The 89,903-nt window shown below is 41.0% G+C and carries 75 protein-coding genes; 40 read left to right on the forward strand and 35 right to left on the reverse strand.

All coding sequences use genetic code 11. The annotated features are described in order from the left end of the window. Nucleotides 1-276 precede the first annotated feature (276 nt). From HMPREF0106_RS04510 to rpsF, 8 genes are all read right to left on the reverse strand, one after another. A complete protein-coding gene (locus tag HMPREF0106_RS04510) occupies nt 277-1,185 on the reverse strand; it encodes a sugar phosphate isomerase/epimerase family protein (protein ID WP_008025008.1) in 909 nt (302 codons plus the stop codon). A 149-nt stretch (nt 1,186-1,334) separates the two neighbouring features. Further along, nucleotides 1,335-2,198, reverse strand: a complete 864-nt coding sequence (locus HMPREF0106_RS04505; protein ID WP_004316253.1) for a DUF1080 domain-containing protein — start codon at nt 2,196-2,198, stop codon at nt 1,335-1,337. Between the two features lie 44 nt (nt 2,199-2,242). Beyond that, nucleotides 2,243-3,730 carry a Gfo/Idh/MocA family oxidoreductase gene (locus tag HMPREF0106_RS04500; protein WP_009040855.1) on the reverse strand — a complete coding sequence of 496 codons (1,488 nt, stop codon included), beginning with the start codon at nt 3,728-3,730 and terminating at the stop codon, nt 2,243-2,245. 12 nt (nt 3,731-3,742) lie between these two features. After that, a complete protein-coding gene (locus HMPREF0106_RS04495; RefSeq protein ID WP_004299332.1) occupies nt 3,743-4,855 on the reverse strand; it encodes a Gfo/Idh/MocA family protein in 1,113 nt (370 codons plus the stop codon). 239 nt (nt 4,856-5,094) lie between these two features. Further along, on the reverse strand, nt 5,095-6,759 hold the full coding sequence (locus HMPREF0106_RS04490; RefSeq protein WP_009040856.1) for a DUF6377 domain-containing protein: 1,665 nt from the start codon (nt 6,757-6,759) through the stop codon (nt 5,095-5,097). 81 nt (nt 6,760-6,840) lie between these two features. Further along, a complete protein-coding gene (gene rplI / locus HMPREF0106_RS04485; protein ID WP_004307965.1) occupies nt 6,841-7,284 on the reverse strand; it encodes a 50S ribosomal protein L9 in 444 nt (147 codons plus the stop codon). A 14-nt stretch (nt 7,285-7,298) separates the two neighbouring features. Further along, complete coding sequence (gene rpsR, locus HMPREF0106_RS04480) at nt 7,299-7,571, reverse strand: 30S ribosomal protein S18 (protein WP_004307964.1); 273 nt, start codon at nt 7,569-7,571, stop codon at nt 7,299-7,301. A gap of 2 nt (nt 7,572-7,573) precedes the next feature. Beyond that, a complete protein-coding gene (rpsF, locus tag HMPREF0106_RS04475; protein ID WP_004299329.1) occupies nt 7,574-7,918 on the reverse strand; it encodes a 30S ribosomal protein S6 in 345 nt (114 codons plus the stop codon). Between the two features lie 160 nt (nt 7,919-8,078). Here rpsF and HMPREF0106_RS04470 point away from each other — a divergent pair, with 160 nt between their 5' ends. Both HMPREF0106_RS04470 and HMPREF0106_RS27545 read left to right on the forward strand, forming a co-directional pair. Continuing rightward, nucleotides 8,079-8,525 carry a MarR family winged helix-turn-helix transcriptional regulator gene (locus HMPREF0106_RS04470; RefSeq protein WP_004299328.1) on the forward strand — a complete coding sequence of 149 codons (447 nt, stop codon included), beginning with the start codon at nt 8,079-8,081 and terminating at the stop codon, nt 8,523-8,525. Nucleotides 8,526-8,665: 140 nt separating this feature from the next. Next, nucleotides 8,666-8,842, forward strand: coding sequence for a hypothetical protein (locus HMPREF0106_RS27545; protein WP_004299327.1), 177 nt, complete (start codon nt 8,666-8,668; stop codon nt 8,840-8,842). 77 nt (nt 8,843-8,919) lie between these two features. On the opposite strand, the gene HMPREF0106_RS04465 is transcribed toward HMPREF0106_RS27545, so the two are convergent. The 3 genes from HMPREF0106_RS04465 to HMPREF0106_RS04455 all read right to left on the reverse strand — a co-directional run bounded on the left by HMPREF0106_RS04465 (nt 8,920) and on the right by HMPREF0106_RS04455 (nt 13,667). Further along, a complete protein-coding gene (locus HMPREF0106_RS04465) occupies nt 8,920-9,621 on the reverse strand; it encodes a response regulator transcription factor (protein WP_009040857.1) in 702 nt (233 codons plus the stop codon). 1 nt (nt 9,622) lies between these two features. Beyond that, complete coding sequence (locus tag HMPREF0106_RS04460; protein ID WP_004299325.1) at nt 9,623-11,179, reverse strand: sensor histidine kinase; 1,557 nt, start codon at nt 11,177-11,179, stop codon at nt 9,623-9,625. Between the two features lie 331 nt (nt 11,180-11,510). Continuing rightward, nucleotides 11,511-13,667 carry an elongation factor G gene (locus HMPREF0106_RS04455; protein ID WP_004299324.1) on the reverse strand — a complete coding sequence of 719 codons (2,157 nt, stop codon included), beginning with the start codon at nt 13,665-13,667 and terminating at the stop codon, nt 11,511-11,513. Between the two features lie 548 nt (nt 13,668-14,215). Between HMPREF0106_RS04455 and hemW the strand changes: the two genes are divergently transcribed. The 9 genes from hemW to HMPREF0106_RS04410 all read left to right on the forward strand — a co-directional run bounded on the left by hemW (nt 14,216) and on the right by HMPREF0106_RS04410 (nt 22,785). Next, nucleotides 14,216-15,346: a radical SAM family heme chaperone HemW gene (gene hemW, locus HMPREF0106_RS04450; protein ID WP_009040858.1), complete on the forward strand. Its 1,131-nt coding sequence runs from the start codon at nt 14,216-14,218 to the stop codon at nt 15,344-15,346. Nucleotides 15,347-15,365: 19 nt separating this feature from the next. Next, entirely contained in the window at nt 15,366-15,920 is a 555-nt protein-coding gene (locus HMPREF0106_RS04445) for an RNA polymerase sigma-70 factor (RefSeq protein WP_009040859.1), read from the forward strand. Nucleotides 15,921-16,010: 90 nt separating this feature from the next. After that, entirely contained in the window at nt 16,011-16,445 is a 435-nt protein-coding gene (locus tag HMPREF0106_RS04440) for a hypothetical protein (RefSeq protein ID WP_004316260.1), read from the forward strand. 26 nt (nt 16,446-16,471) lie between these two features. Then, on the forward strand, nt 16,472-17,350 hold the full coding sequence (locus HMPREF0106_RS04435; RefSeq protein WP_009040860.1) for a FecR family protein: 879 nt from the start codon (nt 16,472-16,474) through the stop codon (nt 17,348-17,350). Nucleotide 17,351: 1 nt separating this feature from the next. After that, entirely contained in the window at nt 17,352-20,054 is a 2,703-nt protein-coding gene (locus HMPREF0106_RS04430; RefSeq protein ID WP_009040861.1) for a TonB-dependent receptor, read from the forward strand. A 7-nt stretch (nt 20,055-20,061) separates the two neighbouring features. Continuing rightward, nucleotides 20,062-21,060, forward strand: coding sequence for a DUF4249 domain-containing protein (locus HMPREF0106_RS04425; protein ID WP_004307958.1), 999 nt, complete (start codon nt 20,062-20,064; stop codon nt 21,058-21,060). A gap of 188 nt (nt 21,061-21,248) precedes the next feature. Next, a complete protein-coding gene (locus HMPREF0106_RS04420) occupies nt 21,249-21,530 on the forward strand; it encodes a LysO family transporter (protein ID WP_004316264.1) in 282 nt (93 codons plus the stop codon). Further along, nucleotides 21,527-22,135 (forward strand): lysine exporter LysO family protein, encoded by a 609-nt coding sequence (locus HMPREF0106_RS04415; protein WP_004307956.1) that lies wholly within the window; start codon nt 21,527-21,529, stop codon nt 22,133-22,135. Before HMPREF0106_RS04420 ends, HMPREF0106_RS04415 begins: the two co-directional genes overlap by 4 nt. A gap of 293 nt (nt 22,136-22,428) precedes the next feature. After that, on the forward strand, nt 22,429-22,785 hold the full coding sequence (locus tag HMPREF0106_RS04410; RefSeq protein ID WP_009040862.1) for a hypothetical protein: 357 nt from the start codon (nt 22,429-22,431) through the stop codon (nt 22,783-22,785). 63 nt (nt 22,786-22,848) lie between these two features. On the opposite strand, the gene HMPREF0106_RS04405 is transcribed toward HMPREF0106_RS04410, so the two are convergent. Continuing rightward, nucleotides 22,849-23,916: a DUF2027 domain-containing protein gene (locus tag HMPREF0106_RS04405; protein ID WP_009040863.1), complete on the reverse strand. Its 1,068-nt coding sequence runs from the start codon at nt 23,914-23,916 to the stop codon at nt 22,849-22,851. A 184-nt stretch (nt 23,917-24,100) separates the two neighbouring features. On the opposite strand from HMPREF0106_RS04405, the gene HMPREF0106_RS04400 reads away from it, so the two are divergent. Continuing rightward, a complete protein-coding gene (locus tag HMPREF0106_RS04400; protein WP_004316267.1) occupies nt 24,101-24,793 on the forward strand; it encodes an HAD family hydrolase in 693 nt (230 codons plus the stop codon). Between the two features lie 74 nt (nt 24,794-24,867). On the opposite strand, the gene HMPREF0106_RS04395 is transcribed toward HMPREF0106_RS04400, so the two are convergent. After that, a complete protein-coding gene (locus HMPREF0106_RS04395; protein WP_004306596.1) occupies nt 24,868-25,647 on the reverse strand; it encodes a response regulator transcription factor in 780 nt (259 codons plus the stop codon). 81 nt (nt 25,648-25,728) lie between these two features. Between HMPREF0106_RS04395 and HMPREF0106_RS04390 the strand changes: the two genes are divergently transcribed. Continuing rightward, entirely contained in the window at nt 25,729-26,400 is a 672-nt protein-coding gene (locus HMPREF0106_RS04390; RefSeq protein WP_015531369.1) for a DUF1349 domain-containing protein, read from the forward strand. A 586-nt stretch (nt 26,401-26,986) separates the two neighbouring features. On the opposite strand, the gene HMPREF0106_RS04385 is transcribed toward HMPREF0106_RS04390, so the two are convergent. Together HMPREF0106_RS04385 and HMPREF0106_RS04380 are read right to left on the reverse strand one after the other, a co-directional pair. Then, nucleotides 26,987-28,039 (reverse strand): winged helix DNA-binding domain-containing protein, encoded by a 1,053-nt coding sequence (locus HMPREF0106_RS04385; RefSeq protein ID WP_008640849.1) that lies wholly within the window; start codon nt 28,037-28,039, stop codon nt 26,987-26,989. A gap of 38 nt (nt 28,040-28,077) precedes the next feature. Continuing rightward, nucleotides 28,078-29,313: an ATP-binding protein gene (locus HMPREF0106_RS04380; RefSeq protein WP_004299291.1), complete on the reverse strand. Its 1,236-nt coding sequence runs from the start codon at nt 29,311-29,313 to the stop codon at nt 28,078-28,080. 208 nt (nt 29,314-29,521) lie between these two features. Here HMPREF0106_RS04380 and aroA point away from each other — a divergent pair, with 208 nt between their 5' ends. The 6 genes from aroA (at nt 29,522) to HMPREF0106_RS04350 (ending at nt 39,107) form a co-directional block, all read left to right on the forward strand. Further along, entirely contained in the window at nt 29,522-30,751 is a 1,230-nt protein-coding gene (aroA, locus tag HMPREF0106_RS04375) for a 3-phosphoshikimate 1-carboxyvinyltransferase (RefSeq protein ID WP_008640848.1), read from the forward strand. Between the two features lie 12 nt (nt 30,752-30,763). Further along, nucleotides 30,764-31,333, forward strand: coding sequence for a Crp/Fnr family transcriptional regulator (locus tag HMPREF0106_RS04370; protein ID WP_009040866.1), 570 nt, complete (start codon nt 30,764-30,766; stop codon nt 31,331-31,333). Nucleotides 31,334-31,407: 74 nt separating this feature from the next. Next, nucleotides 31,408-32,124, forward strand: coding sequence for an SDR family NAD(P)-dependent oxidoreductase (locus HMPREF0106_RS04365; protein ID WP_009040867.1), 717 nt, complete (start codon nt 31,408-31,410; stop codon nt 32,122-32,124). A 627-nt stretch (nt 32,125-32,751) separates the two neighbouring features. Next, a complete protein-coding gene (locus tag HMPREF0106_RS04360) occupies nt 32,752-35,985 on the forward strand; it encodes a SusC/RagA family TonB-linked outer membrane protein (RefSeq protein WP_008018912.1) in 3,234 nt (1,077 codons plus the stop codon). 13 nt (nt 35,986-35,998) lie between these two features. After that, the gene (locus HMPREF0106_RS04355; RefSeq protein WP_032851603.1) at nt 35,999-38,011 is read left to right on the forward strand and encodes a RagB/SusD family nutrient uptake outer membrane protein; all 2,013 of its coding nucleotides are present in this window, start codon (nt 35,999-36,001) and stop codon (nt 38,009-38,011) included. Between the two features lie 346 nt (nt 38,012-38,357). Then, nucleotides 38,358-39,107 (forward strand): N-acetyltransferase, encoded by a 750-nt coding sequence (locus tag HMPREF0106_RS04350; RefSeq protein WP_032851604.1) that lies wholly within the window; start codon nt 38,358-38,360, stop codon nt 39,105-39,107. 56 nt (nt 39,108-39,163) lie between these two features. Here HMPREF0106_RS04350 and HMPREF0106_RS04345 read toward each other — a convergent pair whose 3' ends face one another. After that, nucleotides 39,164-40,162: a M28 family metallopeptidase gene (locus tag HMPREF0106_RS04345; protein WP_009040870.1), complete on the reverse strand. Its 999-nt coding sequence runs from the start codon at nt 40,160-40,162 to the stop codon at nt 39,164-39,166. 172 nt (nt 40,163-40,334) lie between these two features. Here HMPREF0106_RS04345 and HMPREF0106_RS04340 point away from each other — a divergent pair, with 172 nt between their 5' ends. The 4 genes from HMPREF0106_RS04340 to HMPREF0106_RS04325 are packed head-to-tail and all read left to right on the forward strand — an operon-like array spanning nt 40,335 to nt 42,238. Next, nucleotides 40,335-40,778 (forward strand): hypothetical protein, encoded by a 444-nt coding sequence (locus HMPREF0106_RS04340; protein WP_009040871.1) that lies wholly within the window; start codon nt 40,335-40,337, stop codon nt 40,776-40,778. Further along, nucleotides 40,778-41,587: a metal ABC transporter permease gene (locus HMPREF0106_RS04335; RefSeq protein WP_004307944.1), complete on the forward strand. Its 810-nt coding sequence runs from the start codon at nt 40,778-40,780 to the stop codon at nt 41,585-41,587. The genes HMPREF0106_RS04340 and HMPREF0106_RS04335 overlap by 1 nt, the downstream gene beginning before the upstream one ends. 13 nt (nt 41,588-41,600) lie before the next feature. Then, the gene (gene tsaE / locus HMPREF0106_RS04330; RefSeq protein ID WP_004307943.1) at nt 41,601-42,014 is read left to right on the forward strand and encodes a tRNA (adenosine(37)-N6)-threonylcarbamoyltransferase complex ATPase subunit type 1 TsaE; all 414 of its coding nucleotides are present in this window, start codon (nt 41,601-41,603) and stop codon (nt 42,012-42,014) included. After that, entirely contained in the window at nt 42,011-42,238 is a 228-nt protein-coding gene (locus tag HMPREF0106_RS04325; protein WP_004307942.1) for an immunity 17 family protein, read from the forward strand. The genes tsaE and HMPREF0106_RS04325 overlap by 4 nt, the downstream gene beginning before the upstream one ends. A 67-nt stretch (nt 42,239-42,305) precedes the next feature. Here the strand turns inward: HMPREF0106_RS04325 and HMPREF0106_RS04320 are convergent, their stop codons facing one another. The 6 genes from HMPREF0106_RS04320 to HMPREF0106_RS04295 all read right to left on the reverse strand — a co-directional run bounded on the left by HMPREF0106_RS04320 (nt 42,306) and on the right by HMPREF0106_RS04295 (nt 48,567). After that, the gene (locus HMPREF0106_RS04320; RefSeq protein WP_009040873.1) at nt 42,306-43,616 is read right to left on the reverse strand and encodes a DUF58 domain-containing protein; all 1,311 of its coding nucleotides are present in this window, start codon (nt 43,614-43,616) and stop codon (nt 42,306-42,308) included. A 181-nt stretch (nt 43,617-43,797) separates the two neighbouring features. Next, nucleotides 43,798-44,772, reverse strand: a complete 975-nt coding sequence (locus HMPREF0106_RS04315) for an AAA family ATPase (protein WP_004306583.1) — start codon at nt 44,770-44,772, stop codon at nt 43,798-43,800. Between the two features lie 11 nt (nt 44,773-44,783). Beyond that, nucleotides 44,784-46,055, reverse strand: a complete 1,272-nt coding sequence (locus HMPREF0106_RS04310) for a DUF4350 domain-containing protein (RefSeq protein WP_008640842.1) — start codon at nt 46,053-46,055, stop codon at nt 44,784-44,786. Then, on the reverse strand, nt 46,052-46,669 hold the full coding sequence (locus HMPREF0106_RS04305; protein WP_008640840.1) for a DUF4129 domain-containing protein: 618 nt from the start codon (nt 46,667-46,669) through the stop codon (nt 46,052-46,054). The genes HMPREF0106_RS04310 and HMPREF0106_RS04305 overlap by 4 nt, the downstream gene beginning before the upstream one ends. 16 nt (nt 46,670-46,685) lie before the next feature. After that, a complete protein-coding gene (locus tag HMPREF0106_RS04300; protein ID WP_009040874.1) occupies nt 46,686-47,624 on the reverse strand; it encodes a hypothetical protein in 939 nt (312 codons plus the stop codon). Beyond that, on the reverse strand, nt 47,605-48,567 hold the full coding sequence (locus tag HMPREF0106_RS04295; RefSeq protein ID WP_004306579.1) for a stage II sporulation protein M: 963 nt from the start codon (nt 48,565-48,567) through the stop codon (nt 47,605-47,607). Before HMPREF0106_RS04295 ends, HMPREF0106_RS04300 begins: the two co-directional genes overlap by 20 nt. 101 nt (nt 48,568-48,668) lie before the next feature. Here HMPREF0106_RS04295 and HMPREF0106_RS04290 point away from each other — a divergent pair, with 101 nt between their 5' ends. Continuing rightward, nucleotides 48,669-49,394 carry an RDD family protein gene (locus HMPREF0106_RS04290; protein ID WP_008025064.1) on the forward strand — a complete coding sequence of 242 codons (726 nt, stop codon included), beginning with the start codon at nt 48,669-48,671 and terminating at the stop codon, nt 49,392-49,394. Between the two features lie 210 nt (nt 49,395-49,604). On the opposite strand, the gene HMPREF0106_RS04285 is transcribed toward HMPREF0106_RS04290, so the two are convergent. The 3 genes from HMPREF0106_RS04285 to dnaE are packed head-to-tail and all read right to left on the reverse strand — an operon-like array spanning nt 49,605 to nt 54,161. Continuing rightward, entirely contained in the window at nt 49,605-49,940 is a 336-nt protein-coding gene (locus HMPREF0106_RS04285) for a hypothetical protein (RefSeq protein ID WP_004306577.1), read from the reverse strand. Between the two features lie 40 nt (nt 49,941-49,980). Beyond that, nucleotides 49,981-50,295, reverse strand: a complete 315-nt coding sequence (trxA, locus tag HMPREF0106_RS04280; RefSeq protein WP_004306576.1) for a thioredoxin — start codon at nt 50,293-50,295, stop codon at nt 49,981-49,983. A gap of 59 nt (nt 50,296-50,354) precedes the next feature. Further along, on the reverse strand, nt 50,355-54,161 hold the full coding sequence (gene dnaE / locus HMPREF0106_RS04275; RefSeq protein WP_008025066.1) for a DNA polymerase III subunit alpha: 3,807 nt from the start codon (nt 54,159-54,161) through the stop codon (nt 50,355-50,357). A 161-nt stretch (nt 54,162-54,322) separates the two neighbouring features. Between dnaE and HMPREF0106_RS04270 the strand changes: the two genes are divergently transcribed. The 3 genes from HMPREF0106_RS04270 (at nt 54,323) to HMPREF0106_RS04260 (ending at nt 56,085) form a co-directional block, all read left to right on the forward strand. Then, a complete protein-coding gene (locus tag HMPREF0106_RS04270; RefSeq protein ID WP_004316298.1) occupies nt 54,323-55,009 on the forward strand; it encodes a phosphatidylserine decarboxylase family protein in 687 nt (228 codons plus the stop codon). Between the two features lie 10 nt (nt 55,010-55,019). Further along, on the forward strand, nt 55,020-55,727 hold the full coding sequence (gene pssA, locus HMPREF0106_RS04265) for a CDP-diacylglycerol--serine O-phosphatidyltransferase (protein ID WP_004316300.1): 708 nt from the start codon (nt 55,020-55,022) through the stop codon (nt 55,725-55,727). Nucleotides 55,728-55,794: 67 nt separating this feature from the next. After that, nucleotides 55,795-56,085, forward strand: a complete 291-nt coding sequence (locus HMPREF0106_RS04260) for a DUF4834 family protein (protein WP_009040875.1) — start codon at nt 55,795-55,797, stop codon at nt 56,083-56,085. A gap of 14 nt (nt 56,086-56,099) precedes the next feature. Here HMPREF0106_RS04260 and HMPREF0106_RS04255 read toward each other — a convergent pair whose 3' ends face one another. Together HMPREF0106_RS04255 and HMPREF0106_RS04250 are read right to left on the reverse strand one after the other, a co-directional pair. Then, on the reverse strand, nt 56,100-56,537 hold the full coding sequence (locus HMPREF0106_RS04255) for a nucleoside deaminase (RefSeq protein WP_008640836.1): 438 nt from the start codon (nt 56,535-56,537) through the stop codon (nt 56,100-56,102). Nucleotides 56,538-56,563: 26 nt separating this feature from the next. Continuing rightward, nucleotides 56,564-56,797 (reverse strand): hypothetical protein, encoded by a 234-nt coding sequence (locus HMPREF0106_RS04250; RefSeq protein WP_004299215.1) that lies wholly within the window; start codon nt 56,795-56,797, stop codon nt 56,564-56,566. A gap of 67 nt (nt 56,798-56,864) precedes the next feature. On the opposite strand from HMPREF0106_RS04250, the gene HMPREF0106_RS04245 reads away from it, so the two are divergent. The 4 genes from HMPREF0106_RS04245 (at nt 56,865) to HMPREF0106_RS04230 (ending at nt 59,802) form a co-directional block, all read left to right on the forward strand. Next, nucleotides 56,865-57,230: a YraN family protein gene (locus HMPREF0106_RS04245; RefSeq protein ID WP_008025070.1), complete on the forward strand. Its 366-nt coding sequence runs from the start codon at nt 56,865-56,867 to the stop codon at nt 57,228-57,230. A gap of 114 nt (nt 57,231-57,344) precedes the next feature. Then, complete coding sequence (locus HMPREF0106_RS04240) at nt 57,345-57,701, forward strand: MmcQ/YjbR family DNA-binding protein (protein ID WP_004316305.1); 357 nt, start codon at nt 57,345-57,347, stop codon at nt 57,699-57,701. Then, a complete protein-coding gene (locus HMPREF0106_RS04235; RefSeq protein WP_009040876.1) occupies nt 57,685-58,443 on the forward strand; it encodes a biotin--[acetyl-CoA-carboxylase] ligase in 759 nt (252 codons plus the stop codon). Before HMPREF0106_RS04240 ends, HMPREF0106_RS04235 begins: the two co-directional genes overlap by 17 nt. 66 nt (nt 58,444-58,509) lie before the next feature. Next, nucleotides 58,510-59,802, forward strand: a complete 1,293-nt coding sequence (locus HMPREF0106_RS04230) for a zinc-dependent metalloproteinase lipoprotein (protein WP_032851605.1) — start codon at nt 58,510-58,512, stop codon at nt 59,800-59,802. Between the two features lie 33 nt (nt 59,803-59,835). Here HMPREF0106_RS04230 and HMPREF0106_RS04225 read toward each other — a convergent pair whose 3' ends face one another. Further along, complete coding sequence (locus tag HMPREF0106_RS04225) at nt 59,836-60,519, reverse strand: tetratricopeptide repeat protein (protein WP_009040878.1); 684 nt, start codon at nt 60,517-60,519, stop codon at nt 59,836-59,838. Between the two features lie 112 nt (nt 60,520-60,631). On the opposite strand from HMPREF0106_RS04225, the gene HMPREF0106_RS04220 reads away from it, so the two are divergent. Both HMPREF0106_RS04220 and pyrH read left to right on the forward strand, forming a co-directional pair. After that, nucleotides 60,632-61,960, forward strand: coding sequence for an MATE family efflux transporter (locus HMPREF0106_RS04220; RefSeq protein WP_009040879.1), 1,329 nt, complete (start codon nt 60,632-60,634; stop codon nt 61,958-61,960). A gap of 54 nt (nt 61,961-62,014) precedes the next feature. Beyond that, nucleotides 62,015-62,725 carry a UMP kinase gene (pyrH, locus tag HMPREF0106_RS04215; RefSeq protein WP_004299207.1) on the forward strand — a complete coding sequence of 237 codons (711 nt, stop codon included), beginning with the start codon at nt 62,015-62,017 and terminating at the stop codon, nt 62,723-62,725. 172 nt (nt 62,726-62,897) lie between these two features. On the opposite strand, the gene HMPREF0106_RS04210 is transcribed toward pyrH, so the two are convergent. The 7 genes from HMPREF0106_RS04210 to HMPREF0106_RS04180 all read right to left on the reverse strand — a co-directional run bounded on the left by HMPREF0106_RS04210 (nt 62,898) and on the right by HMPREF0106_RS04180 (nt 79,546). Continuing rightward, nucleotides 62,898-64,451: a hypothetical protein gene (locus HMPREF0106_RS04210; RefSeq protein WP_009040880.1), complete on the reverse strand. Its 1,554-nt coding sequence runs from the start codon at nt 64,449-64,451 to the stop codon at nt 62,898-62,900. Nucleotides 64,452-64,461: 10 nt separating this feature from the next. Beyond that, nucleotides 64,462-65,874 (reverse strand): hypothetical protein, encoded by a 1,413-nt coding sequence (locus tag HMPREF0106_RS04205; protein WP_032851607.1) that lies wholly within the window; start codon nt 65,872-65,874, stop codon nt 64,462-64,464. A 3-nt stretch (nt 65,875-65,877) separates the two neighbouring features. Then, nucleotides 65,878-68,541, reverse strand: coding sequence for a glycoside hydrolase family 2 TIM barrel-domain containing protein (locus HMPREF0106_RS04200; RefSeq protein WP_032851608.1), 2,664 nt, complete (start codon nt 68,539-68,541; stop codon nt 65,878-65,880). 11 nt (nt 68,542-68,552) lie between these two features. Continuing rightward, nucleotides 68,553-70,667: a BACON domain-containing protein gene (locus HMPREF0106_RS04195; protein WP_050427895.1), complete on the reverse strand. Its 2,115-nt coding sequence runs from the start codon at nt 70,665-70,667 to the stop codon at nt 68,553-68,555. Between the two features lie 25 nt (nt 70,668-70,692). Next, entirely contained in the window at nt 70,693-72,306 is a 1,614-nt protein-coding gene (locus HMPREF0106_RS04190; RefSeq protein ID WP_009040884.1) for a RagB/SusD family nutrient uptake outer membrane protein, read from the reverse strand. A 14-nt stretch (nt 72,307-72,320) separates the two neighbouring features. After that, complete coding sequence (locus HMPREF0106_RS04185; RefSeq protein ID WP_009040885.1) at nt 72,321-75,380, reverse strand: SusC/RagA family TonB-linked outer membrane protein; 3,060 nt, start codon at nt 75,378-75,380, stop codon at nt 72,321-72,323. A 131-nt stretch (nt 75,381-75,511) separates the two neighbouring features. Next, the gene (locus HMPREF0106_RS04180) at nt 75,512-79,546 is read right to left on the reverse strand and encodes a response regulator (RefSeq protein ID WP_009040886.1); all 4,035 of its coding nucleotides are present in this window, start codon (nt 79,544-79,546) and stop codon (nt 75,512-75,514) included. 401 nt (nt 79,547-79,947) lie between these two features. On the opposite strand from HMPREF0106_RS04180, the gene HMPREF0106_RS04175 reads away from it, so the two are divergent. The 7 genes from HMPREF0106_RS04175 to pelA all read left to right on the forward strand — a co-directional run bounded on the left by HMPREF0106_RS04175 (nt 79,948) and on the right by pelA (nt 89,486). Then, nucleotides 79,948-80,859 (forward strand): EamA family transporter, encoded by a 912-nt coding sequence (locus HMPREF0106_RS04175; RefSeq protein WP_004299199.1) that lies wholly within the window; start codon nt 79,948-79,950, stop codon nt 80,857-80,859. Nucleotides 80,860-80,910: 51 nt separating this feature from the next. Further along, a complete protein-coding gene (gene frr / locus HMPREF0106_RS04170; RefSeq protein ID WP_004299198.1) occupies nt 80,911-81,471 on the forward strand; it encodes a ribosome recycling factor in 561 nt (186 codons plus the stop codon). Nucleotides 81,472-81,577: 106 nt separating this feature from the next. Further along, nucleotides 81,578-82,510, forward strand: a complete 933-nt coding sequence (gene rsgA / locus HMPREF0106_RS04165; RefSeq protein WP_008650069.1) for a ribosome small subunit-dependent GTPase A — start codon at nt 81,578-81,580, stop codon at nt 82,508-82,510. Nucleotides 82,511-82,609: 99 nt separating this feature from the next. Continuing rightward, nucleotides 82,610-83,698, forward strand: coding sequence for an efflux RND transporter periplasmic adaptor subunit (locus HMPREF0106_RS04160; protein ID WP_004316320.1), 1,089 nt, complete (start codon nt 82,610-82,612; stop codon nt 83,696-83,698). A 172-nt stretch (nt 83,699-83,870) separates the two neighbouring features. Beyond that, complete coding sequence (locus tag HMPREF0106_RS04155) at nt 83,871-86,903, forward strand: efflux RND transporter permease subunit (RefSeq protein ID WP_009040887.1); 3,033 nt, start codon at nt 83,871-83,873, stop codon at nt 86,901-86,903. Then, nucleotides 86,900-88,240 carry a TolC family protein gene (locus tag HMPREF0106_RS04150; RefSeq protein WP_004306530.1) on the forward strand — a complete coding sequence of 447 codons (1,341 nt, stop codon included), beginning with the start codon at nt 86,900-86,902 and terminating at the stop codon, nt 88,238-88,240. The genes HMPREF0106_RS04155 and HMPREF0106_RS04150 overlap by 4 nt, the downstream gene beginning before the upstream one ends. A gap of 151 nt (nt 88,241-88,391) precedes the next feature. Continuing rightward, nucleotides 88,392-89,486: a pectate lyase gene (gene pelA, locus HMPREF0106_RS04145; protein WP_004306527.1), complete on the forward strand. Its 1,095-nt coding sequence runs from the start codon at nt 88,392-88,394 to the stop codon at nt 89,484-89,486. The last annotated feature ends 417 nt before the right edge of the window (nt 89,487-89,903 follow it).

Below are 89,903 nucleotides of genomic sequence, written 5' to 3' on the forward strand. Positions count from 1 at the left end.
GGTTTGGCCGGACGACCGTTAGACGGCACAGTATAGCGGGGAGAAAGCTTCTTCAAAACGGCGCCAGTCTATCTTATTGGCAAGCAGGTATAAGGGATGCCTGGGATTCAGCTGGTCTGTCAAAGAGCTGAACAAGGAGGGCTGAGGGGTGGTCTTGTTTATCATAATAATCTGCAAGTTTTCAACCATAAAGATACAAAAACTTGCAGATATATCAAAGCAATTTATATATTAATATGTTGATTATTAGGCGTAAAAGCACATTCTAAGGGGCGACTATTTAGCGTATGAACTTTTCACAAAGGGAGCGTTCAATAAATAATCCAGACTTTCTTCTACACTTTCCTCTACCGGAACACTATACTTTTCGATTTCAGCAACGAGATAATTAACGCCTGCAGTTTTTGCATTCTTAAAGATAGCATCAAAACCGACCATTCCACTTTGTCCAATCTCTCTGTGATCTTTCACATGGAATATCTGGAAGCGACCGGGATATTTATTAAAATAATCAACAGGACTGTTTTGTCCGCGAACTACCCAATAAAGGTCCATCTGGAAGAAAACATATTCAGGATTCGTATGTTCTAACATATAATCATACATCACTTTATCTTCTACCTTCTGAAATTCATGAGCGTGATTGTGATATCCGAACGACAAACCTTGTTGTTTGCAACGCTTGCCTATTTCATTATAATATGCACAATATGTTTCTAAATCCTTGAGTGTCTTAGGTACATCCATCCACGGAGCTACAATATATTTCATACCGGCAGCTTTGTGATCGGCAATACATTGATCCCACCATTCAAGTGACTTTGAATAGTCGCCGGAAGCCAATTCTTCTTTAGACAATTGTCTTGTACAATGTGAAGACAAGACTTTTAATCCTGCCGATTCGACATCTTTCTTAAATTGTTGGGGAGTACGGTCATAAAATTTACCGTTGTTATAATTGGCAGCTTCAACACCGGTATATCCCATGTTTGCCAATTTCTTCAGAAGAGCAGTATAAGTGGGGTCACACTTACCATTTTTGTTGTCTACCTTGTTTAATATATCTCTGACAGAATAGAGCTGAATTGCTACTTCTTTTTTAGCTTTTTTCTTGGTTTGTGCCGTTACTGCCAGTGGAATCATGAAAAGAGCAGCCAATGCACAGATATAAATTCTAGTTTTCATATAATAGATATTAGTGGGTTACAATTATTCAGGTTTACATAGAAAAAACAGGCACGGATTACACAGACTTCACGGTTACTCCATGGCAATCGCCATTCAAAAAAAACGTGAAATACACGTAACCCGTGCCTTTCTTTATTACTATTCGATTAGTCCAAAACTTTCACGCGGATGTTGCGGAACCAAACATCGTCACCGTGATCTTGCAAACCAATGAAACCTTCGTGATTTTCGCCACCGCAATTATTCAGCAATTCAAATGCCAAAGGCCATTTTTCTTCACTGAACTTACTTGCTTGCAACATATCAGTCCATTGTTTTGTCCACAAATGATATTCAAGTACGTTTTCATCGTTTTGTCCGTGAACAACAGTACCTTTATAAACCATAATCTTAGCCTTGTTCCATTCGCCAAACGGTTTAGAGTTTTGAGGAACTGCCGGAATCATGTCATACAAAGAAGCTGACTGACGATTGTTATCCTTACCCAATTTAGCATCCGGATGATTGGCATTGTCCAACACCTGATATTCGGGCGCAGAAATATAAATAGGCTCAAGCACATCATTACCGTCTTTATCTTTCGATGTAACTTCCTGAGCTAAATAGAAAATACCGGAGTTACCACCTTTAGAAACCTTCCACTCCATTTCCAGTTCGAAGTTTTTAAACTTGTGAGCAAAAATCAGGTCACCACCATCACCGTCTTGAGCTTCACCGCCACCAGAACCGTTGAATTTGATACAACCGTCTTCAATTGTCCATTTAGAAGGAACACGGTCTTTTCCATAACCACGCCATCCGTTAAATGTTTCGCCATCAAAGATTGTGATATAACCATTTTCATCAACAGGCAAATTCAAGCTATCTGTTTCTGCCGCTTTCAATGATTTAGAGTAAGTCAACGCAACTTTTTGCTCTTCCGGAGCATTTGCTTTCTTCTGACCACCGCAAGAAGCGAAAACGCCTGCAGCAAGACAACAACAAGCTAATGGATAAAATACTTTTTTCATGATATCAACTATTTAATTTTTAATCTTTAATTTTTAATCTACTTTTATCTTGGCATATCAGGCAGTCTCCAGCCTTCACGATAATTATGTTTCACTAATTCAGCCGCAAACTGTTTTGCATTGATCGGATCTGTCCATGTCTTATCAAATGTAGGATGACCATTATGAATCTTGAATCCGTCTTTGATAACAGTACGAATGGTTTCGTTATCACCGATATTTGTAAAACACATGTTAGCTCCATCCCACTCGAGAGTCTTATTCAGAGCTTGCAAACGAATAGCCAATACACCCATTGCTACCATTTCATTCATAGGTCCGGCTTCTGAGAAGTCAGATTTAGTCATGATACGATTAGATTTATCTTCTTTACATGCACGTACCCAATCCATTTCGTGACCACCATTCATTGCTTTAGGAACACGACGGCAAACCTTCGGTGCATTTGGTTTACGACCTGAAAGCAACCAAGGATTCTGTCCATAACATCCGCAAATCAATGTATCTTTTGTTCCGTGGAAAATAGTCAAACCACCACCGCTCTGCATCAGTTGTTTTCCTTCTGGGAATCCTTTCGGACGTTCTGGCATCATACCGCCATCATACCAATGTATTTCCACTTCAGGCATAGCTACTTTCGGCATATTTTCACGAGCAGGGAAAATCATTTTCACGTGTTGTGCCTGTGGAGCACAAGCATTCAACAATAATGTCGATGAACCTTCCACTTTGGTAGGATACTGCAATTTCAATGCTTTAAACGGCTGATGCAAAATATGACAAGCCATATCACCCAATGCACCTGTTCCGTAATCCCACCATCCACGCCAGTTCCAAGGATGGTAAATAGCATTATAAGGATTCATTTTAGCAGGACCTGTGAATAAATCCCAATTCAATGTGCTAGGAATTTTATCAACCTTTTCAGGAACATTCAATCCTTGAGGCCAAATAGGACGGTCTGTTGCACATTCAACTTTCGTTACGTCACCGATTTCACCATTCCAAATCCATTCACATACTAAATCCGTACCTTCATCCGATGCCCCCTGATTACCCATTTGGGTAACCACGCCCGTTGATGCAGCCAGTTTTGTCAACAAACGAGATTCATAAACAGAGTGGGTCAATGGTTTCTGACAATATACATGTTTTCCCATTGTCATTGCGTCAGCAGTGATAATAGCATGAGTATGGTCGGCAGTTGCGATAATCACACCGTCGATAGATTTACCCATTTCATCATACATCTTACGATAGTCCCAGTATTTTTTAGCCTTGGGGAATTCGTCGAACACGCCTTTTGCGTACTTCCAATCCACATCACAAAGAGCCACAATATTTTCAGTGCCCTTTACGTGATTAATGTTGGCATGTCCCATGCCACCAATACCCACAGCTGCAAGATTCAGTTTATCAGTAGGCGAAATATGCCCGTGACTCATACCTAAAATTGTACTGGGAGCAATGGTTATACCTGCTAAAGCAGCGGCTCCCGTTTTGAGAAATTTTCTCCTCGAAATGTTTGACATGATTTTATTTGTTTAAGGGTTAATAATCTTTGGAAGGTTGCCGTGCAACAATCCATATCCATTTTTCATGTTTTTTCTTCGTTCGCGTATTTGCTCCAAAGTGCGCAAATTACCAATAGCGGGCAAATCGTGTTTGCGGGTATCTTTCAAGAATGTCCATGCATATTCGGATGCAATAGCCGAATCGCGCATTAGCGGTAATCGTGAACTGCGTTTTCCGGTTTCTACCGAATCAGCAAACAGGTCACACAACACGTCTATATTCTTGCCGCCGAAAGGTTTCTCTACACGGATGGTCTGATTGACACCGTGTAGGTCGACAACAGCAGTATTGAAGTCATGCGTCATACGCACAACCCCTTTTGTACCTATAATATCTACATACGAATTATGTGTCTGGTCTTTAGATAATTGCCCATAAACAAATCCTTGGGTAATATCAAAAACGACCCCATTTTGAAAAGTTCCGTGACATTGCACCCACCAAGGATCTTTGTAGTTCCACATATTCACTCCCTGGGCATTCCATGTTCTATAATCACATCCTGCATACCAACGGGTAATATCTACGTAGTGCATTCCACAATCATGGAAAGCAGGTCCCTCATACTCATGACCTTCACCTGGTGCCAAGCCGGGAGTCATGTGACAAATACGAATAATAGCCAGCTCTCCGATTTCCCCTTGCTGGATATATTCCTTCATTAAATTATGATACCAGGAATTTCGCAGATACAGATTTACCGTAGAAATGAGATTTGTGTTTTCTGTCATTTCTACAACTTTCCACTCATTTTCCATTGTATCTGCAACTGGTTTTTCTGAAATAATGTGTTTGCCGTAACGAATAGCTTTTTCTATTTGTTCCATCCGCGAGTCAGCCAAAGTGAAAAGCCCGACTACCTGCACACTTTCATCCTCAAAAATCTTTTGATTATCTTCTACTATAATAGAGTTAGGGGAAAGCTTTTTAGCCAACTGACGTGATGCCGGATCGGTATCACAAATATAAGCAATATTCCACCGATCACTTTTAGTCATCGCTTCCCAGTAGAATCTTCCCATCCTACCAAAACCGATAATTCCAACTTTAATTCTCGTGTCTACTGAAGATTGCGTGTTCATAATTAAACATAGTGAATTTAAGTACAAATAATAGATAAAACATCAACTTCTAACTACCAAACTGATGAGCTAAAAACTGATATTGCAAATCTAGCCAAATAAATAACGGCTTATTTGACTTACACTACTTTATGTAGATATAAAATCTGCTCTTTTTACTATTAATCAACAACTTAGATAACTTGACACATCAAAAAAATGTAGATGATTTGGAAAGTATTATAATGTTAAAATAATAATTATATCTCTTGTGTTGAACTAATTTTCATAATTTCATTCTCAAATTCATCCCTGTCGACGGCTGCTTTATTTCTCATCTTCGTACGATAATTATAAACCGTACTTGTAGAGCAACGGAGAAAGTTCGCTATCTTTCCACTATCCGTAATACCCAAGCGTAATAAAGCATAAATACGAAGTTCTCTATTCAATAAAGCGTCCGGTTTTAAAATAATTTTCTCTTCATCTTTCAACAGAGCGTTAAAATCAGATACAAAGGTGGGATACAAACCCAGAAAGACCTTATCAAAACGAGTGTATAAAGCGCCAAGCTCTTCATCAATAAGCGCAGATGATTTTAGCTTCTTAATCAGTTCATCATAGTATTTATTAATAGCTATTTTATACAGCATATTCTGATATTTCTCCATTTTATGGATATAACTAAAACAGACATCAAAGAATTCGGCTATGTAATACTCTTTTATACTATTAATTTCACACAACTGATTATTTGTATCATTCAGCTGGCTGTTCATGCTATTCAGCTTGTTGTTCAATCGCAAAAGCTCCTCATTACTCTGTGCCAATGCCTGTTTTATTTTCAACGTCTTTTTCATTTGAATATAGATGAAAAGCACCAACAGGACTAAAAGAAAAAGGATAATACTTGTAGAAATAAGAAAAGTAGTCAGATGCGACCGTGATCTGGCCTGCTCCGCCTGATAAGCTGTATTAATAATAGAATTGAATTTATAAATTTCGATGGCCCGGAAATGAATACCGGAAGATATAACGTCATCGATAGCGGACTGTGTAAATTTAAAGGCATCAGCTAAATTCTGTTCATCATAAGCTATCAATGCAAGAGATTGCAGGGATGCATTTTCCCGCGTAGCATTCCGGGTATCGGCTATTGCCGACAACATCAAATATTTTTTTTCTTCATCATACTTTTTCTGATGGTGACATAACCTGGAATATGAATGAGTTATCATAGCATAATTGGGCGTCCCCACTTCCTCAATCTCCAGCAGTTCTTTATAAATTTCTTTCGATTTCAGCGTATCACGCCAAATATAATAAGAAGCCTGGGACATTCGATAATCCCAAGAAGTGTGGTCAATGAGGGCAAACAGAGAATCTTGATAAGCAGCCTGCTGCTTACCATACAGATTATTGGCGACAGAAATCGAATAGTGTCCCCAAAAACTGGAATAAGTTTGATAATAGTTTATTAATAAATCTCTGGGAAGTTCTGAAGTCTTTATACTTTTCAAAATAATCTCCGCTTCGCGGAACCTGCCACACATCGAATATAAAAGGCTAAGATGTAAAGACGACTGGTTGGTGAAATAAGGTCTATTCAACTGGCGGGAAATCTCAATATTGCGATCAACATAATGGATGGCTGAATCAATATGAAACTTTTTATATTCATTATATAACCGTAGATTGATTCTATATTCTCCTTCAAGAGTCAAACCGGGACTTCTCAACATACATTTTATCCGGTTTATCCGATCCTCTTTCTCTTTAACAAAGACGTGTTTTTCATCTATCACTCTACGCAAAGAATCAGTCAATAGTTTCAACTCATTATTTGCATAAAGAACACTGCCAATTCCCAAAGCAATCAGCAGAAGCAAAAACCTCTTCTTTAGAAAACAATAGTTGAATTTCATAATAGTAATAGCAAAGATAACAAAAAAAGCGATTTATTCGTTCAGAACAAATCGCTTTTCATATATGAAGTAAATTTGCTCTTATTCAGCAACTACCTCGAAAGGAATTTCTACCGAAACCTCCTTGTGAAGCTTAACGATAGCCTTGTAGCTACCAACTTCTTTCACAGCGTCTTTTACAACGATGATCTTTCTGTCAACTTCATGACCCAGTTTAGACAATGCTTCAGCAATCTGGATGTTACCAACAGAACCGAAGATAGTACCGGTTGAGCTAACTTTAGTTGCGATAGTCAAAGAAACGCCTTCCAACTTAGCAGCCATAGCTTCAGCATCTTTCTTGATTTTCTCAAGTTTGTGAGCGCGCTGTTTCAGTTCTTCAGCCAACATTTTCTTTGCAGAAGGAGAAGCGATGATAGCTTTTCCAGTCGGGATCAGATAATTACGACCGTATCCGGATTTCACGTTTACGATATCGTTCTTATAACCCAAGTTTACTACGTCTTCTTTTAATATAATTTCCATACTTTTCCTCCTTCTTATTTCATCATGTCAGTTACATAAGGCAGCAATGCCAAGTGACGAGCTCTCTTCACAGCCTGCGCGATACGACGTTGGAACTTCAAAGAAGTACCTGTAATACGACGCGGAAGGATTTTTCCTTGTTCATTCAAGAATTTCTTCAAGAATTCAGGATCTTTGTAGTCGATATACTTAATACCACTCTTTTTGAAACGGCAGTACTTTTTCTTCTTAACGTCTACTGACGGCGGAGTTAAATATCTGATTTCTGATTGAACTTGTTGTGCCATGATTAATCCTCCTTTTTGTTTGATTTAACACTTCTTCTTTTTGCAGCGTATTCAGCAGCATACTTATCCATCTTGAAAGTCAAGAAACGGATTACGCGTTCATCACGACGGAAATTAATTTCCAGCTTGTCAATTACAGTAGGATCTGCATTGAACTCAATCAGTTGATAAAAACCTGTAGACTTTTTCTGAATTGGGTAAGCCAATTTCTTCAGTCCCCAGTTTTCTTCATTAATAATCTCAGCACCTTCAGCTTGAAGAACGCCTTTGAATTTTTCTACCGCTTCCTTCATCTGAACATCAGATAAAACGGGAGTTAAAATGAAAACGGTTTCGTATTGATTCATACTTCGTTTAATTAAATAAATAAATTATTTGATTTTAAATGCGGGTGCAAAGTTAGACATTTTATTTTGAACTACAAATATTTAATCTTTTTTTGTATCCGAAGATAGGATTTATCCGGGAAGAGACTTACCTTTGCAAAGTTGTTTAAACAATAATTTCATGATAGAGCAATTCAATTTCGACATTCGACTTATATTTGCCATATTAAATGGCAAAGTTTCTGCGGCAATCAACCGGAAACTGTACCGTAACTTCCGTCAGAACGGATTGGAAATCAGTCCCGAACAATGGACGGTACTCATTTTCCTGTGGGAAAAAGACGGCGTGACGCAACAAGAGTTGTGTAATGCAACTTTTAAAGACAAGCCCAGCATGACCCGTTTGATAGATAATATGGAACGGCAACATCTTGTTGTGCGCATTTCCGATAAAAAAGACCGCCGCACCAACCTGATCCATCTGACCAAAGACGGAAAAGAACTGGAGGAAAAAGCGCGTGTCATTGCCGGACAGACTCTGAAAGAGGCTCTTCACGGTATCACTCTCGACGAATTGAGCATTGGACAGGAGGTACTGAAAAAGGTGTTCTACAATACAAAAGATTAGATAGAAGAACTTCTCTCCAAATCATAAAATCCACTAAATCGTGCATTTATAATGGAATTTTTATCCAAATAATTTCGCCCGTTAAAGAATTATGCTTTAATTTGTGACTGGAATATTATAATCTATTAAAATACACACACATGAAAGGTTTATTAAAGAACTTAGGATTGATATTAATCTTGGTCGGAGTAGTCATCCTGCTGGCTTGTTCCTTTACAGGAAATGTAAACAACAACGCCATCCTGGGTACTTCAGTAGTACTTGTAGTACTGGGACTCATTTCTTATATTGTTATTAATAAGAAGATCGCTGATTAATTTCGCAAAATCAATAAAAAATCCCGGAAACGAATGTTCCCGGGATTTTTTATTTGGAGTTATCTCAAACGCAATCATTAAGAATCAACTTCCGGAGTAATCAGCTTATAGCCTTTTCCGTGAATATTGATAATTTCGATTGAATCGTCTTCTTTCAGGTGCTTACGCAATTTCGTGATATACACGTCCATACTACGGGCATTGAAATAGTTATCGTCAATCCAGATTGTTTTCAGAGCGAAGTCACGTTGCAAAATCTCATTGGCATGTGCGCAAAGCAATCCGAGCAGTTCAGACTCTTTGGTAGTCAGCTTAGTTTGTTTGCCTTCTGACGACAGAATTTGTTTCTGTGTGTCGAAAGTAAACTTACCAATCTTATAGATATTGCTTTCTTTGTTCTTCTTTCCACGAACACGTCTCAAGATTGCTTCAATTCTGAATGTCAATTCTTCCATACTAAACGGTTTGGTGATATAATCATCCGCACCGATTTTAAAGCCTTCCAGGATATCTTCTTTCAGCGTTTTGGCCGTCAGGAAGATAATAGGAATTTCAGCATTTGCTGCACGGACATCCTGTGCCAGTGTGAAGCCGTCTTTTTTAGGCATCATCACGTCAAACACGCACAAGTCATATTTATTCTTCAAGAAAGCCTTATAACCGGCTTCTCCATCAGGATATAACTCAGCAGAATAACCTTTTGCCTGTAGATATTCTCTTAAAAGCATGCCAAGATTTTCGTCATCCTCGCACAATAAAATACGCAGTTTCTCGTCCATATCAATTATTTTTTAATAAAGGTAATGCAATAATAAATTTAGTTCCCACGTTCAGGTCGCTTTCCGCCCGGATGGTTCCCTTATGATCCAATATAATTTTTCTCACATAAGCCAATCCCAGTCCAAAGCCCTTCACATCGTGCAGATTACCCGTATGTACACGATAGAACTTTTCAAATATCTTTTTCAGGTTCTCTTTTTTGATACCGATACCATTATCCTGTATCGAAATCATCAGTTTACCCGACTCATTCCACGTTCTCACTTTCAGTTCCAGATCCTCTTCCGGTTTCTTATATTTCACCGCGTTATCCATCAGATTAAAGATTACATTCGTGATATGCATCTCGTCTGCAAATATAACAGGATCGGTGGCCTCAAGGTTCGATGTTATCTTACCATTATACCGTTCCACTTTCAGAGCAAAGGTATTGACAACTCCTGCTATTAATTCATTCGCATCAATCTCCTTCATCTTCAAAGTGGCCTTCTGACGTTCGAACATCGACATCTGGAGCACCTTTTCCACCTGGAAGCGCAAGCGCTTGGTTTCATCATTAATCACTCCCGATATATGCTGGAACATCTGTGGAGATTTTCCCACCGCCGGATCTTTCAACATCTGGGCTGCTAATGAAATGGTAGATATCGGTGTTTTAAATTCGTGCGTCATATTATTGATAAAATCATTCTTCATTTCCGTCAGTTTCTTTTGCCGGAATACGATATAAATCGTAAAGATGAATGTCACTAACAATACCAGTGTAAATATCAGCGACGGAATCATGAAACTGATGGAGTCAAAGATATAATCTTTCTTCCCCGGAAAGTGCACTTTCAAGATACTCATTTTGGCAGGCGGATCATTCTTGAACAATGCCTGCTGATAAGCGTCTTCACTTCCCTTTGCCTCATAATCCGCACAACGGTAGACTTCCCTTCCGTCTTTGTCGATCACCGTAAAGTGATAAGGCAAATCTATACTATTATTATATAAGCTCGATTTCAGATAGTCATCCAGTTCTTTAAACCGTACTCTGTCTCCAATCGACTTGTCACTTCCCCGGTAAATCATCTGCCAGGCCACTTCATCGAGTAATGCCCGTTGATACATATACCGATTCTTGATGGCTTCCACTAATGAACGCGAAGTTTCCGGAATGGTCTTTGTCCCCCTGTAAGGAGAAATCATAGCCTTCGGAAGTTCGGAGGGCTTAGTGGTCATCACTTTCAGCTCAAAATCCGAATATACTTTTCCATCCTTAGACTTCACTGTAAACCGCTGCGTTTGCTGAATCAAGTTGTCTTGTTGTATGGAAGCATTATTCGCAATCAGCGCTTTTCTTTCTGCTTCTGAAATATCTTCGATCAACCAACGTCTGGTCTCTGCATATTCCACATCCTTGGAAACCTGATCCAGGCTATTGCGTACAGCCGAATCAAACTGTTCCTTACGGGTTTTCATCATTTCCTCTATATAACTTACCTGCAAATACAGCAAGCTAAGGAAGGAAAGCCCCATTACAATACCTAATATCCAAATTGTTGACTTCTTCATAGCAACAAAATTAACACTCCCTAATTAACACTCCTAATGCATTAACTTGATTTAACCGGAACTTCCCGGAAATTAACCGTAAGGAGCTATTTAGGTTGTATTCTGATTACTACAACAATAAAACCCCTCCTTTGGTTTGCAAATTTAATAAAAAATTAAATCTTCTCCTTGTGTTTTTCCATCTTTATTAATCATAGTTAAACAAAAACCGCCCCCTTTTACTTAAAAAAGGCGGCGGTTTTAACGTTTTAGTTGATTCTTTATGCCTAACAGATGATAAATACCGAATATTATAGTGAATATTCAATCAATTATCACCTATCATTTATACTTATTCTTCAGTTTGTTTAGCTTCAAAGTCCTTCATTAACTTATCTTGAACATCCGTCGGCACAAGTTCATAACTAGAGAATTTCATAATGAACGAAGCACGTCCACCCGTGAGAGAGCTAAGCGCCGTAGAATAAGACGACATTTCTTTCAAAGGTACTTTCGCAACCAGTTTCTCAAAACCTTTTTCACTGCTCATACCCATAATCATGGCACGACGTCCCTGCAGATCTCCCATCACATCTCCCATCCTATCAGACGGAACGAACACTTCTACATCATAAATCGGTTCCAGAATTTTCGGACCGGCATTCTTGAAGGCTTCACTAAAGGCATTACGTCCGGCAAGCATAAAGGAGATTTCATTCGAATCTACCGGGTGCATCTTACCATCGTAAACAATAACGCGCACGTCACGAGCATACGAACCCGTCAACGGTCCTTGCTCCATACGAGACATAATACCTTTCATAATAGCAGGCAAGAAGCGGGCATCGATAGAACCACCGACGATACTGTTAACAAACACCAGTTTACCACCCCATTCCAATGGTATCTCTTCCGTACCTCTCACGGTAATCTTAAATTCCTGTCCATTGAACTTATACGTTTCAGGCACAGGCATACCTTCTTTATAAGGTTCTACGATCAGGTGAACTTCACCAAATTGACCGGCACCACCGGACTGTTTCTTATGACGATAGTCGGCACGGGCAGCCTTTGTAATCGTTTCACGATATGGAATCTTCGGTTCTTCATATTTTACCTGAAGTTTTTCGTTGTTTTCCAAACGCCATTTCAAGGTACGAAGATGGAATTCTCCCTGACCGTGTACCAAAGTCTGTTTCAGTTCTTTTGATTGCTCAATCACCCAGGTAGGATCTTCTTCGCGCATACGGTTCAGGATACTCATCATCTTTTCCACATCCGCTTCATTCACCGGCTTAATGGCACGGGTATATTTAGAGTTCGGATATTTGATAAAATTGAATTTGTAGTCACAATCCTTACCGTTCAGCGTATTACCGGTTTTCACGTCTTTCAGTTTCACGGCAGCACCGATATCACCGGCCTGCAATTCTTCCACCTTGACACGGTTACCACCGGCTACCACATAGATTTGCGCGATACGTTCCTTCGAACCACGGTCGGCATTCAGCAAATCGTCTCCCTCATGAACTTTACCGCTCATTACTTTAAAATAGGAAACTTCACCGATATGCGGTTCCACACTTGTCTTGAAGAAATAAAGAGATTCCGGTCCATTGGAGTCCGGAGCCACTTCTTTACCTTCCGTATTCTGTACCTTCGGCATTTCAGATACAAAAGGAACAACGTTACCCAAGAATTCCATCAAACGGCGAACGCCCATATCTTTACCTCCACAGACGCAAAATACAGGGAACATACCTCTGGCGATCAATCCCTTACGGATGCCTTCACGCATTTCGTCTTCTGACAGGGAATCTTGCTCAAAGAATTTCTCCATCAGATTTTCATCATTCTCGGCAGCAGCTTCGACCAATGCTTTGTGCATCTCCATAGCCTTATCCATTTCTTCTGCCGGAATATCTTCGATTGTCGGAGCCCCTCCTTCGGGTTTCCATGAGTATTTCTTCATCAACAATACGTCGATCAGCGCATTAAAGCCCGGACCGGTAGCTATCGGATATTGGATAGGAACAACCTTAGAGCCGTATGCCTCTTTCAGCTGTTCGAGGATATTATCATAATCGCATTTTTCATTATCAAGCTGGTTGACTAGAAAAATAACAGGTTTATTCAGCTTTTCTGTATAACGGAAATGATTTTGTGTACCGACTTCGACGCCGTATTGGCCATTGAGAAGGATAATTGCTGTGTCGGTCACATTTAGTGCAGTCACTGTGCTGCCTACGAAGTCGTCCGATCCCGGACAGTCAATAATATTAAGTTTTTTGTTATTCCATTCTACATGGAGAACGGTGGAGAAAACGGAGTAACCATACTCTTGTTCAACAGGAAAATAATCGCTAACTGTGTTTTTTGCGGCAACAGATCCGCGACGTTTTATAACACCACTCTCGAAAAGCATCGCTTCCACGAGAGTGGTTTTCCCAGAGCCAGAACTTCCCAACAAGGCAATGTTCTTGATTTCATTAGTCTGATATACTTTCATAATATATAAGATTTTAGTAATTACTCAGTATGTTTCTCACATACCATTAATTTTGTGATGCGCAAATTAGGGATTAATTGGGGGAAAAGCAACACTTATGGCAGTGTTACTAAACAATGTTATGTAACACATCTTTAACACGAACATTTTCGAATCGGGTTAAAAATTATTTTCGCATGGCTATAAACTAATTTCATAGTTGCAACGAGTAATCCGGCACGATGTTATTTTTAGTTGTTTTCCTTTCATACAATAGTTTCCCCGTTGCCTAATCAGTTTTCGTTTGACTTAAGTCAAGCGATAGTTTAACTTAAGTCATTCTATCGTTTGACTTAAGTCAAACGAAAACCCGGCTACAAGTTCGAATCTTATTTATAAAAGAAAAGATCTTAAATTCAGCATTGCAGGAAATTATCTTCTACTAATCGATGGGGAATTATCTATTTAGCGTATTCCTACCCCACTATAAATAATTTCCGTCAACTGCTTTTTTTGATATATCTAATAATAGTCTTACTTTTACACCCACAAACCCAAACAGCATAGCTATGGCAGGTATCTATCTTCATATTCCTTTTTGCAAAACGCGCTGCATCTACTGCGACTTCTACTCAACCACTCGCAGCGAACTCAAAACCCGTTATGTACAGGCTCTCTGCCGGGAGTTGACGATGCGTAAAGAATACCTGAAAGGAAAAGATATAGAAACTATTTATTTCGGTGGCGGAACCCCGTCTCAACTGGAAAAAGAGGATTTTGAACAAATATTTGATACCATCCGCGAGCACTACGGATTGAATCATTGTCAGGAAATCACTCTGGAAGCTAATCCGGATGATTTATCGCAGGAATATCTGGAAATGCTTTCCTCACTTCCTTTCAACCGCCTCAGCATGGGAATACAGACTTTTGATGACGCTACGCTCAAACTATTGAGACGCCGCCACAATGCCCGTACAGCCATCGAAGCAATTGACAGATGCCGGAAAGCCGGTTTCCAGAACATCAGTATCGATCTAATTTACGGATTGCCCGGAGAAACAAAAGAACGATGGGAAAACGATCTCCGCCAGGCTATCAGTCTGAATGTAGAACATATCTCCGCCTATCACTTGATTTATGAGGAAGATACACCTATATATAATATGTTAAAACAGCACCAGATATCCGAGGTAGACGAAGACTCCAGTTTAGAATTTTTCACATTACTGATAGAGCATTTGCAGAAAGCAGGATTTGAACACTATGAAATTTCCAATTTCTGCCGCCCCGGAAAATATTCCCGCCACAACACTTCCTATTGGAAAGGAATATCTTATCTGGGATGCGGACCATCGGCACATTCTTTTGACGGAATGACACGGGAATGGAATGTGTCTTCAATCGACACCTATATAAAAGGTATAGAAGAAGACTGCCGTGCTTTCGAGACAGAATATCTGGACCCAACCACCCGCTACAACGAATTTATTATCACTACCATACGTACCGTATGGGGAACACCTATAGAGAAACTGAAACAGATGTTCGGCAATGAAATGTGGGAGTATTGTCAAAAAATGGCTGCACCTTATCTGAAAAATGGTAAACTGGAGGAATACAACGGAGCTTTGCGCCTGACGCGTGAAGGTATTTTTATTTCCGACAGCATAATGAGTGATTTACTTTGGGTAGACTAACCAAACAAACAAAAAGCCGATGACCGAATCAGAAGTAAGAAAGTTATTGCGGCAAATGAAAGAACTGGATTCGCAGACTGCTTTCCGGGACTTTTACAACATGACTTACGACCGTCTCTTTCGTATTGCCTATTATTATGTGAAACAGGAAGAATGGTCGCAGGAAATCGTTCTCGATGTATTCCTGAAACTATGGAAGCAACGCAGCAATTTGCTTGATGTGAGAAACATTGAAGATTATTGTTTCATTCTCATCAAAAATGCTTCGCTCAATTATCTGGAAAAAGAATCAAGACATACGCTTATTCATCCCGATTCTCTGCCGGAGCCTCAAGAACAAAGCTATTCACCGGAAGAATCGCTCATCAGTGAAGAACTGTTCGCTCTTTACGTAAAAGCACTCGACCGGCTTCCGGATCGTTGCAGGGAAGTGTTCATCCGCATCCGTGAAGAAAAACAGAGTTACGCACAAGTAGCAGAAGAATTAGGCATCAGCATGAATACAGTGGACGCACAACTTCAGAAAGCAATCACACGTTTAAAAGAGATGATTAGCCGGGCCGAAATAGATTAACATTCTTTTAGACAAAGAGCGTAGGGAGTTTCTGTCCCCCTCCGGTCTTTATCAACAAATAAGTCAATCAATCACTAAAAAAGACAGAAAATGAAAAAGCTAAATGACGCAAACATGGGAATCTTTGTCCTTCTTTCAGTTTGTCTGTGCCTGTTTTCATGCAACAATGACAACGACAACCTACCAAAGGACTATGCAGGATTCGAACATTCGAAGGAAACAGTAGAATGTGAAAGCGACAAACCCGAATGTGAGTTGAAAATTAAAATTGTTGCAACAGAAAAAACAAAAGAAGACCGGACGGTAGTACTTGCCACACCCCCTCCGGTAGTAGGACAAGCAGCAGTGGTACAGCTAACAGAAAAAAAAGTAATCATCAAAGCGGGTAAGAAGTCAGCAACAACTGTCATAAAAATCTATCCTAAACAGATGATATTGAAGAAGCAGAATGTCACTTTATCCTGCACTCCCCAGTGGAAAGAAGGAGGAATCAGCAAACTGACCATTCTGTTGAAACGAAAATAATAGATCAAGAGCAATACAGAAAAAAGATGAAATACACCGATACGGAATTAGAAGAAATACTGAACAAGCTCGTCGCTTCCACACGTTCACCGCGAGGGCGGTTTTCAGCAACAGCCAGTTACCCGGAACTAGAGAAAAAACTGAAGTCACATACCCGGCGTCTGACACTGATACGTACTTTCTCGGCAGCGGCGGCAGTAGCTCTACTTTGCCTATCGGTATGGACAGCCTATTTATATATGCAACCGGTCACGATACAAACGGTTTCCACCTTGGCAGAGACACGCACAGTCTGTCTTCCTGATGGCAGCACCGTCACTCTCAACCATTATTCTTCACTTTCTTATCCTGAAAAGTTCAAATCGGACAAGCGGGAAGTGAAACTAAATGGGGAGGCTTATTTTGAAGTAAACAAGAACAAAAAACATCCGTTTATCGTGCAGACTGAAACGATTGACGTTCAGGTGTTGGGAACTCACTTCAACGTAGATGCCTATCAGAACAACCCGGATGTAAAAACAACGTTATTGACAGGTTCGGTGGCAGTCAGCAATAAAAGCAAGTCAGTTCGTATGATTTTGAAACCGAATGAGATTGCTATATATAATAAGGTGGAAGAAAAACTCACCCGCAAGGTTTTAGAAAACGTAGAAGATGAAATTTCCTGGCGGCAGGGAGAGTTTATATTCGACGACCTACCTTTGCAGGAGATTGCCCGCGAACTATCCAATTCATTCGGAGCAACGATTCACATAGCCGACACGGCTTTGCAAAATTACCGGATCACAGCACGCTTCCGCAATGGAGAAGACCTGACAACTATTTTATCTGTATTACATAATGCCGGTTATTTCGACTACTCACAAAACAATAAACAGATTATTATCACTGCTAAACCAGACTAAGATGAATATTATATTCCAAGATCGCTTCCCTGTCAGAACCATTGTTCTGATAGGGGTAGCACTCCTTATCACCACACAAATATACGCGCAAAATGCGGACGCCCGACTTTCGCTGACACTACGAAACGCCACATTGAAAGAATTCGTCAAACGGATTGAGAATTCAACCGGATATTCTTTTATCTACAGTGAGGAAATTACCATAAAACATAAAATCAATTTGCAGGTAAAGGATAAGCCTTTGCGTGAGATACTTGACCTTGCGTTCAAAAATGAGCAGATCAGTTATCAGTTCACTGGCCGGCATATCCTTCTGCAAAAGAAAAAAGAATCAAAAACTGTAAGCCGCAAGTTCACTATCAGCGGATATGTCACTGATGGGACGTCTTCCGAGACGTTGATTGGAACCAACATCATTGAGAGTCATCAAAATCAAGGAACAACCACCAATCCTTACGGTTTTTACAGCATCACCCTGCCCGAAGGAGAAACCGAACTGCGTTTCTCCTATCTGGGCTATGCCACAGAAGCGCATCATTTTACGCTCTCACAAGACACATTACTAAATATCCGCATGCAGGGTAACACGCAATTGCAGGAAGTAGTCATCGTTTCCGACAAAACCGAGACAGGAACTATAGCCACCCAGATGGGATCTATCGAGATTCCAATGACGCAAATAAAAAATACTCCGAGCATACTGGGAGAGGCAGATGTAATGAAAGCCATCCAACTGATGCCCGGCGTACAGGCAGGAGTAGATGGATCTGCCGGACTGTATATACGTGGTGGAAGCCCGGATCAAAATCTAATCTTACTTGACGGGATTCCTGTATATAACGTAGACCATATGTTCGGATTCTTTTCGGTTTTTACTCCGGAAGCCGTCAAAAAAGTAACACTATTCAAAGGTTCTTTTCCGGCACGTTTCGGCGGACGGCTTTCTTCTGTCATCGACGTCCGTACCAATGACGGAGATATGCAGAAATACCACGGCACACTTAGTATCGGACTACTAACTAGCAAAATCAACCTGGAGGGTCCGATTGTGAAAGGAAAAACGTCTTTCAATATTTCCGCCAGACGTTCGTATCTCGACCTCATCGCTAAACCATTCATGCCGGATGACGATGAATACAGTTATTATTTTTATGACATCAATGCCAAAATCAATCATAAATTCTCCGACCGGAGCCGCGTCTATCTATCTGCCTACAATGGAAAGGATCATTTTGCTGCCAATTATGATGGAAATACAGATTTCAAAGACGGAAGCAAAATGAATTGGGGAAACACGATTCTTTCTGCCAGATGGAACTATGTATTCAACAACCGTTTATTCTGCAATACGACAGTCTCCTACAGCAACTATTTATTCGACATCAACTCATATACCAACAATCAATATTTCGGCAGTAGCGGTACATCATTTACCAACCGGTATTCAGCCGATTACCGTTCGGGAATCAATGATTGGAATTACCAGATCGACTTCGATTATAATCCATCTCCCAAACACCACCTCAAATTTGGAACAGGATATATCTATCATCGTTTCCGCCCGGAAGTTATGACCTCTAAAATCTCCAATAAGACAGGAGATAAAATAGACCTGGACACAACCTACCACAGCATAGCCAACAACCGGATTTACGGACATGAGTTATCCGCTTACCTGGAAGACAACATCAAGATGAATGATCGTCTGCGCCTGAATCTCGGACTGCATTTCTCATTGTTTCATGTGCAAAAACAAAGTTACTTTTCCTTGCAACCACGTGTTTCCGCACGCTATCAATTGGGAAAAGATGTAACCCTGAAAGCATCTTATACCCAAATGAGCCAATATGTACATTTACTATCGTCAATGCCCATTGCCATGCCTACGGATTTATGGGTTCCGGTCACTAAAAAGATCAAGCCGATGCGCTCCCACCAATATTCATTGGGCGGATACTATACGGGAATCAAAGGATGGGAATTCTCGGTAGAAGGATATTATAAGGATATGTATAATGTGCTGGAATATAAGGAAGGCGTCAGTTTCTTCGGTTCTTCCTCCGGTTGGGAAAACAAAGTGGAAATGGGCAAAGGACGTTCGGCCGGCATTGAGTTTATGGCACAGAAAACCCTTGGAAGAACAACGGGATGGTTGTCCTACACTTTATCCAAAAGTGATCGTCAGTTTGCCAAAGGCGGTATCAACAACGGTGAACGGTTCCCATATAAATATGACCGAAGACACAATATCAACCTGACAATCAACCATAAGTTCAGCGACCGTATCGACATCGGTGCTTCCTGGGTATTCTATACAGGTGGAACAAGTACAATCCCTGAAGAGAAAACCGCTGTCATCCGTCCTAGTGACGGCACAAACAACGGATTTGGGGGAGGATATGGATATGGAGATTATTTTGATTCAAACATAACTTCACCCACCATCGGAGAAGCTTCATATGTGGAGCATCGTAATAATTATCGGTTACCAGCCAGTCACCGGTTGAATGTGGGAGTCAATTTCAACAAAAAGACCAAACATGGTATGCGTACCTGGAATATCAGTCTGTATAATGCATATAATGCGATGAATCCTACCTTTGTATATCGCAGCACCAGCAAAAACGATCCCAACAAACCGATTATCAAGAAGTATACTATACTTCCATTAATTCCATCATTCACTTACACTTATAAATTCTAAACCCATTATGAGAACTCGTATATGTTATCCATTTATCCTGTTAATAGCATTGCTGACAACAGTTTCTTGCGAAAACGAACTCCCTTTTAGTGTAAAGGACAATCCCCCCAAACTAGTGATGAACGCACTAATCAACGCAGACAGTCTGACCAACGTTCTCTATCTCAATTTCACAGGAAGAGGATACGCCACTCATGTAGAAAATGCCACGGTGGAAGTACGTGTTAACGGACAGTTATCAGAAAGTTTACGTCCGCTCCCACCCCAAACGGAAGGAGATATGCAATGCCGTTTCCATATTTCCAGCAAATTTACTCCCGGAGATGTAGTTCGTATTGACGCCCTCACAGACGACGGACAATATCACGCATGGGCTGAAGTGACCGTACCACAGCGTCCACATGAAATAGCTGATATCGATACGGTCACCATTCCAATGACAAAGTATTATTATACGCAGAATTTTCTCCGATACAAAATCAATATCAAAGATCGATCCAACGAAGATAATTACTACCGGCTTATCATGGATAAGCAAATGACAGTGAAAGACTATAATGAAGAAACAGGAGAATTTGTCAGCCGGACAATACATCGCTATCATTTTATATCCCGCGAGGATATTGTGCTGACAGACGGACAGCCCACCAACAGCGATGACGAAGACAACGGCATGTTCGACACCGTAAAGAATATATATGGTGTATTCGACGACTCACGATTCAAAAATACATCTTACACAATGACGGTTTACAACCAGACAGATATTGACGGATTTCCTGAATACGGCACCAATGTAAAGATGGATATTATTGTACGTCTTTTAAGCATCACGGAAACAGAATATTACTATCTGAAAGCACTTAACCTAGTAGATTCCGACGCTTACGATGAAACAATAAATGAACCAATCAAGTACCCCAGCAATGTACATGGAGGAATTGGGATGATTGGAATCAGTACGGAGACAAGTAAGATCATTCATATAGAAAAACCACAACGATGAAAACAAATCATAAATTATGGATAGCAGACTGCGATAAACCGTAGTTTTGAAGATTCACCGTCTGTCAATGCCGCTTGCGTGGATGATATGGTCGAATGTCTGTCAATAGCCATGAAAGAAATCGTGGAAGAGATTAGCCAAGATTTACATTTAATACTATCTTTGCAGCCAAAAAGCAGGCACTAACTATGTTTATCATTATTGGAATTATGCTGACAGGCATGCTTCTTGGCTACTTGTTACGCAGTAAAAGACTATCATGGATACACAAGATAATCACTCTCCTTATATGGATTCTTCTCTTTCTTCTCGGAATAGATGTAGGGGGTAATGAATCTATCATCAAAGGATTATACACTCTTGGGCTGGAAGCTGTTGTCATCACGGTAGCTGCGGTCATAGGAAGTACTCTATGCGCATGGGGATTGTGGTACCTATTATATAGTAAAGGAAAGGAGACAAAAGCATGAAAGGTAGTTTGATTATTGTCTCTTTTTTCATTATCGGCACTCTTTGTGGAGTTTACCATCTTATCCCATACGACTTCACCGACAGTAAACTTAGTTACTATGCCCTCTGCGGACTCATGTTCTGCGTAGGTATCAGCATCGGTAACGATCCGAACACCCTGAAGAGTTTTCGGTCCCTGAATCCCCGGCTTGTATTCCTTCCTATCATGACGATACTCGGCACATTAGCAGGCTGCGCCATAGCGGGAGCTTTTATGAGCCAGCGAAGTCCTTTAGACTGTATGGCAGTTGGAGCTGGATTTGGTTATTATTCGCTCTCCAGCATATTTATCACCGAATATAAAGGTCCCGAATTGGGAACTATCGCATTACTTTCCAATATCATGCGTGAAATTATCGCTTTGCTGTGTGCACCCTTATTAGTGAAATATTTTGGAAAGCTAGCTCCTATTTCTGTTGGTGGAGCCACAACGATGGATACCACTCTTCCTATCATTACCCGATATTCGGGAAAGGAATTTGTAATCATTTCCATCTTCCATGGCTTTGTTGTCGATTTCAGCGTTCCGTTCCTAGTCACATTCCTTTGCTCAATATCATTTTAACAGCAATAAATCCTAAAATAGAGAAATACTCTACTATCGTTTTCGCACACGTATTACAAAAATGTTTCATAAAAAGGTATTTTTATATCAAAAAGCTGATCATCTCTTGACTTACATCAAGAAATCAGCCTAAAAAGAATCTTTTCCTTTTCTTTATTTTTATGCTATAAAACATATTCTTATATTTGCATAGGTAAAAAGAAAAGACTAAGCGCTTAGACAGTATTTTCAATAGGTATTAGATTTGTTTTTAGGAATAGTTTTTAGGTATAACAATTAAAAAAGTAGGTATTATGAAACGTTTAGGATTAACATTATTGGCAGCGCTCTGCCTTGCTGCTACAACATTTGCAGCCGGAAATCAGCCTACAACTGCAAAATGGGAAGGTAACATCAATGTAAGTAAACTAGGCAAATATTTAAAGTTAAACTCCGATCAGAGTGAAGAAGTAGCCAATATTTGCGATTATTTCTCCACACAGATGTCAAGAGCCACAACAGCGAAGAAAGATAAAGAAGCAAAATTGCGCAACGCTGTTTATGGTAACTTGAAACTGATGAGAAAGACTCTTAGTGCTGAACAGTACGCCAAGTATGCAGCTTTGATGAATATCACTTTACAGAATAAAGGTATTGAACTGAATAAGTAAAATGATTAATATGTAAAAGAGAGAGAGGGTGGAAGCCGGTTGGCTTCCACTTTTTTTATACTATTATTTAATAGTCACCATCGTAGCCCCAAACCCATATTCCTGGAAAGAAGCATCCTGATAACGGCAATTACTATATTTCCGTTTCAATTCATCAATGACAGCCTTTCGAAGTACCCCATCTCCCTTGCCGTGAATAAAGACAATCTTCTGTTCACGCTTATTCTTATAAGTTTCCATCACTTCGCGAAACTTATCCAATTGATAATTCAGTATTTCAGCATTGCCCATCCCTTGAGTATCATCCAGCAAAGAATCAATATGAAGATCTATTTCAATAATTCCGCTCTTTCCGCCATGAGTAGTATGGTTTGGTTTCACAATAGGTTGTGACTTCGGTTTATCTACAGATTTCTTCTGCAGCAGAGCCTCTTGAATCTCCTCCGCCGAAACATATACTTGTTTGGCAGGCATATCATCTTTCACAATGTCATAAATCAAAGCCGGTTCTTCAAAGAAATCAGAATCGCTAAAGGTATGAAGTTTATAGAACTTCACGGTATCGATCCGTATCTCCACACTAACAGCCGGTTTGATAGCCGCAGGCTTACCGTCCTTGAAGGCGATCAACTGAACAGCCACCCGCTCCATATCATTCAATACATCTTTGGTGAACTCTTCCAACAGCAATTTTGTATTAGGCTCCACCAAACCGTGCGAACGGTTCTTCCATGCTTTCCCTTCGGCACTCAAATAAGTGTAATACAAATAATAATTGCTATCATTTACCAGATAAGTTTCAAAAGGAGTAGTCATCATCGCTTTTGCGTCTTCGGGCACATAAGCCAGAAATACATTCAAAGTATCTCCTCCACGCACCTCCGGCTGACGTTGAATAACAGACATCTCCGGTTTTACCGGTTTAACAGGTTCTTCCGGTTTCGGCGCAGACGAACCGGGTTTACGCCTCATATTATAGTCATCTGTTTCAATCACGACACACTCGCGTATCGGCATCGGAATATCAAACCCATCTGCATCTTCTACCAACACAAAATCCTTTCCCTGGAATCCAGTTACGATTCCACCGCCTACCTCACTAAGAAAGCGTACTTTATCTCCTATTTTCATTATTGTATATCCAATTAAAATTCAAACTCAAAAAAACGAGTAACAAAGATAGAGATTTCTATGAAATTAAATGGAGATTCGGTTCTAAAAACAAACCGTCTGCCTTTATTCCTCTTTTTATTGTAACTTTGCATACGAAATACCAAACAAATGATCTAAAATTCACCATTAACGACGAAAACCGATGAAAGAACTTATTAAAGTCATTGCTTTTGATGCAGACGATACCTTGTGGAGCAATGAACCTTTTTTCCAGGAAATAGAGAAACAATATACAGACCTATTAAAGCCTTATGGCACTTCTGAAGATATTTCAGCCGCTTTATTTCAAACAGAAATGAATAATCTGAAATATCTCGGATATGGAGCCAAAGCTTTCACCATTTCTATGGTAGAGACAGCTTTGCATGTGAGTGGACAAAAGATTTCAGGAACAGACATCCAACATATTATTGAATTAGGCAAATCATTACTGAAAATGCCAATTGAACTATTGCCGGGAGTAAAAGAAACGCTTAAAGTATTGAAAGAGAAAGGAAAATACAAATTAGTAGTTGCCACTAAAGGAGATTTGCTCGATCAAGAGAATAAGCTGGAACGTTCCGGATTAGCCTCTTATTTCGATCACATTGAAGTGATGTCCGATAAAACAGAGAAAGAATATCAACGAATGTTGAATATCTTACAGATTGCTCCTTCCGAATTTGTCATGATTGGCAATTCTCTGAAATCGGACATTCAACCTGTTCTATCGCTGGGAGGATATGGTATACATATTCCTTTTGAAGTGATGTGGAAACACGAAGTAGTAGACACATTCACACATGACCATCTGAAACAGGTGAAAAGATTTGATGAGTTGCTGCTTTTGTTTTAAATAAGTTCTGTTCTTTCTTCAGATAAGCTTTAAATCTGAAGAAAGAAATCAGTGAACAATGCCATCTTATTGGATTACAAATCCAACAGTTTCATCAATTCAGCAGCCCGACACGCTTCTATCGAATTACCGACAGAGAGTTTCTCCAAAATATTCTGGCGGTGTCGATTGACTGTATTCACACTAATATAAAGGGCAGCTGCAATTTCTTTACTAGATAGTCCTTTACGTATACAGCGAAGTATTTCCTTTTCGCGTTCGGATAGGATATTGCGATGTTCTTCCGAAAGAAAGAGGGTTTCGACTTCTCCACGTTCCATATGGGTAATAGTGGGATATATCCCCTGCTCCGTTCGTTGATCTGCAGACAAGGTATAAAGACAAAAAATCAACCATACACTTCCGGAAGGAGTATTTTCCATTATCTGCACTAGGTTATCAATATACTGATAGACTCCTTTCTCATTCATCATACGTATTCTGCATCTTCCCCGGTACTTCAACCGTTCTTCGGAAGACATCGAAAAGGTCTTCTGAAAAAACTGATACTCCAATAACCGCTTTTCTACCAAGTCTTCAGGATGAATACGCCGATAAATACAATCTTCATCCATAGAATCAATCACACTCAAAGCAGCTTCTTCGGGAGTTAAGCCTAGAAAATGCGCCCAAGGATGAACGGCAATGTAACTTTTCCTATTCGAAAGATCTGAAATAACAGCACATCCACCATTAATCTCCGTCAATGAATGAATAAAGCGTTGATGTTGCTCTACAACTCCATTGTCCAATATTTCATCGGCTATCAGTTGTGTCGCATAAACTTCATCTATTTCCTTTTGTAATACGTCCATCTTATAAAATGGTTATTATTCAGTATTGTTGCACACGGAGGTATGACCTATCTTTGCACCACAAAGATAATCAAATAAGAAATGATCATGAAACATTTAAAAATCAAAATGATGTCAATAGCCTTTATGGCAGTAACAACTTCTTCTATGGCACAAAGTTTGAATAAAATGAATTGGCTGAACGAGCCTCAACAATGGGAAATAAAAGATGGCAAAACCTTAGTGATGGATGTTCCTGCAAAAACAGACTTTTGGAGGATTTCTCATTATGGGTTCACAGTGGACGACGGACCTTTCTATTATGCGACTTATGGTGGAGAATTTGAAGCCAAAGTAAAGATAACCGGCAACTATGTCACCACCTTTGACCAAATGGGATTAATGCTGCGCATCGACCATGAAAACTGGATAAAAGCAGGTGTGGAATACATTGATGGCAAACAGAATGTAAGTGCCGTAGTTACACACCGAACCAGTGACTGGAGTGTAGTACAATTGCCGGATGCTCCCCGCTCTATATGGATAAAAGCAGTCCGTCGCCTGGATGCAGTAGAAATATTTTTCTCACGTGATGACAAAGAATATATTATGATGCGCACTTGTTGGTTGCAAGATAATTGTCCTGTCATGGTAGGATTAATGGGAGCTTGTCCGGACGGGAAAGGGTTCACCGCTACATTCGAAGAATTTAAAGTGACTCCATTAGCCGATCAACGAAGACTGGAATGGGCAAAAAGGCAAATAAACAAATAAAAATCAGTCCTGATGCTATTTATTTAAATAGAGAGAAAGCTCTTTATAATATAAATATGGTAGTATATCTTACTTTAAATGTTCTATTTTTAATATGATGAGTATAAATAGCATCACACGGATTTCCTCTTCCAGCAGTTCTGTTGTATAAAATAATGCAAGAATATACAGTTCCAGAGGAGTTTTTTACATAAAAACAGTCAAAAGATACACTATAAATAAACTTATTGACAATCGTTTCTTTAAAAGGAATAACCAGTTCCTTTTAAAGGAACGACTCATTGATCGGTGAGAAACACTTTATTCCTTTAAAAGGAGCATATAAAACTTTATTTTAAGTGCTATCCCAGAGCTAACCTACACTTGAAGCTGCCAACACTCCATATATCAATTTGAAATAAAATAAAGGAAAGTTCTACACATCTATTCTATAAAAAACATAGACTAAAACAAATTGTTCCAAAACGCAATCGATTTATTTCTTTTCTAAATTCGAAAACAGCAAATCCTTCTCATTTTCAACTCATACCTAAATATATCCTGCATATATGGAATTATGCAACGATAAAATATACGTTTTCTCATATTATCGCCAAAACCGTATATACTTATCTTTCTCACGATCCAACGCACCTTCATCGACACAATCATCCAACCGGAACCATGAATGTTCTATCAATGAGCCTCTCTTTTTAACAGACTTATCCCAGTTTCCTATCACTTGTCCTTCATGAAGAACAATCGGATAAAACAGACCATTATTGGTAAATGCTTTCGAGTAATGCTCTTTAGGTAAAACGTCTGTCCGGTCTTTATAGCCAAGCAAATATTCATCATAAGAAGGAAGAAGATGCAAACTGCCGGTAACTTTTCCACGAGTCCGGCAATCTTCATGAATATACCATGTCTGTCCATTCCATTCTTCTGCCGTTAATTCCGAATCAATCAAATAAATAGCTTGACGTGCATCTGTAATAGGCAGCCCCGACCACCAGACAAAATCTTGCAAAACAGCAGGAGCATGACTACGAAAATAGCTTCTAGCCAAACGAGCCAAAGATTCATCTTTGGTCAATTCCGGCACCGGCGGAACACGCTCTTCCAAAAGCGCATACGTACATTTACTTCCTTTATCTTCCCCACTACATACAATCCCCACCTGCTCCGCACGAGCCATAAAGCGGGTCATACGATGATTATCCGCTACAATCCCCGAACGGTTAAAATGCTCGGCAATCTCCTGCCTCGTCAGGCTTTTTTTCCCACAAAGAATTTTCTCCAACAGATTATGACTTTTCGTATAGAGCTCTTCAGAAATTTCCAAGTCATGCCCCTTCGCATAAGACTCATTAGCAGATATAATACGCCCGGCGGAAAGTTTCAACATCCACCGGATATCTTCTGCTGCTACGAGATGCCATGTCGGACGCATTACATGAGTCCGCAGGATTTCACCATCACGGAGCGCTTTTTCCACAGTTTGAATCGTTGCTGACTTCAAACGCATTCCTACTGCCCATTTCACCATGGAATAATTCTGTGCCTGCATAGCTCCCATCCAGGACACAAGTTCCTTGGGTTGAAAGAAAAGAGGACTTAATAACTGTTGGTTGAGTAAACGTATATTCGGTATTTTCATCATACTTATTTATAAAAGAAAAAACAGTTGTTCTTTGATTAAATGACACGAGTAATGGAATGTAACAAAACAGAAGACAAGAAGTCTCTAATATAAATATGTTCTATCCCTTCATAAGTATTTTCAAACATTTTTTCTCCGGACACTACCACTTTCGGATAATTATCTTTAATCTTCAATAAATTCCCGAATTCTCTTTCAATAGTTTCCTGTTTAGAAAGTTCAAGAGAGACTTGCACATAGAGAATCTCTCCATTCCGTTTACAGACAAAATCTATTTCTTCCGTACCCAATGTCCCGATTTTTACATCATATCCACTATATACCAAATGATTATAAACCAAGTTCTCCAAACGCATCGCTCTGTCCTGTGGCTTGTACCCCGTAATCACATTACGAATCCCCATATTCTCAAAATAATACTTCTCCCCTCTTTCGAATAATTTCTTTCCGGCAATATCATACCTTCCTACCCTATGTACAATAAAAGCATCCGATAATGCCATCGCATACTCACTCACAACATAAGGAGAAATATCCACTTTCTGACTTTTCAGAAAATCACTAATACTCTTGCTGGAAAATAAGTTGCCAATGTTACCTGCCAAGAACGAAACTAGTTGTTCCAAAAAGACCGTATTCCTTATATTCTTTCTCTGAATCACATCTTTTAATATAATGGTAGAGTAAATGCTCCTCAAATACTCCATAACAACAGGTTCTTCCATCGGCAAATGTATCAGATAAGGCAATCCTCCATAATGAATATATTTCTCCAATGACGCATCCGTATTCTCCAGTTCATGGAAATCCAGAAATTCAATATACGACAAACTATAAACCACAAATTCAACATACCGACCTCCCAATTCATTCGCTAAATCACTGGAAAATATCTCTGAATTACTGCCTGTCACATATATATCATTATTATCATCCAATGCCAACGAACGGATAGCCAACCTGAAATCTTGTATTTCCTGTATTTCATCGACAAAAATATAGTTCATTCTATCATCTACCGATTTTGAAAGAATATAATCATTCAGTTCTTTATAAGTCTTTATATCTATGAAATTGACATCTTCCTTATTTATATAGATAATATTCGCATCACTCTCTTCTTTCCGTATCAACTCCATGAGTTGATACAAAATAAAGCTTTTACCGACACGACGATGACCGACCATCACTTTTACCAATGTTTTCCTCATGAAAGGTCTTATGCGGTCAACATAAGTGTTTCTTTGTTTAATTATGCGAGGTATTTTCATTCTACTTCTTTTTAAATACGATTGCAATACATCACAAATATAGCATTTATTTTAAATACAATTGTAATTTCTTGAGATTTTATCCTCTACTTCAAATACGATTGTAATTTTCCCATTCTAAATTTTCTATTGTTTTTCTGACTTTATAACTGCATATATACCAATTTATGTCTATTTTTGTCATCTCAAACCAAAGAAAATAGAAATGATGCTCTATAAACTCATCCCTCCTTCAGTAGTAACAGCAACTATCCAGTTGCCGGCTTCTAAAAGTATCAGTAATCGTGCATTAATCATCAATGCGCTGGGCAAAGGTATTTATCCTCCTGAAAACCTGTCCGATTGTGACGATACACAGGTGATGATAAAAGCTCTCACCGAAGGGAAAGAGACGATTGACATCATGGCTGCGGGCACTGCTATGCGTTTCCTTACCGCCTATTTAAGTGTGACCCCGGGGGAACGGACAATCACAGGAACAGCCCGTATGCAGCAACGTCCGATACAGATATTAGTCAATGCGCTTCGTGAGTTAGGAGCTGAAATAGAGTATACCCGCAATGAAGGATATCCTCCCCTCCGCATCAAAGGTGCAGAATTGAAAGGAAACGAAATAACACTGAAAGGAAATGTCAGTTCCCAATATATATCTGCTCTATTGATGATAGGTCCGGCACTCAAAGACGGTTTGACTTTGCATTTAAGCGGTGAGATAATTTCCCGTCCTTATATCAATCTTACATTGCAACTGATGCAGGACTTTGGAGCCAAAGCCGCATGGACTTCTCCCAGTAGCATTTCCGTTGCTCCACAACTCTATCAGAGCATTCCTTTCAAAGTGGAAAATGACTGGAGCGCAGCTTCCTATTGGTATCAGATTGCCGCCTTATCTCCCAAAGCAGAAATTGAATTATTGGGGTTGTTTCATAACAGTTATCAGGGAGATAGCCGGGGAGCAGAAGTTTTCTCACGCTTAGGTATAACTACCGAATTTACATCGCAAGGTGTGAAACTGAAAAAAACAGGCAAAGCGCCGGAAAGACTGGAAGAAGACTTTATCGACATTCCGGATTTGGCACAGACATTCGTTGTTACCTGTGCCTTGCTGAATATCCCTTTCCGTTTCACCGGATTACAAAGCCTGAAAATAAAAGAGACTGACCGTATTGCCGCCCTGCGAGCCGAGCTTAAAAAGCTGGGATATATGATCAAGGAAGAAAATGACAGTATATTAATGTGGAATGGCGAACGATGTGAACCGGAAGAAACTCCGGTGATTGAAACCTACGAAGACCATCGGATGGCAATGGCATTTGCACCGGCAATTATCCGCCATCCCAATTTACTTATTGCCAATCCGCAAGTCGTTACCAAATCATATCCCGGATATTGGGAAGATTTGAAACAGGCCGGATTTCAGGTTATAAACGAAGGCTAATTTTCATACGCTGTGGAAGATTTCAACAAATATACTTCCCACATCAACTACTCCCCTATTGTAGATTTTGTATTACGACAGGGGAAGCAGACCTATTATAAGAAAGGAGACTACTTTTCCCGCCAAGGAGAAGTATGCAAAACAATGGGGTTCGTCAGTTCCGGTTCTTTCCGGTACTGTTGCACCAACAGTGTAGGCGAAAACAGCATTGTAGGCTATACTTTCGATCATTCTTTTGTTGGCAACTATCCGGCTTTTCAGTTACAGGACAAATCAAATGTAGATATACAAGCCTTGTGTGACTGCTCGGTATACGTAATCAATTATCAGCAAATGGCAGACTTCTACGATACCAACGACGCTCACCAAAAGTTAGGACGCCGCATCGCAGAAACGTTATTGTGGGAAGTCTACGACCGGATGATTTCAATGTACAGCCTGACACCGGAAGAACGCTATCTTGAAATTATCAACCGTTGTCCCGACTTACTGAAACTGATAACTTTAAAAGAACTGGCTTCCTATCTTCTGATTCGTCCCGAAACATTAAGTCGTATCCGAAGAAAAGTCGTACAAAAATAAATTCTTGATTTCAATCAAGAGTTTATTTATTCCCTACCCTTACTTTTGCGGGCAAACAAAGTATATTGTATTTCATGAAAAAAATTATAATTATAGGTGCAACTTCCGGCATCGGTCGCGGATTGGCAGAAGTCTATTCTCAAGAAGATTATCTTATCGGCATTACCGGTCGCAGAGAAAATCTATTAGAAGAGGTATGCGCCCGGGACAAAGACAAACTATTCTATCAAGTGTGCGACATCACCGATACACAAGCTACCATTTCATCCCTCGAAACTCTCACTCGAAAAATGGGTGGAATGGATATATTGATTATCTGTGCCGGGACCGGAGAACTAAACCCCGAACTCTCCTACCAATTGGAAGAACCTACCTTACTAACGAACGTGATAGGATTCACCAACATCGCAGACTGGGGTTTCCGATATTTCGAACAGCAAAAAAGCGGGCATCTGGTTACTATTTCCTCTGTTGGAGGTACGCGCGGCAGTGGCATCGCTCCCGCCTACAATGCGTCGAAAGCCTATCAAATCAACTATATGGAAGGATTACGACAAAAAGCAACTAAATCTCCTTATTCTATTTACACTACCGATATTCGTCCCGGATTTGTAGACACCGCTATGGCAAAAGGAGAAGGATTGTTTTGGGTTACTCCCGTTGATAAAGCTGTGAAACAAATTAAAAAGGCTATTTCTAAAAAGAAAAAAGTAGCTTTCATTTCCCAAAGATGGAGATATGTAACTATCCTGTTTCGTCTGTTGCCATCTGCTATTTATTGCCGGATGTAATGATAGATACTCCATAGCCAACACATATTTGTCTAAGTAAATCTAATAAAAAACACCTGCCCCAACTGTTTATACAGATATTGGTATCTACCAAATTCTAGTTATGTATATAAGTCTGTACGGGAATCATATTAATGATAATAGCTAACTCACAAATAAACAGCTCTCTTACAATTGGAGGACACTTTTAGGGTTCAGTAATCAATGATGAAAAAATAAGTTCTTTCAGAACTAGGATGGTTTATAAAATTAGAATTAACGGCACAAATATATAATATATTTTAATACATAGCATGTATTTTCAAAAATAATATCAAATTCTCATTCATTTTTTCTTTTTAAGAATACCCAAAGCCGTATTTTATCTTCATATTGAAATGAAACTACTTGTTTATTTCATCATCCTTGTTATTTCATCTAACACAAACAGGTACGAAATAGATATAAAATGGGTATAAAACAAGTAGAAAAGATCGCTTAAAAGAAGACTCTTTTTTTGAATTTAAGGCTTTGAATCCAACGTTTTACGCACGGAATAAGTTCTGAAAGAACTTATTAAAAGTAATTCCGGATTCTAGGAAAAACTCTAAATTCAATGCTATGTTAAAACAACTAAAGTCAGTTAGTATGTTGTTGTTCCTACTGACAATGTCAGTAGAAGCAGCTTATCCGGAAACTGGTGAAAGCACTCTAAAAGTTTCCGTTGTACAACAGGGTACTACTTGTAAGGGTGTAGTAAAAGATGCAGCAGGTGAAACCATCATCGGTGCATCCGTCGTAGCCAAAGGTACGACGAACGGTACAATCACCGGAATCAACGGTGACTTCTCTTTAAACAATGTAAAAACCGGAGATATTATTGTAGTCTCTTTTGTTGGTTATCAGACTCAAGAAATCAAATTCACAGGACAATCATTGAATATCATCCTTAAAGACAATACACAAACATTGGATGAAGTTGTTGTGGTTGCTTTTGGTACACAAAAGAAAGTGAATGTAACAGGATCTGTATCTACGGTAGGAGCAAAAGAAATTTCGGCACGTCCCGTTAACTCTACCATAGAAGCTTTGCAAGGTATGGTTCCGGGGATGAATATCTCTACTGGTGATGGTGGTGGCTCCTTAGGTTCAGACAAAAAATTCAATATTCGTGGTGTTGGAACAATTGGAGCTGGTTCAAAGGTAGAACCATTGGTGCTCATTGACGGTATGGAGGGAGACATGAACGCTATCAATCCACAGGACATTGAGAATATTTCTGTACTGAAAGATGCAGCCGCTTCCTCCATTTATGGCTCGCGGGCACCAGGTGGAGTCATCCTGATTACAACAAAGAAAGGTAAGTCGGGAAAAACGGTAGTTAACTATAATAACAACTTCCGTTTTGTATCTCCCTTGAATATGCCTGAAATGGCAGATTCATACAATTTTGCTCTGGCAGTCAATGACCAGTTAACTAATGGTGGACAGACTCCCATGTATAGCGCCACCAAACTTCAACAAATTCTGGATTTTCAAGCAGGAAAAAGCACACAATATATGTGGCCGACCGATGCGGGAAGATGGAATTCATTCGATGATCCCCAACGGCAAGACGTGATGCCTACCGGCAATACCGACTGGTTAAAAACGTTATTTGGTAATAGCTTTACCCACGAGCATTCATTGAGCGTAAATGGTGGAACGGATAAAATACAATATTATCTTTCTGCGAATTATCTGGACCAAGGAGGTCTCTTGAAGTTTGGAGATGATAACAAACAACGCTACTCCTTTACTGCAAAAATCAATGCGGACTTAACCAAATGGTTGAAAATAAGTTATAGTATGCGTTTTAACCGGACGGATTATGAAGCTCCTTCATTTGCCGGAGGCGATATCAAAAGTAATGTATTCTATTTCGATGTATGTCGCTACTGGCCTGTCATTCCGGTAGTAGACCCAAACGGATTCTATACTGTCGAATCCAAGATTTACCAATTAACAGAAGGAGGCCGATATAAATCACAAAAAGACGTGATGGCACACCAGCTTGCTTTCATCGTGGAACCCATCAAAGACTGGAAAATTAACGTAGAATTGAACTACCGTTCCAACTATAATTTCAACCATACCGATTATCAAACCGTTTATGGTTATGATGTGAGTAAAAATCCCTACATTATTGCCAATCAAACTTCCAGCGTTACAGAATATGCTTATAAGAGTAATTTCTTCAATCCGAACATCTTTACCGAATACGGCAAATCATTAGAAAGCGGGCACAACTTTAAAGTGATGCTGGGTTTTCAGAGCGAACTATTCAAACAACGTGATATTACCGCTTCCCAAGACGGTATCATGTCGGAAGTGGCTACCTTAAACACCACGCAGACAAATGCACAAAACAGAGGAGGGTACTCCGAATGGGCTACAGCCGGCTTCTTCGGACGTGTTAATTACGACTACAAAGGACGTTATCTGGCTGAAGTAAATATGAGATATGACGGCACTTCACGTTTCCTTCGAGATAACCGCTGGAATCTGTTCCCATCATTCTCCTTAGGATGGAACATGGCCCGTGAAGCATTTTTTGAAGACCTGACCGATTTAATCAGCACATTCAAAATACGTGGTTCATGGGGTGAATTGGGCAACCAAAACACAGATAACTGGTATCCATTCTATCGAACTATTGATATTAACAAAGACCAATGGGGCAATTACGCACTAGGCAGTTGGCTGGTAAATGGTGTAAAACCAAATATTTCCAAAGAATCTGCGCTGGTATCTTCCTTACTGACATGGGAAAAGACGCAAACACTGGATTTAGGTTTCGACTTATCTATGCTCAACAATCGTTTGAATGTAACATTCGACTATTTCCAGCGTAAATCTAAAAACATGGTAGGCCCCGCCCCCGAACTACCCAATCTCTTAGGCATTGCCGTTCCCAAAGTAAACAACCTCGATATGACTTCCAAAGGTTGGGAAATACAGGTGAACTGGCGCGACCAGATACGCGACTTTAAGTATGGAGTTACCTTATCTTTGTCAGACAATCAAGTGGTTATTGATAAATACCCCAATCCGTCAAACACAATTTTAGATAAAGACAATAATAATACGTATTATGCAGGCGCTCACGTAGGTGATATATGGGGATTCCAAACAATCGGCATCGCAAAGACCGATCAAGAGATGAAAGATCATTTGGCCGGTATGCCCAATGGCGCACAGGATGTACTCGGTTCCGGCTGGGGAGCAGGTGACATCATGTATGCGGATTTGAACGGTGACGGCCAGATCAGCAGAGGTAACAAAACACTGGCTGATCATGGTGATTTGAAGAAAATAGGCAACAGTACACCACGCTACAACTTTGGTTTGAATCTGGATGCCGCCTGGAAAGGGTTCGACCTTAAATTATTTTTCCAAGGAACGATGAAACGTGATTATATGCCGGGGAGTGGTTCTACAATGTTCTGGGGAGCAGTAGGCTACTGGCAAACCAACTTTTTCAAACCTCATCTGGACTATTTCCGCGGAGAAGATACGACTAATCCGCTAGGAGCTAACCTGGGTGGTTATTATCCGCGTCCTCTCGAGAATGATAGAAACCGTAATCCACAGACCCGATATTTGCAAAATGCGGCTTACTGCCGTCTGAAAAATGTTACTTTAGGTTATACATTACCTAAATCTTTGACAGAAAAATTCTGCGTCAACAATCTGCGATTCTTTGTTTCAGCAGAGAATTTATTTACTATTACCAGTCTGGCCGATACGTTTGACCCCGAAACTGTTGGCATCGGTAACTGGGACGGATGTACCTATCCGCTATCCAAGACTGTATCATTCGGTTTAAGTGCAACATTTTAAATGATAAACGATTATGAAAAAACATATTAAACTTTTGACAATAGGAACATTGCTATTGGGCGGACTGACCGGTTGCAATGATTTTCTCGACAGGGAACCACTGGATAAAGTAATTCCCGAAAAATATTTTGCATCCGAAAGTGATCTGGCTGCATACACAATCAATGCTTACCCATTTGAAACAGTGACCGATGCGTATGGCATCAATTTCTTCGGCAAAGATAATGATACTGATAACCAAGCCAGTGGTGACTCACCGGCCTTCTGGATACCCGGGCAAAAGAAGGTGCCGTCAGGTGAAGGCGAATGGGACTGGAGCAAAATACGAACCTGCAACTATTTCTTTGATAATACTTTACCGAAATTCGAAGCCGGCACTATTACCGGCAATCAGGATAATGTGAAGCATTATATCGGAGAAATGTACGTGATCCGGGCATACAATTATTATAAATTATTGGTTTCTTTAGGAGATCTACCTATTATCACTACTGCATTGCCCGACATAGAAGAGACTTTGGTGGAATCCAGCAAGCGCCAGCCGCGTAATAAGGTGGCACGCTTCATTCTGGACGATTTGCAAAAAGCAACAGAATTGTTGCTTGATAAAAGTCCCGGTGGCAAGAATCGCATCAGCAAAAACGTAGCTCACTTGCTACGTGCACGCGTTGCCCTCTTCGAAGCAACTTGGGAAAAGTATCACAAAGGAACAGCTTTTGTACCCGGTGGAAAAGGATGGCCGGGTAATCCCGCAGATGTAAGCGGTTTTAATAGTGATGCAGAAGTGGCTTATTTTCTTGATGAAGCAATGAAGTCATCAAAAGTGGTAGGCGACTATATCGTCGGAAAACTGGCAGACAATACCGATACCCCCGAAGGTATGAACGCCAGTCTGGTTTCCATCAATCCTTACTACACCATGTTCTGCGATGAAAACATGGAAGGATATGATGAAATACTGATGTGGAAACAGTTCAAGGAAGGATTGGTAACCAGCAACTTGCAAATGGAGTTGGCACGCAATGGCGGTGGTTCCGGATGGACTCGTGGCATGGTCAATTCGTTCCTGATGCGCAATGGGCTTCCCATCTATGCAGCCGGTTCCGATTATAATCCCGATTGGGAGAAAGAAGGAGTAAATTCCACTTTACAGAATCGTGATTCACGCATTGTTATCTTTACCAAAAAGCCGGGTGATGCCAACACCGAAAATAAAGGTGATGTGAATTATTACGGTGATGACGGAACTCCCAGTTATTGCTCAATCCGTTTCATTTATGGCGATAAAGGAAGTTTGGCAACAACCGGATTCATCATCAAAAAAGGCAAACACTACTCCAGTCACATGGCAAATGACCATAGTGCGGGAACATCAGGTGGTATTGTTTTCCGTGCGGCAGAAGCCATGTTGATTTACATGGAAGCTTCGTATGAAAAAAATGGTAGAATCGACGGAACAGCCGACGGATATTGGAAAGCTTTACGCCGACGCGCCAAAGTGGACGAAGACTATAATAAGACAATCGCTGCAACACAGATGAGCGAAGAGGCTAAAGGCGATTTCGGTGCTTATTCTCATGGCCAATTGATAGACGCGACGTTATATAATATCCGCCGTGAACGCCGTAACGAACTTTGTGCAGAAGCTTTGCGCTGGGAAGACTTGAAACGCTGGCGTGCATGCGACCAGTTGATATCCAAACCTTACCGTGTAGAAGGTATGCTATACTGGGGAAGCAACTATGAAACGCAACTGGCAGATTTATGTAAAGTAGATCCGGCAGAAGGTAATATGTCCTCATCTGATTTAAGTAAATATATTCTTCCATACGAAAAAATCACGAAGAATAATCTGATTGCCGGGCAGAAGGGATTCCTCTTTACACCTGCTCATTATCTGAATCCGATAGGTATGGCTGTATTTCGTCAGACAGCCTCGGATAAGAATGATTTTACAAGTTCAGTCGTTTATCAGAACCCGGGATGGAAGATTGAAGGCGACACCGGTGCACAACCTGTAGAATAATAAAAAGATAAAAGAACAACTCTTTGAGTTTGCAAATATATCGACCTTAATATTATATATCTGTTATCTTTTTATTTTTATAAACTTCATTGTCTCGCTCCAGATTAGGTAGAACTGCGGTCAATCTAATCCTAAGTTAGGCAATGAAGTTTTACATTCGCATGAGTTCTCGTTCAACATCCTCTGCAGATGTATAAAAAGTCTTTGTGATTTCCATAGTCACCCAACAGAGATTATCCGCAAAATTCACTACATTTGTATTTGCTTATCTGTCAACCGGGCTAATCAAGTATTACAATTACTACACTATCCGATTGATAATATCTAACTTGAAACAAAGGTGTATATGAATACTGACTTTACAAACTTAACAACAGAAAATCTTTCTAATGAGCATTTATGCTGCATCATCCGCAGCAAAAAGTCTCATCCTGGTATTGAAGCAAAACGGCAATGGCTTTCCGACCGGCTGAATGAAGGCCATGTCTTTAGAAAGTTAAACGCCAAAGCTACTGTTTTTATTGAATATGCCCCTCTTGAAACAGCTTGGGTTCCCGTCATCGGCGACAACTATTATTATCTGTATTGTTTATGGGTGCTAGGTAGCCCCCGAGGAAACGGATATGGGAAAGCATTAATAGAGTACTGTATAGCCGATGCCAAAGAAAAAGGTAGATCCGGCATTTGTATGCTTGGGGCAAAAAAACAGAAGAGCTGGCTTTCCGACCAATCATTTGCAAAGAAATTTGGTTTTGAGGTGGTTGACACTACTGATAACGGATATGAATTGCTTGCTCTTTCTTTCGACGGAACAGTACCGCAATTTGCGCCAAATGCCAAAAATCTGAAAATAGAAAGTGAGGAACTGACGATTTATTATGATATGCAATGCCCCTACATCTATAAATACATTGAAATGATCAAACAATATTGTGAAGCAAATGATGTCCCTGTTTCTTTTATTCAAGTAGATACGCTACAGAAAGCAAAAGAGTTACCGTGTGTTTTTAATAATTTTGCTGTATTTTATAAAGGAAGTTTTGAGACTGTGAATTTGCCACCTATCGACTATTTAAAAAGAATACTCAAAAAATAAGAAATACAATCCTGACTTTTCCCGCTAATTATCAGGATTGTATTTTATCTGCTTCATTAAAAAGACTTCTCATTTGCCATCTTCCACATATTGAGAAAAGAGGCTTTGGTGATTTCTACGACCTTATCCCAATTCAATCGGTCGGCATGATCGGAAGGCTGGTGATAATCAGGATGCCCGTCCGTATGATACCAGATGATCGGAATACCTACTTTGGCAAACGAACCGTTATCACTTCCTCCTATCGGATTTTCCCAGGCGCGGTAATCCGGTTCCAATTGCAAACCGTATTTTCTGATATCCTCTTTCAACCAATCCCCAAAGACCGGATGGGCGGCTGTGTAGAAATAAACGACTTGTTCGGGTTGTTGAGGTTTGTTGTTACGGCCAATCATGTCAAAGTTCAGATAGCCTTTGATTTGAGATAGGAAAGGACAAGTTTGTACAAAATATTTAGAGCCTAGCAGTCCTTTTTCTTCTCCATCCCAAAAAGCAAAGATTACATTTCTTTCGGGTTGCTGTCCACTGGCTAAAAAGGCTCTTGCAATTTGCAGCACTGCCGATACACCGGAAGCATTATCGTCAGCACCATTGTATATTTGGTCGCCATCAAGTACAGGATCAATACCTAAATGGTCGAAATGAGCCCCCACAATCACATATTCTTTGGTATTTTTACCGGGAATCATTCCCAATACATTCCTCATGGTAAGCTTCTGATGAACTTCCTGTTTCAGTTTTGCTATGGAATCAGGATGTACTTCCAGACGTCCTTTTTTCTGACGTTCTTTACGGTAAGCATCAAAAGGCTGGAAATAGCTGTCAGCCAAAGGCGATACTCCCATCCATTGCAACAAAGAAACAATATATTCCGAAGTCACACGCGAACCGTGAAACCCCGCCTCACGCCCTTGCAATTCATCACTAGCCAAAAAATTGATAGTAGCTTCGGCAGAGGAACGGTTGATTGTATTCAAGGCCCTCTCAATAGGAGATTGGGCAAAAGTAATATTTCCAACCAACAGTAACGCTAATAGTAAATAATCTCTCTTCATTGTACTTCAAATATCTTAAGTCATTTTCATTGATTGGTGAAATTTAATTCACCCGCCAATGTTTATTTTGTAGGTAACATACAAAAGTACGAAAGAAATAGATAGCATACATGATAGAATGCAAATTTATAAGTAACTTTGCACAAAATTGATTGGTAACTGTTATATTGTCATGTGGATACTTATTATAAGTCTGGTGTTGCTGGGTGTCATTGCGCTGATAGCCGGAATTATCCGCAACAAAAGACTGCAAAAGAAAATAGAAAAGGGCGAACTGGACCGTATGCCGGAAGTGAAGGAAGTAGATGTGGAATGCTGCGGACAACACGAAGTATGCGAACGGGATAGCCTGCTGGCAGCTGTCAGCAAAAAAATAGAATATTACGATGACGAAGAACTGGATCAGTTCATTGGCAAGGCAGGAGATGCGTATACAGAAGAAGAAACAGAAATGTTTCGGGATGTATTGTATACGACACTGGATGTAGAAGTGGCCGGATGGATACGTAGCCTTCAGCTCCGTGGCATTGAATTACCGGATGATCTCAAAGACGAAGTTTTTCTGATTATCGGAGAAAGAAGAAACGTAGAAGTAAAAAAAGCAGATGAGAGGTGATGGATTTACTACAATATACATTCTTTCAACACGCCCTATTGGGAAGTCTGCTGGCAAGCATTGCCTGTGGGATTATCGGTACATATATCGTAACCCGCCGCCTGGTATTTATCAGCGGAGGAATCACCCACGCTTCTTTCGGAGGGATCGGGTTAGGATTGTTTGCCGGAATTTCCCCGATACTCTCGGCAGCCGTTTTCTCGGTATTATCGGCTTTTGGTGTCGAGTGGCTTAGCAGACGGAAAGATATGCGCGAAGATTCTGCCATTGCAGTATTCTGGACGTTAGGGATGGCACTCGGAATTATGTTCAGCTTCCTGTCGCCGGGATTTGCGCCTGACCTGTCGGCTTACCTCTTTGGCAATATCCTGACCATCAACCAAATCGATTTATGGATGCTCGGCATATTGGCACTAATACTGACCGGATTCTTTTATCTGTTTATCCGCCCTATCGTATATATTGCTTTTGACCGTGAGTTTGCACGTTCGCAAAAGATTCCGGTAGAGATATTCGAATATGTGTTGATGATGTTCATTGCGCTGACAATTGTAGCCTGCCTACGTATGGTAGGCATCGTACTGGCCATTTCTCTTCTCACCATTCCACAGATGACAGCCAACTTGTTCACTTATAGTTTCAAGAAGATTATCTGGTTATCAATCGGCATCGGTTTCTTGGGCTGCCTAGGTGGATTATTTATTTCTTATCACTGGAAAGTCCCTTCGGGAGCTTCCATCATATTCTTCTCTATCCTGATTTACGCTGTTTGTAAAATCGGAAAGAGTTGTTGCAGGAAAAAGTCATAATAATAGATAGTATATGGAAATCAAAATTCAATCACTGGAAAGTATCCATGAAGCAGCCCGTGAATTTATCGCTGCTATGGGCGACAACACTGTATTTGCTTTATACGGAAAGATGGGTGCCGGCAAAACGACATTTGTCAAAGCGCTCTGCGAAGAATTGGGCGTAACGGATGTTATCACTTCTCCTACTTTTGCCATTGTCAACGAATACCGTTCGGACGAAACCGGAGAATTAATCTATCACTTCGATTTTTACCGCATCAAGAAACTAAGTGAAGTGTACGACATGGGCTACGAAGACTATTTCTACAGTGGTGCTCTCTGCTTTATCGAATGGCCGGAACTGGTAGAAGAACTACTTCCGGGAAATGCCGTAAAAGTAACGATTGAAGAACTGGAAGACGGAAATAGAGTGATCAGACTATGACCGGACAATATATCGTACAAGGAATCTTTGCGCTGGCAGGAATCGTCTCCCTGCTGGCGTCATTGCTGAACTGGGACTGGTTCTTTACAACGCGCAACGCACAAACCATTGTCCGGAATGTAGGACGCAACCGGGCAAGACTCTTCTATGGGATACTGGGAATTATCATCATTGGAATGGCTATATTCTTCTTTGTGGAAACACGGAAAGCCATCACTCTTTGAGACATTTTTTCAGACAAAAGAACATAAGTACAAAAGACTACAAAAATATGTTCTTTTGTTCTTATGTCTAAAGCAACTGTCGTGACTTCATCTCCAGATACTTATTAATCACATCAATCGAAAGATTCTCCGGTGTAGTTAATAAAGAATAGATGCCATGTTGTTTCAAAGTAGATACAATCAGCCGCTTCTCGTAAGCGAACTTTTCTGCAATCACGTGCCGATAGTAGCTTTCCGTATCTTTTGCCGGTTGGGCGATATATTCCTTCAAATCGACATCTTCAAAAAAGACTACGAGCAAACGGTGCTGGCGGTTTAGTTGTTTCAGGTAAGATAATTGACGGTTCATTCCTCCTATGCTCGAGAAGTTAGTATATAGTACCAGCAGGCTACGCTTACTGACATGTTTGTTCAAATGAACGCAAAGAGCCGAGAAGTCTGTCTCCCCGAAAGTGGTCTGCTGACTATAAAGACTTTCCAGCAATGTCTGCATATATCCCGATTGCTTGGAAGCAGGCACAAAAGTATCGAAGTGTTCATCGAAAGTCACTAATCCGGCTTTATCTTCTTTCCGCATAGCAACATACGATAGCACCAGCGAAGCATTAATTGCATAATCCAGCAAGGTCATTCCACGGAAAGCTTGCTGCATCACTCTACCTTTATCGATCACATTATAAATCTGCTGTGAGCGTTCGTCCTGATACACATTCACCATAAGTTCATGCCGACGGGCACTCGCTTTCCAGTTAATCGTACGGTAATCATCCCCCTTTACATACTCTTTAATCTGCTCAAACTCCGTATGATGCCCAACCCGGCGAATACGCTTTATTCCCAATTCTGTCAGATTATCACTTATTGCCAGCAATTCATATTGATGGAGCATCAGATATGACGGGTACACTTTGATATCCAAAGGTTCTGCACAAGTATAGCGCCGGGATATAAAGCCGATTTTTCCGGTCACAAAAACTCTAATATGACCGAAAGAGTAAACACCACGATGAGTAGGTCGAAGACGATAGGTAACTGTTTTTCCCTCGTTTGCTCCAAGCTTCACCTGAAAGTCTACATCACGTTTCTGAAAGATAAAAGGGATCTCATCTATGATTTCTAAAGATACAGGATGCGGATAACTACTTTCTACCCGAATACTTACTTCATTTTCGTCGCCATTAGAGAAACGGTCGGCACACTGGCGGAAAGCACGGATTCCACGAATACGATAAAGAGAATATACGTCTGCCAGTACCACCAAAAGCAAGACAAAAAGTGCCCACTGCCCGATAACAAAGAACGGAGCAAAAACATATCCGCTACCCAACAACAGGATAACCAGGACAAGGGCAATATAGAAACGACGAGTTAGAAACAAATGAATTATGATTTATGAATTATGATTTATAATTTCTTGGGTTTACGATTTCTTCAACTTACAATTTACGTACAGTTTATAATTTACGATTTATGATTTCTTCGATTTATGTTATGAATAGAGTCAGACATCCAACGCGCAGCCCAAATCATAAATCAGAACTCATAAATCATAAATCTTTTCATTTTGGTACTTCCACTTTATCAATTAAGCGTTGCGTCACTTTCACTGGAGAATAGCCTTCCATTTCAGCTTCCGCAGTCAGGATCAGACGGTGCTGAAGTACATAAGGAGCTACAAACTTGATATCTTCCGGTGTCACAAAATCACGTCCCTGCAAAAGAGCATACGCTTTCGACGATTGCAGCATGGCTACAGATGCACGTGGAGAAGCTCCCAAATATACAGCTTTGCTGGTACGGGTCTGCTGTACAATCAATGCGATATATTGGAGCAACGTGCGGTCTACAAATACCTGATTCATGAAAGCACGAAGCGACAACAGTTCTTCTTTGGTAATAGCGGGAGTGATGTCGTCCAACTTCACCAATGCGGCATTGGTATGATGACGTTCCAAGATATTCACTTCCTCTTCCAATGAAGGATAATCCATCGTTATCTTCATCAGAAAACGGTCGAGCTGTGCTTCGGGAAGTTTGTATGTTCCCTCCTGCTCTACCGGATTCTGGGTAGCCAAAATCGTATAAAGATCTCCCATCCGGTGAGTCGTTCCATCAATACTGATCTGGCGCTCTTCCATTACCTCAAACAAGGCAGCCTGTGTCTTGGCAGGAGCACGGTTGATTTCATCGACCAATACAATATCCGCAAAAATCGGTCCCTGATGAAAATCAAAACCATTAGTTTTCATATTAAACACAGTCGTACCTAATACGTCACTCGGCATTAAGTCCGGAGTGAACTGGACACGACTGAAGTCTGCATCAATCAGACGAGCTGTCAAACGGGCCAACAGTGTCTTCGCAACTCCCGGAACACCTTCTATCAATACGTGTCCATTCGCCAAAATCGCTGTCAGTACCAAATCGACTGTCTGCTCCTGCCCTACTATGACGGAAGCAATCCGGTCTTTCAACTCTTGTATCTTCTCGGAAAAGAGAGTTAAATCTACTCGCTGTTCTGTATTCTCTTCCATAAATTTCTTCTTTAGATATGATTGATTATTTCATTCATTTTATCGATATATACCTTCATCTGCTCCGCATCAATAACACGTCCTCCGTAAATCACGGGTCTGACTTCGCGGATAAATTTAGCAATCTCTCCGGCATCCATTCCGGTTTTCCGGGCAATCCGGTGGAAAGAGCGTTCATCGTCGGCCACTTCTTCAATATCCACCTGAATCTCTCTCCGAAGTTCTTCGGCTAAATAGGAAAACTTCTTGCGAACTAAATCCGCATGGTCTTTCTTCTGAAAGTAAAGCGTGCCTATCAGTTCGGTAAATTCAAGAGATTTATTCGCCGGCTCGTGAATAACAGGGATCACCCGTTGCCGCCTCTTCGCTGTGAATATCATAAAGAGTATGATGGTAATCATCGTCAGATACAAAGCCCAACGAAGCGGTTCATGTGCAAGAAAATAACGGAAAGGTGATTGCTGCACCTGTGCAGTTTCTTTCATGTACCCCTCCGTGCGAACGATAGGAAGCTTCCCCATCTGCGACAACAAACGGAAGATATAGGTTGCATTTTTGCCGTCCAACATTCCGTAATTGGTAAAAATCAAAGGAGTGGAAACTAAAATAACTTCTCCTTTCCCCCACCGACGGGACATCGCTACAGGCATATAAACAAGACTATCCGTTGTCAACGAGTCCACCTCTGTTTCATACCGGAACTCATTCGACTCAAAAACTCTTTGTGCCAACACCCTTTCCGGAAGTGAATCTCCCCAAAAATAAGAGGAACACAACTGGGGATAAAAATAGAAAGTCTGACGGGGATAAACCGTCGAATCTCCTATCCAATGCAAGCTATCCTTTTTCATAAATGAAGTTGCATATTTCTTCAAAGCCATCGGACTGAAATAAGAATAGTAAGACCTGAACTGCAAGGTATCTTCCAAATATCTGCCGAACAAGGTACTCACCAACATGATCTTATCTCCGCGTTCCGCCATTTTCAACAGAGCGTTTACATCGACGTCCGACAATCGCAAATTATCAGAGATAACCAATATACCTTTGCGTTGCGTCGTATCTTCCTGCTCCAATTGATAGAGGCTTTTCCTCGAAAAAGTGTAGCCCTGTGGCAAAGAAGAAGACAATACGCTATCGAACACTGCACATCCGAAAGGTTGCTCGTCATTATGTCCGAAAGTGGGCTTCCACACAAAATTCTTCGGTAAATTATATTCTATTGCAAACATGATGAATAGAAAAGCGACAATAAAGACAATGAACCAGCGACTTCCTTTCATGCGACGCCTCCTTTCTCTATTTCTTCCTGCAAGACCTGCATTGTCCGGAAGAGTTCTTCCGTCGCCTCAAAGTTGCCATAACGTACCCGCAGGAAATGATTGGTCAGTTGCCTGAAAGCCGGTAGCCGGACTTCATTGATATACTGGGTAGGCGTTTTATAAAGTTGCCAGTCAATACGTTCAGCGTCACTAAGTTGTTTCAAAGTTTGCAGATAGAGCAAACGTACTGCTTCCCGGTAATTCTGACGGGAAAGCGCTTCCGCAATCCCTCCCGGAAAATCTACTCCGTAAATGGTGTCTTCTTCAACTGTATAAGGCAACACATTTTTATGCGAGACCATAAACAATTCCGGGCGTTTCCGATAGACAAACCAAACAATCAGCAACAAAAGAAGAATGGCAATACATACCAGAATAAGCCCTGAATACTCTTCAGCAAAATGACTGCCGAATATTTTGCGCAACAACTCCCCAAACTGCCGACTGATCCACTCAAAGACATTCATCTCCGGAGTAATCAGTTCACGGTTATAGTTGTATGCCGGATCAGACTGCCAGAGGGCAATCTGCGCCGTATCACAAACTAGTGTATCAGCCGGGGAAGTGAGATTCATCTAGTAGAGGTTTGGTTTAGAGTTTATCAAAATTGTCAATATCACTTTCTACCGTTATGCTGTCCACCACTTCCGATGCATGACCATACTGATAAACCAGACCGACGATACCGAATATAGCCGATAAGTAAGAACCATACAACATCAGGATAGAGAACAAATATTGCGCAAAGTTCAGTCCGACTGATGAAGAGGTTGCACCTCCGTCACTCATCGTAAAGATCATTTTTACAATATAGATCACATACCAGGGTATAGAAACGATTCCTTGTAACACACTGGCAATAATCCCCATCACAATTAAAATTAGAAAGACGCCTCCCCAGGTAGCAAATCCCAACCGGAATGTTTTTGCAAATGCCTCACCCAACGAAATGTCTTCAAATAAGTAGATGGGAGCCATTAATGCCAAAGGAACCATAAAGGCGAATAAAAGCGGGATGGTCAGAATGAGTGTGAAAGGTGTCAATACAGCCAATAAGACAATAAAGATCACCGCAAAGATGAATAAAAAGCTGCAGGCGATCCCCATCAAAAACAGTCTTTTAATATTACGGAGCAACAACGATTTTATATCGCCGAATACAATCCCGTTCAGACGTTCTTCCCGTTCATTATACAATCGTACCATCGCATAAACCAAAGAAGTCATCAGCAAAGCTCCCAAACATGAAAAAAAGACAACTCCTGCATAATTCAGTGCAAATGAAGGTCCCAGAGCAGCTAAAGGATTATCACTTATTCCTCCGGAGGCCTGCATAGCAGTAATATCTGTCATGCTTCCCATTAAACCGCTAAAGTTTGCGGCCTGAATTAAGCATATAGGGAGTATCAGATAAGTTGAATACTTAAACAATTGTTTCCAATTCTCTTTTATAAAATCAAAAGAAGCGTTCAACTTCTCACCGAAAGGACGTTTCACATACATCGCAATCTTAGGTTTCTGTGATTCCATGTTTTTTTCTATTTGGTAAATAAATATAGTAGAATATAATAAATGCCAGAGAAGTGAATATCACGCCAAGCCTCAACACATCGGGAAGCTCTGTGTGCCGGGTAAGAAAACCTTCTATAAAGCCTGCCATAATGAACACCGGAACAGTGCCGATCACTATTTTCAAGCCTCGCTTCGCTCCTCTCCTAAAAGATTCCAGTCGGGAATAAGTGCCGGGAAACAGCCAGCCGTTGCCCAAAGCCAATCCGGCGGCACCGGCTACGATAATCGCCCAGATTTCAAGCGTTCCGTGCAACCAGATGGCAAGACTGGATTCCCACAACAAATCGTGTTGATAAAAGAATGTTTGAAAAGCTCCTACCATGATACCATTGGAGAGAAGCATATACCCTGTTCCAAAACTAGTCAGCAATCCCATTGCAAAGCAGTTGAAAGAGACCATCACGTTATTAAGTGTAATGCCCAAGAACATCGGTACTTCGGAAGAACCATTATATACGGCCATCGGCTCCCCATTGGCAATATTGTCGAGTGTCATATCCACATAACCGTTTCCCAATATCAGCCGGACAAAATCCGGGTCATTCGCTGCTGATAATACGCCGATTAATGCGCTGGCAACAAAAATCAAAAAGGAGGTCAGTAATTCGCGCCGTGCATCGTGCATGGTTCGTGGCACTTCCTGTGTCCAGAAGGTAATAATCCGTGTCCACTTCTCGCGTTTATTGCGGTAGATTTCGTTGTGCAACGCTGAAGCCAGATTATTCAGATAAATAGTAATACGGGAAGTTGGGAAATGTGTTTGGGCAAATGCCAGGTCAGCTGTCAAGTCCGTATACGCATCGGCTAGTTGGTCGGGGGACAGACTTGCCGCCCGCTCCACAACTTTCTCTGTCTCCTTCCATTTTTCAATGTTCCGACGAATAAACGTTACTTCTTTCATGCTTTTCAATAGATTTCGGATAAGTTTTGTCCGAAACCGGAAGCAAAAATAAGAGAATTATGATATATTTGCAACGGAATCCTAAAAATGTTTAACCTGAAATGGCAGAATCTACGATAATAACCGGACAATTCGTTCGTATCAGCCAAACGCCCGCCAGTATCGGCGAACGACTGATGGCTTTAATCATCGATTATTTTCTGATCGGGCTTTACATCTTGTCCACTATTACGCTCTTGTCTAAATTAAGTTTACCGTCAGGATTCAGTTTGTTCTTTTTTCTGTGCGTCGTTTATTTACCGATTCTCGGTTATTCTTTTCTTTGCGAGATGTTCAATCACGGACAGAGCTTTGGCAAAAAACTCATCAATATCCGTGTCGTAAAAGTAGACGGTTCTACTCCAAGCATCGGCTCTTATCTGTTACGATGGCTTCTTTTCCCAATTGATGGTCCCATCACAAGTGGCCTTGGACTTCTGGTCGTTTTATTGAATAAGAACAACCAACGATTAGGGGATCTAGCTGCCGGCACTATGGTAATTAAAGAGAAAAACTATCGTAAGATACATGTCAGCCTGGATGAATTCGACTATCTGACCCAAAATTATCATCCGGTATATCCCCAGTCGGCTGATTTATCTCTCGAACAAGTGAATGTAATTACCCGGACTTTGGAATCCAGCGAAAAAGACCGGGCAAGACGTATCACGGCACTTGCCAAAAAAGTACAGGAATTACTTTCCGTTACTCCCCGTGAGGGTAATCAAGAGAAATTTCTTCAGACGATACTTCGCGATTATCAGTATTATGCATTGGAAGAAATATAACCAGAATACGCTGTTTCAGACTATTCAGGCAAGGGATTATTCTCACTGTAGTGAGAATTAATTCTCATAGCAATGAGTATTTTTTCTCATTATAGTGAGAACTTTTTCTCATAGCATAAAACTGTTTGAGAAAAATCCCGCAAAAAAAGGGGTATACTCACAGAGCACACCCCTTATCTTAATTTTATCTGCAATGAGACCGGACGTCGTTTAGTCCACCTGTCCCAGAGAGTTTCCGTATTCCATTTCTCCCTGAACCACAAAGAGGACTTCTTCAGGATCGTATTCCCCTATTTCATCCTTTTTGGCTTCTTTTACAATGTAAGCCACAACCTCTTCCAAATCGATGTTGACATAGCCGTCTTCATCGGGTTGAGCGTCGAGAATGCCACTTTCAGAGTAATACTCGTCGATTAAATCGAGAAAATAATACAATTCATCGTCCGAGAACTTCTCTTTCAGTTCTTGAGGCAGATAGTTTTTGATAAACTCGATGGTCTTCTCGTCATCGGCATCTGCTAATAAAAAATCGTCTTCCAGTCCCATTTTTTTTAAGTATTAAGTGATAAGTATTAAGTATTATCGACTATAAAAGCTTCTTCACCTTTTCTGCGAATACCGGTTTGCCAACTGCACCTACCTGTTTGTCTACTATTTCACCGTTTTTGAAAAACAATACAGTAGGAATATTACGGATACCATATTCAGCAGCCATATCACCATTTTCGTCTACATCGCACTTACCGATGATTACTTGTCCTTCAAACTCCGCAGCCAATTCTTCAATGATAGGAGCCACCATCTTGCATGGGCCACACCAAGGAGCCCAAAAATCTACAACAACCGGTTTTCCTTCTGCAAGAACCTCTTTATAGTTGCTGTCTGTAATTTCTAAAGCCATTTTTTTAAGTATTAATTATTAAACGTTATTTCGTTAGCTTATTCTCGCCACAAATATAATCAATTTATATGAAATCCCAGTTCGGGACGTTCCTTTAAATATGTTATTAAATCCCGCCCCACTGAAAGCTTGATCGGACGGGAAATCAAATCAATTGACATGTGACTTACATCGGCATCATCCGTCACTTTAAAATACAGTTCCGTATTTCCCGGATGTTCCTTAGTCAAAGTGGCAAGTTCAGTAACCAAAGCCGAGTTCAAGACTGACAGAGGAATGATAATCGTGATCTTCTGCACCAGTTCTTCTTTCACATCGGGAAGAAGCTCCATAGAGGTGATTTTCACTTCCAATTCATCCTGCCGCCATTGTTTGGCTTGGCAACGAGCCTTAATATATAAGAAAGTTCCTTCGTTGAGGTATCCCTGATAAGTCACCCAGTCATTTCCCCAAAATGGGATTTCGGTAGAACCGGAATAATCTTCAATCTTGGCGATACCATACGGATTTCCATTCTTGCTGACCCCGCGACGAACACTAGTCACGATTCCTCCCATCGTTATTTCACGACCAACAAGTGCAGCTTTATCTTCCAAATCTGCCATACGGGTATTGCAGACGTGTTCCAACACGATAGAGAATTCATCCAACGGATGAGCGGAAAGATAAATACCTACCAAATCACGTTCGCGGTTCAAGCGATCAAGATCACTCCAACGTTCTACACCTTGAGGAATTTCAGGAGTTGCAACATCAATAACGTTTTCACCACCGAACAAAGAGTTGAAAGCAGCTGCCTTATCTGCCTGATAGCGGTTACCATAGCGCATCAATGTTTCCAGAAATACTTCACCCTTAGAATTTACAGCAAAGTATTGCTCCCGCTTCAGTTCCGGGAAACTATCAAACCCTCCGGCTAATGCCAGACACTCCATATTCTTCTTGTTGCAGGCATTCAGGTTGACACGTTGCACAAAATCGAATATACCGAGGAAAGGACCATTCTTACTACGTTCCTCCATAATACTATGGACAGCAGCTTCACCTACACCTTTGACAGCCCCTAGTCCAAAACGGATATTACCATCATGGTTTACTGTAAACTTCAGGTTACTTTCGTTTACATCCGGCCCCAGCGTCTGAATACCCATTGCCTTACATTCGTCCATCAGTTTCGTAATATCGGTAATGTTCGACAAGCTTCGGCTCATCACAGCAGCCATATATTCAGGAGGATAATTAGCTTTTAGATAAGCGGTTTGGTAAGCTACCCACGAATAACAAGTAGCATGTGATTTATTGAAAGCGTATGACGCAAACTTTTCCCAGTCGGTCCAGATTTTTTCAAGAACTTTCGGGTCGTGTCCGTTCTTACGCCCACCTTCAATAAATTTAGGTTTCATGTGGTCCAGCTTGTCACGCAGCTTCTTACCCATCGCTTTACGGAGTGCATCAGACTCACCGCGGGTAAAGTCCGCCAATAAGCGCGACAGAAGCATCACCTGTTCCTGATAAACCGTAATACCATACGTATCCTTCAAGTATTTCTCCATTACTGGAATATCATACTCAATCGGCTTACGCCCATGTTTACGGTCGATAAAATCAGGTATATAATCCATCGGCCCCGGACGATAAAGGGCATTCATGGCAATCAAATCTTCGAATGTAGAAGGCTGCAATTCGCGCAGGTACTTCTGCATGCCGGCAGATTCAAACTGGAATGTACCAATCGTCCGTCCGTCACTATATAATTTATAAGTAGCCGGATCGCAGATGTCTATCGCATCGACGTCTACTTCAACATTACGACTTAAACGGATATTTTCAACGGCCTCTTTGATAATAGACAAAGTTTTCAGACCAAGGAAGTCCATCTTAATCAATCCGGTATCTTCAATCACCGAACCTTCATACTGGGTAACAAGCATTTTTTCGCCCGTTTCCTTATCATCAGCAGTGCTGACAGGTACCCAGTCGGTGATATCGTCACGACAGATAATCGTACCACAAGCATGTACACCTGTACCACGTACGTTACCTTCGAGCATCTTAGCGTACTTGATCGTATCCCGTACCAACGGATCGGATGATGCTTCCGCAGCTTGTAGTTCGGGAACATATTCAATCGCATTCCGCAAGTTCAGTTTCTTATCAGGAATCTTATCCGGCACTAATTTAGCCAATCGGTCAGACTCCGATAGAGGCAGCTTTTGCACACGGGCAACATCCTTGATAGCTAACTTGGTAGCCATTGTACCATAAGTGATGATATGAGCTACTTTTTCCTGACCATATTTATTCGTTACCCAACGAAGTACCTCTCCACGCCCGTCATCATCAAAGTCCACATCGATATCGGGCAAGGAGATACGGTCCGGATTCAAGAAACGCTCAAACAGCAAATCGTACTGGATAGGGTCGATTTTCGTAATTCCCAGACAATAGGCCACCGCCGAACCGGCAGCCGAACCACGTCCCGGACCGACCGACACACCCAATTCCTTACGTGCCGCATTGATAAAGTCCTGTACAATCAAGAAGTATCCTGGGAAACCCATCGTTTTCATGATATACAGTTCAAAGTTCATTCGCTCTTTGACTTCTTCCGACAGAGGTTCACCATAAATTCTCTTAGCTCCGTCAAAAGCTAGTTTCGCCAAGTAATCTCCTTCAAGTTTAATACGATAGAGTTTATCATAGCCACCCAAGCGTTTGATTTTTGCTTTCGCATCCTCTTCACTCAATACCACATTACCGTGCTCATCTTGAGTAAACTCATCAAACAGGTCTTTTTCCGTAAACTTCGCCCGATAGCCTTCTTCCGTCCCAAAATCTTCGGGAATAGCAAAAGTAGGCATGATAGGTGCATGGTCGATGGAGTAATATTCTACCTTGTCAAGAATCTCCAGCGTATTGCTCAACGCTTCGGGAACGTCGGCAAAGAGTTCGTTCATCTCTTCGCGTGTTTTCATCCATTCCTGTTTGGTATAAAGCATACGGCTAGGATCATCCAAATCCTTACCGGTACTCAAACAGATCAAACGGTCGTGCGCTTCCGCATTCTCTTCATCTACAAAGTGAACATCATTCGTACAAATTAGTTTGACATTGAACTTCTTAGCATATTCAATCAGATATTTGTTCACATTTACCTGCAACGGATAACATTCGTGATTAGCACGGGGAACAGTCGCTTTATGACGCTGCATCTCCAGATAATAATCATCCCCAAACAGGTTCTTATACCATTGTATGGCTTCTTCGGCTTCTGCAAATTGCCCGGCAGTAATCCGCTTCGGCACTTCACCACCGAGACAGGCCGAACAAACAATAAGTCCTTCGTGATATTTTTCCAGTTCGCTACGATCAGTACGCGGGCGCATATAATATCCGCGTGTCCATGCGTGCGATACTAATTTAATAAGATTATGATAACCTTTTTCATTCTTAGCCAATACAATCAAGTGATAACCACTTTGGTCGGGCTTACCTTCTTTTAAGTCCATAGTGCGGCGCGCAACATACATTTCACAACCGATGACAGGTTTGAAAAGCTTGTTTTCCGCTTCCACTATCTTAGCTTTGCAGGCAGCAATCTCCGCTTCTTTATCCGCGCACTCTATTGTGCCGGCCTCAATTCCTGCAATTCGCTTCTTCAGGTCTTTGACTTCACCTTTCGGACCGCTGTTCTTTTTATTAACGTAGTTCGTAAATTCCTTAATACCGAACATATTTCCATGATCGGTCACGGCAATACCCTTCATCCCATTTTGCATGGCTTTATCGACCAGACGAGCTACACTAGCCTGACCATCCAACAGAGAATATTGAGTATGGACATGTAAATGAACGAAATCCTGCATAATGATAAGTAGTTAATTTGAAGGCATAAAATTACTACCTCTTGGGTTATAAACAAAAATAATCCTCAAAAAGTTATCAACATTCGCATTTCTATGCTCATTTACTTGCTGATTTTTTAAATTAAGTATATTTTTGCAGACAATATCATTAAACAGCATTCATGGGCCGACTAAAGAAATTGAAAAAAATACGTATTCACCGCGAAGGAACACATATATTATGGGCAAGCTTTTTGCTATTGCTATTGATTAATGCGGCTCTTTATTGGGGAATCGATTGCAAAATACCTTTTTATGTGGTAGCAGTAGCGAGTATAGCAGTCTATCTGCTGATGGTGAATTTCTTTCGATGTCCGATCCGTCTCTTCGGGCAGGACACTGAAAAGATTGTCGTAGCACCCGCCGATGGAAAAATCGTCGTCATCGAAGAAGTGGATGAAAACGAATATTTCCATGACCGCCGCTTAATGGTATCTATTTTTATGAGCATCGTGAATGTACATGCCAACTGGTATCCGGTAGATGGTACTATTAAAAAGGTAGCGCATCATAATGGCAATTTTATGAAAGCATGGCTGCCGAAAGCCAGCACAGAAAACGAACGTTCTACGGTAGTGATCGAAACTCCGGAAGGAGTGGAAATACTCACCCGGCAAATCGCCGGAGCAGTGGCACGCCGTATTGTCACCTACGCTGAAGTAGGAGAAGAATGTTATATTGACGAACACATGGGATTTATCAAATTCGGTTCCCGCGTGGATGTGTATTTACCCATTGGCACGGAGATTTGTGTCAAAATGGGACAATTAACGACCGGTAACCAAACGGTTATCGCCAAACTTAAATAATTCTGTCACAATGACAAACGTTATTAAAAATAGTATTCCGAATACCGTAACCTGCCTGAACCTTTTCTCCGGTTGTATTGCTTGCGTCATGGCTTTTGAAGCAAAATATGAACTAGCTCTACTTTTCATCGCTTTAAGTTCTATTTTTGATTTCTTTGATGGATTGTTGGCTCGTGCACTCAATGCACATTCCATTATCGGAAAAGACCTGGATTCATTGGCAGATGATGTCAGCTTCGGAGTTGCTCCCTCACTGATCGTATTCTCCTTGTTCAAAGAAATGTACTATCCGGCAAATATGGAGTTCATCGCTCCTTATCTACCCTATTTGGCATTCTTGATTTCTGTTTTTTCTGCCTTGCGCCTGGCTAAATTCAACAATGACACACGGCAGACCAGCTCTTTTGTCGGACTCCCAGTACCAGCCAATGCTCTGTTTTGGGGTTCATTAGTGGCAGGGGCACATGACTTCCTGATATCAGACAACTGCCATCCTGTCTACCTTCTTATACTTGTCTGTCTGTTTTCCGGACTACTGGTATCAGAAATACCGATGTTTTCTTTGAAATTTAAAAACCTGTCATGGAATGACAACAAAATCAGTTTTATATTCCTGATTATCTGCATTCCTCTTCTTCTATTTCTTGGAATTAGCAGTTTTGCCGCCATTATCGTATGGTATATTTTACTTTCACTTTTTACAAGAAAAAGTAAATAAACAATCTCTTGGCACGTTTGTTGTACTATGAGTTTTATCAAAGTAACAACATAAAAATCATAGTCCGATGCATATACTTTTATTCATACTCATTTTTATCATTGCCATTTTCGTATTTGGCCTTTCTATTGTCGGCTTCATATTAAGAACGATTTTCGGATTAGGACGTAGTTCATCTTCATCCCGTCCGAAACAAACGGAATCAGGACGTACAAGCCAACAAAGCTATAACCAAACGAATCGCCGTTCAAATGATGATGAAGAAGAAATATATTCCGAGATTGTTCCGGAGAAAAGACATAAAAAAATATTCACCCAGGATGATGGCGAATATGTAGATTTTGAGGAAATCAAATAGCCATTACACTGCTTTCATTTCCGTTTCGCAGCAAAGAACTCTTTCATTAGTGCAGCGCATTCGTCAGCCATTATCCCTTTTACAACCACTGTTTTAGGATGTAGAGCCGAACCGGCATATTTCTGATAGCCACGTTTTTCATCTTCGGCACCAAACACAAGCTTGCCTGTTTGTGCCCAAGCAATAGCCCCTGCGCACATCACGCAAGGCTCAACGGTGACATACAGGGTACATTCGTTCAAATACTTACCACCAAGCACGTTGGCAGCAGCTGTAATAGCCTGCATCTCGGCATGAGCCGTTACATCATTCAATGTTTCTGTGAGATTATGGGCACGCGCAATAATCCGCTCTTTACAAACCACGACAGCTCCAACGGGAACTTCTCCCCGCTCGGCAGCCTTACCTGCCTCTATCAAAGCTTGTTTCATGAAGTAAATATCGTCCAGCATTCCCCGCTTTAATTTTTAATTTTCAACTATCGTCTCATATCATGTTCACCAAAAAGGGTGGGATAATCTTCTTCCATATTCTTATGGATAAACATGAGAATTGTTTCACGAAGCCAACGTGACTTGTTCGTTATCTTATATTTCTCAAGATAACGATCTACAATCAGCTGTTCTTCGTCGCTCAATAAAATGCTCATCCGTCGTTCCCTTTTGGTACATTCGACATGCATTTTCAGGCACTTCTTACTCCTTTTTCTCATATCTTCTGCAAAATTACTTTTACTTCTGTAAAAACAAAGAATAAAAGCAGTAAATTTGCAAAAAAAGATGGCTGAACATAATGATTTAGGAAAATCCGGAGAAAATGCCGCCGTAGCTTATCTTGAGCAGAAAGGTTATCTTATTCGTGACCGGAATTGGAGAAGAGGACATTTCGAACTGGACATTGTAGCTGCAAAAGACAATGAACTAATTGTAGTAGAAGTGAAGACGCGCAGTGACACTCTGTTTGCAGCCCCGGAAGATGCTGTAGATTTACCCAAAATAAAACGTACAGTACGTGCAGCAGATGCCTATATCAGATTGTTTCAGATTGACACTCCTGTACGCTTCGATATCATCACTGTAGTAGGCAACGACGGGAATTTCAAGGTTGAACACATAGAGGAAGCATTTTATCCTCCTTTATATTAAAGAAAGCTGTGGATTTAGATATTCATCATTATAAAAGCCGTGAAATTCGTGCAATCGGCGCTTTAATTTATGATATAACCAATTATGAAAACATACTATAATTATTAATTCATTATGAATGTAGAAACTGTCAGAGAATACTGCTTGAACAAGAAAGGAGTCACCGAATCTTTTCCTTTCGATGATGTATCACTGGTTGTAAAGGTAATGAACAAGATGTTTGCTCTCATTGACCTGGAAGAAGCTAATCACATCGCACTAAAATGTGATCCGGAAAAAGCAATCGAATTGCGTGAACATTATTCGGGAATTGAAGGGGCTTATCATTTTAATAAAAAGTACTGGAATAGTGTCCGCTTTGACAGTGACGTAGACGATAAATTGATGAAAGAGCTTATTGACCACTCTTATGATGAGGTAATCAAAAAATTTACTAAAAAGTTACGCGCAGAATATGATGCCCTCCCCTGATACATTCCCGGTTCCATTGATTCATATCAACGAGACGAACTCGACCAACAATTATCTGCAATCTCTCTGTTCTGAACAGAAGGTGGAGGAATTAACTGTCGTTGTCGCCGATTTTCAGACTTCCGGTCGGGGACAGCGTGGAAATTCGTGGGAATCAGCTCCTGGCAAGAATCTTCTTTTCAGCACCGTTATCTTCCCCGAGTTTTTGGAAGCACGACGTCAGTTTCTCATTTCACAAGTTATCTCTTTAGCCATTAAAGAAGAATTAGATACTTATACCTCCGATATTTCTATCAAATGGCCGAATGATATTTATTGGAAAGAAAAGAAAATATGTGGGATGTTGATAGAAAACGATCTGATGGGGCGGAACATCAATCAAAGTATTGCAGGCATCGGAATTAATATTAATCAGGAGATATTTCACAGTTCTGCTCCTAACCCCGTTTCACTACTACAAATCACAGGAGAAGAGCATGATCTATTCAAAACACTGAAAAATATCATGCTGCGTATCCAATCTTATTATAGCTTGCTCAAAAAAGGCGATACAACATCAATAGCCTGTCAATATGGAAAATCTCTTTTCAGAAGGGAAGGGATGCATCAATATAAAGATGCCAATGGAGAATTTCTTGCACGAATCGTTTGTGTAGAACCTGAAGGAAAGTTGATATTAGAAGACGAAATGCAGATGAAAAGAGACTATATGTTTAAGGAAGTAGAATATTTACTGAAATAAGCTATTCTATTCCAGATCAAAACATTATCTTTGAAACGTGCGTTTTTATATAAAATTCTTTCATTTATGAAAACAAGACTAATTTTCCTCCTTCCATTGTTATGGATATTAATAGGATGCGATGATTCAGATTCTGCAACATTAAATATATCAGAATCGAAGTTTGACAACATCAGCGCAAGCGGTGAATCATTAACGATAGATATTACTTGTAGTTCCTCATGGACTGTTACAAGTAATAAACAATGGTGTATTCCCAATATACAAAAAGGAGAAAACGCTGGAAAGTTAATCTTATCTATTAATGCAAATCTGGAATCTAATTCCAGAACAGCAACTGTCACTATCATAAGTCATAAGGTTAGCAAAACTGTTCAAATCATCCAAAATGGCTCTACCAATACGGCTGAAGAATACCATTATGAACTCCCTGTAATCTTTCATGTATTGTATAAAGAAGATGAGAATTCTCTACAAAAAGTAAATTCAAGCCGTTTATCCCATATACTAGACAAAGTGAACAGTCTGTATAAAAGCAAGAATAACAGTATAGACATGAATCTTACTTTTACATTGGCAACAACAGATAAAAATGGAGAAACATTACCCAATCCTGGCGTAGAATATATCCAATGGTCAGAGTCATACCCTATCGATTGTGAAGCCTTTATGAAGGATAATTCGGGAAAATATGTAAAATACTTATGGGATCCGAACTCATATATCAACATTATGGTTTATAATTTTACAACTGAACCGAATTCAAGTTCAGTAACATTAGGTATCTCTCATATTCCTTTTTCTACTACAGGCAAGCATTATTTAGAAGGGCTTGGTGAAACAGACTACTCTCATCTAACATTAGCAAATTTACAATTCCCACTATCTGTCTCCATTAATAGCCTATATATTAATGAAGAGTCTACTCCAACAGAATATAGTACAGCAGACATTGCTGTCACGCTAGCTCATGAATTAGGACATTACCTGGGACTACATCATGTCTTTGCCGAAACCGATAATGGCACGTGTGAAGATACGGATTATTGCAAAGATACCAAAAGCTATAATAAACAAGAGTATGATAGCAATTGTGATTACATATATGAGAATGAGAGAGAAAAATACACATTTAAAAATTTGGTAAAACGAACAGGATGTGATGGTATAGAGTTTATCTCTTATAATATCATGGATTATGCTATTAGTTATTCAAACCAATTCACTCAAAATCAACGTGAACGTATCAGACATGTCTTATCCTATAGTCCTCTGATACCCGGACCGAAGAAAGGAGACATTGATACCCGAGCGCTTAATGAAGGGCCTTTGGATTTACCAATACGAACTATAAAATAACAAATTGAATATAATTGAAAAGAGGTGAACCGCTTAGCGATTCACCTCTTTTTCTATCCTCAATATCTTATCCAATGTCTTTTGAGCTTCTGTTGATGGGAAACGCAGAATCACTTTCTGCAAAGAGTTACGCGCTTTCTCATACTGGGTAGTGAACAACTTTGATAATCCATCCCGGTAGCGGGCATACTGCATTTTAGTGGGAGAAGAAAGTTTTTTATAATCCACCTCCAACTTTTTCTTCTCCTGTTCTGCTGTCAAATAATAATAGTTTCCTAAGAAGATATTAGCCGCCAGATTATCCGCCTCAAGTTGCAATATTTTTTCGTACATACGCAAAGCATCTTTCTCCTGCCCGCGACATACCTGCATTTCTGCGCAAGCTTCCAAACAATCTACATTATTAGGAGCCTTTTGCAGTAATTCCTTGTAAAATAAATAGGCTTTGTCGTAATTCCGATTCTTTTTATAGGCAAGCGCTAATTCTGTAGCCAGTTTGGAGCTAATTTCACTGTTCTTGTCTACATTCGTCCAATAATACATTTCCGTACGGTCTATATTCAGAGCGATAGTCTGCCGGAAATAGCTCACAGCCTGCCCATTCTGCCCTGCCTCAATGGCAGCAGACACTTTTTGTAACATCTCATCAACCGACTGCGCATTCAGCACCAGCGGCAATGAAAATAAAGAGATAAGAAAAATAGTTAAGGTCCTCATAATCCATCTGATTGCTATTTAGTTCGTGACACACAAAGATACAATAAAAAAATAAAAAATGTACCTTTGTTCGCGAAAAGAACAATCAAATTGATAAAAGTGTTTTTATACAATGACAGATAAAATAAAATCCTCCGAAAACAGACGAATATTACAGATAGCCATCCCATCGATTATATCGAATATTACTGTTCCGCTACTGGGACTTATCGATGTCACGATTGTAGGACATCTCGGTTCTCCGGCGTACATTGGAGCCATTGCAGTAGGGGGAATGTTATTCAATATTATCTACTGGATTTTTGGATTCCTGCGCATGGGAACAAGCGGAATGACTTCACAAGCGTACGGTCAGCATGATTTAAACGAAATCCCCCGGTTACTGCTACGTTCTGTTGGAGTAGGATTATTTATAGCACTTTGCCTGTTGATACTCCAATACCCTATCTTGAAACTGGCATTTACACTGATACAAACCACACCGGAGGTCAAGCAACTGGCAACAACCTATTTCTACATCTGCATTTGGGGAGCCCCAGCCACATTAGGGCTTTATGGATTCGCCGGCTGGTTTATCGGGATGCAGAATTCACGCTTTCCCATGTATATCGCTATTACTCAAAATATTGTCAACATTGTAGCCAGTCTATGTTTTGTCTACTTATTGGACATGAAAGTGGCAGGAGTGGCAACAGGGACTTTAATTGCCCAATATGCAGGTTTCTTCATGGCTATTTTGTTATACATGCGTTATTATAGTACGCTTAAAAAACGAATCGTGTGGAAAGAAATCATACAGAAACAAGCCATGTACCGTTTCTTTCAAGTCAACCGAGATATATTCTTCCGTACCCTCTGCCTTGTTATAGTCACTATGTTTTTTACCTCTGCAGGGGCCGCCCAAGGAGAAATCGTATTAGCCGTGAACACCTTGCTCATGCAATTATTTACCTTGTTTTCGTACATTATGGACGGATTTGCTTATGCCGGTGAAGCACTAGCCGGCCGTTACATTGGTGCCAAAAACCAAACAGGCTTACGTAACACAATACATCACCTTTTCTATTGGGGATTCGGTCTTTCACTGGTATTCACGATTCTCTATACAGCTGGCGGAAAAGAATTCCTGGGATTACTAACCAATGACACTTCAGTAATCAGCGCTTCAGACACTTATTTTTACTGGGCACTCATTATTCCGTTAGCCGGTTTCTCCGCTTTCTTATGGGATGGCATTTTCATCGGTGCCACTGCTACCCGACAAATGCTTTACTCCATGTTAGTTGCCTCTGCCAGCTTCTTTGGAGTCTATTACGCTTTCCATCCCCTTTTAGGAAATCATGCCCTGTGGCTGGCTTTTCTCGTTTATCTTTCATTGCGGGGAATTGTACAAACCCTTTTGGGAAGACAAATAATGAAAAAAGTAATCGTATCCCGGTGAGGCTATCCGATAAATTATCTCTATATTTGCGGCAAACAATAAAAAGCAAAAGGTATGGCAAAGTATAAAAGAATCTTACTAAAGCTTAGTGGAGAAAGCTTAATGGGCGAAAAGCAATATGGCATTGATGAAAAAAGACTGGCAGAATATGCTGAACAAATCAAAGAAATCCACCAGCAAGGGGTACAAATTGGTATCGTTATCGGAGGAGGCAATATATTTCGCGGACTAAGCGGAGCCAATAAAGGTTTTGATCGTGTGAAAGGAGACCAAATGGGAATGTTGGCTACCGTAATCAACAGTCTCGCTCTAAGTTCTGCTCTTGTGGCTACCGGTGTAAAGGCACGTGTGTTGACAGCAGTCCGGATGGAACCTATCGGTGAATTCTACAGTAAATGGAAAGCTATCGAATGTATGGAGAACGGCGAAGTAGTCATTATGTCCGCTGGAACGGGAAATCCTTTCTTTACTACTGACACCGGTTCTTCACTTAGAGGCATAGAAATCGAAGCAGACGTTATGTTGAAAGGTACTCGTGTAGATGGTATTTACACAGCTGACCCCGAAAAAGATCCTACCGCTACCAAATTCGACGATATTACATACGATGAAGTACTGAAACGTGGTTTGAAAGTCATGGATTTGACAGCGACTTGTATGTGCAAAGAAAACAATCTGCCAATCGTCGTATTTGATATGGACACAGTAGGCAACTTAAAGAAGGTTATCAGTGGAGAAGAGATAGGTACGTTAGTACATAACTAATTTTTCACTACCGATATTCATTTGTCTATCAGATGATACTCTACTCTGATAAGACATTGATTATTCATTTAAAAATAAGAAGTGCGAATTTTGCAGTATAGCTTTAATCAAAACTAATCCTGTAAAATTCGCACTTTGTTTTTCCTCTCAAATATTATATAGAAACAAACACCTATTTATCAAAATACTGAATCAAATCATACGCATTAAAATTCAATTCGCGGGCAAAGAAAGATAAATAAGGAAAGAGTTGATAAGAATTATCATAAAGACCTTTATTAGCAGGTTTCGACGAATTATCCGTACCATCATCATCCTGATATTTGAACCAATGCCATCCGATACAATTCTTAGCTTCAAGCAATCCTAATGTAAAATGCTGATAAGCATAAGCTCTCTCGTATTGTGTAGGGACAGAATATCCGGCTCCCGACTGGTTATTCAGATCAGAGTCCTCCACCCCTTTCGTATAAAACTCACTTACAAGAAACGGTTTGTCCGCCCAATTAGCCCAATCAGCAATCGCTGTTGTCAGTTCAGGACTCCAACGACTATAATAGTTGATAGAAATAACATCACAATATTTTCCGGCAGCTCTCACTACTCCTTCCATATATTTAGGAGTTCCATGTAATCTAGTTCCCAGATAAAGCAACTTATCATCTACTTTCTTCACTGCCTCTTTCACTGCTTTATAATATTTCTCTGCTACAATCCCGGCAAACTCATTATTCAAGTCATCCGTCACACTTTGCGTACCTTTAGAATCCATAAAAGCTTTCGCCGCAACATAAGCCGGATCACTTGAGTTACTGATAGCCAGAAAACGATCCAAAATCCGGGAACTGTTTGAAGAGAAGTTTATCTCATTATCAGAAAAGAAACCTAGCACATTAGGATCCCGCAAATAATCTGCGAAAGCACTACCTGCCAAATATGATTCACACCATTCAGTCCATCCATTATAAAACACAAGACCTGCCGCGTTATCATCGCTTCCTCCGGGATAATTATAAGACTTCGCACTCTTGAACTGGCTTAAAAAAGCAAATGAAGGCGCCAAAGTTAACGGACTGCTCGGATTGGAAGCATTATGAGTCTGAATCAGTGAATAAGTTCCTGTGCAGAAAGCACCTGTACCGTGAAAGCCGATCTCACTCAATTCACGTTGAGTAGTAGACAACCATTTTTCGTCAGTTCCAAACCTGCTATTCCAGGCCGTTTTATTACGACTGGAAGTTCCCTTACGCAAAGAAGTCGCACTACGTTCCAGATGCAGACAACCTTCCGGATCAACCAACCACCAACGTCCGTCTATTTTCTTCGTATAAAATCTTCCCGTAGCCGCCTGTTTCGGAAGTGTAGTCGAACTTCCGTATTTATTAACCGACTCCTGATACGCTTTCAACGTTTTAATAGCCGGCTTATACCCGTCCATATACGCAATAATACGTGTATTCTCTGTTTTCCAACTAGATATAGGCGGATAAGCACTGGAATACTTAACACTGATAGGGCGATACATATTGGCATTTAATGACGGAGTATACATCACAGAAGCTCCGGGAGCAGGCAAATCCTCCGGATATTCCGACTCTACATCTCCCCCTCCCATCACTATGTCAGGAGGCATAAAATTAGGATCTTTATCATCATCATCCGTACAAGACACCATAGGAATAGAACTTATAAACAGAAAAGTTCCCAATATAAATAGTTTTTTCATGGTATGTATTTTATTTATTATTAGTTGATTGTTGGTCGAACCAGTCAGCCAAACGATAAGCGTTGATATTCAATTCTTTCATAGCATCAGCCAACGGTTTATAAAAATTGTATTCATTATCTACCAGTCCCTTGTTAGAGTCCAGATTCGAAGGATCTACCCCTTTTGCCGTCGGATCATTATCCTGATAACGGAACCAATGCCATCCGACACAATTCCCACTTTCCAATAATCCTAAAACAAAATGCTGGTAGGCATATCCACGTTCCTGCTGGGTTTGAACGGTGAAACCTGCCCCTGTTGTGTTTGCCAGCCCTGAATCCATTCCTTTCGTATAAAATTCCGTGATGATGAAAGGTTTTTGAGCCCATTCGCCCCAATGCTTCATGGTCTTCTCATTCGGTGTCCATGCACCATAGTAGTTAATAGCAACGACATCACAATACCTGCCTGCCGCTTCCACAATCTGGCGGACAAACTTAGGTTTTCCATGTAGACGACTACCTAAATAAAGGTGATTGGGATCATACTTCCGAATCGCTTCCGACACCACTTTGTAGTATCGTTCCGCTACTACTCCCGCAAACTCTTCCCGATGTTCGTCCGTAATTTGTTGCAAAGTAATACCCTGCTGTTTCAACCAGGATTCTGCATACAATCTTCCCGGATCATTGGGATTCTTCAAAGTCAGATACCCCTCCAGATTCTTCGGCCCGAACGGCAGTTCATTATCCGAAAAATAGCCGATGATATTTTTATCCGTTTTATTTGCGACCAGTTTTTGTGCCATCTCATCGCAATAGGTTTCGAACTCCGGGTCAAAAACGAAAATACACTGATTAGGATATCCCGTATTACCAGGTAACTGATAAGTTCCTCCGCGTTTCTTCCCATATCCACTCATCAGGTTCAGAATGATTGAGCGAGTCAGTACCTCCTTATGAGAGGCATTGTAAGAGGCAATAGCTTCTTCATTACTCCAGGAGCCGGTCCCGGAAAAACCCAGCGAATGAATCATCCGTGCCGTTCCTTCGATCCATTTTTCCTCCGTACCGAATTTGTCCAGCATTGCTTGTTTATTGCGTTCGGAAGTACCTAAACGTACTCCTACCACCACTTTCTGCAAATGCCGATACCCATCGGGATCAATCATCCACCATCGATCTCCGATACGTTCTACCCTGAAAAATCCTGTAGCCCGATGCCTGGAAGCATCCAAATCACTTCCATACTTATTCACACGTACTTTACCAGTAGGTTTGAACCCATCCAATTGAGCAATAGTACGGGTATCATACTCTTTCCAAGGCAGATTTTTCTGTCCTTTCACCCACGGACGGGCAGTGACCTTAAATGTACGTCCCTGGGCATAACCAAACTGGGATAACAGCAGTAAAAACAATATAACTATACTATTTTTCATCATCTAATATTCTTTTACGATTCGTATTGCATTTAAAATGGGCACAGACTCCACCGCTCCAAAACGAACAACAAGCCCCTTTCCTTGTGAAACCGGAACAATATATTTCTTAATAACCGCACGTTCGGAACCGTATTCTTCTGCAATATTCAGTTGCTTGGCAACAGATACTCCATTTATATCCACAGAAAATACCCGGTTAATATAGTCCTCCCTCACCACATCATTTCCTAAATTATACACCAAAGCCTCTCTTTTATTTTCAGAAGTAAGTTCTGTCCAATATAAATATACAGCATAAACACCATCCGGTACATCTGCCTTAAAAGCTTCAATACCTACTCGCTGTGTCTGGAAGACAGGATCCTGATCCGTCCCCAGTATATCTGTATCGCTAGCAGGCAAAGAGCCATAACGAGTTTTGTTCGGAGCCACTTCCCCACCAATATATCCCCATGAACCTTCTGCATAAGCCTGTTCGGGTATCCAGCACATCTCTGCTATCCGGTCCTCAAAATAGCGTCGAGCACCCAGTAATACATTGATTTCCGTAAAGCCATTCTTCACATTGACACATTTAAAATCACAAACATACTGGTCACGATATTCACGTCCCTCCTTTTCAATCACAGCATCCACCACATTCTTTCCGTTTACAAAAGGAATGTCCACGGAAACCACCTTATCTGCTACCGGATATACTCCCAAACATTTTCCATTCAAAAAGACCTCCACCTTATCCGCGTTAGTATAAACTTTCAGCGGTTGCGTACAACTCTTTCCATCCCGACTGGCTCCTGCCCTATTCTTCCAAGATTTAGAAGCAATATGCAGGACAGGTGACTCTTTCAGATAAGCCTGATAAAGATAATATCCGTCCTTACGTTCTCTATCCGTACTTACCAACCCTTTATTGTTCACATGAGGCATAGCATTTCTTCTGGCTTCGGAATAAAAATCATTCAAATTCCAGACCATAGCCCCCACGATATAATCCCTTTTTAGAATTTCAGGCAAATAATGTTCATGATAGACAGAGCCGAACTCACAACTAAAATCAAACCGCACCGGCGAAAAAGAGTGAATACGAGTATCTACATCCGCCCCATATTCGGTAATAAGCAACGGTTTATGAGGAAACTCCTTGTGAAGTTCTTCCAGTTTCTCTTCAAATCCGCCCAAATTACCACCATACCATCCATTATAAAGATTAAATCCCAATAACATCGGCAATTCAGTAATCCCTGCTTCCTGATAGATTTGGGAAGCAGAATGACAAGGCAACATGGTATAGCGTTCCGAGTCCAGACTTCTGATCTGCGCCTCAACAGCCGAAGCTATTTGATGAAGAAACTTCATATATTCCGCCCGTTCTTTCTTGTTGTCAGGATTAAAGGGAGGACGCAAAAGCACTTCATTCATGTAAGCCCAAATGATGACAGACGGATAATTATAGTTCTGACAAACCATTTCCGTAGCCTGTTCCACACAGTTGTCCATAAACGCCCTACTTTGAGTAATGGCATTTACAATCGGAATTTCAACCGAAGTCAACAGCCCCAACTTATCACACATCTGCATCACAACCGGATCTTGCGGATAATGAGCCACTCGCAGGAAATTACTTCCCATATCCTTACTCAACTGTATATCCCGGATATGCATTTCATCCCGCAAGGCATTCCCCATTCCTTTGTAATCCTGATGCCGGCTGGTACCAATCAATTTCCGATATTTCCCGTTCAGGAAAAAACCTTTCTCCGCATCAAAATGATATTCACGGATTCCCAGCGGATTAACAACGCAATCGAGAACTTCTCCCTTTTTATTCTTCAAACGGCTATACACCTTATATAAATAAGGAGAATCAACATCCCACCGTTTGGGTTGCGCAATAGTCATCAACGCTTCAAAGGCTACATTCTTCTCCCCTGCCTTCACATTCACTTTCTTTGCGGAAAGTGCCACTCTATTACCGTCTGCATCCAAAATCTCCGTTTCAAGAATCAATGCCTGATTACTTTTCAAAGCATTGGACAAGAATGTTTTTGCACACACTTCTGCTTGAGCATCTGTTATCCCAACAGTTTTGAGATATACTCCACTGGAAGCATAATGAGTGGTAGACAGTTGCACGGGCGAAGTATACACCAGATAAACATCCCGATAAAGTCCGCCGAAGAAAGTGAAATCCGCCGAAAGAGGAGCAATATCCGGATTATAAGAGTTGTCAACACTCACTGCCACCAAATTGCGTCCGGTATGAACATAGTCAGTCACATCAAACGTAAAAGCAGAATAACCACCTTTATGATTCCCTACCAACTTTCCATTCACAAATACATTTGTCTCCTGATTGGCTCCTTCAAAACAAAGATAAACTCTTTGACCTGCAATCAGTTCCTCCACTGTCACGGCTTTCCTGTACCAGCCTTTTCCCCGGAAATAACCGGGGATTTCATCTTCTGCATCTTTTGAATTCCAAGTATGAGGAATGGAAACGTCAGTCCAACCGGACACATCAAAGTCAGCAGTGGACGCGTCTCCCTCAAAGAGGGAGAACTTCCAACCATCGTTGATCGTTTGCGTCACACGCTGACCGCAGACCGTGCTGGCAACAATCAATAACAAGCAGGCTAAGATTATTTTTCTATATACCTTATACATACCTAATACCATTATTTCGAGATTGAACGGACTGCGCGAATATATCTTGCCCCAGACTTTTTCCCATTTGCTTTATCCCAAGCAAGCGGTTTTCCAAAACGTACATAAAATGCATTTGTACCACTTGACGTTTCACGACTAGCCCAATAAGAATCTCCGGTAGAAGAAGCCGCTGCCGTATTCATAGCAGTTCCTCCTACATTAGTAACTATCAGATCCCATGCCGCACGATTTGCTTTCTCAAAATCAGTAATCGCATTCGGATTATCCTCCGTCGCATCTGCTACTTTAGTCCCATTATAGGTTTCAAACATCTGTTCCAGATCCGATCTTGTAGGCCAATACCATCCGGAACCTTTATCCATGCAATATTTAAGAGCAGGCATTTCCGCTGCATTCGGCAATGCTGCCATGGCAGTAGTATTTGCCAAACCGTTATCATTAGATAAAGTCACTCCGGTAGAAGCCGGAGAGTCTGCTGTAGACCATGCCAAATTCTCTCTGTCCAACGACATGATTTTAGCTTTACCACGATTAGTTCCATCTACCCAGAATACAATGCCTCCTTTTAACGATCCATTATCCGCAATTACCTGTCCCACCGCAAACTCGGAACTTAAAAGTCCTCTCTGTGTAATCGTGACCTCTTGTTTAGGTGCATTCGCTCCATTTCCGGCTATTACCGTAGCAGTCGTTACCCGGCTAGAACTATTCAGATTGGGAGATAAAGTCCAAAAATAAAGAGTTTTACTTGTTACATCAACATACGCTTTCACCCAAGATTCATCAGTGATATTTATTGCAAATTCCGTCTCATCAGAAATCATTGTAATTACCTCTGATTTTGCTACCGCATCAGGAGTAATAGTCACCGCATTGGTACTCAATTCGAGGGAAGCGTCTCCCTCGGCAGCTACATTTTGATTCACCGTTACCTCCACTGCTTTTGCGGCTGCGCCAGTACCGGCTGTTATTGTAGCAATTGTCATACGAATATTACCAGTGGTATTTTTTGATTTTGCCTTGAACGTAACTGTTGTGCCTGAAATAGTATATGAAAGCCAGGAATCATCTGCCAACACTACACTGAATACACTCTTATTGGATGTCAACGTAACATTTGCTTCCGCTTCGTTAGCACCTTCCAATGTCACAGGATTGGGAGCCACCGTCAGAGTTGCCGGCTCTTCAGGATAAGTATAATCACCAATTGTGCGCATACATCTCACAAAACGGTTGGTAGCTGTTTTATTTCCTGCATCAGCACCAGACTTTCCGAAACGTACCCAATAAGCCTTATCCCCTGCTGCATTTTCCGTACTCGACCAATAGCTTTCCCCATTGCCCGAACCAGCAGCCTCGTTTATCACATCCCCTTGTAAATCAGTCAACATCTTATCAAATGCCGCACGTGCCGCTTTTTCAACTTCCGTCAACTTATCAGGTACAACCGAAGCAAAATCCGGGTCAGCATGTCCAATACCGTTGTAAACATCAAACAACTCCCATAACTCATCACGTGCAGGCAGATACCATCCCTCACCCAACGACTGACAGTATGCCACTGCATCATTTGCAGCAGGAGCAGTAAACAAAGCCGTATTGGCATATCCATTCACTGTAGAAAGCGCATTATGAGACATCACAGAGGCCTCAAAAGGATTTCCTCCCTGACGTTTTACAGATACAGCTTTTCCTACCATCTTGTCCGAAGGATCCACCCAGAAAATCATACCGATACCATCATCTACACTTTGTCCTACCTTCAAAGAAAGGTCCGGTTCTTTGGAATCCTGTGTAACCGTCACTTCCACTGTATATGAACCGCAAGTCAGTTTCACGACAGTACTCCTTGCATCCTCACCGTCATTCTGCGTCAAGGCAGTGTATATTACACTTTTAGCGTTTACATCTACAGAAAGCCACTCCGCTTGATATTGAGCAACAACCTGACCGACATTAGTATATAATAGCGATGTAACGGAAGAACCCGCCGCTTTTGCCAGGTTTACTTTTGTATCTTTACAATTAAATTCAGGCATCACACGTACCGACGCATCATCGACACAGGAAAACAGCCCCAGATTTAAAATCAATAACAGATATATTATTCTTTTCATACTCATTCATGTTTTACAGATAATCAATCGCTTAATACCAATTCTCATTCTGCGGAAAATTCTCTTTCCCCATCAAGTCAATCTGCTCCTGTGGGATAGGCCAACATTCGTGCTTTCCAACTACAAAACTGGTACGACATTCCGCATAATCTTTATCTAAATAAGGATTTTCAGCTTTTGTCTCGCCATAATGCGCTTTCACCCTTTCACCCAAAAGCCCCAAACGTTTTAGTAAAGGCCAACGGACTCCCTCGAAGTTCAGTTCACGGGCATATTCATCCAAAAGAATATCTTGCGTTAGAGGTCCCGCAAATTTGTCATTCCCGGCACGTTCCCATGTTTTATTGTAGCAGCGCAGAGCATCCGTGCTCATTCCTCCGTCACGGCGCATATACGCTTCTGCCGCCATTAAGTAAGTTTCAGCCAGTCGATAGACAATCAAATCCTTGAATCCCGTTGTCCGGTCCGGATTATCGGCCATAGTCCACTGGTCAAAGTATTTTTTCGACATGAAATGTAACGTCTCACAATAACTGGAACTTTTCGCAAGGGGAATCAATTCGCCATATTTAGGAGAAGTAGGTTCATTGTATTTGAAACGGTGTACAAACAATTCATTGTATCGTGTATCTTTAGCCTGATCATACAAACTCAATAAATAGGTATTCGGATAAATACGTCCCCAACCATATCCACCCTGATCGGCCGTATTGATACAACCTGCAATTTTATTGATTCGGGTAGTAGTCTGAATAGAGATACGATGTCCGGCAACCGGAGTTCCGGAACCTCCTCCACCCAAGTTTTGTGAATATTGGAAACTCCACAACACTTCCGGGGATTTCAAATCTGCGCTATTAAACACATTCTCGGCCTTCTTTTCCATTGAGTAAATGCCCTCCTGTTTAAAGATGTCTTCACATTCCTCAATGGCTGTATCCCAATCCGATTCCCACATGGCAACCTGTGCACGGACATGTTTGGCAGTCGCTTTCGTTACCCGTCCATACAATACATTTCCGTTATTTTGAGGAAGCGACCAGTCCAGACCTTTCATCGCATCATCCAAGTCAGTCGTCATCAATGTCATCAGTTCTTCATGAGAAGCCGGTTTATACTCCCGTTTCAGATTATCGACAGTGGTTGGAGTGACGTTCAGATAAAGGCGGTCAAAGCGTTTCCAAAGTTCAAAATAGCTCCGTCCTCTGAAGAATTTCGCTTCACTCCATGCGTGCAATACATCGCTGTCATCCAGTCCCAAGGCTTCTGCCGCTACAATAATTTCATTTGCTTTTCCGATAATCCCATAGTGATGTTTCCAGAACTTATTGACATCTCCAGTACTTGGAGTAAAACTTGTATTCAAACGTCCGATTGAGGTAGAAACACCTGCTCTAAGTATGGCAATATCCGTATTAAAGTCACACATGGTAACGATGTACAGATTAGATTCGTTATTATCCGCTCCACCCGGTAATTCACGTGCCAGGGAATACAATCCTGTAACGGCAGTATTCAATCCTTCGGGAGTAGTGAACAGATAATTATTCGTCACGTCTGTTTTTGATTCCAGATTTAATAAATCCGAGCAGGAAGCGGTCAACATTCCGCAAATGACAAAGGCTGTATATATTAACTTTTTCATAAGGATTCTTTATTTTAGAATGAAACATTGACACCAAACACATATTGTCTGGACTCCGGATAAGACCCTGGAGTCAGTTCGGGACTATAAGATTTAAACTCCGTAAATGTCAGCAAGTTAGTAGCAGTTGCATACAATCGTAATTTATGAATCGGAGTATTCTTCAATAGTCGGGTGGGGAAAGTATATCCCAGTTGTAAGGTGCGTAAACGGATATAAGAAGCATCCTGAATGGCAATGGCACTCAAATATGCAGGGTCCGCACTATAAGAAGGACGTGGGAATTTGTTCGAAGGATTGAACGGAGTCCAATAATCCACCTTCACCCCATTCAATTTTCCACGTAAAGAACCACCGGAATTATACTCGTACAAATAACCGTTCTTAATCTTTCTGCCGGAAACTCCATACCAGTCCATGAACAGGTCAAATCCTTTCCAGTTCCATGTAGAAGAAAGGGAGAGTGTAAACTTCGGATCTTTACGGATAGGTACCCTGTCATCAGCTGTAATCTTTCCATCCCCGTTGTTATCACGCACCTTGACCATTCCCGGTTCAATAGCGCCACCGTAATTAATCGGACTGTCGGCCACACCGTCATTATCACTATCATAGGTGTTTTTCAGTGTATAGACCAGATTTCCTGTACCATCACGAGTGATATCAAAATCATCATACTGAAAAATTCCATCTATCAGATAATCATAGTATACATTGATCGGTTCTCCGATAATCCACCCCTGGGCTACCTGACTTGCCGGTTTCCCGTTCTCATCGAGAGTATCGTCAATACGGACAATTTCATTCTTATACATGCTGAAATTAGTTCCGAGTGTCCAGGTAAACTCCTTTGTACGTACCACGTCACCATTTAAAGAAAGATCAATACCACTGGATTTCGTCTTTCCCAGATTATCTAGCATGGTAGTATATCCGAGTGACGCATTCAGGGAACGTTTCACCAACAAATCCTTCGTATGAGTATTATAATACTCAACCGTACCATTCAGACGCCCATTGAAGAAACTAAAATCAACACCAAAGTTAGCTGTTGCAGACTGTTCCCATTTCAGGTTTGGATTAGACAGTTCCTTGCCCGGCAAATATCCCATTTGAAAAACATTTCCAAACTCATATCCTTTATTATCAGCCAGTCCCAAAGTAGTATAATTGCCGATACCGTTCTGATTACCTACAATACCATAACTCACACGCAGTTTCAGGTTATCAATCCACGACACATCTCTTAGGAAACTCTCCTGATTGACACGCCAGGCAAAAGCTGCCGACGGGAAAGTTCCCCATTTATTTTCTTTTCCGAAACGGCTGGAACCGTCACGGCGGATAGCCACGTTCAACAAATAACGATCTAAAAGCGAATATTGCGCCCGAGCCATGAAAGACACCAAGTTATTTTCATTAAACTGACGACGAGGCTTGCCTGTAAACTCACCTTGAGAAATGAAGTTCCAGTCTTTATCCACCGGAAGATTCTCAACCGAGTACCCGACAGACTTCGAACCATTATGGTCGACAGACTGAACGCCGGTCAATGTCAACTGGTGTTTCTTGTTGCGGATAGGCACTTTATAGGTCACAATATTCTCAACCAGCCAGTTCTGTGTACGCGATTCGTCAAGAACGGCCGTTCCTCCGCCTCCCGGATATTGGGAATCTTTATAAGAACCGTCTTCAGACGTCTGATTATAAACAGAAGTATTCAGACGATAATTGAATCCCTTGAAAGGTTTCACATCCATAAAAAAGTTCAGGCGGTAATTATCACGGGTTACTTCACGTCCATAATGTTCGGCACGGTACAAAGGATTATAATTTCCTTCCGAGTTGATATATTTTGTATACTTGCCATCCGCATCATATATCTCCGCCAATGGAGAACTGGTAATAAAATCATTAAAGTTACCATCCTCACGATCTTGTTTTGTCATCGCATAAGAAGAATTGATACCGAAACTAATCCATTTGGCTATTTCAAAGTCCAGATTCAGTCTTAAAGAAAACTTCTGATACCCCGATCCGGTAACCACCATTCCTTGTTGGTCAAAGTAGTTGGCACCTGCCGATACTTTGATTTTTTCTGTTCCTCCACGTACACTGACGTCATGATTATGATAGATTGCATTTCTGAACATTTCTTTTTCCCAGTCGATAAACTTTCCACTGGCCCATACCCGCTGCATCACCTCGTCTTCCAACGCTTCGGCTATAGAAATCTCACGCGCATCAATTATTCCTTTATCATGCGCCTTTGCTTCACGACGAAGCTGCATATATTCTTCGGGAGAGTAGAAATCGAAATTTCTCCAGAGAGATTGAATACCCAGATAACCATTATAGTTGACTTCCACTTTTCCGGCTTTACCACGTTTGGTAGTCACCAGTACCACACCGTCACTGGCGCGTGCACCATAAATAGCCTGTGACGCAGCATCTTTCAGGATTTCAACCGATTCAATATCATCCGCACTCAACGTACTGAACTCTGTTGCATTGGAAGGAGAACCATCTATAATATATAAAGGTGCATTGTCTGCACTGATAGAACGGGAACCACGAATGGTAATCGAAGGAGTCGATCCCGGTCGTCCGGAACTACTCGTTACATTCACACCTGCGGCACGTCCACGTAACATGTCAGCCACATTTCCGGCGGGAAATGTTTTCATTTCATCCGCTTTGACCGAAGCAACCGAAGTGGCCACATCACTCTTACGCTGAACTCCATAACCGACAACCACCAATTCATCGAGCATTTTCGACTCTTCCACCATATTCACATTCAGTACCGTTTTCGTACCGACACGTATTTTTTGTTCCTTATATCCTATACAAGAAAAAACAAGGGTAGATTTAGCCGAGACACTGATTGAATATTTTCCATTTACATCCGTCACTGTACCGTTAGTAGTCCCCTCCTCCATGATATTAACTCCGGGGATCGGTCCAAGTGCGTCTGTCACCACTCCAGAAACTCTGACGTTTTGAGCACTAACCTCTAAAGAGATAAGAAAGGCTGTCAGGAACACAGCCCATTTAATTACGATGTTTTTCATACTATGTAATAATTTGAATGATTACAGCGCAAAAATCCCAATTATTAATGATTTCGAATAATAGAATCGTCCGTATAAAAGTTCAAATAGTACAAATCTCGTCAGGCAGAAAGTATATAAAACACTATAAATTAATAGTTTGCATATTTCCGTCTATAAGCAGCCGGAGTAATATCATAAGCATTTTTAAAACACCGGATAAAATAACTTGGATTAGAAAAACCGTAATCAAATGCTATATCAGCAATCAGGGCATTGGGGTCATTCCGCAATTTTTCTGTTGCTTTTTTCAGTCTCAAAGATAAAATAAAGTCATTCGGGGTCTGTCCGGTCAATGCTTTCAATTTGGTGAAAAGCAACGTTCTGCTCATACACATTTCTCGTGCAAAAGTAGCTACGTCAAAGTCTGGGTTATCAATATAAGATTCCACAATCGCCGTAGCATCCATCAACATCTTTTTATCGATCGGATTAAACGGAAGGTCTTCCACTTTAGGTTCGTCGTTTCGAACAAACCGTTGTTGAAGTAGTTTACGAGTCTGAATGATATTGTTGCACCGGGCTACCAATATCTTGATATTAAAAGGTTTGGAGATATAATCATCCGCACCTGTCTGCAAGCCTTCCAAAGTATGTTCTTCCCGGTTGCGGGCTGTCAGCAAGACAACAGGTATATGGCTGGTCTGCAAATTACTTTTCAACTTCTCGCACATTTCCAGTCCGGACATAACAGGCATCATGATGTCACTTACAATCATCTGCGGTTGGAGCGAAGAAGCCCGTTCCAATCCTTCCTGCCCATCGGCAGCCGTATATACCTCATATATCTGTTCAAAAATCTGCGTCAATACTTTACGCATTTCCGGGTTATCTTCTACAATCAGTATTTTCACCGTTTTATCCGGCTTCACCATTTCCGAGATTTCTTGAGGCTCTATTATATAATGTTCGGCAACGTGCTCGTCTGCGGAGGAAGAGGCTTCCATATTCATATTCGCATCCCGGTGGAGAGTAACGGTAAAAGAGGTAACTCCATTCAGTTCGCTTTCCACTCCGATGGTTCCCTGATGCAACTCTACAATTCCTTTCGCCATCGCCAATCCAATGCCCGATCCTTTGACAGTTCGTGTGGTTGTTGCCGAATCATCCTGCCAAAACCGTTCAAATACATGTTTGATCTTGGATTTATCAATGCCTACCCCCAGGTTGTTGACTGAAATCACAATGTCATTATCTCCTTCCGCTGACAGCTCAACAGAAATCCAGTCACCAGGCTTCGTATACTTAAAAGCGTTGGACAATAAATTATAGAATACTTTCTCTATCTGTGTTTTGTCAATATACAAATCAGCTTCTTTCAGAGTGGAAGAAAAGCGGAGATCTATCTTATTCAGTTGGGCATAACTATAGAAAGAGCCACAAATTTCCTCTATCACCGCCACAATATTCTCTTTAGAAATCTTTAGTTTCAAGTATCCCTGATCCTGCTTACGGATATCAATGACTTCATCCACGAGGTTATTCATCCGGCGGGAATTTTTATAAATATCCAGAATCTTATTATATACTTCAGGAATAATGTCCTTATGCATCAGGAGCATTTCGAGCTGGCTGGATATAAGCGTTAACGGAGTACGGAATTCATGCGATACATTGGTAAAGAAACGCAGTTTGGACTGGTTCACACTTTCGATATACTCTTTTTCCCGTTTCTCGGCCAATAAAGAGTGCCGCAAGGTTTTTCGTATCCAGAACATACGGATAATATAGCCGGCAATAAGGATAGCTGCCAGCACCATCAGCAAAATAAACCATGCCCGCTGATAAACCGGAGCCTCCACTATCAGCTCAAAACTAACGGAAGGTGCTTCCCGACCGTGAACGCCCACCTGGTCGCCACGGACATGGAAAGTATAATGCCCCGGATGAAGATTGGTATAGGTAATCATCGTATTATCGCCCGCCTTCATATATTCGTTGTCAAAGCCTTCAAGTTTATATTCCAGACCGATATTAGAAATATTATTCAGGGTGTTACTTGCTATCTCAAAAGTGACGGAAGAATATCTGGGCGGCAATACTAACCGATGTTCATACAATACGGTTTCTTTGATAAGCCCCAACGAATCAAGCGGTTGTATTTCCGTATTATCCACAAGCACCCGTTTTACAAACACATCATAGTCAACAGACTGTTTGTTCAGCTTTTCCTGGGCGATAGAGACAATACCCGCCAGACCACACACGTAAATATCGTGGTCGGACGCAATATACAGCCCTCCATCATTTACATTATTCAAGGGAAAATCACTCTGTCTGTTATAGTTCTCGAATGTAGTCGTTGCCAGGTTGAATTTAGAGAAACCACCATTGGTTGCCACATAGATAGAACCATCCAAAGGACTCTCCACCAATCCGGTTATAAATCCATTTTCCAATCCCTGTTTCGCTCCGTATCCCACAAAAGAATCTGTTTTCTTATCAAATAGATAAATTCCCGAGCCTGTCGATCCCAGCCATATACGTCCTTTCTTATCACATAAAATGTGGTTGATGTGATGCTGCGCTGTGCTCTGCGCTATTTGGGAGAAAGGATAACTATGGGCAGTGCCCGCTTTGAGGTTGACTCGTATCAGATCAAAAGAGGTAGTCAGCCATAAATCCCCGTCTTTGTCAAACGTCATATCCCAAACCTGCGACAGATGTTTGGCAGCCAACGAAGGGTGTTCGAAATGATGAAGTCGAAGGTGTTTCTTATCCAACACAAGCAATCCTCCCTTGGCAGCTATCAATAAAGAATCGTGACCGGCAAACTCTATCATTTTCACCAGATTATAGGCTCTGTCAACAACTGTTTTTCCTTCCGGAGTATAGATGTTTTCCGGGATAGATTCTATATGTCCGGTCGACAGATTAATCCGGTTGATTCCCTGATAAAGAGAAGCTACCCAAAGATAATCCGGCTCTCTCTCATAATAAAGAGACTTCACTATCTTAAAAGAAAGCTCCTGAGAATAGACCTTTTTTAAAGGGGAAAAGCGTTTGGTATGTTTATCATAATAGTTCAACCCGCTTCCTTCACTTGCAAACCAGATCCGACCGGAACGGTCTTCGGCAATGGAACTGATAATATAAGAATTCAAATGACCGCCAACAGCCGTAGACGAGCGGTAAAAATGGAAAGCATCATTCGCTACATTATAATATTGGATTCCCTGATAGAAAGTCCCCAACCATAAAGTCCCCGAAGTGTCGTAATGCATCGAAATAATGGAACGTATATCGGCCGCCTCCACATTCAAGTCATATTCATAATCTGTAAACTCTCCGGTAAACAGGTTTAAAGTCTGCAAACCGGCATAGGTTCCGATATACAGGAGACTATCATTAGCTTGCGTCACATGACGCACATTATTATGGTTAATCGTATTTTCAGCTACCTTATTATGCTTGAAATGAGTAAGTGTTCCATCTTCATCCAACCGTATGAGCCCTCTGTTTCTGGTAGCTATCCAGATACTCCCGTTTCTATCTTCTGTTATTGAATTGACAGCTCCCACATCCATACGCCGGGTGATATGTGCAGACTGGTCGATGCAGTATACACCTTTCGAAGAAGTACCCACCACCACTGTCTGATTCTGACGAACCATGAGACTGTTCATCAATACATCCTCCTCATCCGAAGGAAATGAAAAGAATAACTCGGGCGCCTGGTCGAGGTTGCGATAACGGTAGATTTCTTTTCCGGTAGCTATCCATAATGCATCGTGCGCATAACAGATTCCCGCAACTTCTCCTTCACGCAACACCCTAAAACGATTCAAACGCATATCATAAAGAGTCACGCTCTGCAAACTACGGATAAAGAGCAATCCGGCTTTATTTCCGCAAACCTGCCTGATATTATTGATATTGATGGAATAAGGATTAGCGTTATCCGGCTTAAATACTTCAAACTTACGTCCGTCAAATCGATTCAGCCCGTCTTGAGTGCCGATCCACAAAAATCCGAATTCATCCTGATAGAAACAATTGACCGTTTGATGAGAAAGTCCCTGCCTTACATCCTTAAAGCGCATATTGATATCCTTCGTCACATTTGCCATGCAACAAAGTCCCGATATGAACAGGCAATAAACAACAAGAAATTTAACTTTGGTCATCTGTGTTTTTCGATAATTCAGATGCAATATTCGGGAAAATCCAAGATATATGCAAGTGTTTATTCAAAAACCTGATTGCCTATTGCCTGCAGACTATTACTCGGGAGGCGTATAACTAATCTCCCTACCGAATAAAATTAATCATCTGACGGTTAATTCTTTTTCGTCTGACTATAGTCAGACGAAAGTTCAACTATAGTCAGACGCAAGTTTAACAGTAGTCAGACGCAAGTTCGACTATAGTCAGACGATTAATTTTATGCATAAACAAGATTAGTTATCTCTTTACCAAGAAATAGTTTTTAGCATACGAAAGATTAAATTATACTATCAACCGCCTAAACACTTGTTTATCATTGGTGAACTGCGTACTTTTGCACGCCATTAAAAAAAGCAAAACAATGACTAACAAAACCAAAGGTTTTATCTATGGAGCGATTGCCGCTGCGAGCTACGGTATGAATCCTCTTTTTGCACTTCCGCTCTATGCAGCCGGAATGAGTGTCGATACCGTTTTATTCTACCGGTACTTCTTTGCGACAATCGTATTGGGTATTCTGATGAAAATGCAGCATCAGTCTTTTGCACTTCATAAGGCAGACGTTTTGCCCTTAGTCATTATGGGGCTGTTATTCTCTTTTTCATCACTGCTTTTGTTTATGAGCTATAATTATATGGATGCCGGAATTGCTTCAACGATTCTGTTTGTTTATCCGGTGATGGTAGCTGTCATTATGGGAATATTCTTCAAGGAAAAGATTTCCGCCATTACCGTTTTCTCCATCCTGCTGGCACTTTCAGGCATTGCCTTGCTCTATCAGGGAGACGGCAACAAACCGCTATCGACTTTGGGAATTATCTTTGTTCTGTTGTCTTCTCTCTCTTATGCTATATATATAGTAGGTGTAAACCGTTCGACATTGAAAAACCTGCCGACCACGAAACTTACCTTCTATGCCATTTTATTCGGACTATCGGTTTATATCGTCCGTTTAAATTTCTGTACGGAACTGCAAGTAATACCGTCTGCCTGGCTCTGGGCCGATGTATTATCACTCGCCATCCTGCCAACTGCCGTATCACTGGTCTGTACCGCACTGGCCATTCATTATATAGGCTCTACACCAACAGCAATATTGGGTGCTCTGGAACCAGTGACAGCTTTATTCTTCGGTGTTCTCCTGTTTCACGAAAAACTGACTCCCCGCTTAATGATGGGTATTTTAATGATTATCACCGCCGTTACCCTGATTATCATTGGCAAGTCACTCATAAAAAAGATGGGTATGCTGTTGCAGATGAACAAAAAATAATATACTTTTGCTACTTAATCAATCAAAATGCAATTTTAAATCTCAAAAAATATGGTAGACGTAAAGACTTGCCTTGACAATGCACAAGAAAAGATGGATATGGCCATCATGTATCTGGAAGAAGCACTGGCACATATCCGCGCCGGAAAAGCGAGTGCACGCTTATTAGATGGTATCCGCGTAGATTCTTACGGAAGTATGGTACCTATCAGCAATGTAGCAGCAATTACTACTCCGGACGCCCGCAGTATCGTGATCAAGCCTTGGGATAAAAGCATGTTCCGTGTCATCGAAAAAGCAATTATCGACTCTGACCTCGGTATCATGCCCGAAAACAATGGAGAAATGATCCGTATCGGTATCCCTCCCCTGACGGAAGAACGCCGTAAACAACTGGCAAAACAGTGTAAAGGAGAAGGCGAAACGGCTAAAGTAAGCGTACGCAACGCGCGTCGTGACGGCATCGACGCACTGAAAAAGGCCGTAAAAGACGGATTGGCAGAAGACGAGCAGAAGAATGCGGAAGCCAAACTGCAAAAAATCCATGATAAGTATATCAAACAAATCGATGATATGCTGGCTGAAAAGGATAAAGAAATTATGACCGTCTAAAAAATAATGAAGAATTAAGAATGAAGAATGAGGAATTATAATGCTGTATTATTCAGTTGAAACACAGCCTGAATTCTTCATTCTTCATTTTTAATTTATAATTTATATGAAAGGATTAGTAATCAAAAACACGGGTAGTTGGTATCAGGTGAAAACCGATGACGGACAATCTATTGAATGTAAAATCAAAGGGAATTTCCGATTGAAAGGGATTCGCAGTACTAATCCTGTTGCAGTGGGTGATCGTGTCCGGATTATACTTAATCAGGAAGGCACTGCTTTTATCAGTGAAATAGAAGATAGAAAGAACTACATCATCCGCCGTTCATCCAATCTTTCCAAACAATCTCATATCCTTGCTGCCAATCTCGACCAGTGTATGCTGGTGGTAACCATCAATTATCCGGAAACTTCCACTATTTTTATTGATCGCTTTCTTGCATCCGCAGAGGCCTATCGCGTCCCTGTCAAACTGGTATTTAATAAGGTAGATGCTTACGACGAAGATGAGCTCCGCTATCTGGACGCACTTATCAACTTATACACACAAATCGGCTACCCTTGCTTCAAAGTTTCCGCAAAGAACGGCACTGGAGTGGCTGAAATCAAAAAAGCACTGGAAGGCAAGATTACTTTATTTTCCGGACATTCGGGAGTCGGCAAATCGACTCTTATCAATTCCATACTGCCGGGCATAGCAGCCAAGACCGGCGAAATTTCTTCTTACCACAACAAAGGAATGCATACTACTACTTTCTCCGAAATGTTCCCTGTGGAAGGAGATGGCTATATCATCGATACTCCGGGTATCAAGGGCTTCGGCACATTCGATATGGAAGAAGAAGAGATCGGACATTATTTTCCCGAAATATTCAAAACCTCCGCCGACTGCAAATATGGCAACTGTACACATCGTCATGAACCGGGATGTGCCGTACGCAAAGCAGTGGAAGAGCACCTCATCAGCGAATCCCGTTATACCTCTTATCTCAATATGTTGGAAGATAAAGAGGAAGGAAAATATCGGGCTGCTTACTGATTAACTCTTTTTTACTCTTCCTTTCTTTAAACCTTTCCCATCAGGGAAAGTCTAATTTTTGAAGATGTACAATATAATTGCCATATACAATACTAAACCATGAATAAGAAGACTAAATGGGGCATCATTATTCTTGTTGGTGCCGGGATTATCGGTGGAGGAATCTACTCACAATTACCGAAAAAAAACGACGAACTAGCAGCCGCCGACAAAGTGATGGGCAGTAATAAAAAAAGAGGGAAACAAGTTTTAAATGTAAATGCCAAGGTCATAAAACCACAATCTCTGACAGATGAGTTCACCACTACTGGTGTACTTCTACCCGATGAAGAAGTGGATTTATCTTTCGAAACATCGGGAAAGATTGTAGAAATCAACTTTGAAGAAGGAACAGCCGTAAAGAAAGGCCAATTACTAGCCAAAGTGAATGACAGGCAGTTGCAGGCACAATTGCAAAGGTTGATTTCACAATTGAAACTGGCAGAAGACCGTGTATTCCGCCAGGATGCTTTATTGAAACGGGATGCTGTCAGTAAAGAAGCCTACGAACAGGTGAAAACGGATTTAGCAACCCTGAATGCCGATATAGAGATTATCAAAGCTAATATTGAACTGACAGAGCTACGTGCTCCGTTTGACGGAGTGATCGGACTTCGCCAAGTCAGTATCGGTACGTATGCATCTCCGACCACAGTCGTTGCCAAGCTAACAAAAATCGCTCCACTGAAGGTTGAATTTTCCGTTCCGGAACGTTATGCCAAGCAAATCAAAAAGGGAACCAATCTCAATTTCAGCGTTGAAGGAACATTGGATGCTTTCGGCGCACAGGTATACGCTGTAGAATCTGCCATCGATCCGAATCTGCATCAATTTACCGCCCGTGCATTATACCCGAATGTCAATCGCACCCTACTTCCCGGCCGTTATGCCAGTGTACTGTTGAAAAAGGATGAAATACCTAATGCAATAGCCATCCCAACGGAAGCAATTGTGCCGGAAATGGGTAAAGATAAAGTCTATCTGTATAAATCAGGAAAGGCCGAACCGGTGGATATTATTACCGGTATCCGCACCGCATCTGAAGTGCAAGTGATTAGAGGATTGCACGTAGGAGACACAATCATCACTTCAGGAACATTGCAACTCCGTACCGGACTCGCCGTAACACTTGACAATATTGAAGAATGAGAATTTATGATTTATGAATTCTGATTTATGATTTATAAAGCCAAATAATTTATGATTTATAAGTCAGCAGAATCCAGCAAACATTCAGAAATCAGAAATCAGAATTCAAAAATCAGAAATCTTCAATCCATAACTCAGAAATCATAATTCAGAAATCAGAAATCATAAATCAATGAACATCTCCGAATTAAGTATACGTCGCCCGGTATTAGCCACAGTATTAACGATTATTATCCTCCTTTTCGGATTCATCGGATACAACTATTTGGGTGTCCGCGAATATCCGTCGGTAGATAATCCGATTATTTCTGTCAGCTGCTCTTATCCGGGAGCTAATGCCGACGTTATCGAAAACCAGATAACTGAACCGTTGGAACAGAATATCAACGGTATTCCCGGTATCCGTTCTTTGTCCAGTGTGAGCCAGCAGGGGCAAAGCCGTATCACTGTAGAATTTGAATTGTCCGTCGATCTGGAAACAGCGGCCAACGACGTACGTGACAAGGTTTCACGTGCCCAACGTTATCTGCCTCGCGACTGTGACCCACCGACAGTTTCAAAAGCAGATGCCGATGCCATGCCTATCTTGATGGTTGCTCTTCAGAGTGACAAACGTTCTCTGTTGGAATTAAGTGAAATAGCGGATCTGACTGTGAAAGAACAATTACAGACTATTTCTGATGTAAGTAGTGTATCTATCTGGGGAGAGAAGCGTTACTCCATGCGCCTTTGGCTCGACCCGGTAAAGATGGCAGGTTACGGTATCACTCCCGTCGATGTTAAAAACGCTGTAGATAACGAAAATGTGGAACTTCCTTCAGGTAGTATCGAAGGAAATACCACCGAGTTGACGATCCGTACACTAGGATTGATGCATACCGCAGATGAATTCAATGACTTGATTGTCAAAGAAGAGAATAACCGTATTGTACGATTCAGTGATATCGGACGTGCTGAACTGGGCCCGGCTGATATTAAGAGTTATATGAAGATGAACGGCGTTCCTATGGTGGGTGTCGTAGTCATTCCACAGCCGGGAGCCAACCACATTGAGATTGCGGATGCTGTATACCAACGTATGGAGCAAATGAAAAAAGACTTGCCGGAAGATGTACACTATAATTATGGTTTTGATAATACCAAGTTTATCCGTGCGTCTATCAATGAGGTTAAGTCCACTGTATATGAGGCTTTCGTACTTGTAATCATCATTATCTTCCTCTTCCTGCGTGACTGGCGCGTCACGTTGGTGCCTTGTATCGTAATCCCCGTTTCCCTTATCGGTGCTTTCTTCGTTATGTATCTGGCAGGATTCTCCATCAATGTGCTTTCCATGCTCGCCATCGTACTATCGGTGGGACTAGTGGTAGATGACGCCATCGTTATGACGGAAAATATCTACATCCGTATAGAGAAAGGAATGGCTCCGAAAGAAGCGGGAATAGAAGGAGCCAAAGAAATTTTCTTTGCCGTTATTTCCACCACTATTACGCTGGTAGCGGTATTCTTCCCTATCGTCTTTATGGATGGAATGACGGGACGATTATTCCGTGAGTTCAGTATCGTTATTTCGGGTTCGGTGATTATATCTTCATTCGCCGCATTGACTTTCACTCCGATGTTGGCAACGAAGTTACTCATTAAACGGGAAAAACAAAGTTGGTTCTATGCAAAAACAGAACCGTTCTTTGAAGGAATGAACCGGCTATACAGCCGTTCGCTTGCCGCTTTTCTTAGTAAACGCTGGATCGCTCTTCCATTTACTTTCATCACCATTTGCCTGATTGGTATTCTGTGGAATGCAGTTCCTGCGGAAATGGCCCCACTTGAAGACCGTTCGCAAATCAGTATCAATACACGAGGAGCGGAAGGCGTCACCTATGAATATATCAGGGATTACACAGAAGACATCAATCAACTGGTAGACTCCATTCTGCCTGATGCAGAGGCTGTAACTGCCCGTGTATCCAGCGGTAGCGGAAACGTGCGCATCACACTGAAGGATATGAATGAACGTAATTATACCCAGATGGATGTGGCAGAGAAAATATCAAAAGCGGTACGGAAGAAAACAATGGCGCGTTCATTCGTACAGCAGCAGTCTTCTTTCGGCGGACGTCGTGGAAGCATGCCTGTACAATATGTACTTCAGGCTACCAATTTGGAAAAGCTGGAAGAAGTGTTGCCCAAGTTTATGGCTAAAGTATATGAGAATCCTGTTTTCCAGATGGCGGACGTTGATTTGAAGTTCAGTAAACCGGAAGCTCGTATTCAGATCAACCGCGACAAGGCCAGTATTATGGGAGTAAGTACCAAAAACATTGCTCAAACGCTGCAATATGGATTAAGCGGCCAACGTATGGGATATTTCTATATGAACGGTAAACAATACGAAATTCTTGGTGAAATCAACCGCCAACAACGAAACAAACCGGCCGACCTGAAAGCTATTTACGTCCGTAGCAGTAGCGGGGATATGATTCAGCTGGACAACTTGATTGAATTGGAAAGCGGTATTGCACCTCCAAAGTTGTATCGTTATAATCGTTTTGTGTCAGCTACCATCTCTGCGGGATTGGCAGACGGCAAAACAATCGGGCAAGGCTTGGATGAAATGGATAAAATTGCCAAAGAAACATTGGATGACACTTTCCGCACTGCCCTGTCGGGAGACTCGAAAGAATATCGTGAAAGTTCATCCAGTCTGATGTTCGCCTTTATCCTGGCTATCCTTTTGATTTACCTGATTCTGGCAGCCCAGTTTGAAAGTTTCAAAGATCCGTTGATTATCATGTTGACAGTGCCGCTGGCTATTGCCGGAGCTTTGGTCTTTATGTATTTCGGAGATATTACGATGAATATTTTCAGTCAGATCGGTATTATCATGCTGATCGGTCTGGTAGCGAAGAACGGTATTCTTATTGTAGAATTTGCCAATCAGAAACAGGAAGCCGGAGAGGATAAAATGAGTGCCATCAAAGATGCTGCCCTTCAACGCCTCCGTCCGATTCTGATGACAAGTGCCTCTACGGTTTTGGGACTTATCCCGCTGGCATTTGCCACCGGAGAAGGTTGTAACCAGCGTATTGCCATGGGTACGGCGGTAGTGGGTGGTATGGTCGTATCCACTCTGCTTACGATGTACATTGTACCGGCTATTTACAGTTACATTTCGACTAACCGAATCAAAAAACTACAAGAATGAAACAGAAAGGAATTTGCATGAAACGCATCATTTATATCACCATTGCATGTGCCTTCTTATCAGTCTCTTTTGCAAAGGCACAAGTTCTCACTCTCAAGGAGTGTCTGGAAGAAGGATTGCAAAACAATTACTCTTTACGTATCATCCATAACGAAGAGCAGATCAGCAAAAACAACGCAACATTAGGAAATGCGGGTTACCTGCCTACACTGGACTTCTCTGCCGGATATACCGGAAACCTCGACAATATTGAGACCAAGGCGCGTGCTACCGGAGAAATAACAAAGAACAACGGAGTCTACGATCAGACGGTTAATGTCGGTCTTAACCTCAACTGGACTATTTTCGACGGATTCAATATCAGTACCACCTACAAACAGTTGAAAGAGCTGGAACGTCAGGGGGAAACCAACACGCGTATTGCTATTGAAGATTTTATTGCTGCCCTGACTTCCGAATACTATAATTTTATCCAGCAGAAGATTCGTCTGAAAAACTTTCATTATGCAATGTCACTTTCCAAAGAGCGTTTGCGCATAGCCGAGGCTAGTCACCTGGTCGGTAAGTTTTCAGGGCTGGATTATCAGCAGGCAAAAGTGGATTTCAATGCAGACAGTGCCCAATACATCAAACAACAGGAATTGCTACATTCTTCACGCATCCAGTTGAATGAACTGATGGCCAACAACAATGTCAATCAAAACATTATTATCAAAGACTCCACCATCGACGTACACAGCGACTTACAATTTGATGATTTGTGGAATTCTACGTTAGCAACCAATGCTTCTTTGCTCAAGGCCGATCAAAACACAGTACTTGCCCAATTGGACTACAAGAAAATAAACTCACGCAACTATCCATATCTCAAATTAAATACCGGATATGGATATACGTTCAACAAATATGACATCAATGCAAACAGCAGAAGAGGTGAACTGGGCTTCAATGCCGGAATAACTGTCGGTTTTAATATCTTCGACGGTAATCGTCGCCGCGAAAAGAGAAATGCAAGTCTGGCTTTCAAAAATCGTCGCCTGGAACGACAGGACTTGGAATTAGCACTCCGCTCTGATCTCAGTAACCTATGGCAAGCCTATCGCAACAATCTTCAATTGCTGAATCTGGAACGTCAAAACCTGATAACCGCCAAAGATAATCACGATATTGCCATGGACCGTTATATACAGGGGGACCTCTCCGGTTTTGAAGTGCGTGAAGCACAAAAGAGTTTGTTAGATGCAGAGGAACGCATCCTCTCTGCTGAATATAACACGAAACTTTGCGAAATATCCCTGTTGCAAATCAGCGGCAAGATTACGAAGTATCTGGAATAAGGAAGTAGTTTCCATTTATTTTTTTATTGGGTTAATCTTCTTATCGGGAGGATTAACCCAATTTTTACTGTATAAAAAACAGTTATTACATACCGATGTTTTTCTTTCTTCCTACATTTGCATACTATAAAAACATTAAATAATAAAAGCCATGAGAAAACTAAGTCTTTTCTTACTGCTACTTTTTATCCTGACAAACGCCTCAGCCCAAAAAGCAACAGATTACAGAAAACAACAGAACTACAAAGAATGGGTACACATCGCCCCTAAATTTGACGATGATTTCTTCAAGACGGAAGAAGCCCAACGCATCGGTGACAACGTGTTACTCTATCAACAAACGACCGGAGGCTGGCCCAAGAATATCTATATGCCGGCAGAACTGACGGAACAAGAATATAATGCGGCACTAAAAGCTAAAGAAGATACCAACCAAAGCACCATCGACAACAATGCCACCACGACAGAAATAGAATATTTGTCACGGCTTTATCTGGCTACGCAAAAGGAGAAATATAAAGAAGGAGTGCTGAATGGTATTCAATATCTGCTCAAATCGCAGTATGAAAACGGTGGATGGCCTCAATTTTATCCGCGTCCCAAAGGTTATTATGTACAAATCACCTACAATGACAATGCAATGGTGAGAGTCATGAATCAACTTCGGAGCATATACGAAAAGAAAGCTCCGTACACTTTCCTTCCTGACAATATCTGTGAACAAGCACGTAATGCATTTAATAAAGGGATAGAGTGTATACTCAAAACGCAGGTGCGCCAAAATGGAGAGTTAACAGTGTGGTGCGCCCAACATGACCGTGTCACTTTGGAACCCTGTAAGGCACGTGCCTATGAACTCCCGTCACTAAGCGGACAAGAGTCTGACAATATTGTATTACTGTTGATGTCACTTCCCCATCCATCTGCAGACGTTGTAAAATCCATAGAAGGTGCTATCAAATGGTTCCAAAAGTCTGAAATAAAAGGAATACAGAAGGAATATTTCACCAACAGTGATGGCAAAAAAGACTATCGCATGGTTCCCTGTGAAGACTGTCCTACTCTTTGGGCACGTTTTTATGATCTGGAAACAAACCGGCCTTTTTTCTGCGACCGTGATGGCATTAAAAAATATGATATATCGGAAATCGGACACGAACGCCGAAATGGTTATAGTTGGTATAACAAAGATGGAAGCAAGGTGTTGAAGAGATATGAAAAATGGAAAAAAGAACAGAATAAGTAATCATAACTGATGAAAGGTTGATATTTACACTGAAAAAGTAAATATCCGGAAAGTCTTTAAGTCCTTAAAATAAGAAGAGGGGCTGTCTAACAATAAAATAGTCAGACAGCCCCTTTATTAAGGGATATTCAGTAAATGTTCCTCTTTCTAAAAAATCAAGAGAAAAGCTTTGCTTTACGTGAGCTTTTCTCTTGATTTTTTCGTTCAACTCTCCCAGTCTTCTATCTTTTTTGTAGAATATTGTTTACATATTCTTATTTTTTCCTTCCCACCCATGCATTATGTACATGTCTTTTTTAGGGGAAGTTAAAACCTCTCCTGTTTTTCCTGTTATTTTAGTTAGATTATGCTGCCTTTCTTTTTTTCTTTTCGACCTTTTCTATCATACATACCGCATTGGCTGTATGTATCCCAAAA

Origin of the sequence: Bacteroides sp. D22 (assembly GCF_000163675.1) — a bacterium.
GTDB lineage: Bacteria > Bacteroidota > Bacteroidia > Bacteroidales > Bacteroidaceae > Bacteroides > Bacteroides xylanisolvens.

What these genes read in the sequence shown, in the direction of transcription:
- HMPREF0106_RS04300 (WP_009040874.1), bottom strand. Translation starts at nt 47,624, where the DNA reads ATGGAATCACAGAAACCTAAGATTGCGATGTATGTGAAACGTCCTTTC.
- HMPREF0106_RS04150 (WP_004306530.1), top strand. Translation starts at nt 86,900, where the DNA reads ATGAAACAGAAAGGAATTTGCATGAAACGCATCATTTATATCACCATT.
- HMPREF0106_RS04360 (WP_008018912.1), top strand. Translation starts at nt 32,752, where the DNA reads ATGTTGTTGTTCCTACTGACAATGTCAGTAGAAGCAGCTTATCCGGAA.
- HMPREF0106_RS04240 (WP_004316305.1), top strand. Translation starts at nt 57,345, where the DNA reads ATGAATGTAGAAACTGTCAGAGAATACTGCTTGAACAAGAAAGGAGTC.
- HMPREF0106_RS04490 (WP_009040856.1), bottom strand. Translation starts at nt 6,759, where the DNA reads ATGAAATTCAACTATTGTTTTCTAAAGAAGAGGTTTTTGCTTCTGCTG.
- HMPREF0106_RS04340 (WP_009040871.1), top strand. Translation starts at nt 40,335, where the DNA reads ATGTGGATACTTATTATAAGTCTGGTGTTGCTGGGTGTCATTGCGCTG.
- HMPREF0106_RS04410 (WP_009040862.1), top strand. Translation starts at nt 22,429, where the DNA reads ATGAAACGTTTAGGATTAACATTATTGGCAGCGCTCTGCCTTGCTGCT.
- dnaE (WP_008025066.1), bottom strand. Translation starts at nt 54,161, where the DNA reads ATGCAGGATTTCGTTCATTTACATGTCCATACTCAATATTCTCTGTTG.
- HMPREF0106_RS04290 (WP_008025064.1), top strand. Translation starts at nt 48,669, where the DNA reads ATGGCAGAATCTACGATAATAACCGGACAATTCGTTCGTATCAGCCAA.
- HMPREF0106_RS04210 (WP_009040880.1), bottom strand. Translation starts at nt 64,451, where the DNA reads ATGAAAAAACTATTTATATTGGGAACTTTTCTGTTTATAAGTTCTATT.
- HMPREF0106_RS04155 (WP_009040887.1), top strand. Translation starts at nt 83,871, where the DNA reads ATGAACATCTCCGAATTAAGTATACGTCGCCCGGTATTAGCCACAGTA.
- HMPREF0106_RS04400 (WP_004316267.1), top strand. Translation starts at nt 24,101, where the DNA reads ATGAAAGAACTTATTAAAGTCATTGCTTTTGATGCAGACGATACCTTG.
- HMPREF0106_RS04460 (WP_004299325.1), bottom strand. Translation starts at nt 11,179, where the DNA reads ATGAAGAAGTCAACAATTTGGATATTAGGTATTGTAATGGGGCTTTCC.
- pelA (WP_004306527.1), top strand. Translation starts at nt 88,392, where the DNA reads ATGAGAAAACTAAGTCTTTTCTTACTGCTACTTTTTATCCTGACAAAC.
- HMPREF0106_RS04380 (WP_004299291.1), bottom strand. Translation starts at nt 29,313, where the DNA reads ATGAAAATACCTCGCATAATTAAACAAAGAAACACTTATGTTGACCGC.
- HMPREF0106_RS04180 (WP_009040886.1), bottom strand. Translation starts at nt 79,546, where the DNA reads ATGACCAAAGTTAAATTTCTTGTTGTTTATTGCCTGTTCATATCGGGA.
- HMPREF0106_RS04455 (WP_004299324.1), bottom strand. Translation starts at nt 13,667, where the DNA reads ATGAAAGTATATCAGACTAATGAAATCAAGAACATTGCCTTGTTGGGA.
- HMPREF0106_RS04405 (WP_009040863.1), bottom strand. Translation starts at nt 23,916, where the DNA reads ATGAAAATAGGAGATAAAGTACGCTTTCTTAGTGAGGTAGGCGGTGGA.
- HMPREF0106_RS04385 (WP_008640849.1), bottom strand. Translation starts at nt 28,039, where the DNA reads ATGAAAATACCGAATATACGTTTACTCAACCAACAGTTATTAAGTCCT.
- pyrH (WP_004299207.1), top strand. Translation starts at nt 62,015, where the DNA reads ATGGCAAAGTATAAAAGAATCTTACTAAAGCTTAGTGGAGAAAGCTTA.
- tsaE (WP_004307943.1), top strand. Translation starts at nt 41,601, where the DNA reads ATGGAAATCAAAATTCAATCACTGGAAAGTATCCATGAAGCAGCCCGT.
- HMPREF0106_RS04440 (WP_004316260.1), top strand. Translation starts at nt 16,011, where the DNA reads ATGAAAAAGCTAAATGACGCAAACATGGGAATCTTTGTCCTTCTTTCA.
- HMPREF0106_RS04315 (WP_004306583.1), bottom strand. Translation starts at nt 44,772, where the DNA reads ATGGAAGAGAATACAGAACAGCGAGTAGATTTAACTCTCTTTTCCGAG.
- rsgA (WP_008650069.1), top strand. Translation starts at nt 81,578, where the DNA reads ATGAAAGGATTAGTAATCAAAAACACGGGTAGTTGGTATCAGGTGAAA.
- trxA (WP_004306576.1), bottom strand. Translation starts at nt 50,295, where the DNA reads ATGGCTTTAGAAATTACAGACAGCAACTATAAAGAGGTTCTTGCAGAA.
- HMPREF0106_RS04305 (WP_008640840.1), bottom strand. Translation starts at nt 46,669, where the DNA reads ATGAATCTCACTTCCCCGGCTGATACACTAGTTTGTGATACGGCGCAG.
- HMPREF0106_RS04285 (WP_004306577.1), bottom strand. Translation starts at nt 49,940, where the DNA reads ATGGGACTGGAAGACGATTTTTTATTAGCAGATGCCGATGACGAGAAG.
- HMPREF0106_RS04335 (WP_004307944.1), top strand. Translation starts at nt 40,778, where the DNA reads ATGGATTTACTACAATATACATTCTTTCAACACGCCCTATTGGGAAGT.
- HMPREF0106_RS04310 (WP_008640842.1), bottom strand. Translation starts at nt 46,055, where the DNA reads ATGAAAGGAAGTCGCTGGTTCATTGTCTTTATTGTCGCTTTTCTATTC.
- HMPREF0106_RS04260 (WP_009040875.1), top strand. Translation starts at nt 55,795, where the DNA reads ATGCATATACTTTTATTCATACTCATTTTTATCATTGCCATTTTCGTA.
- HMPREF0106_RS04270 (WP_004316298.1), top strand. Translation starts at nt 54,323, where the DNA reads ATGGGCCGACTAAAGAAATTGAAAAAAATACGTATTCACCGCGAAGGA.
- rpsR (WP_004307964.1), bottom strand. Translation starts at nt 7,571, where the DNA reads ATGGCACAACAAGTTCAATCAGAAATCAGATATTTAACTCCGCCGTCA.
- HMPREF0106_RS04505 (WP_004316253.1), bottom strand. Translation starts at nt 2,198, where the DNA reads ATGAAAAAAGTATTTTATCCATTAGCTTGTTGTTGTCTTGCTGCAGGC.
- HMPREF0106_RS04225 (WP_009040878.1), bottom strand. Translation starts at nt 60,519, where the DNA reads ATGAGGACCTTAACTATTTTTCTTATCTCTTTATTTTCATTGCCGCTG.
- pssA (WP_004316300.1), top strand. Translation starts at nt 55,020, where the DNA reads ATGACAAACGTTATTAAAAATAGTATTCCGAATACCGTAACCTGCCTG.
- HMPREF0106_RS04495 (WP_004299332.1), bottom strand. Translation starts at nt 4,855, where the DNA reads ATGAACACGCAATCTTCAGTAGACACGAGAATTAAAGTTGGAATTATC.
- HMPREF0106_RS04220 (WP_009040879.1), top strand. Translation starts at nt 60,632, where the DNA reads ATGACAGATAAAATAAAATCCTCCGAAAACAGACGAATATTACAGATA.
- HMPREF0106_RS04185 (WP_009040885.1), bottom strand. Translation starts at nt 75,380, where the DNA reads ATGAAAAACATCGTAATTAAATGGGCTGTGTTCCTGACAGCCTTTCTT.
- HMPREF0106_RS04435 (WP_009040860.1), top strand. Translation starts at nt 16,472, where the DNA reads ATGAAATACACCGATACGGAATTAGAAGAAATACTGAACAAGCTCGTC.
- HMPREF0106_RS04430 (WP_009040861.1), top strand. Translation starts at nt 17,352, where the DNA reads ATGAATATTATATTCCAAGATCGCTTCCCTGTCAGAACCATTGTTCTG.
- HMPREF0106_RS04365 (WP_009040867.1), top strand. Translation starts at nt 31,408, where the DNA reads ATGAAAAAAATTATAATTATAGGTGCAACTTCCGGCATCGGTCGCGGA.
- HMPREF0106_RS04470 (WP_004299328.1), top strand. Translation starts at nt 8,079, where the DNA reads ATGATAGAGCAATTCAATTTCGACATTCGACTTATATTTGCCATATTA.
- HMPREF0106_RS04235 (WP_009040876.1), top strand. Translation starts at nt 57,685, where the DNA reads ATGATGCCCTCCCCTGATACATTCCCGGTTCCATTGATTCATATCAAC.
- HMPREF0106_RS04395 (WP_004306596.1), bottom strand. Translation starts at nt 25,647, where the DNA reads ATGGACGTATTACAAAAGGAAATAGATGAAGTTTATGCGACACAACTG.
- HMPREF0106_RS04325 (WP_004307942.1), top strand. Translation starts at nt 42,011, where the DNA reads ATGACCGGACAATATATCGTACAAGGAATCTTTGCGCTGGCAGGAATC.
- HMPREF0106_RS04345 (WP_009040870.1), bottom strand. Translation starts at nt 40,162, where the DNA reads ATGAAGAGAGATTATTTACTATTAGCGTTACTGTTGGTTGGAAATATT.
- HMPREF0106_RS04510 (WP_008025008.1), bottom strand. Translation starts at nt 1,185, where the DNA reads ATGAAAACTAGAATTTATATCTGTGCATTGGCTGCTCTTTTCATGATT.
- HMPREF0106_RS04295 (WP_004306579.1), bottom strand. Translation starts at nt 48,567, where the DNA reads ATGAAAGAAGTAACGTTTATTCGTCGGAACATTGAAAAATGGAAGGAG.
- HMPREF0106_RS04420 (WP_004316264.1), top strand. Translation starts at nt 21,249, where the DNA reads ATGTTTATCATTATTGGAATTATGCTGACAGGCATGCTTCTTGGCTAC.
- HMPREF0106_RS04230 (WP_032851605.1), top strand. Translation starts at nt 58,510, where the DNA reads ATGAAAACAAGACTAATTTTCCTCCTTCCATTGTTATGGATATTAATA.
- HMPREF0106_RS04255 (WP_008640836.1), bottom strand. Translation starts at nt 56,537, where the DNA reads ATGCTGGACGATATTTACTTCATGAAACAAGCTTTGATAGAGGCAGGT.
- aroA (WP_008640848.1), top strand. Translation starts at nt 29,522, where the DNA reads ATGCTCTATAAACTCATCCCTCCTTCAGTAGTAACAGCAACTATCCAG.
- rpsF (WP_004299329.1), bottom strand. Translation starts at nt 7,918, where the DNA reads ATGAATCAATACGAAACCGTTTTCATTTTAACTCCCGTTTTATCTGAT.
- HMPREF0106_RS04175 (WP_004299199.1), top strand. Translation starts at nt 79,948, where the DNA reads ATGACTAACAAAACCAAAGGTTTTATCTATGGAGCGATTGCCGCTGCG.
- HMPREF0106_RS04425 (WP_004307958.1), top strand. Translation starts at nt 20,062, where the DNA reads ATGAGAACTCGTATATGTTATCCATTTATCCTGTTAATAGCATTGCTG.
- HMPREF0106_RS04415 (WP_004307956.1), top strand. Translation starts at nt 21,527, where the DNA reads ATGAAAGGTAGTTTGATTATTGTCTCTTTTTTCATTATCGGCACTCTT.
- HMPREF0106_RS04390 (WP_015531369.1), top strand. Translation starts at nt 25,729, where the DNA reads ATGATCATGAAACATTTAAAAATCAAAATGATGTCAATAGCCTTTATG.
- HMPREF0106_RS04190 (WP_009040884.1), bottom strand. Translation starts at nt 72,306, where the DNA reads ATGAAAAAGTTAATATATACAGCCTTTGTCATTTGCGGAATGTTGACC.
- HMPREF0106_RS04250 (WP_004299215.1), bottom strand. Translation starts at nt 56,797, where the DNA reads ATGAGAAAAAGGAGTAAGAAGTGCCTGAAAATGCATGTCGAATGTACC.
- HMPREF0106_RS04195 (WP_050427895.1), bottom strand. Translation starts at nt 70,667, where the DNA reads ATGAGTATGAAAAGAATAATATATCTGTTATTGATTTTAAATCTGGGG.
- frr (WP_004299198.1), top strand. Translation starts at nt 80,911, where the DNA reads ATGGTAGACGTAAAGACTTGCCTTGACAATGCACAAGAAAAGATGGAT.
- HMPREF0106_RS04465 (WP_009040857.1), bottom strand. Translation starts at nt 9,621, where the DNA reads ATGGACGAGAAACTGCGTATTTTATTGTGCGAGGATGACGAAAATCTT.
- HMPREF0106_RS04160 (WP_004316320.1), top strand. Translation starts at nt 82,610, where the DNA reads ATGAATAAGAAGACTAAATGGGGCATCATTATTCTTGTTGGTGCCGGG.
- HMPREF0106_RS04245 (WP_008025070.1), top strand. Translation starts at nt 56,865, where the DNA reads ATGGCTGAACATAATGATTTAGGAAAATCCGGAGAAAATGCCGCCGTA.
- HMPREF0106_RS04355 (WP_032851603.1), top strand. Translation starts at nt 35,999, where the DNA reads ATGAAAAAACATATTAAACTTTTGACAATAGGAACATTGCTATTGGGC.
- HMPREF0106_RS04200 (WP_032851608.1), bottom strand. Translation starts at nt 68,541, where the DNA reads ATGTATAAGGTATATAGAAAAATAATCTTAGCCTGCTTGTTATTGATT.
- HMPREF0106_RS04350 (WP_032851604.1), top strand. Translation starts at nt 38,358, where the DNA reads ATGAATACTGACTTTACAAACTTAACAACAGAAAATCTTTCTAATGAG.
- HMPREF0106_RS27545 (WP_004299327.1), top strand. Translation starts at nt 8,666, where the DNA reads ATGAAAGGTTTATTAAAGAACTTAGGATTGATATTAATCTTGGTCGGA.
- hemW (WP_009040858.1), top strand. Translation starts at nt 14,216, where the DNA reads ATGGCAGGTATCTATCTTCATATTCCTTTTTGCAAAACGCGCTGCATC.
- HMPREF0106_RS04500 (WP_009040855.1), bottom strand. Translation starts at nt 3,730, where the DNA reads ATGTCAAACATTTCGAGGAGAAAATTTCTCAAAACGGGAGCCGCTGCT.
- HMPREF0106_RS04445 (WP_009040859.1), top strand. Translation starts at nt 15,366, where the DNA reads ATGACCGAATCAGAAGTAAGAAAGTTATTGCGGCAAATGAAAGAACTG.
- HMPREF0106_RS04205 (WP_032851607.1), bottom strand. Translation starts at nt 65,874, where the DNA reads ATGAAAAATAGTATAGTTATATTGTTTTTACTGCTGTTATCCCAGTTT.
- rplI (WP_004307965.1), bottom strand. Translation starts at nt 7,284, where the DNA reads ATGGAAATTATATTAAAAGAAGACGTAGTAAACTTGGGTTATAAGAAC.